This is a genomic window from Conexibacter sp. CPCC 205762 (genome assembly GCF_030646155.1).
In the GTDB taxonomy this organism is placed as follows: domain Bacteria; phylum Actinomycetota; class Thermoleophilia; order Solirubrobacterales; family Solirubrobacteraceae; genus Conexibacter.
Genome location: NZ_JAUTDN010000010.1, coordinates 1 through 111,660, shown reverse-complemented (window position 1 = coordinate 111,660; position 111,660 = coordinate 1). Strand labels below are relative to the sequence as shown.

Here is a 111,660-nt window from a genome sequence, read left to right as displayed (position 1 = left end):
CGCGACCATCCCGGGCAGCACCGACAGGTAGCCGCCGTCGACCGAGACCAGCGCCGCCATCAGCGCCAGCCCGGCGGCCGCGACCCCGACGCCGGCCGTCATCGTCGTCGCCGCGCCGAGCCGTCTCGCGACTCCCGCCGCCGCCCCCGAGGCGCCCATCATCACGACGATCAGCGGCAGCAGGCCGAGCATCGAGCGCAGCGCCGACCAGCCGAGGACCGTCTCGAAGAAGGGGAAGAGGACGACGAAGACGCCGGCCGAGACGCCGAACATCACCAGCAGCGCCGTCGAGCCCGACGCCAGCCGCCGGTCGCGGAAGGCGCGCAGGTCCAGCAGCGGCGCCCCCGCCAGCCGCAGCTCCCAGGCGACGAAGCCGGCAAGCGCCGCCGCGCCGCCGGCCAGCGGCACGAGCGTCGCCGCCGCCGTCCAGCCGCGCGTCGGCCCCTCGTGGATCCCGAGCACGAGCCCGCCGATCCCCGCGATCGACAGCAGCGAGCCGACGAGGTCGAAGCGCGCCGCGGTCCGCTCGCGCGAGTTCGGCACCGTCGCGAGCGTCAGCGCGAGCGCGGCGGCGACGAGCGCGACCGGCAGCGCGAACAGCCATCTCCAGCTCGCCAGGTCGACCAGCAGCGCCGAGCTGAGCATGCCGAGGAGCCCGCCGCCGCCGGCGACCGCCGACCAGACGCCGATCGCCTGCGAGCGCGTCGCGGGCGGGAACGAGGAGGTGATCACCGACAGCGTCACCGGCATCACCATCGCGGCCCCGACGCCGGCGGCGACGCGCGCGACCAGCAGCGCCTCGACGCCGCCGGCGAAGCCGGCCGCGGCGTTCGCCGCGCCGAAGACGACGAGGCCGGCGAGCAGCACCGGCTTGCGGCCGCGGCGGTCGGCGATCGCGCCCATCGGCAGCAGCAGCGCGGCGAGCGTGACGACGTAGGAGTTGATCACCCACAGCACCTCGCTCTGCGAGGCGCCGAGGTCGAGTGCGAGGTCGTGCTGGGCGACGTTGAGGCCCGAGGCGGAGGCGACGACGGCGATCAGCGCGGTGCAGACCGCGAGCAGGATCGCGCGCCGGCGGCCGGCCGACTCGACCAGCGTGCCGGCGTCGGTGTGGTGAGCAGGTGGCATGCGGTCCACGCTAGTCGCGCTCTGCGCAGATGGCATAGACTCTTGCCAATGACGCAAGAAAGCGCGAACGACGCGGGCACGCCTCTCGGCGGCGCCGCCGCGCTGGAGGAGGTCGCCCGCCGCCGCCTGCGCACGCTCCGCAAGGCGCGCGGCTGGTCGCTCGACGAGCTCGGCCGGCGCACGCACATCGGTCCCTCGACGCTCAGCCGGCTGGAGAGCGGCCGGCGGCGGATCGCGATCGACCACCTCGTCGCGCTCGCCCGCGCGCTCGACACGACCGTCGAGGAGCTGGTCGCCGAGGACGAGGACGAGGACGTCGTGATCCGCCCCCGCCGCGACCAGGCGGGCGGCTCGACCTTCTGGCTGCTGACCCGCCCCGACGACCCCTCAGGCCGCGTCGTCGTGAAGATGCGGCTGCCGGCCCGCAGACAGCTGCCCGAGACGCGCGTCCATCCCGGCCGCGACTGGTTCTACGTGCTGGAGGGGACCGTGCGGCTGCGGCTCGGCGGCCGCGAGCTGCTCGTCGCGGCCGGCAACGCCGCAGCGTTCGACACGATGACGCCGCACAGCATGGGCGGTCACGGCGGCCCCGCCGAGATCCTCTCGATCCTCGACCACCACGGCGAGCGCGCCCACCTGCACGGCTGAGCGGGCGGCTACGCGGCGACCGCTGGGGGACGCGCGAGATCGGCCAGCTCGCACCGGCTCGCGATCGGCGGCGGCGACAGCGGCCCGTTCACCGACCCCGACGGCTTCGCCTGGGAGACCGCGCGGCCTGCGCTCAGCGCGACGCGTTGAGGCTGACGGCGGCGCGGATCAGGGCGAGGAACGCCTGCTCGTCGAGCTGCTCGCCCTCGCGCACGTCGATCGCGCGGCGGACTCTGCCGTCGAGGCTGGAGTTGAAGAGGCCGACGGGATCGTCGAGCGCGGCGCCTCTCATGAACGTCAGCTTGACGACAGCCTTGTACGTCTCACCGGTGCAGATGATCCCGTCGTGCGACCAGACCGGGACGCCGGGACTGGTCGCCTTCGCCCACTTCCACTCCTCGACGACTTCCGGGTCGGCTTGCTTGATCAGCCCGCGCAGCCGCGCGAGCGTCTCGCCGCGCCAGTCGCCCAGCTCGGCGATCTTCGCGTCGATCTGCTCTGAGGGAGATTGATCTGCCATCCGGCAGACCCTACCGCTGCACGAACCCGCCCAGACGTAGGAGCGGGCGGTGGCGGGGCGAAGGCCGATGCGAGCAGACGTCAACTCAGCAGGGAGTGAAGTCGATGCGCATCCGTCACACCGTCGTCGCCGCCGCGCTCGCGGCGGCCGCAGCCGCAGGCGCCGCGGGAGCCGGCCCGGCCGGCGCCGCCGAGGTCCAGATCCCGTTCGTCTGGACCGGCGGGAACCAGACCTGGACCGTCCCGGCCGGTGTCACGGAGGCGACCTTCACGCTCGTCGGCGGTGCCGGCGGCGGCGCGGACGGCGGCGGTGCCGGCGGCTTCGGCGCGGAGCTGCACGCGACGCTTCCGGTCACCCCCGGCGACGCGCTCAGAATCGCCGTCGGCGGTCAGGGCACGAGCGCCGGCACGGCCGGCTTCAACGGCGGCGGCGTCGCCACCGGAGACGCCGGCAGCGGCGGCGGCGCGACGACGATCCTCAGCCCGACCGGCGCGGCGCTGCTCGTCGCGGGCGGCGGCGGTGGCGGCGGCGCGGACGGCCTCGACGCCGGCCCCGACCTCGGCGGCGCCGGCGGGGACGGCGGCTCGGCCGTGCTGCCCGGCCTCGCCGGCGCGCTCGCGAGAGGCGCGACCGGCGGTGGCGGCGGGTTCGTCGGCGGCAACGGCGGCGCCGGCGGCACCGGCACGGTCCTGCCCGTCGCGGGCGGCAGCACGACGACCGGCGTCGGCGGCGCCGGCGGCGTCACACCCGGCGGCAGCGGCGGCGGAGCCGGCGGCGGCGGAGGCGGCGGCTCGGTCGGCGGCGGCGGTGGCGGCGTCGGCGGCGACGACGGTGCGGGCGGGGCCGGCGGCGGCGGCGGCGCGGGCGGCACGAGCTTCACGACCGCGACCGCGACGAACGTCTCGACCGCGCTCTCGGGCGCGCGCAACAACGGCCTCGCGATCGTCAGCTACACGCCGCTGGCGGCGCCGCAGGTGCGCGTGCAGCCGACGCTGTCGGGCGTCGCGCAGGTCGGCAGAGCGCTCACCTGCGAGCTCGGCACCTGGACCGGCTCGCCCTCGCTGACGGTCGCCTGGCTGCGCGGCGGGACGGCGATCGCGGGCGCGACGAGCGCCACCTACACGCTCGCCGAGGCCGACGCCGGCCAGCAGCTCGCCTGCCAGGTGACGGCGGCCAACGCCGCCGGCAGCACGGTCGCGAGAACGCCCGCGATCACGGTCCCGATCACCACCGGCCCGGCTCCGGCGACGCTTCCGAGCATCAGCGGCAGAGCCGAGCTGGGCGCAAGACTGACGTGCGCGCCGGGCAGCTGGACCGGCGGGACGCCGACCTTCGCCTACGCCTGGCTGCGCAACGGCAGAGCGGTCGCCGGCCAGACGAGCGCGACCTACACGCTCGCCAGAGCCGACGCCGGCCAGGCGCTCCAGTGCGCCGTGACGGCGACCGTCGGCGGCCTCGCGACGACCGTCCAGTCGACCGCCGTCGGCGGCCCGGCGCGGCTCGTGATCCTCACCACGACCGCGCTCGTCTCGCGCACCGGCGGCGTCACCGTGCAGGTCGCCTGCTTCGGTCCGACCGACTGCGCCGTGCCGAGAATGACCGCCACCAGCGGCCAGGTGATCGCCCGTGCCGGCGCCCGCACGATCCGCTCCGGCAACAGCTCCAAGTACACGATGACGCTCGGCGCGCGCGGCGTCGCGAAGCTGAAGAAGGCAGGCTCCTCGATCGCCGTCCGCTTCGTCGCGACGCCGACCGGCGGCTACGGCGGCAACGCCCGCCTCAGCTGGGTGGCGCTGAAGGGCATCGCCTAGGCTGGGAGGCATGGCGATGAGCGAGCAGTCGGAGCTGTGGAACGGCCCCTCGGGGCGGGCGTGGGTCGAGCTGCAGGAGCTGCTCGACGGGCTGTTCGCGCCGATCGAGCGGCTGCTCGCCGACGCCGTCGCGGCAGCCGCGCCGGCGACGCTGCTCGATGTCGGCTGCGGCACGGGCGCGACGACGCTCGCGTACGCGCGGCGGCTCGGCGACGGCGCCGCCTGCACTGGCACCGACCTGTCGCGGCCGATGCTCGCGCTCGCGCGCGAGCGGGCCGCGCGGGAAGGCCTGGCGGTCGAGTTCGTCGAGGCCGACGCGCAGCGCCACGCCTTCCCGCCGCGGCGCTACGAGCTGTTCGTCTCGCGCTTCGGCGTGATGTTCTTCGACGATCCCGTCGCCGCCTTCGCGAACCTGCATGCGGCGGCCGCCGACGGCGCCGGCCTGCGCATGGTCGTCTGGCGCGGGCCGCAGGACAACCCGTTCATGACCGCGGCCGAGCGGGCGGTCGCGCCGCTGCTGCCGCAGACCGAGCTGCGCAGAGCGGGCGGCCCCGGGCAGTTCGCCTTCGCCGACCGCGAGCACGTCACGCAGATCCTCAGCAGCGGCGGCTGGCGCGAGGTCGAGCTGACGCCGACCGACGTCGTCTGCACGCTGCCGGAGACCGATCTCGTCCGCTACATGACGCAGCTCGGCCCGGTCGGCCACGCGCTGCGCCAGCTCGACCCGGCGCAGCACCCGCAGATCATCGCGACCGCGCGCGCCGCGTTCGAGCCGTTCGTCGACGGCGACGAGGTCCGCTTCACCGCCGGCTGCTGGACGCTCACCGCTACCGCTTGACGGTGAACTCCACGCTCGTCGCGCTGCCGCCGGCCGGCGTCAGCGTCAGCCGGTAGCGGCCGGGGGCGAGCGCGCGGCCGCGCAGCCTGCCGTCGAAGCGGACGCTGTTGGCGCCGGCTCTGCCGTTCAGCGGCAGCGACCCGGCTGCGCGCCAGCGGGCGCAGCCGGCGCCTCTCGCCGTGCGGCTGGGCGCGACGCAGCGGCCGCGGACGCGCACGCCGGGCAGGCGCGCCTCGACCTTCGCGCGGATGGTCGCGGCGCGGTCGAGCGTGAAGCGCAGCGTCGCGCCGGCGCTGCGGCCTCTGACGGCGAAGCCGCGCGGCGCGAGCCGGAGGGCGCTGAGGCGCGCGGGGCCGGTCGCTCTCGGAGCGGGGTCGGCCGGTGGCGGGGCGGGCGCGCCGCCGCCGCCCGGAGGCGTCCCGCCGCCGCGCGGCGGATCGACCGGGACGACCGGCGCCGCCGGCGTCGTGAAGCTGCGCACGTCGCCCTGCGTGGTGCCGATCGCGTTCGTCGCGACGACGCGGTAGAGGTAGGTCGTCTGCGGCGCGAGCCCGCTCAGCGGGATCGTGACGACTGCGTTCGGGACGGCGTCGCGCGCGGCCGCCAGCGTCGCGCTCTCGCTGCCGGAGGCGGTCGTCGTGCCGTACACGACGCGGTAGCTCGTCTGCGCGTTGCGCGTGTCGAGCGGCAGCCCGACGGTCGCGCCGGTCGCGCTCAGGTCGCTGATCGCCGGATCCCCGAGCAGCGGCTTCAGCGCCGCGTCGAACGGCTGCGTCGCGCTCAGCGCGTCGACGCTGGCGGTGACGAGCGAGCGACCGGCGCCGATCGGCGGGTAGACGTCGCCGCGCCAGAAGCCCTCGCCCCAGCCGAGGCTGCTGTGCGTCGCGTCGCCGGCGATCGTCAGCTGCGGGTCGCCGCCGGTCAGGTCGTCCGGCCCGACCGGGTTGCCGTACGCGTCTCTGATCACGACCGTCGCTCTGCCGCTCTCGAAGCTGCCGGCGGCAAGCAGCGACGGCGCGATCGCGAGCGTGATCGCGGTCGCCGCGCCGGCGCCGTTGCGCAGCGTCGCGTCGGTGCCGGTCAGGCCGGCGCTCGTGACGGCGACGCCGAAGCTGCCGGCCGCTCTGTTGGCCGTCAGCGTCGGCGCGGTCGCGATCCCGTTCGCGTCGGTTCTGACGGTCGCGCTCGCCGCGCCGCCGGCGAAGGTCGCGCCCCCGCTGCCGCCGCCGCTGACGGTGAAGGTGACGTCGACCGGCTCCGCCGGCACGACCGGGTTGCCGAGGTCGTCGCTGGTGGCGACCGTCAGCGGCTCGCCGAACGGCTGCGTGACCGGCGTCCGCTGGCCGTCGCCGCCGGTCACGGTCAGGGCGCTGAGCGGCCGCGGGTCGATCGTCACCGCCGGCGACTCGCCGGCCGTGTCGAGCGAGGTCGCGACGGCCCATCTGTAGCTGCCGCCCGCGCGCGGGTTGGTCGTGCCGGGCAGCAGCAGCTCGAAGGCGCCGGGCGCGGTGACCGTGGACGGCAGCGTGAACACGATCGTGCTGTTGCCGTCGCTCAGTCTGAAGCTGTTGAGCGCGAGGCCCGAGCCGCCGGGCAGGTTGAGCTGGTAGCTGGCGGAGGTGGTCCGCGTCAGATCGCTGCCGGGCGGGCCTCTGACCGTGATCGTCTGGCCCGTGCCGAGCGAGGACTGGAGCCCGAAGCCGAGCGTGACGTACTCGGCGACGTCGCCGGCGCGCGTCGAGCCCTGGTATCTCGCGCTCACGCCGGTCACCGTGCCGGCGCTCGCCGTCGCCGCCAGCGCGCCCAGCAGCGCGACCGCCATCGTCAGCGCCGTCAGCGCCCGTGTCCGTCCCCGTCGTCCCATCCGGCCGTCTCCGTTTCTTGTCGCGTCGGCGCGCGCGACCCGCGCCGTGCCCTCGCGATCGGCAGCTCTCGCGCCGGGTTTGAGGCGGGGCACGGCATACTGGACGGGATGGCCGACACGGGGACCGAGCCGACGACGACGCTGACCGAGATGGTGCCGGCCGAGCCGACCGCCGACGCGGTCTACGAGGCGTTCGCCGAATGGGCCGACGGGCGCGGGCTGAACCTCTACCCGCACCAGGAGGAGGCGGCGATCGAGCTGTTCAGCGGCGCGAACGTGATCCTCGCGACGCCGACCGGCTCGGGCAAGTCGATGGTCGCGATCGCCGCCCACTTCGCCGCGCTCGCGGATGGCCGCGTCACCTATTACACGGCGCCGATCAAGGCGCTCGTGTCGGAGAAGTTCTTCGCGCTGTGCGAGATCTTCGGCGCCGAGAACGTCGGCATGGCGACCGGCGACGCCTCCGTCAACAGCGGCGCCCCGATCATCTGCTGCACCGCCGAGGTGCTCGCCAACCTCGCGCTGCGCGAGGGCGCCGGCGCCGACGTCGGCCAGGTCGTGATGGACGAGTTCCACTACTACGCCGAGCCGCAGCGCGGCTGGGCGTGGCAGGTGCCGTTGCTGAGCCTCCCCAACGCGCAGTTCCTGCTGATGTCGGCGACGCTCGGCGACGTGACCGCGCTGCGCTCGGACCTGACCCGCCGCACCGGTCGCGAGACCGCCCTCGTCGACGACGCCGAGCGGCCGGTGCCGCTCACCTTCACGTGGTCGATGGAGCCGCTGCACGAGCTGCTGGAGGAGCTGGTCGGCGCCGACCAGGCGCCGATCTACGTCGTCCACTTCACGCAGGCCTCGGCGCTGGAGCGGGCGCAGACGCTGCTGTCGGCGAAGCTCTGCACGCGCGAGGAGCGCGAGGCGATCGCGGAGGCGATCGGCGCCTTCCGCTTCACCTCCGGCTTCGGCAGAACGCTGTCGAGACTGGTCCGCAACGGGATCGGCGTCCACCACGCCGGGATGCTGCCGCGCTACCGGCGGCTGGTCGAGCAGCTCGCGCAGACCGGGCTGCTGAAGGCGATCTGCGGCACCGACACGCTCGGCGTCGGCATCAACGTGCCGATCCGCACGGTCGTCTTCACCGGCTTGGCGAAGTACGACGGCGCCCGTCACCGGCTGCTGAAGGCGCGCGAGTTCCATCAGATCGCCGGCCGCGCCGGGCGCGCCGGCTTCGACACCAGCGGCTACGTCGTCGTGCAGGCGCCCGAGCACACGATCGAGAACGAGCGCGCCGCGCAGAAGGCCGGCGACGACCCGAAGAAGCTGAAGAAGCTGCAGAAGAAGAGAGCGCCGGAGGGCTACGTCGGCTGGACCGAGGAGACCTACGACAAGCTCCGCAACGCCGCGCCGGAGTCGCTCGTCTCGCGGATGCGCGTCAACCACGCGATGATCCTCAACGTCATCAACCAGCCCGCCGACCCGATCGAGACGATGCGGGCGCTGATGGAGGACAACCACGAGGACGAGCGCGGCAGACGCCGTCTCTCCGAGCAGGCCGCCTCGCTGAGAGAGGAGCTGCTGCTGTCCGGCGTGCTGGAGCGGCTGGAGGAGGCCGACGAGCACGGCCGCACGCTGCGGCTCGCCTCGCACCTGCAGCAGGACTTCGCGCTCAACCAGCCGCTCGCGTCGTTCGCGCTGGAGGCGTTCGACCTGCTCGACCCCGAGTCGGAGGAGTACACGCTCAACGTGCTGTCGGTCGTCGAGGCGATCCTCGACGACCCCTTCCCGGTGCTGATGGCGCAGGCCAACGAGGCGCGCGGCGAGGCGGTCGCGGAGATGAAGGCGGAGGGCCTGGAGTACGAGGAGCGGATGGAGCTGCTGGAGAGAGTCTCGTACCCGAGACCGCTCGAGGAGCCGCTGCGCAACGCGCTGGAGGACTACCGCGAGACGCATCCGTGGGTCCACGCCGACGACCTCTCGCCGAAGTCGGTCGTGCGCGACATGTACGAGTGGGGGCGGACCTTCCCCGAGTTCATCGCCGCCTACGGGGTGCAGCGCTCGGAAGGGCTCGTGCTGCGCTACCTCTCCGACACCTACCGCGCGCTGCGCCAGACGGTGCCCGAGCGCGTCAAGACCGACGAGTTCGACGACATCGTCGAGTGGCTCGGCGAGACTGTCCGCCAGACCGACTCCTCGCTGCTGGACGAGTGGGAGGCGCTGACCGATCCGGAGTCGGTCGCGCGCGCCGCCGCCGCGGTCGCCGCCGGCGCGCCGCCCGCGCCGCCGCGGCCGATCACCGCCAACGCGCGCGCCTTCGCCGTGATGGTCCGCAACGCGATGTTCCACAAGGTGCGGCTGGCCGCGCGCGACCGCTTCAGCGAGCTGGCGGTGCTCGACGCCGCCGCGGCCGTGCTGAGCGACCTGCCCGGCCGCGACGCGCTCGACGCGGAGGCGTGGGAGGCGGCGCTCGGCGACTACTGGGACGAGCACGAGACGATCGGCATCGGCCCCGCGGCGCGCGCGCCGGAGCTGCTGCAGATCGATCGCGCGCCGGCTGGGGCGCAGGGGCGCGTCTGGAGCGTGCGGCAGGTGATCGACGACCCCGCCGGCGACCACGACTGGGCGATCGCCGCGACCGTCGACCTCGACGCCTCCGACGCCGCCGGCGAGCCGGTGATCCACACCCGCTCGTTCAGCGCGCCGGAGTAGGTGCGCGGGCGCGGCCTGGCGCGAGCGCGCTGAGGCCGCTGAGCGCGGCGTGGGCGCGTCGCCGTTCATAACGCATGAAGCTCCCGGATCCGCATAGGATCACGCCGCTCGTTCACCGCAAAAGCGCATTCGCGCTGGCGCGAAGCTCCAGAATCCGCTCTCTTGACCGCGACCGCCCGGCCATCGAAGGGAACCTGCATGCCTGCATCGGGCTCCGTCCGTGTCGTACGTTCGTTCGCCGTCGTGCTGTGCGCGGCGCTGGTCGCATCGCTGCTGGGGCTCGTCGTCGCGTCGCGGCCGGCTGGCGCCGCGAGCGCGCGTGCGGGCGCGGCTGCCGCGAAGACCGTGAAGTGCACGCCGAAGAAGCGGCTGACCGCGACCCAGAGACGGGCGCGGGCGCGCAAGCTGGCGCGCATGACGTCGCGGCAGCGCACGGCCTTCAAGCGGCGCGAGGCGAGACGCGAGGCGGCGCGGCGCAAGGCCTGTCGCAAGGCGAGGAGAGCGCCTGCGCGCGAGCAGATCGACGTGCTCTCGGGCGCGCCGCGGCCGTCGCCGCAGCCGGTGCCCGGCCCGGTGCCGTCGAGCCCGCCGCCGGCGACCACGCCTGACCCGGTCCAGCCCGATCCGGAGGTCCCGACGCGGCCCGACCCGAAGCCGCCGACGCCGCCGGCCAGAAGAGCCGGCACGATGGAGGGCTGGGACGGCTACGGCGCCGGCTCGTGGCCGGGCGCCGACTGGCGGCCGTACGCCGACAGCTCGCCCTTCAACCGGCTCGCCGCCGGGGGCGAGGTGCATCCGAACTCGGCCGCGATCGTGCGCAAGGTCCTCGGCTGGGGGCAGCCGGCGAACATGGTCGCCGGCGGCTCCGGGACGAGCAGCGACTACGGCCACCCGACCTACTGGTCGCAGCCGACCGATCCGCTCTTCACGCTGCGCGCGACCGGCACCCCGAACGCGATCCAGGGCACGAGAATCCCGATCCCGGACGCCGCCAGAGCTGCCGCCGGCGGCGACGGGCACATGACGGTCGTGACGCCGGCCGGCTGGGAGTACGACTTCTGGCAGGTGAGCTCGAAGCCGGCGGGCGGCGGCACGCTCAGCTTCTCGATCGGCGGCCGCATTCCGATCGACGGCGACGGCCTCGACGGCAAGGCGACGGCGTCGCTGTTCGGCAACCTCGCCGGCATCATCCGCGCGCCGGAGATGGCCGCCGGCGAGATCGACCACGCGCTCTTCATCGTGCTCAAGTGCTCCTCGGCGACGACCGCCTTCGGCCACGGCACGGTCGTCGGGCCGGCGGGCCAGAGCGCCTACGTGTGGCCGGCGACCCACGGCGCCAGCCGCTGCCCGGCCGCCGAGGACGTCAACGCGCCGCCGCTCGGCGCGCGGCTCCAGCTGGCGATGAGCGACGACGAGATCGCCGCGCTCGACGTGCCGCAGTGGAAGAAGACGATCCTCACCGCGCTCGCCCATTACGGCGGCTACTTCGGCGACACCGGCGGCTCCGGCTTCGGGCTGATGTTCGAGTCCGGTGCGACCTACACCGCGTTCGGCGTCACCGACCCGCTCGTCACGTTCGCCGCCGACAGCGGCCTGCCGGGGCGCAACGGCCTCTTCACCTTCGACGTCGCCTCCGGCGTCGACTGGGCCAGATACCTGCGCGTGCTGGTGCCGCCGACGCGCTGAGGGCGCGCCTCAGCCGTCGACGTAGCGCTGGATCGTCGGCGCGTACAGCGCGGCGACCTCGGCGCGCGGGGCGGAGGCGAGCGGCTCGACTCTGAGCACGTAGCGGGCGAGCAGCAGGCCGAGCACCTGGGAGGCGACGGCGGTCGCGCGCAGCTCGGCGTCGGGGGCGTCGATCGCGGCGGCGAGGCGGGGGACGATCTGCTGCGTCAGGAAGTCGCGCAGCATGTCGAACTGGCTCGTGGCGGAGCGCAGCACGCTGATCAGCTGCGCGCCGCTGGCCGGCTCGTCCCAGACCGCCAGCAGCCGCTCGAACAGTCGCTCGCCGAGCCCGTCTGTGCCGGCGGCGAGCAGCGCGTCGAGGATCTGCGCGGGCGAGATCGGCAGATGCAGCGCGGCGACGAACAGGTCGCTCTTGGCGCCGAAGTAGTACGAGACGAGCGCCACGTCGACTCCCGCCGCGGTCGCGATCCCGCGCAGCGTCGCGGCGTCGTACCCACGTGCGCCGAACTGCTCCCGCGCCGCCGCCAGGATCGCCTCCCGCGCCTGCGCCCCGTCCCCGCGCGGGCCGCGTCTTTTCCGTGACGAGCTTTTCATCGCACGTTGAAATCTAGCGGACGATCTGCGACGGTGGTTTTCATCAACCGTTGAAATCTTCTGCCGGCGGGCGCCTGGAGCGGGCGCGCACCGGTGGACCACGCGTCTGGAGAAAGCCCGATGCCTGCTCGACGCCGTTCGATCCTCGTGATGATGTGCTTCGCGCTCGCGACCGTCGTGAGCGCCGTCTCGTCGCTGAACGTCGCGCTGCCCGACCTGGCGCGCGACACCGGCGCGACGCCGACCCAGCTGCAGTGGGTCGTCGACGCCTACGCGCTCGTCTTCGCCGGCCTGCTGCTGCCGGCCGGCGCGATCGGCGACCGCTACGGTCGTCGCCGCGTGCTGCTGACCGGCCTCGCGGTCTACGGCGGCGGCGCGCTCGTCGCGACCACCCTCAGCGACCCGGGCGCGCTGATCGCGGTCCGCGCCGTGATGGGGCTCGGCGCGGCGCTGATCATGCCGACGACGCTGTCGATCGTGACCGCGAACTTCCCCGCCGACGAGCGCGACCGCGCCGTCGGCGCGTGGGCCGGTGTCGCGGGCGGCAGCGCGCTGCTCGGCCTGCTCGTCTCGGGCGCCCTGCTGGAGGTCGCCGGCTGGTCGTCGGTCTTCCTGCTCTCGGTCGTGCTCGCGGCGATCGCCTTCGCCGGCACGCTGCGCGTCGTGCCCGCGCGCGACGAGCACGAGCGCAAGCCGCTGGACCCGCTCGGTGGCGCGCTCTCGGCGCTCGCGCTGACCGCGCTCGTGTGGGCGTTCATCGAGGGGCCGCAGCGCGGCTGGGGCGACGGGCTCGTCGTCGCCGGCTTCGCCGCCACGGTCGTGCTCGGCGTCGCGTTCGTCGTCTGGGAGCTGCGTCAGGCGCAGCCGCTGCTCGATCCGCGCCTGTTCCGCCGGCGCGGCTTCGGCAGCGGGTCGCTGTCGGTCTTCGTGCAGTTCTTCGCCGCGTTCGGGCTGATCTTCGTGCTGCTGCAGTTCCTCCAGCTCGTGCTCGGCTACTCGCCGCTGGAGGCGGGCGCGGCGCTGGCGCCGATGGCGCTGGTGATGGTCGCGGTCGCGCCGCGTGTGCCGCGGCTGGTCGAGCGCGTCGGCGTGCGGCCGGTCGGCCCGGTCGGGCTGGCGCTGATGGCCGCCGGCCTGGTCGTGATGTCGACGATGGACGCCGGCTCCTCCTACTGGCACCTGCTCGCCGGCGGGCTCGTGCTCGGGCTCGGGATGGCGCTCGCGACGACCCCGGCGACGACCGCGATCGTCTCCTCGCTGCCCGACTCCGAGCAGGGCGTCGCCTCGGCCGTCAACGACGCCGCCCGCGAGGTCGGCGGCGCGCTTGGGATCGCCGTCCTCGGCAGCGTGCTCGCCGACCACGTCGGCCGGCTCGGGCCGGGGATGGACTCGGCGGCCTTCGTCGACGGCTTCGGCGCCGCGCTGCTCGTCGGCGCGGCCGTGCTCGTGGCCGGCGCGCTGTTCGTCGCCCTGCGCGCGCCGGGGCGGGAGGGCGTGGCCGGTGAGGGCGGCGCGCGCCCGCGCGCTGGCGACGCGGCGGCGGTCCGCTGACGGCGTTGAGCCCGGCGCCGCCTCGCGCGCTCGCGACGCGGCGCCGGCTCGCTGACATCGCCGAGCCGGCATCGCGTCCGCTTGACACATTCCCATATCGGTATGTAATGTCCGTCGCATGGCACGAGCAGCGACGACGGCGGATGTGTTCAACGCGGTGGCGGAGAGCCGGCGGCGGGAGATCCTCGATCTGCTCGCCGTCGGCGAACGGCCGGTGCAGGAGCTGGTCGACGCCCTCGGCGTCGCGCAGCCGCAGGTCTCCAAGCACCTGCGCGTGCTGCGCGACGTCGGCCTCGTCGACGTGCGCGACGCCGGACGGCGGCGGCTCTACCGCGTCAACGCTCCCGCGCTGAAGCCGGTCCACGACTGGGTCAAGAGCTTCGAGCGGCTGTGGGAGCAGCGCTTCGAGCAGCTCGACGCCGTGCTCGACGAACTCAAGCAGGAGGACAGAGATGCCCAGCAGTAGCGGCACCGCGACGGTCACGCTGCCGTCCGACACGCAGATCCTGATCGTGCGCGAGTTCGACGCGCCCGTTCCGCTCGTGTGGAAGGCGTGGACGACGCCGGAACTGGTCCGGCGCTGGTGGGCCGGCGAGCGCGGCGAGGTCACGCTCGCCGAGATCGACTTCCGCGTCGGCGGCGGCTGGCGCTACGTGATGGTCGCCCACGGCGATTTCGAGGTCGCCTTCAACGGCGTCTACCAGGAGATCGCCGAGCACGAGCGGATCGTCAACACCGAGATCTTCGAGGGGATGGCCGACGCGAGATCGCTCGTCACCAACAGCTTCGTCGACCTCGGCGACCGCACGCGCATGGAGATGCTGATCGACCACGACTCCAAGGAGGCGCGCGACGGTCACATCAACTCGGGCATGGAAGGCGGCATGCAGGAGTCGATGGACCGGCTCGAGCAGGTCGCGCGCTCGCTCGCCTGAACGAGCATGCGCCGAGCAGGCGCAGATGGTCGAGCCGTGCGCGCGTCGGCTCGGCGCGGTCGTAGAGGACCGCGACCCGATCGCCGGCGCGCAGCGCGGCCAGCACGGCCGAGGTCGCGGCGAGAGTGACGATCTCGCGCCCGTCGGCGGTGCGGAAGCGGACGACCGGCAGACGCGCCCCGCGGCCGAAGCGCGGGAGCGGGCCGCGTCGCCGGTCACGCGAGTCGAACCCGAGCACGACGCCTGGCGCCCGCGCGGTTCGACGGCGATTGCGGTGCAGGCTGACGAGCGCGGCGACGCCGTAGAGCGCGAGCAGCAGCGGGGCGAGGAACAGCACGGGAAACGGACCTCCGAGTCGGTTGCGGGAGGTCTGTTAGAGGGGTGCGGGCGAGAAGTTCGCCCCCCCCGCCGCGTGCCGCGTCGCGCGTCGGCGTCAGCCGTCCCCGGGCGGCTCCGTGTACGCCGAGGCGAGCGCGGTCGGGGCGAACGAGCTGGCGGCCGCGGCGCGAGCCAGCGGTCTGAGCGCGAACAGGTCCTCGATCGAGCGCAGCAGCGAGTAGGCGTCGTATCTCGCGCCCGCGGTCGTGCCGGCCTGCGCGAAGCGCGACACGACCAGCGCGCCGTTGCGGAGGTCGCCGCCGCTGGGGGCGGCGGCCGGCGTCGTCGCGCCGGGGACGGCCGGGGTCGTGGCCGCCGGGGTCGTCACGCCCGCGGCCGGGCTCGTGCCGGTCGGCGTCGTCGCGCCCGCGGGCGGGCTCGTGCCGGTCGGCGTCGTCGCGCCGGGGGCGGGCGCCGAGCCGGTGGCGGGCGTCGTCGTGCCGGCAGCGGGTGCCGATGCGGTCGCCGCGACGCGGCCGGCGAAGCTGACGATCAGCACGCCGTCCTGCTTGTAGGCGGGCGAGGCGAGGATCCGCGGGACCCAGGTCGCGAGGAAGGCGTCGGCCGCCGCAAGGCCCCCGGCGCTGCCGTCGGCGCAGGGCGACTCGCTGCCGCTGTTGCAGAGGTTGGGCGCGATCCAGCTGAGGTTGGCCGTCGTCTTCGCCCCTCTCAGGTCGTCGCCGAGCCGCTCCAGCGGGCCGTCGTTGGCGTCGCAGTCGCCGAGGTCGAGCAGCGAGTGGTAGTAGACGAACGGGTTCAGGCGCGTCGCGTAGCTGTCTCCGGGCCGGCCGCTGACGGTGTCGTCGGCGGCGTTGGAGGCCGGGTGGCGGCAGGCGGTGCGTCTGTCCGGGCCGCGGTCGAGGTCCTCGACGTAGGCGCGCCAGCTCAGCCCTCTCGACGTCAGCTGGTCGCCGATCGTCGTGACCGTGTTGGGGAAGACGCAGCCGTCGGCGGTCACCTCGCCGCTGTCGCTGACGGTCGCCGACGGCGGGATCTCGGCGTAGGTCGGGCAGCCGGCCTGCGTCTGCGCGTTCGGCGGCTGGCCGCCGATCTGCGCCAGCCGGTCGGGCAGGCCGTCGGCGGCGAGCGCCGTCGCCTGCTCCAGCAGCACACCCTGCGGCCGCAATCTGCCAGACAGATATGGCGCCTGCGACTGCGCGCCGAAGGCGGCGTCGTAGCCGTGGCCGGCGAGCGAGATGACGAAGACGTGCTTGACCTTCGTCGGCTTCGCGGGCTCGTCGGCTGGGGCGGCCGGGCCGTCGCCGCCGCTGCCGACGGCGTCGTCGCCGGAGTCGGCGGTGCTGTCGTCGGTGGTGGCGGCGCCGTCGCTCCCGGCGGTGTCGTCGGAGGCGCCGGCGTCGCTCGGCTCCTCGTCGGCGGTGGAGCTGTCTGCGAGCGCGTCGCCGTCGTCCGCGGAGGCGGCGTCGTCGGAGGAGCCGCCGCCGGCCAGCAGCGGGCTGGTGACCGTGCGGGCGACCGGCGCGGAGGCGCGGACGGCGTCGAGCGCGTCGGCGAACGAGCCGCCCCCGCCCTCGATCAGCACCAGCCCCGTCGCCAGCACCGACAGCGTCGCCAGCAGCCACTGCCGCCAGCGGCTCATGACGCGGCCTCCGGGGGCGTGGCGGGCGGCCCTCCGGCGGGCGGGGCGGCGCCGTTGACGGGCGGCCCTCCGGCGGGCGGCGCGGCGCCGTTGACGGGCGGCGGCGCCGCTCCCCGCGGCGGGGCGGGCGTGAACGGATTCGGCGGCGCCGGTGCGAACGGGGAGGGCTCGCGCAGCTGACGCTCGACCTCGGCCAGCGCCTGGTCGACGCGCTGCAGCTCGGCCGCGCGGGCGGTCAGCACGTCCATCCGCACGTGGTCGCGGATCGCCATCTCGTAGAAGACGCCGCCGAGGTCGGTCTGCAGCAGCGCGAAGCGCTCGGTCAGGCGCTCGCGCTCGCCCAGCAGCTCGCGCACGCGGACGTCGAGCGCGGCGCCGTCAGCGGCGCCGTCGCCGGCGGCGCGTGCGGAGCGGCGGGCGCGTGCGGCCAGCTTCGTGGCCGGCGCGAAGCCGGCGGGCGCGCTGCCCTCGCTCATCCCCCAGCGGGCGCGGATGCGCGTCAGCACGCTCACGATCGGCCCCTCGACACGGAAGAGCGAGCCTCCTGGGCGAGCTCTTCCGACGCGATCCGAGGCCGCAGGCCGAGCGATCGCGCGGTCACGGGATCACGATCTGGTCGGGCAGGCCGCGCTGCGATTCGACGTACTCCTTGCCCTTCGAGCTGGCGATCTTGTCGAGCGCTCTCTTGCTGTCCGCTCTGACTCTCGGGGTTATTCTCGCCCCGGTCAGCTGGTGCGCGTCGCCGTATCTCGTTCTCGCGATCACTCTGCCGCCGTCTCTCGCGCTGCGGGCGGCGGCGTCGGATCTGGCCGTTCTCTTCGCGGCCGAGCCGGAGTCGCTGGAGCCGCTGCCGGAGTCGACCGCGCTGGCACCGCCGCCCGTGCCGCCGACGATGTTCACGACCGGCGCCTTCTGCGCGTTGAGCGCCTTCACCAGCAGCTCGCTCTGGTCGTCGCCGCCGCGGCCGACGTAGATCCCCGCCGCCGCCGCGATCGGCAGGAGCGCGAAGACGAGCGCGGTCGCGATCCCGCCGCCGCGCCCGCCCGCCGGCGCCGCGGCCGGCGGCGCCACCGAGGCAGCGCGCGCCCGCCGCCCGTCGGCGTACCAGCGCGCGACCGGGTCGTCGCCCGCCGGCCGTCGCGCGCCGCACGCGACGCAGTAGCGCTGGCGCGCGTCGAGCGGCGCCTGGCAGTGGTCACAGCGCTCGAAGTCGATCGCCGGCAGCGCGACCGTCGCCTGCGGCACCCCGTTGGTCTGCGTCATCGTGCTGCCCTCCCTCACTCGAAGATCGTCGGAAGCGCCTGGACCGTCACGGCGCCGGAGCCGCCCGCGCCGAAGCGGCCGGTCAGCGGCACCGTCGCGCGCGCCTGCGCACGGGCGCCCAGCTCTGCGATGCGGGCGCGGCCGGCCGCCGTCCAGCGGCCGCTCGCACCGGCCAGCGCGACCAGCTGGAGATCGCGCTGCGGCACGTCGCTGTCGTTGCGGACGACGACGCGCGCGACGGCACCACGACCGCCGCGCGCGCTCCCCTTGCCGTCCCCCGTCGTCACGGTCGCGACCAGCCGCGGCAGCGACGCAGCGCTGCTGAGCCGCGTCGGTGCGCCGACGCGCGCCCACGGCCGCCCCGGCGGCACCGCCCGCGCACGCGCGCTGAAGACCCACTCGACGCGCGCGCCGGCGCCGACCGACGGCACGTGCGTCTCGAACCAGCCGAGCCCGCGGCGGCCGTTGAGGACCGTGCGGCGGCCGCCGGCGCCGCTGATGCCGATCGCGATCGGCAGGTCGGTCAACGGCGTCGCGGCGCGGTTGCGCAGCGTCACGACGAGCGCCGTCTCGCCGCTGCCGCGGACGAGCGCGACCCGCTCGACGGTGACGCGCCGCTCGCTCGCGCCGACGTGCAGCGGCTCGCGGCTGGCCAGCTCGCGCTCGGCCGTCAGCTTCGCGCGCGCGTTCTTCTGCTGCGTCGAGACGCAGCCGCTCAGCGCGCACGCGGCCGCGAGCAGGCAGCCGCCCGCCGCGCCCGCCCGCGCCGCGCCGCGCCGCGGGATGCCGCTCCGCCTACCCGAAGCCACCGCTCACGTACTCCTTCGTGCGGTCGGCGCGAGGCGCGCCGAAGACCTGCTCCGCCGGCCCGTACTCGACCAGTTCGCCGAGGTACATGAAGGCGACGTAGTCGGCGATCCGGAAGGCCTGCTGGAGGTTGTGCGTGACGATCACGACCGCGACCTGCTCGCGCAGCTGCACGATCAGCTCCTCGATCACCTGCGTCGAGATCGGGTCGAGCGCCGAGCAGGGCTCGTCGAGCAGCAGCACCTCGGGATCGGCTGCGAGCGCGCGGGCGATGCAGAGCCGCTGCTGCTGGCCGCCGGACAGCCGCAGCGCGGGATGGGCGAGGTTGCCCTTGACCTCCTCCCACAGCCCGGCGCGCTCCAGCGCGCTCTGGACCGCGCCCTGCAGCGCCCTCTTGCGCGGCCGCCGCGACGCCTGCTCGCGCAGCACGTAGGCGACGTTGTCGAAGACGCTCATCGGGAACGGGTTCGGCTGCTGGAAGACCATCGTCACGCGCCGCCGCAGCGCGGTCGGCTCGAGCGTCGCGGTGTCGGTCCCGTCGAGCAGGATGCGGCCCTTCATCGACGCCGTCTTGGTCAGCTCGGTGAGGCGGTTGAGCGAGCGCAGCAGCGTCGTCTTGCCGCAGCCCGAGGGCCCGATCAGCGCCAGCACCTCGCCCTGGCGGATCGGCAGCGAGACCTCGTCGACGGCGACCTTCGCGCCGTAGGCGATCGACATCCGGTCGACCGTCATCCGCTCGACCGCCATCGGCGAGGCCTGCAGGCGGCGGCCGCTGGTCGCGACCGCGCCGCCGGGCGCGCCCGGCTCGACGACGGTCGCGGGCTGCTCGCCCGCGAGTGGCAGCCGCCGCACCGGCGGCGGCGTGACGAACCTCATCTCCAGCGTCTCCCGCGTCGCACGGCCAGGTCGACCGCGAAGTTCAAGACCAGGACCATCGACAGCAGCACGAAGGCGGCGGCGTACGCCTTCGTCGGCTGGTTCGCCTCGCCGGTCGGCGCGTTGGCGTAGACGAAGCTCGTCAGCGTGCTGCCGGTCCCCTTCAGCTGCGACAGGCCCGGCACGTCGCCGGCCGGGTTGAAGCGCAGCGTCGCGCCCAGCAGCAGCACGATCACCGCCGTGTCGCCGATCACGCGGCCGACGCCGAGCATCGCGCCGGTCACGACCGACGGCCGCGCCGCCGGCAGCAGCACGCGCCGCGTCGTCGTCAGCTTCGTCTTGCCGACCGCGTAGGAGGCCTCGCGCACGTGCGCCGGGATCGCCTGCAGCCCCTCGCGCACGTTCGCGACGACCAGCGGCAGCGCGATCAGCGCCAGCATCGAGGCGGCGGCGAAGAACGAGCGGCCGTAGACGACGCCGCCGTCGTTGGTGCGGCTGAAGAAGGCGAGCGCGCCCTGCTCGAACAGCAGGGTGCCGAACAGCGCGAAGACGATCGAGGGCGTGCCGGCGAGCATCTCGATCGTCGACTCGGTCACGCGCGCCAGCAGCGACGGGCGGCCGTACTCGCTCAGCCAGACGGCGATGCAGAGGCCGAGCGGGAAGGCGATCGCCATCGCCATCGCGGCGACGATCACGGTCCCCAGCAGCGGGTCGAGGAAGCCGCCGGTCTCGCTCTCGGTGAAGCCGGCCGAGGGCGAGGTGACGAACAGCTCGGGGCGGACGTAGCGCAGCCCCTGGACCATCATGTAGAGCACGATCGCGGCGGTCACGACGAGGAAGCCGATCCCCAGCAGCCACGCGAACGCGAGCCCGAGCCGGTCGGTCAGCCGCCACGACGCCGACGAGTCGCGCGCCGAGCGGCGCGGCGCGGGCGGCGGCGAGGCCGGCTGGGCGGGCGGCGCGGTCATCGCGCTCATGCCCGCACCCCGTACTTCTTCATCGGCTGCTTCACGACCCAGCCGGTCAGCGACAGCATCAGCGCCGAGAACAGCAGCACCGCGGCGATCGCGAAGATCGTGTGGCGCATCGCCGGCGCCGTCAGCTCCTCCGACGCCTGCAGGATCGTCGCCGCCAGCGGCCGCGTCGGCTCGACGAAGAAGATCACGCCGTCGGCCGGGTTGGGCGCGAACGCGACGCCGCCGGTCACCATCGCCAGCATCACCGCCTCGCCGAGCGCCCGCGCGGTCGCCAGCACGGTGCCGGCGACGAGTGCCGGCCGCGCCGTCCGCACGCCGATCTTCCAGAAGGTCCGCCAGCGGTTGATGCCGAGCCCGAGCGAGCCCTCCAGCCAGCCGCGCGGGACCGAGCGGAGGCCGTCGCTGAAGACGGCGATCATCAGCGGCGCGATCATCAGCGTGAGGATCAGGACGCCGGCCAGCAGGCTGTAGCCGCTGAGCGAGACGATGTAGGAGACCGAGCGGCGGTTGTCGTCGCTGATCACGTGCTCGCCGATGAACGGCACCAGCACGAGCACGCCGACGAGGCCGAAGATCACCGACGGCACGCTCGCCAGCAGCCGCACGACCGGTTCGAGGATCGTGCGGATCCACTCGGGCGCGAACTCGACGATGAAGACGGAGACGAACAGCGCCGCGACGAAGCTGAGCGCGACCGCGCCGGTCGTGATCAGGAACGTGCCCCAGATGATCGGCCAGGCGTGGAAGGTGTAGACCGGTCTTCTGAGGTCGGCGGCCGCGGTGAAGATCTCCTGGATCTGGCGGTCGACGTTGCCGCCGGAGCTGAACCAGGCCCAGCCGTTGTGCTGGAACGACGGCCACGCCTCCTTGAAGACGAAGACGACGATCGTCAGCACGAACAGCAGCACGGCGCAGACCAGCGCGCCGAGCACAAGCTCGGCGCGCTGATCCGGCAGCAGACGTCGCGGCACGCTACTTCTTTCTTCTGGGCGGCTTCTTCGCGTTGAACGCGGGCACCGCGCCGGCCTTGTCGATCACCTTGCCGGCGGCGTAGCTCGTGCGCACCCAGTCGCCGAACTGCGTCGCGAGCTTGTTCGGCTTTCTCGCCGGCAGCACCAGCCAGGCGTAGCGCGAGAGCGGGTACTTGAGCGTCTTGATCGCGCTCTGCTCGCACGGCTGGCCGTTGAGCTTGAGGCGCTTGACGCCCTTGCCCGGACCCGAGTTGGCGAGGCCGACGTAGCCGATGCCGGCCTGGTTTCTGGAGACGGCGACCGAGACCTCGCCGTCCTTGTCGAGCGCGGTCACGTTCGAGGCCTGCGTCTGGCCCTCGAGCACGGCGCTCTGGAAGAACGTGTAGAGGCCGGCGGTCGAGAAGCGGCCGAAGGCCGAGATCGGCGCCGTGATGTTGGAGCCGTACGCCGACCACTCGGTGACGGTCCCGAGGAAGATGTCTCTGACCTGCGCGATCTTCAGGTCGCTGACGTTGTTGGCGGGGTTGACGGCGACGCAGAGGCCGTCGAGGAAGAGCTTCGAGTAGCTCAGCCCGGAGTCGGAGGCGACGGGCGGACGCGTCTGGATCGCGAACGCGCTCTTGCCGGTCTGGACGTCCTTCGCGCCGGCGTTGCCGTTGTTCGCGGTGTAGACGAATCTGACGCTCGGGCTGACCTTCTTGTACTCCTTGAAGAGCGCCTCCAGGTACGGCACGCTCGCGCTCGATCCCGAGCCGAAGACCGTCGCGGCCTGGGCCGTCGCCGGTGCGGCGATGGCGGTGGCAAGGGCCAGCGCCCCGACCAGGCCCGCAGTTCTCCGCTTCATGAAACCCCTTTTCCGTCGGTAATCCCGTTAAAGACGACTGGGATGGGGCACTTTAGCAATGCGACGGTTTGCGGATCAAGAACATGGGTAAATCGGTCGGGAATGTGCGGAAATGGTGTGCGAGCGGCCCGCCGATGAGCGTTTCAGCCCGTGCGAAGGCGAAACGAACGCCGTTCGGGGCGCGCCGGCGTTAGCGCTGCGCGGCGGCGTCGCGCAGGGCGGCGACGAGCGCGTCGAGCGAGTCGACGATGCGGCCGCCGGAGTGGGCGATCGTCGCCTCGACCTGGAGGTTGACGGCCATCCCCTCCTCGCCGGCGTTGCGGACGTCGCTGCGGAGGCCGAAGCAGCGCACGCCGCGCCCGGCCGCATAGCCGACCTCGGTCGCGGTGCCCGAGTCGACCTCCTGGCCGTCGAGCCACGCCGCCAGCAGCGGCGCGCGCTCGATCAGCGCGAGGTTGCCGAGGCCGGTCTGCAGCCACAGGGCGCGCAGCGCCTCGCGGCCGCCGGCCTGCGCGCGGGCGATCGTCTCGGGCGCGACCTGCGCCCACGGGTCCAGCGGCTCGACCACCTCGGCCAGCGCCGGCAGGTAGATGCGCTGGTAATAGACGCGCCCGGCCTCGTTGAAGCCGAGCGGGCTGGCGACGTAGCAGCGCGGGAGGCTCACCCCGTGGAGGTTACGCCGCCGCCTCGTCGGCCTCGACGAGGCGGTTCCACTCGGCCTTCTCGGCGCGCCAGTCCTCGTCGCTGCGGGTCAGCTTCCAGTAGCCGGAGGCCGACAGCTGCTCGCGCGCGACGCCGCGTTCGAGCACGAGGTGCCTGCGCACCTCGCGGACCGCCGTCGCCTCGCCGTGCACGAACGCGTGCACGCGGCCGGGCGGGAACTCCAGCGCGCGCAGCGCGTCGACGAACTGCTCGGCGCCGTGCGCGGCGTCGTGCAGCCAGACGACCTCGACCGCGGGGTCGTCGCTGCGCACGAGCGGCTGCCGCTCCTGCGGGCCGTCGACCTGCAGCACGATCCGCACCGGCACGCCCGCCGCGACGCGCGGCAGCGACGCCTGGATCGCCGGGATCACGCTCGCGTCGCCGACGAACAGGTGCCAGTCGGCCGACGGGTCGGGCGTGTAGGAGCCGCCGGGGCCGACGAGCTGCAGCAGGTCGCCCGGCTGCGCGGCCGCCGCCCAGGGGCCGGCGAGGCCCTCGTCGCCGTGGACGACGAAGTCGAGCGTGAGGCGGTTGGCGTCGGGCTCCCACGCGCGCACGGTGTAGGTGCGCATCCGCGGCCACTGCTCGCGCGGCAGCTCGGCCTTCAGCTGCTCGGGGTCGAACGGCGGCGCGTACGGCGCGCCGGCCGGCGGCAGCACGAGCTTGACGTAGTGGTCGCTGAAGGCGCCGGCGCCGAAGCCGGCGAGATCGTCGCCCGCGACGACGATGCGCAGCATCCCGGGCGTCAGCCGCTCGACGGATTCGACGCGGGTGACGATCTGTCTGCGGGCCGGCTTGGCGGGGCGCGCGCTGGGCGTGGCTGGGGGCTCGGCCATCGGGTTCCTCGGGCTTTCACGGGGCATTAGGTCCACCTAACAGATACCACTTCGGCTGTGAAAAGCAGATTTCACCGCTTGATGGCTTGCGCTTCTGAAATCGCCTGCTACTGTCACGCGCGTACGAGTCGAATCGAGCGATTCGGCAAAGAAGTGTCAGCGCTCGTAGTCGTTGCATCCCAGCACCCTCCGCGTTCGCAGCACACACAACACACCCCGTGGAGGACACGGATATGGCTACAGGAACCGTGAAGTGGTTCAGCGACGAGAAGGGCTTCGGCTTCATCACCCCCGATGACCAGTCGAAGGACCTCTTCGTCCACCACACCGGCATCATCGCCGACGGCTACCGCTCGCTGCCCGAGGGCGCGAAGGTCTCCTACGACTCGGAGCCCGGCCCGAAGGGCCCGAAGGCCGTCAACGTCCAGGCGATCTGAGCGCTGACGCTCACGATCTTCTGCTTCACCGGGGCCCGCCATGTGCGGGCCCCGGCCTTTTCCGGGGCCCGCCTTGTGCGGGCCTCGGTCGTTTCTGAGGCCGCGTGCGGCATCATGGAGGCATGACAACGCCTCCGTCCACGCGCAGCGTCAAGTTCTCCGACGACGAACGGGGCGGATGGTCGTCAGACCGCCCCCGTCGCGAGGGCGCCGCGCCCCGCGCAGCCGACGTCTCCGTCCGCTGCCAGGTGCTCGGCCCGACCGACCGCATGCGCTACACGCCCGGCAGCCTCGTGCTGATCGTCTCGGCCGACCACGCCGAGCGCGATCGCTTCGCGAGACGGACGCTGCTGGAGGACCAGGCGGCGATCCTCTCGCTCGACAAGGTCCGCGCGCTGCTCGCCGGTCGCGTGCCGGAGGACCAGGTGGAGGAGAGAGCGGCGCAGCTGCTCGACGCCGCCGCGACGAAGCGCTTCGCCGCCGGTGACGCGGTCGTGCTGCTGGCCGATGGCCTCAGCCACGAAGAGCGCGACCACTGGGTGCGGCTCGCGCACAGACATCGCCGCCCGCGCCATCTGATCCTGATCGAGGTCGGCAGAGACAAGGTCTCCGACGACGACAAGCTGGCGCTCAACGAGCTGCGCCGCTGGCTCGACGGCGGCGACCTGGGTGAGGAGGGCTTCCACACCGCGCTGCGGCTGAGCGGCCCGACGATCGGCGAGCTGAAGCGGATCGTCTTCCGCCCGCCGCCGCGGGACGAGTAGGTCAGGGCGCCGCCGGTCGCATCAGGCTGGCGCGGCGAGGCGGCGTCACGCGGGCGCGGGGTCAGGCGGGCGCGGCCTGCACGCGCAGCCAGGCGGCGTGGCCGGCGACGGCGGCGCGGCCGGCGGGGGTGAGACCGACCTGCGGATCGCGCCAGCCGCGGCCGGAGGGCTCGACCCAGCCGGCGGTGTCGAGCGCGCGCAGCTGCCCGGCGAGCGTCTCCGCGTCGAGCGCGAGCAGCTCGCGCAGGAGGCTGCGGCTGACGCCGCCGGCCGGCGCGAGCAGACCGGTCAGCGACAGCAGCGCGGGGTCGAACAGCAGCGGCGCCTGCGCCGGCCGCGGCTCGAAGCCGGCCGGGAAGGAGGCGGCGGCGCTGACATCCGGCAGCGCGCTCGCCGGGTCGACGCCGCGCTGGACACGTCGCTTGACGATCTCGGCGAGCGGCACGACGACGAGCGCCGCGACGGTGCCCGTGACGAGCTGCGGGTGACGCACGCCGCGCCGCTCCAGCCGCGGGACGAGCCAGCGCGGCAGCACGCTGCTCGCCAGCAGCAGGGCGACCAGCGCCGTGCCGGCGCCGCGCGGGTCGGCGCCGGCGGGCGGCAGCAGCCGGTCGTCGCCGCCGGCAGGAGGCGGCTCCGGGGCTGACGCGTCGGTCGCGCCGAGCGGCTGCGTCTGCTGCAGCCAGAGGACGGTGGGTGCGACGCGGCGCTCGCCGGGCGCCGGCAGCATCTCGGCGACGTTGACGACCGTCAGCGCGAGCGACAGCGGACGCTGGACCGGGCGTCCCTCCAGCTCTCTGACGGCGTGGCCGCCGAAGGCGAGCGCCATCGACAGCGGCAGCCGCCAGCGCGGGCGCGGGCGGGCGTGCTCGGCGGCGATCTGCTCGCGCCGCAGGCGCAGCTCGGCAAGGGCGTCGGCGGCGTTCATGGCGCGTCAGCCTATCTGGGGGATCGTGTGCCGCTCGCGCAGGCGTTCGGCGGTGGCGAGGGTGGGGGCGTCGAGCTCGTGCTCGATCATCGGGCCGCGGGCGGCCAGCTCGTCGCGCAGCGCCTGCGCCGTCGCCGCGACGGTCACGCCTGGCGCGACGTCCTCGACGGCGCCGACGGTCGCCGGGTCCAGCGGCAGCGCGAGCGCGGCATGGACCGCCTCCAGCACGGCGCGCGCCGGCGCCGCGTCGGTCACCAGCAGCAGGCCCTCGGTCCAGGTCGCGTCTCTGCGCACGCGCTGCGACAGACCGGCCAACTTGATGTCGCCGGCGTGCAGGCTCCAGTCGCCGGGGCAATATTCGTCTGGCAGCTGGCCATGTTCGGTTGGCACTCCGACGCGTGCGAGCGCGCCCTGCACGAGCGCCGCCAGCCACGCGAAGCGGGCCGTCGTGGTCGAGCCGGGGTCGGCCGGCGCGGCGACGCCGAACGAGATCGCGCCGCCGTGGATCGCTGCCGCACGGCCGCCGCCGACCCGCAGCGTCGGCGTGAAGCCGTGCGCGCGCGCCGCCGCGACGGCCGCCGGGAAGCCCGGCAGGATCCGGTCGAGGCGGCCGAAGGAGAGCGTCGGCGCGGGGATGCCGATGCGGAACAGCGGCGCCGCCGCCAGCCCCGCCGACTCCAGCAGCGCCGACCCGAGCGCCACGTCGAGCACCGGGTCGTGCGCCAGCGACGCCGTCAGCAGGCGGGTGGGGGCGTCGGCGCGTGGGGCGGGGACGGCCGACGCGGCGCGGGCGGGCGCGGCCGCGTCGGGCGTGGGCGTGGCGGCGTCGGGCGCCTCAGGCGCCACGGCGCGTCCGCACCGCGGCGGCGAGCCCGTCGAGCACGTCGACCGTCGTCTCCCAGTCGATGCACTTGTCCGTGATCGACTGGCCGTAGGTCAGGCCCTCGCGGCCGTTGGTGACCTTCTGGTTGCCGGCGACGAGGAACGACTCCAGCATCACGCCGACGATCGCTCTGTCGCCGGCGGCGACCTGGTCGCCGATCGCCTTCGAGACGAGCGGCTGGCGCTCGTGGTCCTTGCCGCTGTTGTCGTGCGAGGCGTCGACGATCACGCGCTCGGCGAGACCGGCCTCGGCCATCTGCGACAGCGCGCCCTGGACGTGGGCGGCGTCGAAGTTGGGCGTGCCGCGGCCGCCGCGCAGGATGATGTGGCCGTCCGGGTTGCCGCTCGTGTTGAAGATCGCCGGCGAGCCCGACTCCGCGACGCCCGCGAAGGTGTGCGGTGCGGCGGCGGCGCGGACGGCGTCGACCGCGACGCCGACGTCGCCGTCGGTGCGGTTCTTGAAGCCGATCGGCATCGACAGCCCCGACGCCAGCTGGCGGTGGGTCTGGCTCTCGGTCGTGCGCGCGCCGATCGCGCCCCAGGCGACGGTGTCGGCGATGTACTGGGGGATGATCGGGTCGAGGAACTCGCAGCCGACCGGCAGCCCCAGCTCCAGCACCTGCAGCAGCAGCCTGCGGGCTAGACGCAGACCGGTGTTGACGTCGTTGGAGCCGTCCAGCCCGGGGTCGTTGATCAGACCCTTCCAGCCGGTCGTCGTGCGCGGCTTCTCGAAGTAGACCCGCATCGCGATCAGCAGGGCGCCTCTCAGCGCGACGGCCCGCTCGGCCAGCAGCCTGGCGTACTCCAGCGCGGCCTCCGGGTCGTGGACGCTGCACGGGCCGACGACCACGAGCAGGCGGTCGTCCTCGCGGTTCAGGACGCGCGCGGCGTCGGTGCGGCCGTTGTAGACGACCTCGGCCTGCGCGTCGGAGAGCGGCAGCTCGTGCAGCATCAACGCGGGCGTGGCGAGTGGGACGACGCGCGCGATCCGCTGGTCGCGCAGCTCCTCGAGATGTCGGGTGATGCTCACGTAGGCGAGGATACCGGGAGCCGTCGCTTCGCCTCCAGTCGCTCCGGTGCGACCTTCACGACGTCCCAGGCGAGGCCGGTCCGCTCCAGCAGCGCGATCACGCCGGCGGAGATGTCGAGCTGCCCGCGCTCGACGCCGTGGCGGGCCGAGGTGGGGAAGGCGTGGTGGGCGTTGTGCCACGCCTCGCCGAGCGTGAACGGCGCCAGCCAGGCGACGTTGCGCGACTCGTCGCCGGTCTCGAACGGCGTGCGGCCGAAGTAGTGGCAGAGCGAGTTGATCGAGTAGGTCGCGTGGTGCAGCAGCAGCGTCCGCACGAGCCCCCCCCACAGCAGCGCCGTCACGCCGGCCTGCCACGACAGCCCGCCGATCAGGAAGCCGAGCGCGAAGGCGATCAGGAAGCCGCCGATCGCCCAGAAGATGAACGTGCGGTCGAACCACGCGACGACCGGGTCCTTCATCAGGTCGGGCGCGTAGCGTCTCTTGTTGCCGCGGTGGGTGTGGACGAACAGCCAGCCGACGTGCGCGTGGGCGAGGCCGGCGAGCGCGCCTCTCCAGCCGTGGCCGTGCTCGACGTGCGGGCTGTGCGGGTCGCCGTACCGGTCGGAGAAGGCGTGGTGCTTGCGGTGGTCGGCGACCCACGAGATCACCGGACCCTCGATCGCGATCGAGCCCCAGGCGGCGAAGACGCCGCGCACGACCGGGCCGGTCTTGAAGGAGCGGTGGGTGAACAGGCGGTGGAAGCCGACGGTGATCCCGAGCCCCGATATGACGTACATGATCGCGAGCACCGCGAGGTCGCTCCAGCCGAGCGCGACCGCCCACAGCTGCCAGCCGACGAGCCCGAGCGCGAGCACCGGCACGATCGTCACGAGACCGGTGACGATGCGGTCGCGCGTCTCGTTGGCGACCGGTTCGACGTCCTCTGCGGTGGGTCCAGTCACGGCACCGTCCCCTTCGGCGAAGTCAGCCGAGCTTAACCGAGCCGCGAGCTGCCCTCGCCGGTATGCGCCTCCAGCTCGCGCTGGCTGACCCGCTGGGCGGCCCGCACGAAGGCGTCGACGAGCGGCCCGGTCGCGTCGCGCCGGCGCACGACCGCGAGCGTCGCCAGGCGCGCCTCCACCAGCGGCACGAATCTGATCCCCGGCCACGGGTAGTAGCGGCTTATCAGCGTCGGCGCGGTGTCGATCCCCTCGCCCTGCGCGATCAGGTGCAGCCACTCCTCCAGCGTGTCGGCGGCGCGCGGGTGGACCTGCGGCCGCAGGCCCAGCTCCTCGGTGCAGAGCCAGAAGTCGCGCCACGTCTGCGAGACGGCCGTCGACTGGCTGATGAAGGTCTCCTCGGCGAGGTCCTCGGGCGTCAGCTCGGCCCTGTTCGCGAGCGGGTGGGAGCTGGCCATCACGACGTTGCGCGGCTCCTCGGTCAGCGGCACGACGTCGAGGTTCTCCAGCTCCTCCTCGTCGTAGGGGAGGTAGACGAAGGCGACGTCCGATCTCGCCTTCGCGAGGCTCTCGTTGATCGTCGCGAAGTCGAACGCGTGGACCTCGAAGCGCGCGCCCGGCCGCTCGCTCTTCAGCTCCTCGACGACGGTCGTCAGCAGCTCGCCGGGGACGGCGCCCATGCAGCCGACCGACAGCGTCTCCGCCTCGCGGGCGGCGATCGCGCGCGTCTCGGCGAGCATCGTGTCGGCCCGTTCGAGCAGGTCGCGCGCCTGCGGCAGCAGCGCCTGGCCGACGCGCGTCAGCTCGACGCGGCGGTTGGCGCGGGTGAACAACGGGGCGCCGACGTCTCTCTCCAACGCGCCGATCTGGGCGCTGAGAGCCGACTGGGCGAGGTGAAGGCGTGACGCCGCGCGCGTGAAGTGAAGCTCCTCCGCGACCGCGACGAAATACCGCAGCTGACGCAAGTCCACCTCTCGATCATCGCACGACGCGATCGGTCCAGCGGAAAACCATGTTGTGACCATGACGGGCGCAGCGCACCATGCCGTCAACGCTGTCGGAGGTCGGCGGCGTGGAGAGAGACGGAGAGGTGATTCCCGCGATGGGCAGAGTCCGCATCGCCGCTGGCGCGACCGCGCGCTGGGGCACGCTGGACGGTGACGAGATCGTGCTCGACGACGGCACACGCGTGCCGGAGGCCGACGCCGCCTACCTGGCGCCGGTGCAGCCGTCGAAGATCATCGCCGTCCACCTGACGTACCGCAGCCGGATCGAGGAGTACAAGGCGCGGACGCCCGCCCACCCGTCGTACTTCATGAAGCCGCCGACGACGTTGAACGGTCATCGCGGTCAGTTGAGACGGCCGGCCGGGACCGAGTTCCTCAACTACGAGGGCGAGCTGGCGGTCGTGATCGGCAGACGGATGCACGGCGTCGCGATCGAGGACGCGCTGTCGTACGTCGAGGGCTACGCGGTCGCCAACGACGTCGGCCTGCACGACTTCCGCCACGCCGACCGCGGCTCGATGCTGCGCGTCAAGGGCCAGGACGGCTTCCTGCCGATCTCGCCGAGCGTGGTGCCGGCGGGCGAGTTCGACCCGACCTCGTATGAGCTGCGCACGACGCTCAACGGCGAGGTCGTGCAGCGCGCGACCGCCGCGGACCTGATCTGGGGCGTCGCCTACCAGCTCGCCGACCTGTCGCGGCTGATCACGCTGGAGCCGGGTGACGTGATCCTCACCGGCACGCCCGCCAACTCGCGCCCGATGGCGGTCGGCGACGTCGTCGCCGTCGAGATCGACGGGCTCGGCCGCGTCGAGAGCACGGTCGTCGACTGGGACGTCGACCTGACCGCGGCCGGCGACCAGCCGGAGACCTCCCCCAACACGCTGCACGTCGCGCTCGCCGTCCCCGAGGACGAGGCCGAGCGGATGGTCGAGAGGAGCAAGGCATGAAGGTCCACGTCGACATGAACCTGTGCCAGGCGCACGGGGAGTGCGTCTTCGCGGCGCCGGACGTCTTCGAGCTGCACGACGACGACTCGCTGACGTGGGTCGAGGAGATCGGCGAGGACAGACGCGCCGAGGTCGAGCAGGCGATCCAGGTCTGCCCGATGATGGCGATCAAGCTCGAGGGCTGAGGAGCTTCGCGATGCGGATCGTGGTCGTCGGAGCGTCGCTGGCCGGGTTGCGCGCCGCGCAGGCGCTGCGGGCAGCCGGGCACGCGGACGAGGTCGTCGTGATCGGCGACGAGGCGCGCCGCCCGTACACGCGGCCGCCGCTGTCGAAGGAGCTGCTGGTCGGCGACCACACGGTCGAGCAGTGCGACTTCCCGAGCGGCGAGCTGGACGTCGAGTGGCGGCTCGGGGTGGCGGCCGTCGGCCTCGACCGCGACGCTCGCGAGGTCGTCTTGGAAGACGGCGCGCGCGTGCCGTACGACCGTCTGATCGTCGCGACCGGCTGCCGCGCGCGGCCGTGGACGGGGCCGGGCGCGGAGCTGGACGGGCTGCACACATTGCGCGACCTCGACGACGCGCTGGCGCTGCGCGCCGCGCTGACCGACGGCAGGCCGCGCGTCGCCGTCGTCGGCGCCGGCTTCGTCGGCGCCGAGGTCGCCTCGACGGCGCGCAGACTGGGCCTCGACGTGACGCTGATCGACGTTGCGCCGCACCCGCTGCTGCCGCTCGGCCCGCTGCTCGGCGGGCGCACGGCGGGGATGCACCGGGAGCGGGGCGTCGACCTCAAACTCTCCATGGGAGTCGAGGGGTTCCGTGGCGATGATCACGTCGAAGCGGTCGTGCTGGCGGACGGCTCCGAGATCGCGGCCGACGTCGTCGTCGTGGCGCTCGGCGCGATCCCCAACACCGACTGGCTCGCCGGCAGCGGGCTGACGCTCGACCCGGGGCTCGTCTGCGACGCGACGCTGACCTCGCTCGACGACCCCGACGTGCTCGGCGCCGGCGACGTCGTCTCGTGGCCGCACCCGCTCGCCGACGACACGACGATCCGCGTCGAGCACTGGACCAACGCCGCCGAGCAGGGCGCCGCGGCCGCGCGCAACGCGCTCGCGCCGCCGGCGGAGCGGACCCCGTACCGCGCCGCGCCGTACTTCTGGAGCGACCAGTACGACGTCAAGATCCAGGCCGTCGGGCTGCCCGGCAGAGCGGAGCGGATCGAGCTGGTCGAGCAGTCGCCGGAGGGCGACCGGCTCGTCGCCGTCGGCGTGCGCGACGGCAGGGTCGTCGCCGCGATCGCCTTCAACGCCGTGCGGCGCCTGGCCTGGTACCGCCGACAGCTGGCCGATCCGCCGGCCTTCGAGAAGCTCGCCGCCGCCGTCGCGGAGGACCCGAGATCGCTCGGCGCACCAGTGCAGGCGGACGCGGCCGGCGCGGCCGCGCAAGGCGGGCCGGCGCGATGACCGAACCGGCGCTCATCTTGCAGCACGGCGACTGGGGTCCGCCCGGACTGCTGGCCGACTGGCTGCGGCAGCGGGCGATCCCGTTCGAGATCCACCGCACCTGGCTCGGGCGCGACTGGCCGTCCGTCGAGGGGCGCGCCTTCGTCGCCTCGCTCGGCTCGCCCCACTCGCCGCTCGACGCCGAGCGCGAGCCGGAGGTCGCGCAGGAGCTGGAGCTGCTGCGCGACTGCGTCGTGCGCGAGACGCCGGTGCTCGGCCTCTGCTTCGGCGGCCAGCTGCTCGCGACCGCGCTCGGCGGCCACGTCGAAGAGGCGCCGCGGCCCGAGGTCGGCTGGCACGAGGTCGCAAGCGACGACCTCGACCAGATCCCCGCGGGGCCGTGGCTGCAGTGGCACTACTGCCGCTTCACCGTCCCGCCGACCGCGCGGCAGCTCGCCGCGTCGCCGAGCGGCGCGCAGGCCTTCCGTCAGGGACGCCACCTCGGCGTCCAGTTCCACCCCGAGTCGACGATCGAGATCGTGCGCGACTGGGCTGTCAAGGACCAGGAGCGGCTCGACCGCCTCGGGCTCGGCGACGGCGAGGCGCTGCTCGACGCCGGCAACGGCCACGCCGCGCAAGCAGCGCGCGCCGCCTTCCAGCTGTTCGACGCGTTCTGGGAACGGGCGCGCAGATGAATCAGGAGAGAGAGATGGCAACGCAGGTCAGAAGCGTCAACGGCTTGCCGGAGCTGCGCGGCACGACGGGCCCGGTCACGTCCGTGCGCGTGCTCTACTCGGACCTCCACGGCGTCGCTCGCGGCAAGGACGTGCCGGTCCAGGAGTTCGACCGGATCGTCGAGTCCGGGCTCGGCTTCTGCGCCGCCGTGATGGGCACCGACCTCGCGCACACTCCGGTCGTCGGCGGCGAGGAGGGCTACCCCGACCTGCTCGCCAAGCCCGACCTGTCGACGCTCGTGTCGCTGCCGTGGGAGCCGGGTGTCGCCTGCTGCCTCGCCGACCTCCACCCGGTCCACGACGGCCCCGCGCCGGCCGACCCGCGCGGCGCCGTGCGCAACGCGACAGCGGCGATCGAGGAGCTGGGCTACGCGCCGGTCGTCGCGCCCGAGCTGGAGTTCTTCCTCTGCGAGCTGGACCCGGCCGCGCCGGGCGGCATCAGACGCCGCGTCGACCGCCTCTCGATGGTCTACACGGTCGGCCCGCAGGTCGACCCGGGCGGGATCGTGCGGAGACTGACCGAGGATCTCGCGGCGATCGGGCTCGGCGCCTTCGCCGTCAACCACGAGTACATGAACTCGCAGTACGAGATCAACCAGCACCACGCCGACGCGCTCACCGCCGCCGACAACGCCTTCCGGCTGAAGGCGTTCGTGAAGGACGTCGCCGCGCTCAACGGGCTGGTCGCGACCTTCATGGGCAAGCCGTTCAACGACCAGGGCGGCTCCGGCACGCACGTGCACGTGTCGCTGGAGGCGGCCGGCGTCAACGCCTTCGACGCGCCCGACGCGCCCGCCGGCGTCTCCGACTCGCTGCGCTGGTTCGTCGGCGGCGTGCTGAAGCACGCGCCCGCGCTGATGGCGCTGCTGAACCCGACGATCAACTCGTTCCGCCGGCTCGTGCCCGACTCGCTCGCGCCGACGCACGCGAACTGGGGCCACGACAACCGCTCGACGTTCGTCCGCATCCCGCGCGAGCGCGGCCGCGCGACGCGGCTGGAGGTGCGCGTCGGCGACGGCGCCGCCAACCCCTACCTCGCGGTCGCCGCGCTGCTGCAGGCCGGCGCGCACGGGCTGCGCGAGCGGATCGAGCCGCCGGCGCCCGTCAGCGGCGACGCCTACACCGCCGACCCGTCGCTGATCGGCGGGACGCTGCCGCGCTCGCTGGAGGAGGCGCTCGACGCGCTCGAAGGCGACGCCGTCCTGCGCGGCGCGCTCGGCGAGGAGATCGTCACCACCTTCCTCACGATGAAGCGCTTCGAGGTCGAGCGCCACCGGAGCTGGGTCTCCGACTGGGAGCTGACCGAGTACGTGCACCACGTCTGATCCGGAGATCTGAGCCATGCCGACACTCGAGAAGATCGACCTCGCCGACCACGACCTGTTCGTCGACCGCGTCCCCTACGAGGCGTTCGCGACGCTGCGCCGCGAGGACCCCGTCCACTGGAACCCTGAGGCGGAGGGGACCGGCTTCTGGGCCGTCACCCGCTACGAGGACATCCGCGAGGTCCACCGCCAGCCGGAGGTCTTCTCCTCCGAGATCGGCGGCACCTCGCTGGAGGACCTGGAGCCCGAGCACGTCGAGTCGCGCAAGTCGATGATCGACATGGACCCGCCCCGCCACGACGTGCTGCGCGGCCTCATCAACCGCCGCTTCACGCCGCGCGCGGTGCAGGTCTGGAACGAGCAGGTGCGGCGCGTCACCAACGAGGTGATCGACGCCGCCTTCGCGCAGGGGCCGGAGTTCGACTTCGTCAGAGAGATCTCGTCCGAGGTGCCGATGCAGGTCTTCGCCGAGATCCTCGGCGTGCCGCAGTCGGAGCGGCGCGAGATCATCGAGATCGGCGACCGCCTGCTCGGCAACGCCGACCCGGAGTTCGCCAGCGGCGTGCCCGACGATGACTCGCACCGCCACCTGCCGTTCTCCTCGCCGGCGGCGCTGGAGATGTTCGCCTTCGGCCGGCGCCTGGCCGACGCCCGCCGCGCCGACCCGCGCGACGACATCATCACCCAGCTGGTCGAGGCGAACCTGACGCAGCAGGAGTTCGACGTCTACTTCGTGCTGCTGGCGACGGCCGGCAACGAGACGACCCGCCACACGATCTCGCACGGCCTCGACGCGCTGCTGCAGCATCCGGAGCAGCTGGAGCGGCTGCGGCGCGAGCCCTCGCCGGAGCTGTTCAGAACGATGGCCGACGAGATGCTGCGGTGGGCGACGCCGGTCCACCACTTCCGCCGCACCGCCGCCGTCGACACCGAGCTGGCCGGCACCGCGATCAAGGCCGGCGACAAGGTCACGACCTGGTTCGTCTCCGGCAACCGCGACGAGGCGGTCTTCGACGATCCGGAGACGTTCGACGTCGGCCGCACGCCCAACCGCCACATGGCCTTCGGCCCCGGCGGCGTCCACCACTGCCTCGGCTCGCACCTGGCGAAGATGGAGATCGGGATCGTCTTCGAGGAGCTGCTGCCGCGGGTGGCGAGCATCGAGCACAGCGGCCCGGTCGAGCGGCTGCGCTCGAACTTCTTCAACGGCATCAAGCGGATGCCGGTGCGGGTGGTGCCGGCGTGATCGCGCTCCACCGGATCGACCACGTCTGCCTGCGCGTCGCCGACCTCGACGCGGCGGCGCGGCGCTGGGCGCTGCAGTTCGGGCTGACCGAGCGGGCGCGCGAGGCGGGGCGCGTCGCGCTCTCCTGCGACGACGAGCCGAACGCGCTGGAGCTGGTGCGATCGGCTGGCGCCGATCCCGCGAGCCCCGGCTTCGACCACGTCGGCTGGGAGCTGGCGCGCGGCTGCGGCCTCGCCGACGCCGCCGCCCACCTCGACGGGCTCGGGATCGCGTACGAGCGCGGCCCCGGCGACGGCGACCGCAGCGGCGGCGACGTGCTGCGGCTGCAGGACCTCGAAGGCAACGGGATCGAGCTGCTGCCGTACCGCGAGCCGGCCAACCGCCTGACGCCGTACGCGCGCCCGGCCGGCGAGCTGCCCGTCGGCCACCCGCGCAAGCTCGGCCACGTCAACTTCCTCACCGCGCGGATCGACGACCAGGTCGCCTTCTACCGCGACGCGCTCGGCTTCCGCATGACCGACTGGCTCGGCAGAGGCGGTGCCTGGATGCACTGCAACGCCGACCACCACGGGATGGCGCTGGTCGACAAGGGCTACGCGCACTTCCACCACCTCGCCTTCGACGTCGTCGACATCGGCCAGATGCGCGCGGCGCTCGATCATCTGGGCCGCCACGGCCGCTGGCTCGGCTGGGGCCCGACGCGCCACGGCGTCGGCGGCAACATCGCCTCCTACGTGCGGATCGTCGAGGAGGAGTGCTTCGTCGAGCTGTACTGCGACATGGAGATCCTCGGCCACGACCACGTCGCGCGCGAGTGGCCCGACGACCGCTACTCCTCGAACACCTGGGGCCCGCTCCCGCCCCGCTCGTACTTCCGCTTCGACGCGGCCGCGGTCGAGTCCGAGCGCGAGTCGCTGGAAGCGCTCGGCACGCCGCTCCCACCACTCCCTGACCCCGTCGCCAGTTGAGGTCCCGCATGTCGCTGCACGGCTACTCGCTCCCCCGCTCGCCCCTCGGGCAGGCAAACCTCGTCCCCTCGCCGCCGTGGCACTATGTCGGCGACTTCCTCGTGATCGACTACTGGGCCGACCCGGCGGCGGTCGCGGCGGTGCTGCCCGACGGCGTCGACCCGCACCCGGACGGCGCCGGCCGCTGCTCGGCGCTGTTCGTCGACTGGCAGTCGTGCAGCGACGGCGGCGAGGAGCTGCTCGACCCGTCGCGCTCGCAGTACAAGGAGTTCTTCCTCGTCGTCAACGCGCAGGTCGACGGCGAGGACGTGACGATCTGCCCCTACATCTGGGTCGACCAGGACTTCGCGCTCGCGCGCGGCTGGATCCAGGGCTTCCCGAAGAAGCTCGGCGACATCTGGATCACGCGCAAGTTCGACCTCGCCAACGCGGCGGCGCCGTCACTGGCGCCCGGCGCCCGCTTCGGAGGCACCTGCTCGGCGCGCGGCCGCCGCCTCGCCGAGGGCCGCATCACGCTGACCGGGGAGAGTGCGACCGGCGCGCAGCACAACGACGCGCCGCTGGTCAACGTGCGCTACTTCCCGCGGCTGGCCGCCGGCCGTCACGACGAGCCGGCGGTGCACGAGCTGGTGAAGGCGAAGTCGTACGACCGCTCGGTCACGCCGGCGTGGGAGGGCGACGCGGAGCTGGAGCTGTTCGAGGCGCCCGGCGAGGAGCACACGGCGCTGGCGCCGGTCAGAGTCGGCAAGGGCTACCGCTTCACCTTCGCCTACACGATCGACGACCTGGAGAGCGTGAAGGACCTGAGCGGGGCGGAGGTGGCGTCGTGACGGCGCTGGCGCCGAGCGCGACGCCGACGCGCGCGGAGGTCGCCGGCGTCGCGGTCCCGCTCGACCACTTCATCGGCGGCGAGTGGGTCGCCTCCGCCGAGCGCTTCGACGTGATCTCGCCGATCGACCAGTCGCTGCTGGCGCAGGTCGCGCGCGGCGGGGCGCAGGAGGCGGCGCTGGCGGTCGCGGCGGCGAGAGCGGCCTTCCCTGCGTGGGCCGCGCTCGGCCCCGCCGGCCGCGCCGCCCACCTGCACCGGCTCGCCGACGCGATCGAGGCCGACGTCGAGCGGCTCGCCGCGGTCGAGTGCGCCGACATGGCGATGCTGCTGGAGTCGCTGCGGCTGCGCGTGATCGCGCGCGGCGCCGCCAACTACCGCTCCTACGCCGATCTGGCGGTGCAGTACGAGGAGCGCGACTGGCACTCGAAGGGCACCTGGAACCGCGTCCAGCGGATGCCGGCCGGGCCGGCGGTCGTGATCACGCCCTGGAACGCGCCGTTCATGCTCTCGACCTGGAAGACGGCGCCGGCGCTGGCGGCCGGCTGCACGGTCGTGCTGAAGCCGGCCGAGTGGTCGCCGCTCGCCTGCGCGCTGCTGGCCGAGCTGGCGGCCGAGGCCGGCCTGCCGGCCGGCGTGCTCAACGTCGTGCAGGGGATCGGCGAGGAGGTCGGCGCCGCGCTCGTCGCCGATCCCGAGGTGCGCCGCGTCTCCTTCACCGGCTCGCCCGCCGCCGCCCGCCAGATCGGCGTCAGCGCGGCGAGGAACCTCGTCCCGTTCACGGGCGAGCTGGGCGGCAAGGGGCCGCTGATCGTCTTCGCGGACGCCGATCTCGACGCCGCGGCGAAGAAGGCCGCCGGCCAGTACGACGACTCCGGCCAGGTCTGCCTCGCCGGCACGCGGCTGCTCGTGCAGGAGAGCGTGCGCGAGGCGTTCCTGGAGAAGTTCCACGCGCAGGTGCGCGCGCACGTGCTCGGCGACCCGCGCGACGGCGCCACGACGATCTCACCGCTGATCCACCCCGAGCACCTCGCGCGGGTCGAGGCGTTCGTCGAGCGAGCGCGGGCAGCCGGCGACACGATCGTGCTCGGCGGCGAGCGGGCCGGCGGCCTGCACTACGCGCCGACGCTGATCGAGCCGGCCTCCAACGACGCCGAGATCGTCCAGCAGGAGGTCTTCGGGCCGGTGCTGACGTTCCAGACCTTCGCCGACGAGGCGGAGGCGGTGGAGCTGGCGAACTCGACCGCGTACGGGCTGTCCGGCATCGTCTACACGACCTCGATGGGCCGCGCCGACCGCATCGGCCGCCAGGTCCGCGCCGGGATCGTCTGGGTCAACACCTTCCTCGTGCGCGACCTGACGGCGCCGTTCGGCGGTGTCGGCATCTCCGGCATCGGCCGCGAGGGCGGCGACTACGCGCTCGACTTCTACAGCGACCTGAAGACGCTGCAGATCCTGGACGGCAGCGTGGGATGAGCGCCGCCGCGCTCGACATCGCGGCCGCCGTCGCGGCGGAGCGGGAGTGGATGGAGCAGCTGCTCGCGCGGCTGGTCGCGGCGGAGACGACGCTCGGCAACGAGGAGGCCGGCCAGGCGCTGGTCGCCGCCGCCTTCGCCGACTGCGGCCTGGAGCCGCTGTCGGTCCCGCTCGACGCGGCGCGGCTGCGGGCCGACCCGCACAGCTCGCCGTTCTCGTGGAGCGTCGAGGGCAAGCGCAACGTGGTCGCGACCTGGGACGGGCGCGCTGGCGCGGAGGCGAGCGGCGGCGGGGGAGGCCGCGGCCGCTCGCTGATCCTCTGCGGCCACATCGACGTCGTCCCGCCCGCGAGCGCCGCGCTGTGGACGAGCCCGCCGTTTGAGCCGCGCGTCGAGGGCGACTGGCTCTACGGCCGCGGCGGCGGCGACATGAAGGCCGGCATCGTCGCGATGACCGGCGCGATCCGCGCGCTGCGAAGGGCCGGCGTCGAGCTGGCCGGGAGCGTGCAGCTGCAGTCGGTGGTGGAGGAGGAGTGCACCGGCAACGGCGCGCTCCAGTGCCTGCTCGACGGCCACACGGCCGACGCCTGCGTGCTGACCGAGCCGCACCCCGACCACCTCACCGTCGCGCAGGTCGGCGTGCTGTGGTTCCACGTCGATGTGCGCGGCGTCCCCGCGCACGCGGCGCGCGCCTCGACGCTCGGCTTCAACGCGATCGACGCGACCTACACGCTGCTCAGAGCGCTGCGCGAGCTGGAGGCGGAGGCGAACGTCGCCCCGCCGCCGCCCTACGACGCCTTCGAGCATCCGATCAACCTCAACCCCGGGATCGTCAGCGGCGGCGACTGGGCCTCGACGGTGGCGGCGGAGTGCACGCTCTCCTGCCGCCTCGGGCTCTATCCCGGGGAATCGCCGGCCGACGCGAGACGACGTGTGGAGGACACGATCGCCCGCGCCGCTGCCGCCGACCCGCTGCTGCGCGACCATCCGCCGCTGGTCCGCTACGACGGCTTCGCCTGCGAGGGCTCCGTCGTCGACGCCGGGGAGCCGCTGGTGCAGGAACTGTCCGCCGCCTACGCGTCGGTGCACGGGAGCGCACCGCGCCTGGAGGCGACGACCGCGACGACGGACGCGCGGCACTACGTCCGTCACGGCATCCCTGCCGTCTGCTTCGGCCCGCGCGCGGAGCGCATCCACGGCATCGACGAGCGCGTCTCGCTTTCGTCTGTTGCCGAGGTCGCCCGCGTGCTGGCCGCCTTCGTCCCGATGTGGTGCGGGACGGTTCACACACAGGAGAGGTGAGTCAATGTCGATCGCTGAGACGTCGTCTTCAGCAGCGGTGCCGGCGCAGCCGGCGGGCGGGCGCCTGCATCGGCGCGCGCTGGGCACGTGGGACCTGGTCTTCTTCATCGTCGCGGCGTCCGCGCCGCTGACCGCCGTCGCCGGCGGCCAGGCGGCGACGTATCTGGTGACGGGGAACATGGGCATCCCGTTCCTGTTCATCCCGCTCGCCGCGATCCTCGGCACGTTCGCCGTCGGCTACGCGGCGATGAGCCACTACGTCGCGGACGCCGGCGCCTTCTACACGTACGTCGCGCGTGGTCTTGGCCGCATCCCGGCCGTCGGCGCGGCATTCGTCGCGCTCGTCTCCTACAACGCGATGCAGATGGGCATCTACGGCCTCTTCGGGGTCGCCTTCGGCGCCTTCATGGCCGACAAGGTCGGGATCACGATGGAGTGGTACTGGTGGTGCCTGATCGGCGGCGCGATCGTCGCCGCGCTCGGTGTGCTGAAAGTCGACCTCAACGCGCGCGTGCTGGCGGTGCTGCTGATCCTCGAGATCATCGTGGTGGCGATCTTCGACTTCGCCGTCGTCGCCGACCCGGGCCCGCAGGGCCTGACCTTCGAGGGCTTCAACCCGAGCACCGCGACCGGCACTGCGCTCGGCGCGGCGCTGACCTTCTGCGTCGCCTCGTTCGTCGGCTTCGAGTCGGCCGCGATCTACTCGGAGGAGTGCAAGGATCCGAAGAAGACGGTCGCGCGCGCGACGCTGATCGGCGTCGCGATCATCGCCGGCTTCTACGCGATCTCCTCGTGGCTGCTGGCCGACTCGATCGGCCCGAGAGCGATCGTCGACCCGGCCGCGCTGATCAGACTCGGCTACACGACGCCCGACGGCGCCGCGCCCGACCCGACGACGATCCTCATAGGCGAGGGCGCCAGCCGCCTCGGCGCCTTCTGGGGCGACAGCGCGATGCTGCTGTTCTCGACCTCGCTGTTCGCCGCCGTGCTCGCCTTCCACAACGCCGTCGCGCGCTACTTCTTCGCGCTCGGCCGCGAGGGCGTCTTCCCGGCGGTCTTCGCCCGCACCAGCGAGCGCACCGGCGCCCCGTACGCCGGCTCGATCGCGCAGTCGCTGCTGGCGCTGATCGTCGTCGGCTGGTTCGCGATCGCCGGCAAGGACCCGGTCCTGCACCTCTTCACCTGGCTGACGAACCTCGGCGCGCTCGGCGTGCTGCTGCTGATGGCGGTGACCTCGTTCGCGGTCGTCGCCTTCTTCGTCAAGCGCAAGGAGCTGGACGTCAGCGTCTGGCGCTCGCGCGTGGCGCCGCTTGTCGCCGGCGTGCTGCTGGTGGCGATCTTCATCCTCGGCCTGTCGAACTTCAACGTGCTGATCACCAGCGCGATCGACGCGCCGACCGACGACATGACGATCGTCCTGCCGGCGATCCTGATCGGCGGCGGCCTGCTCGGGCTCGCGGTCGGCGCGTACCTGAAGGCGTCCAAGCCGCAGGTCTACGCGCAGATCGGCGAGGCCAGCCCCGAGGAGACGGCCGCCTCCTAGAACGCAGAACGCCCCGCCAGGCTGGGGAGCCTGGCGGGGCGCTCGTCAGAAGGGCCCGTCGTTCCGTCCGCGCGGAGGCACGACCCGCGCGGGCCGGGTCCCTCAGACCTTCTCCGTCTCGCTGGTGTTCTGCTTGATCGCAGCCTCCAGCTCCTCCTCGGACTGCACGTCGACCTCGTGGCCGTCGAGCGAGATGTTGGGGATCACGCGGTCCATCCAGGCGGGCATCCACCACGCTCTGTCGCCGAGCAGCGTCACGACCGCGGGGGCGATCACGAGCCGCACGAACAGCACGTCGAGCAGGATCGCGAAGCCGAGGCCGACGCCGAACATCTTCGAGGTCGTGTCCGACGTCAGGATGAACGCGAGGAAGACGGACGCCATGATCAGGCCGGCGAAGAGGATCACCTTGCCGATCCGCGCGACGCCGTGCACGACGCTGTCACGCGGGCCGTCGCCGCCCTGGTACGCCTCGCGCACGCGGGAGAGCAGGAAGACGTTGTAGTCCATGCTCAACCCGAACAGGATCGCGAACAGCATCACCGGGAAGAACGAGATGATCGGCACGTCGGACTCCGCGCCGATCACGCTCGCGCCCCAGCCCTTCTGGAAGACGAGCGTCGTGACGCCGAACGCCGCGCCGACCGACAGCAGGTTGAAGACGGCCGAGATCAGCGGGATCCAGAGCGAGCGGAACGCGGCCATCAGCAGCAGCACCGACAGGCCGATCACGATCGCGATGAAGACCGGCAGCCGCGAGGAGACCTTCGCCGAGAAGTCCTGGAAGCTGGCGGTCTGCCCGCCGACGTAGACCTTCAGCTGGGTTCCCGCGACCGCGGCCGGGATCGTCTCGTCGCGCAGCCGGTCGACGAGGTCGGTCGTGCGCTGATCCTGCGGCGCCGTTCTCGGCGTCACGAAGATCGTCGCGATCGCGCCGTCTCTCGACGGCGCCGCCGGCGAGACGCTCTCCACGTCGGGAGCGGCTCTGATGCCGTTCTCGAGTCTCGTCAGGCCGGCTCTGGAGTCCCCGCCTCTCGGCGTCTCGACGGTGACGAACAGCGGCCCGTTGAAGCCGGCGCCGAACGCCGCGGCGAGCTGGTCGTACGCCTTGCGCTGCGTGTTCTTCGCCGGCTGGTTGCCGTCGTCGGGCTGGCCGAGGCGCATGTCGAGCGTCGGGTACGCGAGCGCGAGCATCAGGATGCCGGCGAGCACGATCGAGACGACCGGGCGCTTGGTGACCGTCTCGCCCCAGCGGCTGAGCGCGGCCGACGGCAGCACGTGCTCGGGCTTCTTCGGCTTCAGCCAGCGCTTGAGGCCGCCGATCATCGCCGGCAGCACGAGCAGCGAGGAGAGGACGACGCAGGCGACGCCGATCGCGGCCGCTATGCCGAGCGCGCCGATCAGCGGGATGCCGATCGCGAGCAGGCCGGCGAGCGCGACGATCACGATCACGCCGGCGGCGACGACGGAGGCGCCCGACGTGGCGGCCGACTTCGCCGCCGCGTCCTCGGGCGAGTCGCCCGCGGCGACCTGTTCTCGGTAGCGCCCGATGATCAGGAGCGAGTAGTCGATGCCGGCGCCGAGGCCGAGCATGATCGCGATCGTCGCCGCGAACTCGGGCAGGCCGAGCGGCTTGGCGAGGATCGCGAGCAGCAGCTGCCCCGACATCACGCCGATCAGCGCGCCGATCAGCGTGCCCGCCATCGCCGCGCCGGAGCGGAACAGCAGCGTCAGCAGCACGATCGCGATCGCGACGCCGATCAGCTCGCCGACGGGCGCGTCCTGCTGCGAGGCGAGGTCGGGCACCTGCCCGCGCATCTGCACCTCGACGCCGTCTCTCTGGGCGGCGTCTCTGACGGTCGTCTCGAACTTCTGCGCGTCAGAGGTCTCGAGGTCGGTCGCCTCGACGCTCCAGCGCACGTCGGTCGTCGCGAGACGGCCGTCTCTGGAGGTCTGCGTGAACGGGTCGCCGACCTCGGCGACGTCCTTCAGTCTTCTGACGGCCGTGAGCGCGCTCTCGATCGCGGCTCTCGGGCCCGGGTCGGTGATCGCGCCGTCTCTGACGGTGAAGACGAGCTGCGCGTCGGCGCCGGCGAGCGCCGGCGCGTGGGCGCGGAAGAGGTCGGTCGCCTTCTGCGACTCGGCGCCCGGGATCTTGAAGTCGTCGGCCGCCTTCTGGGCGTTCGCCGAGAGGGCGCCGAGCACGACGAGCACGAGCACCGCAGCGGCGAGACTTCGCTTCCAGTGTTTTGTCAGGGCGCGGGCTATACGCGCGAGGAGTGACGACATTCCGGGCTCCTGAGAGGGTCGGAGAGGAGAGGGGCGCCGCTAGGGCCGGCGGACCGTATCACAGAGCGTGTAAAATTGCAGTGTCTGCAGAATTGCATTGTCCGAAGATGTGCATGTGATGCGAAACGCGGATAGTCTTGATCCCATGAGCGCGTCCGAGAGCGACCGCGAGCAGGAGCTGGCGGACGTCGAGCCGCCGGGCGTGCCGCTGTGCGCGCCGGGCGCGCGGCCGGGTCTGCGGGAGCGCAAGAAGCTCCGCACCTACGAGACGATTGCCGCCGCGGCGCTCGACCTGTTCGACAGACAGGGCTTCCGCGCCACCACGATCGCGCAGATCGCCGACGCCGCCGACGTCTCGCCGCGGACCGTCTCCGCCTACTTCCCGGCGAAGGAGGACCTGCTCTTCCCGCACACCGACGAGATGTTCGGCCTGCTCGCGGAGCGGCTGCGCGACCGGCCCGCCGGCGAGCTCGCGACCGACGCCCTGCGCGGCTGGATCGTCGAGCTGTTCGCGTCCAACTCCGGCAAGCACGAGCACGAGCGCGAGCAGACGCGCCGGCGCGTGATCGAGGCCGACGAGTCGCTGCTCGCCTACGAGCGGCAGCTGCTCGGCAAGGGCGAGCGGGTCTTCGCCGAGGCGATCGCGCGCGACCTCGGCACCGCGGCCGACGACGTCGCCCCGCAGCTGGCGGCGGCCGCCGCCGTCGGCGCGCTGGCGGCGATCGGCCGCTTCCAGGACGAGCAGGCGATCGCCGACCCGGAGGCCCACCGCGACGCGGCGCTGGCGCTCGTCGACCAGGCGATCGTCTTCCTCGGCGGCGGCATCCGCGAGCTGCGCGCGCAGCGCGGCGACCCGCCGCTGCAGCCGGCCTGACATCACTCCTCCAGCAGCGCGGCCGTCTCGCGCGCGATGACAGTCTCCTCGCGCGCGCGGAGGGCCAGGACGGCGATCTTCGCCCCCTCCGGCGTCAGCTCGGCATCCGGCTCGGCCGCCTCGTTGCGGCGCGGGTCGAGCGCGACGCCGAGGTGCGCCAGGCGGGCGGCGACCTGCGTCCGGATCGCGGCCGAGTGCTCGCCGATCCCGGCCGTGAAAACGAGCGCGTCGAGGCCGCCGAGCGAGGTGCTCAGCGCCGCCACCGCGCTTGCGACGCCGCGCACGAAGACGTCGATCGCGAGCTGGGCGCGGGCCGCGTCGTCGTCGCTGGCTGGCACGTCGCCGTCGCGGCCGGCGGCCAACTCCAGCAGCACCCGCAGGTCGGCGCTGCGCTCTGAGATCCCGAGCAGGCCGGAGCGGTGGTTGAGCGCGTCGTCGAGCAGCTCCGGCGTCCGCTCGCCGGTCTGCAGCAGCCGCAGCACGAGGCCCGGGTCGAGCGCGCCGGAGCGGGTCGCCATCGGGATCCCGTCCAGCGGCGTGAAGCCCATCGTCGTGTCGGCCGAGCGGCCGTCGCGGACGGCGCTGACCGAGCAGCCGCTGCCGAGATGGCAGACGATCAGCCGTCGCGTCCGCGCCGAGCCGAGCAGCACGTGCGCCCGCTCGACGCACCAGGAGACGTTGAGGCCGTGGAAGCCGAAGCGGCGGATCCCCTGCTCGCGCGCCCACTCGCCCGGGATCGCGTAGGTCGCGGCGGCGGCGTCGAGCGTGCGGTGGAAGGCGGTGTCGAAGCAGGCGACCTGCGGCAGTGTCGGGAACGCCTCGCGCGCGGCGTCGATCCCCTCCAGCGCGGCGCGGTTGTGCAGCGGCGCCAGCTCGGCCGCCTCCGCGATCCCCGCGCGCACGTCGTCGTCGATCCGCGCGGGCGCCTCGAAGCGGGCGCCGCCGTGGACGACGCGGTGGCCGATCGCGTCGGCCTCGCCGGCGCCGTCGGCCAACGCGGCGCGCAGCACCTCGCCGTGCTTGCCGGGCGTGTCGCCCGGCTCCCAGCGCTCCTCGCCGCTGGCCAGCAGCGCCGCGTCCGGATCGGCCGCGGCGCTGTCGACGAGCGTGTGCTTGAGGCTGGAGGAGCCGGTGTTGACGACCAGCACGCGCACGGGCGGCGACCGCCTCAGCCGGCCGGCGCGGGCGGCACCGGCGTCGGCTCCGGCTCGCTCCAGACCCAGTCGCTGACCTCCGGCATGTCCTCCAGGTGCTCGCGCACGTAGGCGCGGTGGCGCGTCAGCTGCGTCTCGCACCAGCGCTCCAACTCGCCCGCGCCGGCCGGCACGCGGCGGGCGCGGCGGAGCGCGTCGAGCACGAGGTGGTAGCGGCTCATCTCATTCAGCACGACCATGTCGAACGGGGTCGTCGTCGTGCCCTGCTCGGAGAAGCCGTGGACGTGGAAGCGGGCCGCGCCGGGGCGGCCGTGCAGCAGCTGGTGGAGCGCGCGGGCGTAGCCGTGCCAGGCGGTCACGACCTCGGTCTGCTCGCCGAACAGCGCGACGAAGCGGTCGCGGTCGAAGCCGTGCGGGTGGACCTCCGGCGGGCTCAGCGCCATCAGGTCGACGATGTTGACGACGCGCACGCGCAGCTCCGGCACGTACGTGCGCAGCAGCCAGGCGGCCGCGACCGTCTCCTGCGTCGGCACGTCGCCGACGCACAGCAGCACCACGTCGGGCTCGTCGCCGGGACGCTCGCTGCCGGCCCACTCCCAGATGCCGCCGCCGGCGGCGCAGTGGGCGTTGGCGTCGGCCAGCGGCAGGTACTGCAGCTGCGGCTGCTTGTCGATCACGATCAGGTTGACGTAGTCGCGGCTGCGCAGGCAGTGGTCGGCGGTCGACAGCAGGCAGTTGGCGTCCGGCGGCAGGTAGACGCGCACGACGTCGCCGCTCATCGAGATCATCGTGTCGATCAGGCCCGGACCCTGGTGGCTGAAGCCGTTGTGGTCGTTGCGCCAGCAGGTCGAGGTCAGCAGCACGTTGAGCGAGGCGACCGGCGCGCGCCAGTCGAGCCCGCGCGACGCCTCCAGCCACTTGACGTGCTGGACCGCCATCGACGCCGACACCATCGCGAACGCCTCGTAGGTCGCGAACAGGCCGTGGCGGCCGGTCAGCAGGTAGCCCTCCAGCCAGCCCTGGCAGAGGTGCTCGGAGAGGACCTCCATCACGCGCCCGCCGGCGCCGACCGACTCGTCGTCGGGCCGCGCGACCTGCAGCTCGCGGTCGGTCACCTCGAAGACGGCGCCGAGCCGGTTGGAGTTGGTCTCGTCGGGACAGAAGAGGCGGAAGTCGCGGCTCGTCTCGGTGCGCGTGAGGACGTCGCGCAGCAGCTCGCCGAGCTTGCGCGTCGACTCCGCGTGCGTGCTTGCCGGCGCGGTCACCTCGACCGCGTAGGCGCCGTGGTCGGGCAGGTCGAGCGCCTTCAGCAGGCGGCCGCCGTTGGCGTGCGGGGAGGAGCCGATGCGGGCGTCGCCGCTCGGCGCCAGCGCCGCCAGCTCGGGCACCAGCGTGCCGTCGGCGTCGAAGCGCGCCTCCGGTCTGTAGCTGCGCATCCACGCCTCCAGCTGCGCCAGGTGCGCGGGGTTGTCGCGCACGCCGGCGAGCGGCACCTGGTGGGCGCGGAAGGTCCCCTCGACCTTGACGCCGTCGACCTCCTTCGGCCCGCTCCAGCCCTTCGGCGTGCGCAGGATCAGCGCCGGCCAGCGCGGGCCCGCGGCGCCGGCGGCGCCGTTGGTGCCGCTGTGGGCGCCGGCGCGCGCCGCTGCCTGGATCGCGCGGATCGTGTCGTAGGCGCGCTCCAGCTCGGTCGCGAACTGGGCGTGGACGGCGCGCGGGTCGTCGCCGGCGATCTCGACCGGCTCGTAGCCGTGCGCGTGCAGCAGCGCGTGGACGTCCTCGTCGGGGACGCGGCCGAGCACGGTCGGGCCGGAGATCTTCGCCTCGTTGAGGTTGAGGATCGGCAGCACGGCGCCGTCGCTGCGCGGGTCGAGGAAGCGCACGCCCTTCCACGAGCCCTCCAGCGGGCCGGTCTCCGCCTCGCCGTCGCCGACGACGCAGGCGACGATCAGGTCGGGGTTGTCGAAGGCGGCGCCGAAGGCGTGCACGAGCGAGTAGCCCAGCTCGCCGCCTTCGTGGATCGAGCCGGGGACGGGGACGCTGACGTGGCTGGGGATCCCGCCCGGGGTCGAGAACTGGCGCACCAGCCGCAGCAGGCCGTCCTCGTCGCGGCCGACGTCGGGATAGACCTCCGACCAGCTGCCCTCGAGATAGGCGTTGGCGACGATCGCGGGACCGCCGTGACCGGGGCCGGTGATGTTCAGCACCGGCGCGCCGGTGCGGCGGATCAGCCGGTTGAGCTGGGCGTAGACCAGGTTCAACGCGGGCGAGGTGCCCCAATGGCCGAGCAGGCGGGGCTTGACGTGCTCCGCTCTGAGCGGCTCGCGCAGCAGTGGGTTGGCGCGCAGGTAGATCTGGGCGACGGTCAGGTAGTTCGCCGTCTCCCACCAGGCGACGAGGCCGTCGAGCTCTTGGTCGTCCACGGGGCGAGCCTACCCCGGCAGGGGTCAGAGATCGTCATCCTTCACGGGTGAGACACATCGGACGGGCGCCGCGCCACGCCCGCGAGCGCTGCCGCGGCCGCCGCTAGGCTTGCGCGCATGGCCACCGCCGACCTGACGATCCTCGCGCTCGGCCGCGCCGACGCGAGCGCGAGCGAGTACATCGCCGCCGTCCAGCGCAAGCTCGCCGAGCAGGACCGCGTGAGATACGCGATGCACGCGATGGGCACCTCGCTGGAGGGCTCGACCGCCGACATCCTCGCCGTCGTCGGCGAGCTGCACGCGGTCCCGTTCGAGCAGGGCATCCCGCGCGTCTACACGGTCCTCAAGCTCGACGAGCGGCGCGACAAGCCCGCGCAGACGCTGGCCGACAAGGTCGCCTCCGTCGAACGCCGGCTGGCCGACGGCTGAGGCGCCGCGCCCGGTGCCCGCCCCTCGTCGCCGCCATCCCCGCGGCCGTCGCGCCGCGGCGCTGCTCGCGCTCGCCGGCGTCCTCGCCGGCGTCGCGGCGCTGCTCGTCGCCGGGCGCGACCAGCATCCCGCGACGGCGCACGCGCAGGCGCGCCCGGTCGCGACGGTCGCGCTCGCCGGTCCCGGCCCGGCGGCGATCCGCGCCGAGGTCGCGCGCGTCGCATCGCTGCGGGCGCTGCGCGAGCGGCAGGAGCGGAGCGACCCGCACGTCTTCCCGATCCGCGGCAAGCACGACCGCGGCCGCTACGAGACGAACGACTTCGGCGGCGGCCGCGGCCACCGCGGGCAGGACATGTTCGCCGACTGCGGCACGCCGCTCGTCGCCGCGCTCGGCGGCGTCGTCAAGTACGTCGCGAGCGAGGGCGCGGGCGGCAACTACCTCGTCATCACCGGCCGCGACAAGCGCGACTACATCTACATGCACATGGCCGAGCCGGCGCGCTTCAGAGCGGGCGACAAGGTCGCCGACGGCCAGCCGATCGGCCACGTCGGCGACAGCGGCAACGCCGACGGCTGCCATCTCCACTTCGAGCTGTGGACCGCCCCCGGCTGGTACAGCGGCGGCGAGCCGATCGACACGAGAAGGCTGCTCGCCGCCTGGGACGCGGCGCCCTAGTCGTCGTCTTCGCGCGGCGCGGCCGGCACCAGCTCCAGCGGGCTGCCGGCCTCGACGTCGAGGCGGGCGTCCTCGAAGTCGAGGTCGCGCTGGATCCGCCGCAGCACCTCGTCGTTGATGACGCCCTCGTCGCGCAGCCGGATCACCTCCGCGCGCTCGGCCTCGAGCACCTGCCGGCGCAGCACCTGGTAGGCGCGCGAGCGCTGCTCGGGGCCGTCGTCGGCCGCGTCGTCGAGGTGCGAGCGGAAGCGGCGGATGCGGAACTCGTAGGAGGAGCGGAGGCGGTCGGCGCTGTCCTCGCGCACCCACTCCTCGCCGGCCAGCTCGTCGATCCGCGCGATCGCGCTCTTGGCCGCCTTGATCCGCGCCTTCGCCTCCAGCCGGTCGAGCCTGCCGTCGTCCTCGACCCCGCTCCAGCGCAGCAGCGGCGCCAGCGACAGGCCCTGGACGACGATCGTCGTGAAGATCGTCGTGTAGACGAGGAAGACGATCAGGTCGCGGTCGGGGAACGGCGCGCCGCCCTCGACCGTCAGCGGGATCGCGAGCGCGGCCGCCAGCGAGACCGCCCCGCGCATCCCCGTCCACGCCGTCAGCGCGACGAGCGGCAGGCTGTAGCCGGGCGGGTTCCAGCGCGAGTGGCGCGAGATCAGCCGCGGCAGGTAGGCGGTCGCGAAGACCCAGACGAAGCGGGTGGCGACGACCGTCGCGACCGTCAGCGCGCTCCACCAGACGAGGTCGCTGACCGGGTACTGGTCGGCGATCGTCTCGACGATCTGCGGCAGCTGCAGGCCGACGAGCACGAACAGCGCCGCGTTCAGCACGAACGTGAGGATCTCCCAGACCGAGAACGACTGGATCCGCACCTGCGGCGTGATCAGCTGCGGCGAGCGCCAGCCGAGCCAGATCCCGGCGGTGACCGCCGCGAGCACGGCGCTGACGCCGAGCGCCTCGGCCGGCAGGTAGGCGAAGTACGGCGTCATCAGCGAGATCGTGATCTCGGTCGGCGGGTCGTCGACGACGCTGCGCACGCGTGCGACGATCGCGCCGACGAGGATCCCGATCGCGATCCCGGCGGCGGCGCCGACGACGAAGTCGACGCCGGAGCCGAGCAGTGAGAAGGAGCCGGTCAGGACCGCCGCGACCGCCGCCTTGTAGAGGATCAGCGCCGAGGAGTCGTTCAGCAGCGACTCGCCCTCGACGACCGTGACGAAGCGCCGCGGGGCGCCGGCGCGGGCGGCGATCGCGGTCGCGGCGACGGGGTCGGTCGGCGACAGCACCGCGCCGAGCGTGAACGCCGCCGCCCACGACAGGTCGTTGACGAAGGCGTGCGCGACGAGGCCGACGGCGAGCGTCGTGACGACGACCAGGCCGACCGCCAGCAGGCCGATCGGCGCCAGCTCGGCGCGCAGGTCGCGCAGCGAGGAGAAGAAGGCCGCCGAGTACAGCAGCGGCGGCAGGATCACGACCAGCACGAGGTCGGGATCGAGGTCGACGTCCGGCAGGCCCGGCACGAACGCGAGCGCGCCGCCGCCGACGACGAGCAGGATCGGGTACGGGACCCGGCTGTGGTACGCCAGCACCAGCAGCGCCGTCACGCCCGCCAGCACGCCCAGCAGGACGAGGTCGAGCGAGCCGCCGTCAGCAGCGGCGGCGGCGATGGGGAGCGACTGCATCGCTCCCCAGTGTGCCCCGTGCGGCTAGACCGAGACCGGCTGCATCCCCAGCATCTGGCGGAAGGCGGCGGTGTCGTTGAGGTGCGGGAACGGCTCGTCCGGCACGGCGACGCCGAGCCCCTCGCAGAGCGGTCCCCACCCGTCGCTGACCTCGAAGACGACCAGGCGGTCGGCCGGGACCTTCGCCTTGACCTCGGCGACGTGGCGGTCGAAGACCTCGAACGCGTACTGCTTGTCGAGGAATCTGCCGTGGAAGGTGCCGTCCCAGATGATCCCGTTGATCATCTCCAGCACGACGCCGGCCGGCGCGTTCTCGGTGTTGCCGGCCAGCTCGCCGCGGCCCGCCATCTCCTTCGCCTCGTAGATCGTCGTCAGGCAGGAGCGGTGCCAGGCCTCCTTGTCGCGCACGCTCAGCAGCACCTTCGCGTCCGGGAACGCCTCCATGTGCTGCTCCCAGAAGGCGCAGGCGGGCCAGTCGATCGTCGAGCCCCAGCCGTCGAGCGCGGCGACCCAGTCGACCCGTTCGCCGGCCGCGGCCGCCTTCCACGGCGCCGCCAGCGACGGGTCGCGCAGCACGTCGATCATGTGCAGGCAGGGGCCGAAGCCGAGCTGCTCCAGCGCGCCCTTCTGGGACATCGTCCCCGTCCGGCCGTAGCCGGCTCCGATCACCTTCATGCGTTCTCTCCTCGGTTCACCATTGGAGCAGCGCCAGGCCGACCGTCACCCCGGGCCCGATCGTCGCCATCAGCCCGTATTCGCCAGGGCGCTGCGCGCTGCGCTGCGTCAGCTCGTTCAGCACGAAGAAGGCCGACGGCGTGCCGACGTTGCCGTGCTCGGCCAGCACCGCGGCGCTCGCCGCGACGTCGTCGTCGCTCAGGCCGACGCCGGCCTTGATGCCGTCGAGGATCCCGCGCCCGCCGGGGTGGACCGGCCAGTGGTCGATCGCGGCGCGGTCGAGCCCGTGGCGGGCGAGGAAGGCGTCGATCAGGCCGGCGAGCCGGTCGCGCGCGTAGAGCGGCAGCGCCTTGCTCATCTGCACCTGGCTGTCGAGCGCGTTCATCTCCGAGCGCACGTCGGCGAGCGTGCCGGGCAGCTGGTGGACGGCGCTGGCGAGGATGCGCGGGAGCGCGCCGGGCCCCACGCCCGGCGCGCCCACGCTCTCTCCCGCCGTCCCCGGCAGCTCGTCCAGCGCCAGCAGCGCCGCGGCCGCGCCGTCGCCGAACAGCGACGAGCCGATCGTCTTGACCTTCGGATCGTCCGCGCCGACCGGCGTCAGGATCCCCGACATCCACTCGGCCGCGACGACCAGCGCGCGCTGGCCGGGCCGCTCGCGCAGCGCCTGCGCCGCCAGCCGCAGCAGCGGCACCGCGCTCGCGCAGCCGACGCCGACGACGTGGTACTTGTCGACGTCGCTGGCGAGGCCGAGGCTGTCGACCAGCCGGTGCGCGAGCGACGGCGTGCCGAGCGTGCAGAGGCTGGCGGAGACGACGACGCCGATCTCGGCCGGATCGAAGTCGAGCTGCGCGATCGCCTGCTCGGCCAGCTCCTGCGTCCGCCGCTCGGTCTGCGGCGAGCGCGCCTGCAGCGTCTGCGAGACCAGCTCCGGCGTCAGGTCGAGGTGGCGGCGGGTGACGCCGCAGCGGGCGAAGATCGCCTCGGCGAAGTCGTCGCCGGCGAGGCCGAGCAGCTCCAGCATCTGCCGCTGGTCGAGCGTCTGGGCCGGCGCGGCGGTCGCGAGGCCGGCGAGGAAGGGCAGCGGCGGCGCGCTCCGCGGCGACTGCGGCGGCGGGGCGAGAGTGGGGGATCCGGAAGTCATGGTCGGGCCCCGAGTCTGGTCTTCGGTGCGACGCCTCACAAGACGGGGCAGGCCGCAGATCTGCGGTGGGTCGCGGCTACGCAAGCGCGTTCCGTACGGACTACGGAACCGCGGTGGCCGCCGGGCATCCGGGAGTTCCCGCTGGCGTATCGTCCTGACGATCGCCGACGTGGAACTCCCAAGTCAAAGCCCTTTGACCGTGGTATTGGCCGACGACCACGCGGTCGTGCGCAGCGGCCTGCGCCTGCTGCTGGAGTCCGATTCGCAGATCGCCGTCGTCGCCGAGGCCGGCGACATGACCGCCGCCGACGCCGCCGTCCGTTCGCAGCGGCCCGACGTGCTCGTGCTCGACCTGCACATGCCGGGCGAGGCGAGCCTGCCGGCGATCCCGCGCCTGCGAGCCGACTGCCCCGGCACCGCCGTCGTCGTGCTGACGGCCCAGCGCGACCCCTCCTACGCCGGCGAGGCGCTGCGGCTGGGCGCGACCGGCTACGTGCCGAAGGAGGCGGCCGGCCGCTGCCTGCTGGAGGCGATCCGCACCGTCGCCGGCGGCGGCACCTACCTCGAGCCGGAGCTGGGCGCCCGCCTCGCCGCCACGACCGCGGCCGCCGCCGGCGCCGCGCCGGAGCTGACCGCGCGCGAGCTGGAGGTGCTGAGACTGATCGCGCGCGGGCTGACGAACAGGGAGATCGCCGAGCGGCTGTTCCTGTCGGTGCGGACGATCGAGTCCCACCGTGCGCGGATCCAGCGCAAGCTCGGCCGCTCGCGCCGCTCCGACCTGGTCGACTACGCGATCGAGCGCGGGCTGGTCGAGCCGGCCGACCTCAGCTGAGCGGCAGGTCGGCGACGACCTCGGTGCCCTGCGCGGCGCCGCTGGTCAGCGTCAGCTCGCCGTCGAGCAGGTCGACCCGCTCGCGGATCGAGCGCAGGCCGTAGCCGGCCGAGTCGCCGGCGGTGTCGAAGCCGCTGCCGTCGTCGCGCACGCGCACGCGCAGCTGCGCCGCCGGCTGCGTGATCTCGACGGCGATCCTGGTCGCGCCCGCGTGGCGGGCGGCGTTGGAGAGGCACTCCTGCACGATCCGGTAGGCGGTCGTCTCGACCTCAGGCGCGAGCCGCCGCGGCCCGGCGCCGCTGCCGCGCAGCGCGACCGTCGTCTCGATCGCGATCCCGTAGACCGTCTGCACCCGCTCGGCGAGGTCGCGGACGGAGGCCTCCAGCCCCAGCTCGTCGAGCGCGGCCGGGCGCAGGTCGTTGATCAGCCCGCGCAGGTTGTCCATCGCGCCCTCGATCTGGCCCTGCGCGAGCGCGATCCGCTCGCGCATCAGCTCCGGCGACGGCGCCCGCTCGCCGGAGGCGAGCAGCACGTGCAGGGCGGCGAGCGACTGCAGCGTCTCGTCGTGCAGCTCGCGCGCCCAGCGGGCCCGCTCGGCCTCGGCCGCGTGCAGCCGCGCGCGGGCGCGGGTCCGCTCGCTCTCCTCCCGCAGCGAGGCCGCTCTTCTGCGCCGCAGCGTCACGTCGCGCAGCGCGAGCACGAGCGCCGGCCCGGCGACCCCTTCGATCGCGTCGACGATGCGGACGGAGAACTCGACCGGGAACTCGCTGCCGTCGCCGCGCTTGAGCGTCAGTCTGGCGTCGGGGTCGAGCACGCCCTGCGGGATCAGCTCGTCGAAGCGGCGGCCGAGCAGCTCGCGCGCGGGCGCCGCGGCCAGCTCCTCGACGCGCGCGTCGAGCGCGGCGACGCGGCCGTCGCGGTCGAGCACCAGCAGCGGGTCGGGCGCGTGCGCGAAGAGGGCGGCGAGGTCAGCGGCGGTCACGGGCGAGGCGACAGTCTACGAAGGTGCGCGTCGCACCGGCCTACGCTGGTGGTCATGACCGAATACCGCAGCTTCGGCAGAACCGGCGTGTGCGTGAGCCCGCTGACGCTCGGCACGATGATGTTCGGCGCGTGGGGCAACAGCGACCACGACGACTCGATCCGGATCATCCACCGCGCGCTCGACAGCGGCATCAACATCGTCGACACGGCCGACGTCTACGCCGCCGGCGAGAGCGAGATCATCGTCGGCAAGGCGCTCGCCGGCGGGCGCCGCGACGACGTCTTCCTGGCGACGAAGTTCCACGGCTCGATGGGCGACGATCCCAACCGCCGCGGCAACAGCCGCCGCTGGGTCTACAAGGCGGTGCACGAGTCGCTGAGACGCCTGCAGACCGACTGGATCGACCTCTACCAGGTCCATCGCTGGGACCTCGGGACCGACGTCGAGGAGACGCTCGGCGCGCTCGACGACCTCGTCCGCGCCGGCACGATCCGCTACGCCGGCACGTCGACCTGGCCGCTGCAGCGGGTGGTCGAGGCGCAGTGGGCGGCGCGCCGCGACGGCAGCCGCCGCTTCGTCAGCGAGCAGCCGCCGTACTCGCTGCTGGTGCGCAGAATCGAGGGCGACCTGCTGCCCGCCGCGCGCGACTACGGCATCGCGATCCTGCCCTGGAGCCCGCTCGCCGGCGGCTGGCTGAGCGGCCGCTGGCGGCTCGGCCAGGAGGCGCCGACGAGCGGCCGCGCCGCTCGCATCCCCGGCCGCTACGACCTCACCGACCCGGCCAACCAGCGCAAGCTCGAGGCCGCCGACGCGCTCGCGAGACTGGCCGAGGAGGCCGGCCTGAGCCTGATCCAGCTCGCGATCGCCTTCACGATCCGCCACCCCGCCGTCACCTCCGCGATCATCGGCCCGCGCACGATGGAGCAGCTCGAAGACCAGCTCGGCGCTGACGAGCTGAAGCTCACCGACGACCTGCTCGACCGCATCGACGCGATCGTCCCACCCGGCACGACCGTCAACCCCGTCGACGACGGCTGGACCAACCCCGCCCTGGAGCCCGACGCGCGGCGGCGGTAGCCGCTGCAACAGCAGACTGGCGGTGTGTCATAGATAGCTGTGGCACACCGCGTGCTACGCTTCCAAAATGGCTTCTCGCGTCGTTCGCGCTCGTCTCGACGGTCCTTCGGAGCTGAGCCTGGAGCTGCTGATGCGCGAGGGGCTCAACGAGTCGGAGGCCGTTCGCGCCGCGCTGCAGGAGGCGGCCGATCGTCGTCGCCGCCGCTCGGCGCTGCGCGACGAGGCGGCGCGGCTCGCGGCCGATCCGGTCGACCGCGCGGCGATCGCGCGCGTCGCGGTCGACATGGACGAGATCGCCGCGGACTGGCCGGAGTGACGTGGTTCGCGGCGAGATCTACCGCGTCCGGCTGCCGGCGAGCGGCAGGCGCGAGCAGCACGGCGCCCGCTATGCGGTGATCGTCCAGGCGGACGAGCTGCTCGGCCTCTCGACCGCGCTCGTGGCGCCGACCTCGCGCAGCGCCCGCGCGGCGACCTTCCGGCCCGAGATCGAGGTCGACGGCGAGCCGACGCGGATCCTCGTCGAGCAGCTGCGCGCGGTCGACGTGCAGCGCCTCGACGCGCTTGCCGGCCGGCTCGACGCCGCCGAGCAGAACGCCGTCGACGACGCGCTCGAACTGGTGCTGGCGCTGCGGTAGCGCCGCGCCTACCGCACGTCGACCCAGCTGCCCGTCAGGACCGGGCGGACGCCTTCGATCGTGGCGCGCTGGAAGCGGGTGCGTTCGACGCCGCGGGCGGAGAGGTCGAGGTGGAGGATGCCGGTGCGGACGGTCTCGGCGCGGTGGGAGGCGAAGACGAAGTTGCCGAGGCTGTACGCGACCACCTTGCGGCCGCCGGCGCTGGTGCGGATCGGCTGGAGGACGTGGGGGTGGCCGCCGATGACGGCGTCGGCGCCGCTCGCCAGGGCGGTGGCGGCGAGCGCCGACTCCTGCGGGTTCTCGACCGGGTCCAGCTCGATGCCCCAGTGGAAGGTCGCGACGACGACGTCGGCGACTCTGCGGGCGGCGCTGACGCTGGCGCGGACGTTCGCGGCCGAGGCGAACGTGTTGCCGGGATGGGTCGGGGTCGCCCAGAACTCGGGCGGGAGGATGCTGGAGAAGCCGACGAAGGCGATCTTCAGCCCCAGCCGCTCGACCACGCGCGGCTCCATCGCGGCGCTCAGCGAGCCGCCGGCGCCGACCGGCACCAGGCCCAGTCTGCGCGACCAGTCGATCGTGTCGAGCAGCGCGGTCGTGCCGTAGTCGCCGACGTGGTTGTTCGCCAGGTTGACGACGTCGATCCCGGCGTACGCTCTCATCGCCTTCAGCGCCGCCGGGCTGCCGCGGAAGCGGTACTGCTTCTCGACTGGCGCGCCGCGCGTGGAGATCGCGCACTCCAGGTTCGCGAACGCCACGTCGGCCTTGCGCAGCGACGGAGCGACGCTCGACCACGGGTAGTTCAACCCTTGAGCCGCCATCACGCCCGCGGTCGCGTCGCCGAGGTTGACGTCGCCGACGGCGGCGAGCGTCACCGGCCGCGTGCGCACGACCAGCTCTCTCGATCTGCGGCCGTCGGGCGCGAGCGCGCGCAGGCGGTAGCCGCCGCGGACCGTCTCCGGCTCGATCGCGCGCGCGTAGCGGCCGCGCGCGTCGGCGCGGATCCCGGCCAGGTCGCGCCAGCCGCCGTCGAGCTTGACCTGCACCTGGATCCGTCTGCGCGCGCCGGCGCCCTGCCCGCTCAGCTCGATCGCGACGCCGGGAGCGAGCAGCGCGGGCGCTCTGAAGACGAGCGCGGGCGGCTTCGGCGCGGCGGGCTCGACGGGCTGGGGCGGGGGAGGGGTGGCGGCCATGAGGCGCTGAAGCGTCGCAGGTCGGGCGGCGACGACGCGGCGTGGCCGCGCACGCTCCGGCGGCCGCTAGGCGGAGGGCGTCTTGCTCGGCTCGTCGAGGCTGCTGACCTCGACGCCGGTCGCGCGCAGCGTCTCCAGCTGCGGGCCGCCGAGGCCCTCGGTCACGACCGAGGTCAGCTCCCTCACGTGCGCGATCGCGTTCTGACCGCGAACGCTCAGCTTCGAACCGTCGACGAGCAGGATCGTCTCCTGCGACTGGGCGATCATCGACCGCTTCAGCTCGGCTTCCAGCTCGTCGGCGTCGGTCATCACGCCGCCGGGCGTGAGGCCCTTGACGGACATGAACATCTTGTCGGCGAAGTGGCCGCGGATCGTCTCGACCGCGTAGGGGCCGACGAACGAGCCGGTCAGCCGCCGCAGCGTGCCGCCGACCGCGACGAGGTGGATCGGCGGGCTCTCGACGCCGGCGATCAGGTCCATGATCGGCAGGCTGTTCGTGATGATCGTGACGGCGAGGCCGCGATCGACGATCCGCTGTGCGAGGAAGTACGCGGTCGAGCTGGAGTCGAGCACGATCGTCTCCTCCGCCTGCACCATCGCGACGGCGGCGTCGGCAAGCCTGCCCTTCGCCTCCGCGGCGAGGTTGACGCGCTTGGCGAACGAGTCCTCCTTCGCCGACATCGACGGCAGCACGGCTCCGCCGTGGGTGCGGCGCGCGACGCCCTGCTTCTCCAGCGCCATCAGGTCGCGACGGGCGGTCATCGGCGAGACGCCGAAGCGGTTCTCGACCTCGGTGACGCTCACGGCCCCCGTCGACCGCAGCAGCTCGGCGATCGCAAAGCGACGCGCCTCTGCGAGCAGCGGACGACCCGATGAGCTTTCAGCAGCGATGACGCACCTTCCTCCAAGCTGACGAACACGAACGAACGGATCCGACCGCGTCACGCTATCAAGCGGTGCGGACCGGCGGCGGCGGTAGCGTTCACACGCCATGGGGAGCCATCGGGCGGATTTCACGCGCAACGAGCGCAGCATTCTCGACGCCGCCGCGCGCGTGCTCGCCGACGCGCCGGCGGCCGGGATGGGCGAGATAGCGGCCGACGCCGGGCTCGGGCGGGCGACCCTCTACCGCCACTTCCCGACCCGTGAGGGGCTGATCGAAGGGCTGCGGCGGGAGGCGTTCGACGCGATCGCGGAGGTGATCGCGGCGACCGCGGCGACGCCGCCGGAGGGTCGCGTCGAGCGGCTCTGCGAGCAGCTGATCGAGGTCGGGGCGCGCTGGCGGCTGGTCTTCGGCAAGCCGCTCGACGAACGGCACGCGGAGGAGGTCAGACGCCGCTTCGACCGGCCGATCTGCGAGCTGCTGAGACAGGCGCAGGCGCGCGGGGAGCTGACCGCCGAGCTGACGCCGGCGGCGATGCTGATCGTGCTCGGCGGCGCGATCACGGCGATCCTGACCGAGATCGCCGCCGGCCGCATGACCGTCGTCGCCGGTCAGCGGCTGCTGGTGCGCTCGTTCCTCGGCGGCTGCGCGCAGCCGGCGCCCGCGCCCGCCTGACTCAGGAGACGCCGCCGCGCCACTTGCGCTCGAACGGCAGCCGCCAGCGGTGCGGCGCGATCAGCCTGTTCTGCGACTCCGGGCCCCACGAGCCCTGCGCGTAGGTCTCCAGCGCCGGCGGGTTCTCCAGCAGCGGCGCCGACACCTCCCACAGCCGCTCGATGCCGTCGGCGGTCGTGAAGAGCGTGTGGTCGCCCATCATCGCGTCGTGGATGAGGCGCTCGTACGCCTCCAGCACGTCGTGGCCGTAGCTGGTCTCGTCGAGCGAGAACTGCATGCTCGCCTTCTCCAGCCGCATCCCCGGCCCCGGCCGCTTGCCGTAGAAGGAGAGCGAGACGCGCGAGGCCTCGTCGAGGTCGAAGGTCATGTGGTCGGGCCCGTACTGGCCGACGCCGGAGCCGCGCGGGAACATCGCCTGCGGCGGCTCGTGGTAGGCGATCGAGATGATCCGGCCGCTCTCGGCCATCCGCTTGCCGGTGCGCAGGTAGAACGGCACGCCCGACCAGCGCCAGTTGTCGATCTCGGCCCGCAGCGCGACGAACGTCTCCGTCTCGGAGTCGTGCGCGACGCCTCTCTCGTCGCGGTAGCCGGCGTACTGGCCGCGCACGACGTCGGCCGGGTCCAGCGGCTTCATCGAGCGGAAGACCTTGTTCTTCTCCTCCGTGATCGCGCGCGGCTCGAGCGCCGTCGGCGGCTCCATCGCGACGAACGCGAGCACCTGGAAGAGGTGGGTGACGACCATGTCGCGGTAGGCGCCGGTCGCCTCGTAGAAGGAGCCGCGCATCCCGATCGAGAGCGTCTCCGGCACCTCGATCAGCACGTGGTCGATGTGCTGGCGATTCCAGATCGGCTCGAACAGGCCGTTGGCGAAGCGCAGCGCGAGGATGTTCTGCGCCGCCTCCTTCCCGAGGAAGTGGTCGATGCGGTAGACCTGCTTCTCCCTGAAGACCTCGTGGACGGCGGCGTTGAGCGACTGCGCGCTGGCGAGGTCGGTGCCGAACGGCTTCTCCATCACGATCCGCGCGTCGCGCGCGAGGCCGGCGTCGCCGAGCGACTGCACGACCGCCATCGCCGCTCTCGGCGGCACCGACAGGTAGTGCAGCAGCAGCGCGCCGTCCTCCATCTCCGCGCGCGCGGCGTGGACGGCGGCGTGAAGCGCGCCCGGACCGCCGCTGCCGGAGACGTAGCGCAGGCGTCTCGCGAACGCCTCCCACGACTGCTCGTAGACGTGCGTCCGCGAGAACTCGTCGATCGCGGACCGCGCCAGCCTGCGGAAGCCGTCCTCGTCGAGGTCGTCGAGCGAGGTGCCGACGATGCGGAAGTCGACCGGCATCAAGCCGGCCTGGAAGAGGCGCAGGAGACCCGGCAGCAGCTTGCGTCTGGCCAAGTCGCCGGTGGCGCCGAACAGGACGATCACGTGGGGCTTCGGATTCATGCCACGCAGAAGTGTGCCCTGTCGACCGGCCGACTGGTTTGTCCATCGGGTGAAGGCGTCTGACGTTCGGCCCGCCGCCGGGCGACCTGCGGCCGATGGCGGCGCCGCGAGCCGGCCGTAGCGTCGCTGCCTCCTGCGTTCCGACCGAGGAGGTCCCGTGTCCAGCCCGCCCTTTCCCTCGCCGCGCCTGACGGGCGTCTGCCTGATCGTCGCCTCGCTGCTGCTGCAGGCCGGCTACCTCGTCACCCCGTGGGAGGACGAGGCGACAACGCTCTCCTACCACGCCGCGCTCGCCGGCCATCCCGACCAGGCGATGATCGCCGCGACGCTGCTGCGCTTCGGCTGGGTCGCGTGGGCGCCGGCCGCCTTCGGGATCGTCGCGCTGCTGCGACCGCGCGGCGGCTGGCTGCTGGCGATCGGCGGCACGCTCGCGATCGTCGGCACCGTCTCGATGCCCGGTCTGCTCGTGACCGACTTCTACGACCTCGCGCTGGCGCAGGAGCTGCCGGCGGGCACCGCGGCGCAGGTCTCCGACGCGGCGACCGACCACCCGCTGCTGATCGCCTTCCAGCTGCCGGCCGTCGCCGGCTGCATCCTCGGCACGACGCTGCTGTTCTTCGCACTGTGGCGCGCCCGCGTGATCGCGCTGTGGGTGCCGCTGCTGGTGCTCGGCGGCTGGGTGGTGACGTTCGCGCTGCCGCTGTCGCTGCTCTCGTTCGCCGTCGGCGGCGGCCTCTCGATGGTCGGCGGGATCGTCGCCGGCGTGCGGATCATGCGGGCGACGGGGAGCGACGTTCGGGGGACTGCGACGCCACTTCCGGCAGAGGCCGCGACGGCGGTCGCGGCTTAGGTTCGTTCGATGCGACGAAACTCTGCGAAACGGCTTGCGCTGGCGCTGCCGCTCGTGCTCGGCGCGCTGCTCGGCGGCGCCGGCAGCGCGGCGGCCGGGCAGCTCACGAAGGAGGGCGACACGTGGGTCTTCCGCTCCGCCCCCGGCGAGGACAACGACTTCCGCGTCGCGCTCGACGAGGAGAGAGCGGGCGGCGGCTACCTGCGCTTCGGCGACCGCTACGACCTCGCCGGCGCCGTGCCGGACGACTGCTACCAGCTCGACTTCGAGAGCAACGACCGCCAGACGCTGCGCTGCAAGTTCGCCAACGTCCGCGCGGAGCTGGGCGACAACAGCCCGACGTGGGTGGAATGGGGCATCGTCAGCGAGGACCTCCCCGCCAACCTCCAGATCACGATCGACGGCGGCCCCGGCGTCGACAGACTGACCGGCCCGCTGCGCGGGGCCGGCGTGACGCTGCTCGGCGGCGAGGGCAACGACGAGCTGCGCGGTGGCGACATGAACGACGTGCTCGACGGCGGCCCCGGCAACGACAGACTCGACGGCTCGGGCGGCAACGACACGGTCCGCGGCGGGGAGGGTGACGACGACCTGGCCGGCGACGGCGTGACGCGCGGCAGCGACACGATCGACGGCGGCCCCGGCATCGACCGCATCAGCAGCGACTGGATCCAGAACGACCGCGGCAACGGCCGCCTGCAGATCTCGCTCGACGGCGTCGCCAACGACGGCCACCCGGGCGAGAACGACAACGTCGTCAACGTCGAGCGGTTCGAGCTGTTCCAGCCGACGGCGTTCGCCGCCGGCGGCGACGGCGCCTACGTCAAGCTGCTGAACACGAGCGCCGACCCCTCCTCGCTGATCGGCGGCCCCGGGCCCGACACGCTGATCTCCTACGACGCCGCCGACACGATCGACGGCAAGGGCGGCGACGACGTGATCGAGGGCGGCTACGGCGACGACGTGATCACGGGCGGCCCCGGCCGCGACCAGATCAACGCCGACGCCGGCCCGCAGTCGTGCAACTTCCTCGTCTGCCGCATCGGCGCGGGCAACGACACCGTCAACGTGCGCGACGGCGAGGTCGACAGCGTCGTCTGCGGGCCCGGCAACGACACGGTGGTCGCCGACGCCAACGACACGGTCGCCGCCGACTGCGAGACGGTCGACCGCGCGGGCGGGGGCGGGACGCCGCCGGACAGAAGAGACGGCAGAACGCCGCCGAGACCGAGATCGAGACCGAGACCGAGATCGGGCCGCGCGTGCGTCGTCCCGAAGCTGAAGGCCGGCAGCAGCTGGGCGGCGGCGAAGAAGGCGCTGGCGAAGAAGGGCTGCGCGGCGACGTCGAAGCGGGTGCGCTCGGCGAAGGTCCGCAAGGGCCGCGTCGTGAAGCTGTCGCACAAGGCCGGCGCGCGGCTGAAGGCGAGAGCGAAGGTGACCGTCTACCTCTCGCGCGGGAGGCGCTGACCGCGGCGATGCGCGGCCGCCTCCGGCCAACAGACCTGCTGCTGGCGCTCGGCCTGCTCCTGCTGGGGCAGGCCGAGGTCGTGCTGCGCGGCGTCCCCGGCGACGCGACGGCGGCGCACGCGCTGTGGGCGGTCGCGGCGCTGGCGACGCTCCGCCGCCGGTTCCACCCGTTGGCGTTCTTCGCGTGGGCGCTCGCCGTCGCGACCACGACGATCGTCTTCGACCTCTCGCCGGTCGCGGGCGCGCTGCCGTCGCTCTACATGCCGCTCGCGCTCTACGGCCTCGGCGCCTACGCGCCGACGATGCGGCAGGCGCAGCTGACGGCGGCCGGCGGTTTGCTGGCGCTGATGGCGCTGCGAACCGTGCTCGACGCGACCGGCGCGCTCGGCGACCGGATGGCCGACGAGATCCTGCGCGAGCTGGGGATCTTCGTCCCGGCGGCGGCCGGCGGCGTCGCGCTGCGCGACCGCGGCGAGGCGCTCGCGTCGGCGCGGCGGCGGGCCGAGGCGGCGGCGCGCGACGGCGGCGCGGTCGAGCTGGCGTTGGGCGACGAGCGGCGCCGGATCGCGCGCGAGCTGCACGCGGTCGCGACCGGCTGCGTGCGCGCCGTGCTCGACGAGGTCGCGACCGCGCGCTCGTCGCTGGCGCGCGCCTCCGGCGCCGCCGAGGCCGCGCTGCTGCGCGCCCGCACCGCCAGCCAGCAGGCGATGGCGGAGATGCGGCGGATGCTCGTGCTGCTGCGCGGCAGCGAGCCGGCGCGGCGGCCCGACGCCGCCGACGTGCCGGCGTCGCTGCGGGAGCTCGGTGCGCGCGGCGGCACCGTGCTCGTCGACGGTCGCGCGGCGGGCGGCCGCGCGGCGCCGGAGGCGGCCGACCTGCCGCTGCCCGCCGTCGCGATGCGGGTGCTGGTCGCGCTCGCGGAGCTGCCCGGCTGCGAGCGGCTCGCGGTCGCGCGCGACGGCGGCCTCGTGCGCGCGAGCGCACGGCTGGCGCGCGTGCCCGACCCCGTCGTCGTCGGTGCGCTCGGGGAGCGCGCGCGCCTGGCCGGCGGGCGGCTGCGGCACGGCCGGCTGCTGTGGCGCAGGCGGCTGACGGTCGTGCTGCCGGCGCGCGCCGGCGGGCCGCTGCCGCGCAGCTCGCCGCAGCAGCTGCTGGGCCGCGTGCCGTGGCTGCGGGCGCAGGGGATCCCGCTGCTGATCTTCGCGCTGGAGGCGACCGAGGCGCTGCTGACGGCCGGCAGGCCGGCCGCGTTCTACGGTGCCGCGCCGCTGCCGGTCAGACTCGCGGGCGCGACCGCGCTGGCGCTCGCGTTCGTGCCGCGGCGGCGCTGGCCGCTGCTGAGCGTGCTGGCGGTCGTCGCGATCTGCATGCTGCGCACGGTCGTCTTCGACGACGCCTTCGGGCTCAACCCGCCGCTCTACCTCGCCGCCTTCGTCGCCGGCGCCTACGTGCGGCCGCTGTGGCTGGCGGCGCTGGGCGCGGCCGCCTGCGTCGCGGGCGGCTTCCTCACGGTCGTGCTCGCGTTCGACTGGAACTGGGAGCTGTACCCGCCGAACATGCTGCTGTTCTTCGCGACGATGGTGACGGCCGCGTGGGCGACCGGCGTCGGCGGCCGGCGGCGGCTGGCGCAGGCCGACGAGCTGCGCGCGCTCAGCAGCGTCGAGGAGCGGCGCCAGGGGCGGGCGATCGAGCGCGCGGTCGAGGCCGAGCGGCTGCGCGTCGCGCGCGAGCTGCACGACCTCGTCGGCCACGGGCTGACCTCGATCACGCTCCAGTGCGCGGTCGCGGCGCAGCAGCTCGAGAGCGCCCCGCGTCAGGCCGCGGCGGCGATCGCAGCGGTCGAGGAGGTCGGCGCGGAGGTGCTGCGCGAGCTGCACCAGCTGCTGGCGGCGCTCGACGGCAGCGCCGCGCCCGCGGCGCCGGAGCTGGCGCGGCTGCGCGAGCTGGCGCGACGGGCCGGCGCCCACGGCCTCGACGTGCGGCTGGAGCTGGCCGGCGACCTCGCGAGCGTCCCCGCCGGCCATGCCGGCGCCGCCTACCGGATCGTCCAGGAGGCGCTCACGAACGCGCGCAAGCACGGCGGCGCGGGGCCGGTCGGCGCGCGCGTCGCGCGTGAGCGCGGCCGGCTCGCGATCGAGGTCCGCAATTCGCTCGCGTCGCCCGTCGCACTCGCCGACGCCGCGCCCGCGGCGGCCCTCCCGCTCACCGCCTCGCCCGCGACAGCCGCCGGCAGCGGCCTCGGCCTCGCCGGCATGCGCGAGCGGGTGCGCGTCTACGACGGCTGGCTGACCGCCGGCCCCGACGACGCCGGCGACTGGCTGGTGCGGGCGGAGCTGCCGCTGCCGGCCTGAGCGCGGCCTCGCTCAGACGATCTCGGCGGCCGAGCCCAGCTCGACGAGGCCGCTCTCGTAGGCGGCGACGACGATCTGGGTGCGGTTGCGGAGGCCGAGCTTGGAGAGGATCGCGGTCACGTGCGTCTTGACCGTGCCCTCGCCGAGGAACAGCGTCGCGGCGATCTCGGCGTTCGTCATCCCGCGCGCGACCAGCCTCGCGACGTCCAGCTCGCGCGGCGTCAGCTCGGCGAGCCGGCCGGTCAGCGCCGCGTCGGGCGCGGGCCGCTGCACGTAGTGCTCGATCAGCTGGCGGGTGACGGCGGGGGAGAGCAGCGCGTCACCGGCGGCGACGGTGCGGACGGCGCCGATCAGCGAGTCGGGCGCGGTGTCCTTCAGCAGGAAGCCGGCGGCGCCGGCGCGCAGCGCCTCGTGGACGTACTCGTCGAGGTGGAAGGTGGTGACGACGAGCACGCGCACGCCCGGCATCCGCTGCTGCAGCCGGCGGGTCGCCTCGATCCCGTCGACGCCGGGCATGCGGATGTCCATCACGGCGACGTCGGGCGAGGTTCTGATCGCCTCCTCGACGGCCGCGGCGCCGTCGGCGGCCTCGCCGACGACGCGGATGCCGGGGTCCGCTTCGAGGATCATCTTCATGCCGCCGCGGACGAGCGCCATGTCGTCTGCGACGACGACTCGGATCATCGTCCCATCGTCGCGGGTCCGCGCCCGCGGCGCAATGGGACGAAAGTGATAGCCGTCAGGCGGCGGCCGGCGCGCGCAGCGGCGCGAGCGCGGCCTGCAGGTGGTCCAGCTCGCCGAGGATCGCGTTCGCCGACTGGTCCATCAGCTCGTTCGCCTGCAGCCGGCCCTCGTCGTCGATCAGTCTGCTGACGAAGGGGATCGTGACTGCGTCGGGGATGACTGTCATCCGCAGCGCGACGAGCGCCTGCTTGATCGCCGTCGCGGCCCGCAGGCCGGCCGAGATGCCGCCGTAGGAGACGAGCGCGACCGGCTTGTGCTGCCACTCGACGTGGAGGTAGTCGAGCGCGTTCTTCAGCGGCGCCGTGAAGGTGTGGTTGTACTCCGGCATCACGAACACGAAGGCGTCGGCGGCGGCGACCCGCTCGCTCCAGGCGATCGTGTGCGCGTGCTCGTACTTGCGCAGGCGCGGATGGTTGGGCTCGTCCATGAACGGCAGGCCGATCTCGGCCAGGTCGGCGAGGTCGATCTCCCAGCCGCCGTGACGCTCGGCATGGTCGTTGAACCACTCGGCGACGGGCAGGCCGACGCGGCCGGGGCGGGTCGAGGCGACGACGATCATCAGTCGGGGCATGCGGGCATCGGTCCTTCTCGGTGGGAGGGTCAGGCGGGGACGGGGATCCACTCGTGCGACCAGGCGGCGAGCGCGTCGACGACCGGTGCCAGCGCGGCGCCCTTGGCGGTCAGGTGGTACTCGACGCGCACCGGCGCGCTCGACAGCACGCGCCGCTCGAGGATCTGCTCGCGTTCGAGCATCCGCAGCCGCGCCGCGAGCATCGTGTCGCTGACGCCGGGGATCGCGGCCTTGACGTCGGCGTAGCGGTGCTGCCCGTCGAGCACGGCGCGCAGGATCGCGCCGTTCCAGCGCGCGCCGATCAGCTCGACGGCGGTGTGGAAGCGGGGGCAGATCGCCTTGACGTCGGTCATCAACAGCTAAGGATAGCGGAGTAGCTAAGAAATCCTTAGTTAGCGCGCCGGCGCGCGCGAACGGCGGCGGGGCGGGCGTCAGGAGCGCCGCAGCGAGCGGTACTCGTCCAGCGAGGTCGCGTCGCGCTCTCTCGCCACGTCGACCGGCGCGAGGTCGAAGTCGTGCGCGCCGTCGGCGCACCAGAAGGCCGGGTGTCGCTTCAGCCAGCGGCGGGCGTCGCGGCGGCCGGCGGCGATCAGCGCGTCGACGTAGGCGCGGTCGAAGAAGAGGAACGAGAGCAGGTCGCCGCCGGCGTCGGTGCGGCCGCGCAGCAGCCGCCCGAGCAGCAGCAGGTCCGGGTGGCGGGCCGCCTTCATGCCGCCGTAGCGCTGCGCGAAGATCGTCATCGCCAGCTTGCCCAGCTCGCGGCGGCGGCGCGGCGTCACCATCGCGTAGGCGATCTTGCGGTACGGCCGCCGCCCGCGCGCCTCGCGGTAGGCGCGCGCCGACGGGATCGTGCCGACGCGGTGGTCCTCGACGAAGAAGCTGTTGATCGCGACCAGCCGCTGCATGTCGTCGGCGACCTGGTCCACGAGCAGACCGTCGAGCATGTTCGCGATGACGTCGACGAGGTGCGGCGGCGGCTCGACCGGCGCCGTCGGCGGCGCCGCCAGCGGCTCGAAGCCGATCACGATCACGTGGTCGGCACCCAGCTCGACAGCCGGCTTGATCGGCGCGTTGAGGCGTGTCGCGCCATCGGTGTAGAAGCCCTGCGCCGGCTCCGGCGTCGTGATCTCGACCGCCGGGAAGACGAGCGGGATCGCGGCCGAGGCGCGCACGTGCTCGTCGGCCAGCCGCACCGGCACGAACGGCAGCTCCGGGCTGGTCGGCAGTCTGCGCGGCGTCGCCGCCTCGACGAAGCCGACCGGCCGCCCCGTCGTCAGCTGCGTCGCGACGACGCAGACGGCGTCGAGCAGGCCGCCGTCGACGTTGCGGTGGAGCGCGTCCCAGTCCATGTGGCGGCCGAGGTAGCGCCGCAGCGGCCGCGGGTCCAGCAGCGAGCCGCGCCGCACGCCCGGGATCGAGAGCGCGTCGCCGGCCAGCCGCGCGAGGTTGAACGGCAGCCGCGGCGACAGCAGCGGCGCGATCACGTCGGAGCGCTCCAGCCCGCGCCAGCGCTCGATCGCCAGCTCGACCTGGGCGGCGACCGGCAGGTGCGCCAGCGACCCCAGCAGCGCGGCGTTGATCGCCCCGACGCTGGTGCCGCACAGCAGCGTCACCTGCTCGCCGCGCCGCTCCAGCTCGGGCAGCAGGATCGACAGCGCGCCGACCTCGTACGCGCCTCGCGCGCCGCCGCCCGGCAGCACGAGCGCGATCCGTCTCATGCGCGGGCGCGCACCCGTCCCGCGCGGCGGGCCGACATCGCCGCGGCGGTCGCGGCGGAGACGGCCGCCGGGTGCGCGATCGGCGACGGCGGCGGCGCGAAGCGCGGCTGCCTGCGAGCGAGCGCCGCGGCCTCGACGCGCGTCAGCGGGCGCTTGCCCCACTGCGCCGTCAGCGCATAGCCGACCAGTCTGTCGAAGTACCCATGCAACGGCGTCACCTCGATGCCTTCCTGCGCGAGCGTGCCCTGCGCGCGCGTCGTGTCGTAGCGCGCCCGCAGCGCGAAGTAGGGGTAGAAGACCTCGCTGCGCTCCAGCCAGCGCCGTCTCGCGCCGCTCGCGCGCGTCAGCAGCGCCTGGTGGACGGTGCGGCGGTAGATCGACGGCGGCAGCGCGAACGGCCGCGCGCGCTCGAAGGTCGCGGCCGAGATGTCGATCAGCTCGCCGACGCTGCTCGCCTGCGGCCCGGCCGCGAGCGAGTAGGTCGCGCCTGGCTCGCCCTCGATCCCGCCGCCGGCGAGCGCGAAGATCGCGTCGGCGACGTAGTCGACCGGCACGACGTCGACCGGGGAGCGGCGCCGGGCCGGCATCACCGGCGTCGTGGCGCCCTTCGCGAACGCCTTCAGCGGCGCGTAGATGACGTTGAACGCCGGCGTCCAGCCGGTCTGCCGCTCGCCGACGACGATGCTCGGGCGGAAGACCTGCAGCGGCAGCTCGGCCGAGTAGGAGCGGACGAGCATCTCCGCCTCCCACTTCGTGCGCTCGTAGGTGTTGCGGTGATCCTGGTTGAGGTCGAGGTCGTCCTCCGTGAAGAGGCCCGCGTGCGTGCCGGCGACGTAGGCCGTCGAGACGTGCGAGAAGCGCCGCAGCCCGCCGCGTCTCTGCGCCAGCAGGGCCAGCTCGACCATGTTGCGCGTGCCCTCGACGTTGATCGTCCGCGCCTCCTCCAGCGGCAGCGTGAACTCGACCGAGGCGGCCGAGTGGACGATCTCGACGACCTGCTCGGCGAGCGCCTCGCGGGCGGCGGCGTGCAGCCCGAGGCCGGGCTCGGAGAGGTCGGCGCGGACCGCGATCAGACGGCTGTCATACCACTCGGAGTTCGGCACGACCTCGTGCGCCGCGGCCCGCAGCCGCGCGGCCGCCTCGGCGTCGTCGCGAGCGCGCACGAGCGCGTAGACCGTCCGCTCGGTCTGCTCGAGGTAGCGCGCGAGCAGTTCCATTCCGAGGAACCCGGTCGCGCCCGTCAGCAGCACCGGTCCGTCGGCGAGAGGAGAGTCGATCGGCTGCGTCGAGAGCATGCCAAGCAGATTGAAGGTGCTTCGGTGCGGCCGGTATCGCCAACGGACCAACCTGCCGCACGGCCGTTTGGACGACGGTCGAAGAAGTTCGCGCGAAACCTCACGCGTGCGCGTGCTGACGCGTCACGGCGGCTTCACATCTTGCTCCGAGGCCGGGCTAGCGTCCGCGCCGACCTCCCCTCCCTCAGCAAGGAGTCCCATGACCTCGCATCTCGCGCGCGCGGCGCTCGCCGCGGCGGCGCTGACCGCTGCGCTGCCGACGGCCGCGCTGGCGGCGAAGCCGTCGTTCGACCTGCAGGCACACCGCGGCGGGCTCGGACTGCGCTCGGAGTCGACGCTCGCCAGCTTCGGCAACGCGATGAGACTCGGCGTCAGCACGCTCGAGCTCGACGTCCAGATCACGAAGGACGGCCAGGCGGTCGTCACGCACGACCGCAAGACGAACGCCGCGCTCTGCAGAGACACCGCGCCGGCGACGGCGGGCGACCCCGACTTCCCGTACGTCGGCAAGTACGTCGTGCAGCTGACGCTCGCGCAGGTGAAGACGCTCGACTGTGGCTCGATCCAGCGCGCCGGCTACCCCGAGCAGGAGACCGTCCCGGGCGTGAGGATCCCGACGCTGAGAGAGGTCTTCGAGCTCGTCAAGCGCTACGACGCGCCGGTCAGGCTGAACGTCGAGACGAAGGTCGAGGCGAGCGCGCCGGAGCAGACCGCGCCGCAGGAGCAGTTCGTCCAGGTCGTCGCCAGAGAGGTGCGCGCGGCCGGCTTCCTCAAGCGCGTCACGATCCAGTCGTTCGCGTGGGACGCGCTGCGGCGGATGCGGCAGGTCGAGCCGCGGCTGCCGGTCGTCGCGCTGATGGAGCCGTGGGAGAGAAGAGCCGAGATCAGAAGCTGGCTCGGGCTCGACCCGGCCGACTACGGCGGCGACCTCGTCAAGGCGGCCGACGAGTCGTTCCACCCCGACGCCGTCTCGCCCGAGGTGAGACTGGTGACGCAGGCGCTCGTCGACGGCGCGCACGCGCGCGGGCTCGACGTGATCCCGTGGACGGTCGACGATCAGCCGACGATGCGGCGGCTGATCGGCTACGGCGTCGACGGCCTCATCACCGACTACCCCGACCGCCTCCGCGCGGAGCTGAGAGCGGCCCGCTACAAGCTGCCCAAGCCGGTCGCCGCGCCGTTCGACGTGCAGGCCCACCGCGGCGGCCGCGCCTACAACCCGGAGAACACGCTCGCCGCGTTCGCGTGGGCGCTCGGAAACCGCGACATCTCGACGCTGGAGCTGGACACCGTCGTCACGCGCGACGGCCAGCTCGTCGTCTCGCACGACCGCAGAGTCAACGGCGCCCACTGCGAGGACACTGCCCCTGCGCGCGAGGGCGACCGCATGTTCCCCTACGTCGGCAAGACGATCCACGAGCTGACGCTGGCGCAGCTGCAGACGCTCGACTGCGGCTCCAAGACGCTGCCCGAGTTCGCGCAGCAGAGAGCGTCGCCGGGCGAGCGGATCCCGACGCTGAGACAGCTGCTGCGGCTGGTCAACGACAGCGACCGCGACGACGTCCGCCTCAACGTCGAGACGAAGCTCTCGCCGCTGGCGCCGTTCGAGGGCGTCGAGCCGAGACAGCACGCGCGCCTGCTCGTCGGCGAGCTGCGCCGCGCCGGCCTGCTGGACCGCGCCACCGTGCAGTCGTTCGACTGGCGCACGATCGTCGCCGCGCGCAGACTCGACCGCACGGTCGAGACGGTCGCGCTCGTGTGGCAGTACGGGCCGGCCGAGTGCGTCACGCTCGCCGACGAGTGCTCGCTGCAGGCGGCCTACGGCGACGCCGACGTGAAGAGCCCGTGGACGGCCGGCTTCGACTGGTGGCGCGACCAGGACCTCGGCAGACTCGTGCGCCGCACCGGCGCCGCGACCGTCTCGGCCAACTGGCAGGTGCACGACCCCGACCAGCCGCTCAGAGCCGACGACGACTGGTACGTCCGCACCGACCCGGCCTACTTCCACGGGCCGGACGTCGCCGGGCTGCACGCGCAGGGGCTGAAGGTCGTCCCCTACACGCTCGACGACCCGGCCGTGATCCAGCGCGCGATCGACCTCGGCGTCGACGGGATCATCAGCGACGACCCGTTGACGCTGATCGCGATCGCGAAGCAGAACGGGCTGCGCTAGCTGGCCGTCGGCTCCGGCTCCGGCTCCGCCAGCGGCGGGGCCGGGGCTATCGGCCGCGCCGCGGCCGCGACCTCGACGCGGTCGCGGCCGCCGCGCTTGGCGGCGTAGAGCGCGCGGTCGGCGGCCTGCATCAGCGCGTGCGCGTCGTCGGCGTGGAGGCCGAGCACGGCGATCCCGAAGGAGGCGGTCATCGTCGTCCGCTCCAGCCCGAGGTCGATCTCGGCGATCGCTCTGCGCAGCTCCTCCGCGACCCTCAGCGCGCCCTCGACCGGCGTGTCGGGCAGCAGCACGGCGAACTCCTCGCCGCCGCTGCGCGCCGCCAGGTCGCTCTCGCGCAGGTGGCTTCTGAGCGCGTCGCCGACGGCGGCGAGCGCGCGGTCGCCGGTGTCGTGGCCCCAGGTGTCGTTGAGGCGCTTGAAGTAGTCGATGTCGAGCAGCACGAACGCGAGCGGCCTGTGGCTGCGCGTCGCCTGCGCGTGCATCCGCTTGAGCGTGTCCTCCAGCGCCCAGCGGTTCGGCAGCCCGGTCAGCGCGTCGGTGCTCGCGCGCGACTGCGCGAGCGCCAGCGTGCGCAGCCCGGCGAGGATCGGCGCCGCCTGCGTGAGGCTCTCCTCGACGACCCGCTCGCCGCGCGCGACGCGGCCCGCGGGATCTCTGATGTGGACGGCGCCGATGACGCCGTCGCCGACGACCAGCGGACGGCAGCTCGACGGGCCGGCGGCACCGCAGATCTCGCACTCGACCAGCGGCTCGGCGGCGTCCTGCTCGTGGTCGGCGCCGCGGCGGACGGCGAGGCAGACGCGCGGGCGCGCGTCTGCGAGCGCGTCGACGATGCCGGCGTCGGCCGGCGGCGTGCCGGCCTCCAGCCGCTCGCCGCTGCCGCCGCGCCGCAGCACGGTCACGTCGACGTCCTCCAGCTCGCGTTCGAGGTGGCGCTTGAGCAGGCGGTCGGCCTCGCGCTCGTCGGCGGCGCTCTGCATCGCGGTCGCGAACTCGGCCTGGGCGCGCCCGAAGCGGCGCTCGCGCAGGCTCTCGCGGCGCAGCACGAGGTAGGCGACCCCGCCGAGCCCGAGGCTGATCGCGACGATCAGCACGGCGGCGCGGATCAGCAGCGCGTCGGCGCGCTCGTCGCGCTGGCGCTCGAGCATGTCCTGGTAGTGCTCGTGCTCGGCGCGGAAGGCGTCGATCGGGCCCTCGCGCTCTCTCAGCGCCGCCTCGACCGCTCTGTCTCTGTAGGCCATCACGCTGATGTCGGCGGCCGCCAGCTCGCGCCATCTGTCGGCGGCGACGCGCATCCGCAGCAGGCTGTCGCGCGCCTCTCTCGTGCGCGCCCCTCTCAGCTCCTGCTCCATCAGCTGGTCGAAGTCGCGGCGGGCGGCGTTGTAGGGCTCCAGGAACGCGGTCTCGAACGTCGTCAGGTAGCCGCGGGCGCCGATCTCCTGGTCGAGCATCGCGGTCAGCAGTCTCTGCGACGCCTCGATCCGCTGGAACTGCTGGCGCGTGTTGCGATCCAGCGAGCCGAAGACGAGCAGCAGCGCGACGATCCACGCGCCGATGAGGCCGGCGAAGAGGAGACCGGGGAGGAGCCGTCTGAAGCGCATCACATCGGGAGATCGGCCGCGACCTGCGCGAGCTTGAGCCGGGCACGCCGGCTCGCGCGGGCGGTAGGGTCCGGCAGATGATCTGGCTGCTGCGACACGGCGACGCCTTCGACGCGGAGGCCGGGCAGAGCGACGCCGAGCGGGCGCTGACCGACAAGGGCCGCGCGCAGGCGACGGCCGCCGGCGCGGCGCTGCGCGCGCTCGGGGTCGCGATCGACAGCTGCCTCGCCTCCTCGCGCGTGCGCGCACGCGACACCGCCGCGCTCGCCTGCGCCGAGCTGGGCGTCGAGGTCGAGCTCGAGCCGCTGCTGCAGGGCGGCCGCTTCGATCCGCTCGCGCTCGCCGCCGGCCGCGGCGAGCAGGTGCTGCTGGTCGGCCACGAGCCCGACTTCTCGCGCGCCGTGTTCGAGCTGACGAGCGCGCACGTGCAGATGAAGAAGGGCGGCCTCGCCGCCTGCGAGCCGGGCCGCCTGCACGCGCTGCTGCGTCCGGCCGAGCTTGGTCTGATCGCTCGTTCTTGATCGCACCTGTGCGTTTCTGCGCGTAGACGGCTGGGTAACGACCAGCCGTGACCGTCGTGGTGCCACACGACGGCTGAAAACGCAGGAGGAGAGATGTCCAGACGTACCGGAGGCGCGGCCATGGTCGCGGCGCTCTCGGCTGCCGTCGTCGGCCTCGCGGCCGCGCCGGTCGCGGGCGCCAGGGGCGGCGTCAAGGGGAGCGCGGCGGGCGAGTCGGCCGCCGCGCGGATGCTCGGGCTGCCGTCGCTGGAGACGGCGCAGCGCTACAACCTCGCGCCCGCGTCGCGGACGCTGAGGCCGGTCGCGCTCGACGACGCGACGCCGCTCAACGCCGACTTCGTCACCGCCGCCTCGCCGGCCTCCGAGGAGGACGGCCACAGGCTCGACGCCGACCCGACCAGCAGACGCGCCAGAGTCGGCGGCAGCTGGGTCCGCTCCGCCGGCGCCGACGAGCCGCTGGCGCAGTTCTCCTACGCGCTGCTGCGGCCGCGCGGCAACGGCCCGGTGCGGCTGCGGATCGAGGAGGCCGGCGCCGAGCTGGCGCAGTACGACGTGCTCGTCAACGGCGTCAAGATCCACCACCGCGGCCCCAACCCGCAGGAGCGCGGCCAGTACGGCGGACAGGTCGGGCTCGTCCACTACGAGCTGACGATCCCGCGCACCGCGCTCGACCGGCGCCGCGGCGCCGAGCGCTTCCGGCTCGCCTTCCGCAACGGCGACGAGCCCGGCCCCGGCGCGCGGATCGCGCAGGTGTGGGCGATCGGCGACCGGGGCGGTCGCGCCGCGCGCGCCGCCGCCGATCCCGACGCGCCCTACGGCGGCAGCGTCGACAACGCCCGCGCGCTGGCCGGCGGGCGCGGCACGACGACGCTGCGCGGCGACGTGCTCAGCCGCCCGTACGCGATCGTCGACTTCGGCCGTGAGGTCGGCGGCGACGTGAGCGTGCGCGCGAAGAAGCTGTCGGGCGCGCCGAAGCTGTCGTTCGCCTTCTCCGAGTCGAAGCAGTTCATGACGAGCGCCTCCGACTACTCGGCCGACCCGGTCGGCGTCGTGACCGAGACCGAGACGGTCAAGGTCCCCACCGGCACCAGCACGATCTCCCCGCCCGACGGCCGCGGCGGCTTCCGCTACCTGATGGTGTGGCTCAGCGGCCCCGGCGCCGTCGAGCTGTCGGACCTGAAGCTGAGATTCGAGGCGGCGCCGCTGCAAAGAGACCTGCGCGACTACGCCGGCGCCTTCCTCAGCTCCGACGACCAGCTCAACCGCTTCTGGTACTCCGGCGCCTACACCGTCCAGCTCTCGACGATCGACCCGCAGACCGGCCGCCGCTACCCGGCGCAGCCCGGCCCGCCGCGCAACGACGCGAGAATCGGCGACGGCCCGTCCGTGATCGTCGACGCACCCAAGCGCGACCGCTTCATCTGGGGCGGCGACCTCGTCGTCGCCAACCCGGTCGCGTACCTCTCGACCGGCGACACGCTCAGCCCGCAGCTCGCCTTCGACTGGCTGTCGGCGAGACCGAGCCCGGAGGGCCAGCCGGCCGGCGTCTACATCCCGACCGAGGACGGCTCCTCGGGCTGGTGGATGAACTGGGGCGAGTACGCGCTCTGGTGGATCGTCAACTACGAACAGCACTACCGCTACAGCGGCGACAGAGCGTTCCTCGACAGATGGTTCCCGCAGCTGCAGGACACCGTCCGCTGGGCGCGCTCGCACGTCGACCCGGCCGACGACCTGCTGGTGACGCCGTCGAGCGCCGGCGGCCACTGGGGCTACGGCCTCGGCGGCACGAAGGAGACGTACAACAACGCGCTGCTGGTGCACGTGCTCAGAGTCGCCGCGACCGCCGCCGAGCAGGCCGGCAGAGCCGACCTCGCCGCCGACTGGCGCGCGCAGGCCGGCAGAACCGCGGCGGCGATCAACGCGTCGCTGTGGGACGAGGCGGCCGGCGCCTACATCGTGCAGCCCGGCTCGAGCGCGCACCCGCAGGACGCCAACACGCTCGCCGTGCTCTCCGGCGTCGCCGACGGCGACCGCGCGGCGCGCGTGCTGAGCACGCTGCGCAGCGGCTGGACCGCGATCGGCTCGCCGACGGTCGACGCTGCCGACTCCGCGGTGCCGCGCTACGTCAGCCCGTTCGTCTCGACGTTCGAGCTGGACGCGCTCGCCGCGCAGGGCCGCACCGACGACGCGATCACGCTGCTGAAGCGGACCTGGGGCCACATGCTGAAGGGCGACGAGACCGGCACCTTCTGGGAGAACATCTCGCTCTCCGGCGGCCCGCAGCTCGGCTCCTACACCTCCTACTCGCACGGCTGGGCGGCCGGGCCGACCGCGTTCCTGACCAACACGGTCCTCGGCGTGACGCCGAGCGGGCCGGGCTTCAGCGAGGTGACGATCGCCCCGCACATCCCGAGCGGGCTGAGCTGGGCGCAGGGCCGCGTCCCGACGCCTCGCGGAGCGATCGACGTCGCCTGGAAGCAGGCCCGCGACGGCCGCGTGACGGTCGCCGTCAGCGCCCCGGCGGGGGTCAGGTACACGGTCGCGAGCCCCGGTTCCCAGCAGCGCGCCGCGGCGAAGAGCGGCACGACCACGACGATCCTGGAGGCGACGCGATGAGCCCCCATCGCATCATCGCGGCCGGCGCGGCGCTCGCGCTCGCGGCCGGCGGCGCGGCGGCGACGTCCGCGTCAGCGGCGCACGGCGGCGGAAGCGGCGCGGCCCAGCTCGCCCCCGCCGACAACCCGAACGGCCCCTGGCGCGCCGATGGCCACAGACCGCGCAGAGGCGGCTGGCGCGACTACGTGCTGGCGCCCTCGCAGCGGTCGCTGGCACCCGCCTCCGTGCTGCAGGCGACGCCGCGCGGCGGCGCGATCGACGGCGATCCCGCCGCGGCGCTGCGCGCCGACGGCCGCTCGGTGAGGCTGACCTCGGCCGGCGACCGCAGCGGCTCGCCGCTGCTGGCGCTCGACTTCGGCCAGGAGGTCGGCGGCCACGTGCGCGTGAAGCTCAGCGGCGCGAGTCAGACGCCGCCCGAGCTGCACGCCTGCTTCAGCGAGTCGCAGCGCTACCGCGCGCTCGGCTCCCGCAACGACGGCCAGGCGAGATTCGCGCCCGGCTGCGACACCGCCAACATCTGGGTCGGCTTCCCCGGCACCGCCTACACGTACGACGCCGACAGCCACACGCTGACGTTCCCGGCCTCGCTCCCCGGCGAGGCGGTCGACAGAACGCTGCGCGGCGGCTTCCGCTACCTGACGCTGTTCCTCGACGGCCCCGGCTCGCTCGACGTCGACGCCGTCACGGTCGACTACACGCCCGAGCCGAGCCGCCGCGACCCGTCGAAGCTGGCCGGCTGGTTCAACAGCTCCGACGAGCAGCTGAACAAGATCTGGCACGCCGGCGTCTACACTGTCCAGACCAACACCGACCGCGCCGACACGGCCAAATCGTGGCCCTACGGCGACGGCGAGCGCGACCACGCCGACGGCCAGCTCCCGCACCTCAGAGCAGACGACGAGGTGATCTACGACGGCGCCAAGCGCGACCGGCTGATCTGGCAGGGCGACCTCGCCGTGCAGAACCCGGTCACCTACCTGTCGACCTGGAACCTCGGCGCGGTCGCCAACTCGCTCGACCAGCTCGCCGCGCAGCAGCTCGACGACGGCTTCGTGCCGGCCTCCTCGCAGATGGGCGCGCACAACGCCGGCGAGCGCCGCACCTACGGCGAGTACGTCACCTGGTTCGTCTCGAACATGGCCGAGCACTACCGCTACACCGGCGACCGCGACTATCTCAGACGCTGGTGGCCGGCGATCGAGCGCGCCGCCGCCTGGCTGGAGTCGGTCCGCGGCCAGGACGAGCAGGGGCTGATCGGCTTCGGCGCGGTCGGCTCGTGCGGCCACTACGGCTACTCCGACTGCGGCCACGAGACCTACGTCAACGCGCTCTACGCGCGCAACCTGACGCAGCTCGCGACGCTCGCGACCGCGCTCGGCGACAGCCGCGCCGCCGCGACGTACGCGAGACGCGGCGCCGCGCTGCGAAGCGCGATCGACGCGCAGCTGTGGGACGAGCAGGCCGGCGCCTACCGCCTCAGCCGCGAGCTGCCCGACGTGCACCCGCAGGACGGCAACGCGGCGGCGGTGATGACCGGCGTCGCGACGGCCGCGAGAGCGACCCGCGCGATGGCCTTCCTGCGCGCGAACACGTGGGCGCGCTACGGCTCGCTGACGGTCAGCCCCGACGAGCCGAACGGCTCGCTGTCGCCGTTCTACGCGCCGCTGCCGAGCGGCTTCGAGGCCGAGGCGCGCTTCGACCTCGACGACCCGCGCGGCCTCGAGCAGGAGGACGCGGTCGCGCTGCTGAAGCGCTTCTGGGGCCACCAGCTGAAGCTCGACCCCGGCTCGACCTTCGTCGAGCACCTGCTGCCGAGCGGCTACCCGAGCCTCGGCCAGTTCTCCTCGCTCGCGCACGGCTGGGCGAGCGGGCCGACGGTCGTGCTGACGCGCGACGTGCTCGGCGTCGACCCGACCGAGGCCGGCTACCGCCGCTTCACGGTCGCGCCGCACACCGCCTCGCTGACGTGGGCGGAGGGCCGCGTGCCGACGCCGCACGGCGCGATCGACGCCTCGTGGAAGCGCCGCGGCGACGACGTCACGATCGCGACGACCGTCCCGCGCGGCACCGAGGGGGCGGTCGCGGTGCCGACCTCCGGCCGCACCGTCACGGTCCGCCGCGACGGCCGGCTCGTCTGGGACGGCCGCCGCGCGCTCGCGCCCGGCGTCCGCCGCGACGGCGACCGGATCGTCGTCGCCGGCCTCGGCCGCGGTCGTCACACGGTCAGCGGCCGGGCGTTCGGCCGCGCCGCCGGCGACGCGCTGCGGCTGGTCGTCTCGCCGGCGCGCAAGACCGTCGCGCCGGGCGATCTGGTGCCGGTCAGAGTCGCGCTCAACGGCGCCGCCCGCGGCGACCTCGAAGGCACGCTCGACGTCAGCAGCTCCGACGCCGACTGGGAGGTCAGCCCGCGCCAGACGCGCTTCGACCTCGCCAGCGACGGCCGCGGCGTCTCGAAGACGATCACCGCCTACGTCGTCGTCCCCGACGACGCGAGCGCGGGCAGACGGACGATCGCGATCAGCGCGCGCACGCGCGGCGGCGCGACCGCCGACGGCAGCGTCGTGCTGTCGCTGACCGCGACCCGCCAGCTGTACGGCTTCGAGCAGGACGCCGACGGCTGGCAGGCCGGCGACAACGTCAGCGGCGTCGCGCGCGTCACCGGCTTCGCCAACGGCCCCGGCAAGCCGGCCGAGGGTGGCGGCGCGCTGGAGGCGACCGGCAGAAGCGCGCCGGCGTCGGCGGGCAAGACGGTCTTCGTCACCCCCGCCAGCCCGCTCGACCTCGGCGACGCGACCGCGCTGCAGCTGTCGCTCGACAGCTACGGCGGCGCGCCCGGCGCCAGCGGCTACGAGGCGACCGTGACGGTGACCGGCGCCGGCGGCGAGAGCAGAAGCGCCACGCAGGAGGTCTCCGCCGACAGCTGGAACCGGCTGACGCTCGACCTCGCCGGCTGGGCCGGACGCTCCGCCGTGTCGCGGATCGAGGTGTCGTTCCGCGCCGTCGGCAGCGACGCCGCCTGGCAGCCGCGCTTCCAGCTCGACGACGTGGCGGTCGTCAGCGGCTGAGCGGCGAAGACGATCGGTCCGGCGGATTGCGGGGTAGGCCTCCCTGCATGCGCCCCTTGATCGCGGTCACGACCTCGGAGATGCGCGATCCGCCGGACCACCTGACGAAGGACCAGGCCGACCCGCCGCGGCGCGAGATGGCGCTCGGCCTGCGTTATCTGGAGGCGGTCGAGAGCACCGGCGGCGTGCCGGTCGTGGCGCCCCCGATGGGGCTGGTCGCCGGGGAGGCGCTGCTCGACGCCGTCGACGGCCTCTGCCTCTCCGGCGGGCCCGACATCCATCCCTCCGCCTACGGGCAGGAGCCGAACCCGCAGCTGGGCCCGACCGAGCGCGAGCTGGACGCCTTCGAGCTGGCGCTCGTGCGCGCCGCCGACGCGCGCGAGCTGCCCGTGCTGGCCGTCTGCCGCGGCATGCAGCTGCTCAACGTCGCGCGCGGCGGGACGCTGATCCAGCACCTGCCCGACGTCGTCGGCCACGAGGTCGAGCACCGCCAGAGAGAGCGCGCCGAGAACGTCACGCACCCGGTCAGAGTCGCCGAGCACTCGCGCCTGAACGAGCTGCTCGGCTGGCGCCACGGCGCCGTCAACTCCTTCCACCACCAGGCGATCGACCAGCTCGGCCACGGCCTCGTCGCGACCGCGTGGTCGCCCGACGGCGTGATCGAGGCGGTCGAGGCGCCCGAGCGGGCGTTCCTCGTCGGCGTCCAGTGGCACGCCGAGTGCCTGATCGGCTGGCCCGAGCACGTGCCGGTCTTCCAGGCGTTCGTCGCCGCCGCCCGTGCGCACGGCGAGCGGCGGGCGGGCGCCCGCGCGGGCGAGGCGGTCGGCGCCTGATGTGCGGCCTCGCCGGCGAGATCGCGTTCACGCGCACGGCCGACCTCTGCGCGGTCGAGCGGATGGCGCAGACGCTCGCGCGCCGCGGGCCCGACGGGCAGGGCGCCTGGAGCGACGGCCGCATCGCGCTCGCGCACCGGCGGCTGAAGATCATCGACCTGTCCGAGCGCGCGGCGCAGCCGCTGGTCGACCCCGACAACGGCCTGACGGTCGTCTTCAACGGCTGCATCTACAACCACCGCGAGCTGCGCGCCGAGCTGGAGGCCGACGGTCACCGCTTCTTCTCGACCTCCGACTCGGAGGTGATCGCGAAGGCGTTCGCGCAGTGGGGCCCGGCCTGCGTCGAGCGCTTCGCCGGCATGTTCGCGTTCGCCGTCGCCGAGCGCGACAGCGGCCGCCTCACGCTCGCGCGCGACCGGCTCGGGATCAAGCCGCTCTACCTCGCCGAGGCCGACGGCGCGCTGCGCTTCGCCTCGACGCTGCCGGCCCTGCTGGCCGGCGGCGGGGTCGACACGACGCTCGACCCGGTCGCGCTGCACCACTACTTCTCCTGGCACGCGGTCGTGCCGGCGCCGCACACGATCCTGCGCGGCGTGCGCAAGCTGCCGCCCGCGACCGTGCTGACGGTCGAGCGCGACGGCAGCCGTGCGCAGCGCGTCTACTGGGATCCGCCGTTCGAGCGCCTGCCCGAGCACGGCGGGATGGGCGAGCGCGAGTGGAGCGAGGCGGTGCTCGACAGGCTGCGCATCGCCGTGCGGCGGCGGATGGTCGCCGACGTGCCCGTCGGCGTGCTGCTGTCCGGCGGGCTCGACTCGTCGCTGATCGTCGCGCTGCTGGCGGAGGAGGGCCAGCGCGACCTGCAGACGTTCAGCATCGGCTTCGAGCACGGGCCGGAGGTCGAGGGCGACGAGTTCAGATACTCCGACCTCGTCGCCGAGCGCTACGCGACCGACCACCGCCAGTGGCGCGTCTCCGGCCGCCAGATCCTCGACGCGCTGCCCGACGCGATCGCCGCGATGAGCGAGCCGATGACCTCCCACGACGCGATCGCCTTCTACCTGCTCTCACGCGAGGTCTCGGGCGCCGGCTGCAAGGTGGTGCAGTCCGGCCAGGGCGCCGACGAGGTCTTCGCCGGCTACTCCTGGTACCCGCCGCTGGCCGCCGCGCCGGGCCTCGGAGACGACGCCTACGCGGCCGAGTTCATCGACCGCGACCCGCAGGAGATGGCCGCGCTGCTGCTCGCCGACCGCCTGCCGGGAAGCGACGTCAGCCGCCGCTTCGTCGCCGACCACTTCGCCCGCGACGGCGCCGCCGAGCCGCTCGACCGCGCGCTGCGGCTCGACACGCAGATCATGCTCGTCGACGATCCCGTCAAGCGCGTCGACAACATGACGATGGCGTGGGGGCTGGAGGCGCGCACGCCCTTCCTCGACCACGAGCTGGTCGAGCTGGCGGCCGCCTGCCCGCCGGCGCTGAAGCTCGCCCACGGCGGCAAGGGCGTGCTGAAGACGGCCGCGCGCACGCTTCTGCCCGAGCAGGTGATCGACCGTCCCAAGGGCTACTTCCCGGTGCCGGCGATCTCGCACCTGGAGGGCGAGCCGCTGGAGCGGGTGCGCGACGCGCTGGAGTCGCAGGCGGCGCGCGACCGCGGCCTCTTCCGGCCCGACCACGTCGCAGCGCTGCTGGCCGACCCGGTCGGCGCCCGCACCGGGATCGGCAGCTCGAAGCTGTGGCAGGTCGGCCTGCTGGAGCTGTGGCTGCAGGAGCACGGGCTGTAGGTGCGCGCGTGATCGCCGAGCAGCCGCACGGACCGCTGGACGGCTACGACGAGGCGTACGCCTCCGACGGCGTCCCGCGGGCCGAGTACGAGAGCGTGCTCGGCGCGCTCGGCGAGATCGACCTGGGCGCGCTGCGCAGACGCGTCTGGTCGCGGATGGCGGCCGTCGGCGCGACCTTCGGCACGCAGCCGTTCGGCGTCGACCCGGTGCCGCGGATCCTCGCGGCCGGCGAGTGGCAGACGCTCGCGGCCGGGCTGCGGCAGCGGGTGCGGGCGCTGAACGCGTTCGTCCACGACGCCTACGGCGAGCGGCGGATCGTCGCCGCCGGCGTCGTCCCCGCCCACGCGATCGACCAGGCCGAGGGCTACGAGCCCGACCTGCGCGGCCGGCTGCCGGCGGGCGCGATCCCGATCGGCGTCGCCGGCCTCGACGTCGTGCGCGACGTCTGCGGCACGCTGCGGGTGCTGGAGGACAACCTGCGGATGCCGTCGGGCTTCGCCTACGCGGTCGCCGCGCGCGAGGCGGTCGTCGAGGCGCTGCCGGCCGGCGTCGGCGCGCCGCGCCACGACCTCGCCGCGGGCGTTGCGCCGGCGCTGGCGCGGACGCTGCGGGACGCGGCGCCGCACGGGGGCGGCGACGAGCCGGTCGTCGTGCTGCTGAGCGAGGGCGCGTCGGCCTCGACCTGGTACGAGCACGCGACCGCGGCGCGCTGGCTGGGGATCCCGGCGGTCACGCGGCGGCAGCTGCGGCGCCGCGGGCCGGACGTGGTCGCGCTCCTGCCCGACGGGCGCGAGCGGCGCGTCGACGTCGTCTACCGGCGGCTCGACGAGGAGCGCCTGCGCGACGACCGCGGCCGCCCGACCTGGCTCGCGGAGCTGCTGCTGGAGCCGTGGCTGGCGGGCCGGATCGGCGTCGTCAACGCCTTCGGCACCGGCGTCGCCGACGACAAGCTCGCGCACGCCTTCGTCGAGGGGATGGTGCGCTTCTATCTCGGCGAGGAGCCGCTGCTGCAGTCGGTCCCGACGCTCGACCCGAGCGACCCGGCGGTGCGGGCGCGCGTGCTCGCCGACCCGCGCGCGCACGTCGTCAAGCCGCGCGCCGGCGAGGGCGGCCGCGGCGTCGTCGTCTGCGCCCACGCCGACGCCGCCGACGTGCGCGCCGCGATGGCGGCGCTCGAGCGTGAGCCGGAGCAGTGGGTCGCGCAGGAGACGGTCGCGCTCTCGCACCATCCAACGGTCGTCGCGGGCGGCCGGCTGGCGCCGCGGCACATCGACCTGCGCCCGTTCGTCTTCGCCACCCGCGGCGGCGAGACGGCGGTGCCGGGCGGGCTGACGCGGGTCGCCTGGGAGGCCGGCGCGCTCGTCGTCAACTCCTCGCAGGACGGCGGCGCGAAGGACACGTGGGTGCTGCGGTAGGCCGGGTCGCGCACCGGATGGTTGAGCGATCTAGGATGCGCCCGTGAGCGCGGCGACGGGGAGCGGGACGGTGGCGGAGGCGGTCGGCGGGGCGCTGGCCGCGGCCGGCGTGCGGGTCGTCTTCGGCGTGCTCGGCTCCGGCAACCTCGTCGTCACCAACGCGCTGCGATCTGGCGGCGCGCGCTTCGTCGCCGCCCGCCACGAGGAGGGCGCCGCCTGCATGGCCGATGGCTGGGCGCGCGTGACCGGCGAGGTCGGCGTCGTCTCGGTCCACCAGGGACCTGGCCTGACGAACGCGATGACGGGGATCGCCGAGGCGGTCAAGAGCCGCACGCCGCTGCTCGTGCTCGCCGCCGACACGCCCGCGGCCGCGCTGCACTCGAACTTCCGCATCGACCAGGCGGCGCTGGCCGAGTCCGTCGGCGCCGCGGCGGTGCGGCTGGCGACCGTCGACGACGCGACCGCCGCGCTGGCGCAGGCCGCCGCCGAGCGCCGCCCGGTCGTCCTCAACCTGCCGCTCGACGTCCAGGCCGCGGGCGCCGCGGGGGAGTCTGCGGCGCTTGCATCGCATGGCGAGGGGAGAGCCGCAGAGTTCCACGGCGACGGCGCGGCGCCGGGCGGGGCCGTGGGCGGCGGCGCGGCACCCGACGCGGATGCCGTCGCGCGGGTGGCGGAGCTGCTGGCGGCGGCGCGGCGGCCGGCGATCGTCGCCGGGCGCGGCGCGGTGCTGAGCGGCGCGCGCGAGGCGCTCTCAGCGCTCGGCGAGCGAGTCGGCGCGCTGCTGGCCACCTCGGCACCGGCCCACGGCTTCTTCGCGGGCGAGCCGTTCGCGCTCGGGATCGCGGGCGGGCTGGCGACGCCGCTGGCGCAGGAGCTGCTGCCGCAGGCCGACCTCGTGGTCGCGGTCGGCGCGACGCTCAACCACTGGACGACCCGCAGCGGCACCCTCTTCGGCGATGCGCCGGTCGTGCAGATCGACGTCGACCCCGCCGCGCTCGGCGTCCACGGCCCACGCGTCGCGACGATCGCCGCCGATGCGACGGTGGCGGCGACGGCGCTGCTGGCCGCTATCGACGCGCGAGAAGGCGTGCCCACGCCCGCCGATGTCGCGCCCGCCGATGTCGCGCCCGCCGATGCCACGCCCGCCGCCCCCGCGCCCGCCGCCCCAGAGGCCGCGCGCGGCTGGCGCACGCCGGACCTCGCCCGCACGATCGCCTCGCGCCGCTGGCACGACGAGCCGCTGGAGGCCGCCGTCGCGCGCGCGGGGATGCCGCCGGCTGGCACCGTCCACCCGGGTGCGCTGACGATCGCGCTCGACGAGCTGCTGCCGGCCGATCGCACCGTCGCGGTCGACTCGGGACACTTCCTCGGCTGGCCGGCGATGTACCTGCCGGTCACCGACCCGCGCGCGTGGGTCTTCTGCAACGGCTTCCAGGCGGTCGGGCTCGGGCTCGGCTGCGCGATCGGCGCCGCCGTCGCGCGGCCGGACAGGATCACGGTCGCGGCGCTCGGCGACGGCGGCTGCTTCATGGCGCTGCCGGAGCTGGAGACGGCCGCGCGCCTGAGACTGAAGCTGCTCGCGCTCGTCTACGACGACGCCGCCTACGGCGCCGAGGTCCACCACTTCTCGCCGTCCGGCGAGGCCGTCGACGGCGCCCAGTTCCCGCCGGCCGACCTGGCCGCGCTCGGCGCCGCCGCCGGCGCTCGCGCCGCGACGGTCCGCGCCACCGAGGACCTGAGCGTCGTCGCCGACTGGCTCGCCGACGGCGCGCCCGGCCCGCTCGTGCTCGACGCGAAGGTCGATCCCACCATCTGCGCCGCGTGGCTGGAGGACGCCTTCCGCGGCGGCTGAACCCGCACCCGCAGACCCAGCACCCAGGATCCAGGAGAGAGCATGTCCGACACGCCCGTCACCGCGCTGCTCGCCGCGCTCGCCAACGCCTCCGCGACCGTCGTCGACCTGACGCAGCCGCTGAGTGAGCGGACGCCGGTGATCCAGCTGCCGCCGCCGTTCGAGAACACGCCGCAGCTCACCCGCCGCGAGCTGAGCCACTACGACGACAGAGGCCCGATGTGGGCGTGGTCAGTGCTGGAGATCGGCGAGCACACCGGCACCCACTTCGACGCGCCGATCCACTGGGTCTCCGGCAGAGACGGCGAGGACGTCGCCTCGGTGCCGCCGTCGAAGCTGGTCGGCCCGGCGGTCGTGATCGACAAGAGCGCGGAGGTCGCGAACGACCCCGGCTACCTGCTGACGGTCGACGACCTGCTTGCGTGGGAGGCCGAGCACGGCCGCGTGCCGGACGGCGCCTGGCTGCTGTTCCGCTCCGGCTGGGAGTCGCGCGCACAGGACTCCGAGACGTTCCTCAACGCCGGCCCCGAGGGTCCGGTCACGCCCGGCCCCGACGCGGCGCTGGCGCTGTGGCTCGCGAGCGAGCGCAGCATCGCCGGCTTCGGCGTCGAGACGGTCGGCACCGACGCGGGCGCGGCCGGCGGCTTCGAGCCGCCCTTCCCGGCCCACCACTTCCTGCTCGGCGCGGGCGTCTACGGCCTCACCCAGCTCGCCAACCTCGGCGAGCTGCCGCCGACCGGCGCGCTGCTCGTCGTCGCACCGCTGAAGCTGGTCGACGGCACCGGCAGCCCGACGCGCGTGCTGGCGATCGTGCCGGCGTAAGGGCGTCCGGCGCGCGGGAGGGCGCCCGCGCCGCGCCCGGCCGGATGCGGTGCGCGCTCAGCGCGGCGGGACGTGCGGGCGCGCCCGCAGCGTTCCGCCGACCGCCTCGTCGCGATCCTCGCCGACGACGCCGGCCAGCAGCGCGCGCCAGCCGAGGCCGGCGCCGTAGCGGCCGCACTCGACCTCCATCACGGCCAGGTGGCCGGGCGCCGGCAGCACGGCCGCGAGCCGGTCGGCGCTGCCGCTGGCCGGCGCCGGGGCATGCGCGACGCAGGCGTCGAGCCCGCGCGGGAGCGCGTCCGGCCGCTCGCCGAGCTGCAGCTGCCAGAGCGCGTGCGCGCCGCGCGCGCGGACCGACTCGACCAGCAGCGCAGCGACGCGATCGTGCATCACGACGACGTCGCCAGGCGCGATCTCGCCGCCCAGCAGCGCGTCGAGCGCGGCCAGGTCGAGCGACCCGGGCGCGGCGACCGCGGGCGCGTCGAGATGGAGGCGGCGCGTCGCGATCCCGTCCGCTTCCGGCGCGCAGAGGCAGACGTCGACCGTCTCCGCCGCGACCGCGCCCGAGGCGAGCGCGGAGAGGCACCAGACGGTGCGGCCGGCGAGCGCGTCGGCGGCCGCCTCGCGGGTGTGCTCCAGCACGCGCGCGTCACGCGGGCGGGCGAAGCTGGAGGTGCCGGGGCCGCCGGCGTGGGGCGGCAGGTGCTCGGTGCTGGAGGAGGTCATCTCACAGCGTCGCTTTGCCGACGGCGCGCGCGGCGAAACCGCAGCCAGCAGCGCGCGGACATCGCGGGCGCCGCGGAGCGCTGCGAGCGGCTGCGCGTCACAAACGTGAGACGCTGCGCGTAGAGGGGGTGTGGGGCGACTGGAGACAACGGCGGCGAGCGACGCCGAGCTGCTGCGCGACTGCGGCGAGCGGCCGGAGGCGTTCGGCCTCTTCTACCGCCGCCACGTCGAGGCGCTGCTCGCCTACCTGCACCGCCGCACCGGCCGCGCGGAGCTGGCCGCCGACCTCTGCGCCGAGACCTTCGCCCGCGCGCTCGAGCGCCACGCGCAGTTCGACCCGCAGCGCGGCCCGGCGCGCGCCTGGCTGTTCATGCTCGCCGGCGGGCTGCTGGTCGACAGCTTCCGGCGCGGACAGGTCGAGCAGCGCGCGCGGCGGCGGCTCGGGCTGCCGGCGCGGGAGCTGACCGATCGCGACCTTGAGCGGATCGAGGAGATCGCGGAGGCACGCAGCGGCGACCCCGCCGGGCTCGTCGCCGACCTGCCGCCGGAGCAGCGCGAGGCGGTGCTGGCGCGGATCGTCGACGAGCGCTCCTACGCGGAGATCGCCGACGAGCTGAAGGTCTCCCAGACGGTCGTGCGCCAGCGCGTCAGCCGCGGGCTGTCGACGGTGCGGGCACGGCTGCAGGAGCGGGAGGGACGATGAGCGACGGCTTCGACTTCATCGACGGGCTGGAGCACGACCTCGTCGCCGCCGCGGCCCGCCGCCGCGACGCCACCCGCGCCGCGCGCGTCGCGCGCCTGCGCCAGCGCTTCGGCCTGCGCGGCGGTGGGCTGGCGCTGCTGCTGTTCGCCTTCGTCGGCGTCGCGACCGCAGGTGCGACCTTCGCCGTCCTGCGCGCCGCCGTGATCCAGGCGCCGGCCGCGCGCGACGTGCCGCGCGAGCAGACGCCGGCCGCCGGCAGCGGCCAGATCAGCCCGCTGCGCGCGGCCGACCCGGTCGCCGGCCGCCCGCCGTGGACGCTGCGGCTCTCACGCAGCTCGACCGGCCTGCTCTGCACCACGACCGGCCAGCTCGTCGACGGCAGATTCGGACTGATCGGCCTCGACGGCCGCTTCCGCACCTACGACGAGCGGATCGCCGACTCCTGCGGCGAGCGCGTCGCCGGTCCCCACGCCTCGCTGCTGGGCGCGCGGATCTTCTCGGCGCGGGTTCCTGGCGAGGTGCGGACGGTCGTCAACGGCGTCGGCGGCAGCGAGCTGCGCAGCGTCACGCTCGTGACCGACGGAGGCCGCAGAACGCTGCCGCTCGGCCCCGGCGGAACGTTCGTCGCGGCGCTGCGCGGCTACCCGGAGGACAACGCGCTGCGCGTGGAGCTGGCGTTCGCCGACGGCTCCGTCGAGCGCCACGATCTCGGTGTCGGCCGCGCGATCGTGCCCGATCCGGCGGGCGGCGGCGCCTGGCGGGTCGACGTCTCCGCTCAGGCGTACTCGGCCGATCGCGACCGCTGCGTCGTCTTCCGGCAGGCCCGGCCGGCGCGGCAGTACAACCCCTATCTGCCGTCGGCGCCGACGAGCCCGGCCGCCTGCGGGCGGACTCGGCGCGGGATGCCGGCGAGCGGCGCCTACTACGCCGTCCGCCGCGTCGAGCCCGGCTCCGTCGACCGGCGCGAACGGATGCGCGGCGGCGGCAACTGGGGCGACCATCCGCCGCGGACGGCCGTCTGGGGCGGCTTCGCCGAAGACGTCGCGCGGATCGAGGTGCTCGGGCCGGGCGGCCTGCGCCGGCGTGCGTCGCTGACGCCGCGTCACGTCTTCCTCGTGATCCTGGCGCCGTCGGTCGACCCTGCGTCGCTGACGGTGCGGGTGACGCTGATGGACGGCAGCGTCCGTGAGGGCCGCGGCGACTACGGTCTGATCGAGGGGAGATGGGCGAGATGAGAACGGGACGGCTGCTGCTGCTCGGCGGGCTCTGCGGCGTGCTGCTGGCTGTCGCCGGCGCGGTCGCGCTGCGACTGCTGGAGGAGCCGCAGGCACGCGGCGCCCACGGCCACGCCGCCGCCGCGCCGGCGCGTGGGACGACGAGCCGTCCGCTGACCGCTCCGGCGCTGCGGCCCGCGCAGCCACGGCGCGGCGCGAAAGCGGTCGGCCGGTCGCGGGTCGTCGCGCGCGCCGCCGACCCCGACGGCGGCCCCGGCTGGGTGCTGCGCGTGACGCGTCTGCGGATGACGTGGCGCGAGCCGAACGGGAGAGTGCTGCTGCGTCCCGTCAACGTCTGCGCGCAGCTGCTGCGCCGCTGGCGCGGGCAGCTCGGCTGGATCGACGGCCGCAACCGCTTCCGGCCTGTCAGCCCGGTCAGCGACGCCGCCCCGGAGGAGTGCGGCCCGCCGAACGCGCCGACGCCGTGGGCGGCGCCGGACAGCTACACGACGCGCATCAGCGACCCGCCGGCCGGCGGCGAGCCGCAGGCGCTGCAGACGATCCACTGGAGCGGCCCGTACGCCGGCGACAGAGCGATGCTGAAGGTGGGCAGCCGCGCGCAGGAGCGGGCGGCGAGAGCGGAGTACCGCGTCGCGGACCCGGCTGGCGGCCTGCCGTGGGGCTTCCCGAGCGAGGGCCAGGGGCCGCGCGGCTGCATCCACTCGTTCGCGCCGCTCGTCGGCGGCCGCGCCGGCATCGTCGACGAACGGCTCGACACGCTGTCGGCGCTCAACTGGGGCGGCGCCGCGTGCGCGAACAACCTGGGGGAGGGCGACCCGACGCCGCAGCGGCCCTTGCGCGCCTTTGCGAGCAGCTCCGCCTCGGCCTGGCTCAGCAGCGGCGAGCCCGCGCGCACGCGCGCCCTGCGACTCGCCGACGGCCGCACGATGCTCGTCGCCGAGGCGCATCCGGACGTCGTCTCCGTCACGGTCCTCAGCCCGCGCGACGTACGCACGTTGACGCCCTCGCCGCGCGACCACCTGGTCGCGGCGCTGTGGGACGGCGTCTTCACGACCGGCGACGTCGTGCTGCGGGCGCGGATGCGCGACGGCACGACGCGCGAGCAGCGCGTGCCGGTCTTCCGCTCCTGACGGATGCGCCCCCGGAATCGGGGGTAGCGTCCCGGCATGGGAGCGATCAGGAGAACGCTGCAGCCCGGCGGCGGCCGGCCGATGCATGCCGGCGGCACTGCGGGGATGGAGGCCGGACAGGCCGAGCGGACCCCGCTGAAGAAGGCGATCGGCCGCAACATGCTGCTCTTCTTCGTCGTCGGCGACGTGCTCGGCGCGGGCATCTACGCGCTCGTCGGCGAGGTCGGCGGGCGTGTCGGCGGGGCGATCTGGGCCTCGTTCGGGGTCGCGCTCGTGCTCGCCTTCCTGACCGCGTTCGCCTATGCCGAGCTGGTCACCAAGTACCCGCGTGCGGCCGGCGCCGCGCTCTACGTCAACAAGGCGTTCAGAGCGCCGTTCGTGACCTTCCTCGTCGCCTTCGCGGTGATGTGCTCCGGCATCACCTCGGCGGCGACGCTGTCGACCGCGTTCGGCGGCGACTACCTCGAGCAGTTCGTCTCGGTGCCGACGGTGACGGCGGCGCTCGTCTTCATCGTCGTCGTCGCGCTGATCAACTTCCGCGGCATCTCGGAGTCGGTCAAGCTCAACATCGTCCTCACGACGATCGAGCTGTGCGGCCTCGTGCTGATCGCCGTGATCGCCGCCGCGACCGTCTTCAACGGCGAGGGCGACCCCGGCCGCGCGTTCGAGTTCAAGAGCGGCGAGTCGGTCCCGATCGCGATCCTCGCCGGCGCCGCGCTCGCCTTCTACGCGCTGATCGGCTTCGAGGACTCGGTCAACGTCGCGGAGGAGACCGAGAGACCGCAGCGCGACTACCCGCGCGCGCTGTTCGGCGGCCTGCTCGTCGCCGGCGTGATCTACCTGGCCGTCACCGTGCTCGCCTCGATGGCGGTCCCGACCGACCTGCTTGCCGGCTCCTCCGGCCCGCTGCTTGAGGTCGCGAAGGGCGGCCCGCTCCACATCGACACGAAGGTGTTCGCGCTGATCGCGCTGTTCGCGGTCGCCAACGGCGCGCTGATCAACATGATCATGGCCTCGCGGCTCGTCTACGGGATGAGCCGTGAGGGGATCGTGCCGCGCTTCTTCGGCGGCGTCCACGCGGGCCGTCGCACGCCGCTGGCGGCGATCGTCTTCACGACCGCGCTGTGCATGCTGCTGATCGCGATCGGCACGCTCGAGAAGCTCGCCGACACGACCGTGACACTGCTGCTGTGCGTCTTCATCCTCGTCAACGTCTCGGTGCTGATGCTGCGCAGAGACCCGGTCGAGCACGACCACTTCAGAGCGCCGAGCTTCATCCCCGTCGTCGGCGCCGTCATCTGCGCGGTGCTGCTGACGCAGCAGCCGGGCTCGTCGTTCCCGTTCGCCGGCGGCCTGATGGCGCTCGGCGTCGTCCTCTACGCCGTCAGCCGGCTCGCGACCGGGCCGGTCGAGATGGACACGAGCCGGCTGGAGAAGGTCGAGACGCCGGACTAGGGGGAGCCGAGCCAGGCGCGTGAACGCTCGCATGCCGTAACCTCGCCCGCGACAGCGGCGACGTGACGACAAAGGGGATCGGGCGATGTTCAGATGGTCTGTCGGCTTGACGGTCGCGACCGCGGCGCTGCTGGCGCTGCTCGCGCCGACGGCGAGCGCGCGCGAGTGCCCCGGCGACTGGATCAACCGCCTCGTCGTCAACGGCCAGGTGAAGGCCGGCCAGCCGTTCACGATCGGCTACGGGATCAAACGGCCCCAGCAGGTCGACGACTTCACCGTGACGGTCGACGGCGTCACCTACCCGCTGACCGCCGGCGAGGAGGAGTCGGTGAAGGTCCGCGCACCGCGCGCCACCGGCGTCTTCGACATCTCCTTCGCGTGGCGCACGCCCGATTGCGACGGCTCCGCCACCTGGGGCGCGATCTCGGTTCCGCGCAGCGCGAAGTTCGGCGCCACGGAGGGCACGCGCGTCGACGGCCTCTGGAGAGTTCAGATGACGCCGCGCAAGGTCAACCTCCCGAAGATCCGCGTGCGCTGGCGGATGCGGCCGAAGTGCGACTACTACGCCTGCAACACCATCGTCACCGGCCGCGGCGAGCGCTACGACACGGCGATGTGGCGCGACATGTACGTCGACAACGTCAACGCAGGTTCTGCTGCCTGTTACACCCGCACCGGACAGGAGGTTCCGGGCGGCTACCACGTCGGTCTGCAGCAGATGTTCTGGGTCGCCGGCGACGAGTGGATCGGCGACACGGTCGCCACCCGCGCCAACCGGATCCAGGGGGAGACGACCGTCGAGTTCGAGCTCACGCGCCGCGGCCGCTTCGCCGGCTGCCGCGGCCAGACGATCGTCTACACGCTGAGAGGCGTCCGCGTCGGGAACTAGCCGCCGGAGCCGGTCGCGAGCTCGGCGGTCGTGACGAGCCGCACGTCGTCGCGCTCGCGCGCGAGCTCGCGCAGCCGCGGCGAGAAGCCGCTGCGGTCGAAGAAGTACAGCGGCGGGGCCGTGTCGGCGCCCATCAGCGTCGCGACGGTCTCGAGCTTGTCCAGCTCGCCGGCGTCGTGGTCGCCGTCGCTCCACTTGCACGAGCCGAGCGCGACGAGCCGTCCGTCGGGGTCGAGCGCGGCGACGTCGGCCTCGTACTGGCGGTTGCGCAGGCCCTCGGGCGTGCGCACGCGCTTGGAGCCCCACCAGCGCCCGACCTCGGTCGCGCCCGGCACGTGCTCCAGCGCCCAGCGCTGGCAGACCTCCTCGAACGCGTCGCGCGAGACGAACTGGTCGAGCGCGGGCAGGATCGTCTCGCGCAGGTGCCGGCGGGCGGCCTCCTCGCTGTAGAGGCGGCTCTCGAAGGGGGCGACGAAGCGGAACCAGAAGCGCAGGAACGGGTCGGTGATCGCGTACGAGACCTTCTTGCCGACCCGTCTTCCGACCGGTCGCTGCCGCTCGACGAGGTTCATCTGCTCCAGCGTCTCGAGGAAGCCGCGGGTGTCGGTCGGGGAGCGCTGGACCCGCTCGGCGATCTCGACCAGCCGCGTCTGCCCGCTCGCGATCGCCCGCAGCGCGGAGATGTACCCGTCGCGCTCGCGGATGCGCGACTCCTGCGCGAACAGGAACGCGGGCTCGTTGCGCAGCAGCGCGTCCGGCGCGAGGATCGTGCGGAGGATGTTCTCGCCGAGGTCGAGCGCCGGGTCGATCTCGGCGAGGTAGAACGGCATCCCGCCCCAGACCGCCCAGGCGCGGATCTGGTCGGCGACGGACCAGTCGGGCACGAACGGGGCGATCTCGAAGCAGCCGAACGGGCGCAGGTGAAGCGAGCCGGTGCGGCGGCCGTAGGTGACGGCGGCATAGCCGAGCAGCTCGCGCTCGAAGAAGGAGACGTCGCTGCCGGAGATGACCAGCAGCAGCCGCGGATCGTCCTGGTGTCTGCTGACGAAGCGGTTGATCAGCGAGCCGATCTCCTGGTTGCCGCGCGCGACGAACTGGAACTCGTCGAGCGTGATCGCGATCGGGCCGTCGTCGAGCAGCTCGTCGAAGGCGGCGAAGACGGCGCGCCAGCTCGTCAGCGGCTGCTCGGCGTGGAGCGAGCGGCCGGTGACGCGCGCCAGCTCGATGCTGACGTCGGCGAGCTGGTCGCTCTCGCTGCCCGCGGTCGCCTCTATGTAGAGGTGGCGGCGCTGCTCGCCCCAGTGCGTGATGAGGCGGCTCTTGCCGACGCGCCGGCGACCGTAGACGATCAGGAACTCGCCGCGGTCCGACGCCCAGCGCCGGTCGAGCGCGGCCAGCTCCTCGTCGCGGTTGAAGAAGCGCCGGGCCATGTTCGCAATAATAGTAGTACAAACATTATGGTTGTAACCATATTATCGCGAACAGCCGCGTCGAATCAGGCGCGTCGTGCGCCCGACGCGCCCGCGGCGCGCGCTCAGCCGGCGGCGGCGTCGCCGTTGCCGTCGGCGGCGCCAGCCGCCGGGGTCTCGCTGCGGTACCAGACGGTCTGCTGCGGGAAGGGGATCTCGATGCCGGCGGCGTCGAAGGCGAGCTTGATCCGCTCGCGCAGGACACGGCTCGTCTCCCACTGCTGCGACGGCGTCGTCTTGACCAGCAGGCGGATCGTCACGCCGGAGGCGCCGAGTCTCTCGACGCCCTGCACCTCGGGCTCTTCCAGCACCACGTCGGACGCTCTCCAGACCTCGTCGGCGACCTGCTTGATCACGCCGCGCGCGTGGTCGATGTCGGTCCCGTAGGCGACGTCTATGTCGAGCACGGCGCGCGACCAGTGCTTCGACATGTTGCCGACGCGGCGGATCTCGCCGTTGGGCACGTGCCAGACGGTTCCCTCGACCGAGCGCAGCTGCGTCGTGCGCAGCGAGATCGCCTCGACCGTGCCGCTCGTGACGCCGTCGAGGTCGACGACGTCACCGACGCCGAACTGGTCCTCGATCAGGATGAACATGCCGGAGAGGAAGTCCCTGACGAGCGCCTGGGAGCCGAAGCCGATCGCGAGACCGACGACGCCGGCGCCGGCCAGCAGCGGCGCGAGGTTGACGCCCAGCTCGTCGAGGATCATGAAGCCGGCGATCGCGAAGATCACGAACGAGACGATGCTGCGCAGCACGCCGGAGAGCGCGCTGGCGCGCTGCTCGGCGCGGATGCTCAGCTCCTGCGTCTCCTGCTCCAGCAGCGGGATCGGGGTTCGCCGGCCGAGCGCGCCGAGGCGCTCGCGCACACCGCCGGAGGCGATCCCGCGCAGGGTCCGCTTGACCGCCCGGCGGGCGATCCGGTTCACGATCATCGCGAGGACGAGGATCAGCAGGATCCGCAGCGGCGGACCGACCAGCCAATCGCCGACCTCTGCGAGCGTCCGGTTGTCGGTGGCGTCGAGAAGCGTCCGGCAGATACGGCCCGGATCGTCTCCGCACACCGATCTGAGACGCTCGGGGGAGACGTCTGCGAGCACGAGCACGGGTCACCGACCGTAGCAAGGTCGGCCGCCCGGCCGTCGACCCGCGCCGGCCACGCGGTCGAGCGCCGGCGTGCCAGCGCCGGCCGCGACGCGCTCGCTAGGCGTAGACGTCGGGCAGGTCGTTCTCGAACAGCACGACGTCGCCGGCGCGCGTCAGCTCGGCGACCTTCGCGTGCGCGCTCGGCCCGTCGGGGAAGTGGTGCAGCTGCTCCTCACGCGCGCCGGCGGCGAGCATCCCGGCGCGCACGTCCTCGCCGCGCGGGCCGATCAGCACGGCGACGTCGGCGACGGCGGCGGCCAGCTCGCCGAGGCGGCGGTTCTCCTCGCGCTCGCGCTCGCCCAGCTCGACCATCCCCGGCGTCACCAGCAGGCGGCGCGTCGCGGGATGGTCGCGCAGCACGCCGAGCGCGGCGGCGGCGCCCTCCGGGTTGGCGTTGTAGGAGTCGTCGATCACGACGACGCCGGCTGCTCTGTTGACGATCGGCGCGAGCCGGTGGTCGGGCGGCGGGACCTTGCCGAGCGCGCGCGCGACGTCGGCCAGCGCCAGCCCCTCGCCGAGCCCGACGGCGGCGGCCGCCAGCAGGTTGGCGACGTTGTGCTCGCCGAGCAGTCTCGCGCGCACCTCGGCGCGCTGCTCGTCGTCCCCGGCGACGCCGGCTCTGACGACGACGGTGAAGATCGAGCGGCCGTCCTGCAGGCGGATCCCCTCGGCCCACAGGTCGGCCTCGGGATGCGGCGCGGGCGCGAACAGCAGCACGCGGCCGGCGGCGCGGGTGCGCGCGACGCGCAGGCAGCGCTCGTCGTCGGCGCGCGTGACGAAGAGGCCCTCGGCGGGGATCGCGTCGGCCAGCTCGCCCTTCGCCTGCTCGGTCACGTCGAGCGAGCCGAACCGCTCCAGGTGGGCCGGGCCGATCGCCGTCAGCACGCCGGCGCGCGGGTGGACGAGGTCGCAGAGGTCCTGCACGTCGCCGCGGCGATAGGCGCCCATCTCGACGACGAACGACTGGTGCGTCGGCTGCAGTCCCTCGTTGATCGCGCGCACGACGCCGAGCTGCGAGTTGAACGACGCCGGCGTCGGATACGACGGGCCGAGCAGGTCGAGCACCGCCGCCACGCACGCCTTCGTCGTCGTCTTGCCGTAGGAGCCGGTGATGCCGACGACGAGCGGTCTGACCTCGCGCAGCCGCTGCTCGGCTCTGCGCACGAAGCGGCGGTTGTCGGCCTGCTGCACCGGTCTCAGCAGCCGGTTGACGACGCCGCCCAGCAGCCACGGCGCGAGCAGCAGCAGCAGCGCGCCGACGGCGCCGGTGGCGGCGGGGGCGAACTCGCCGCTGCCGCCGAGCGCGACGACGATCGCCAGCAGCAGCGCGCCGAGCGCGAGCTGGAGGCCGAACAGCCGTCTGGCGCGCGGCGTGAAGACGAGCGGCTTGATCTGCTCGCGCGTCCAGACCCGCTGCGCGTAGCGGGCCGTCAGCGCCACCAGCACGATCGCGAGGATCACGCCGAGCGCCGGCTCAGAGCCGCCCGCGAGCGCCGACGCGAGCGCGCCGACGAACAGCAGGCCCGCCTCCGGCAGCGCCAACCGCACCCCATACGCCTGGCTGACCCACAGGTAGAGCCGGCGCGCCTCGTAATGCTCCTGCTGGAAGACGTGCAGCAGCATGTGCGAGGCGGTGCCGAGCGCGACGAGCGCCGCGACCGCGATCAGCACGCTCGTGAGGACGGTCATCGTCTGCCTCCCTGCGTCAGGAAATGGGAGGCGATCACGTTGAACTCGCCGGCCCGCTCGGCGTACGCGAAGTGGCCGCCGCTTCTCAGCACGATCAGCGCCGCGCCGGGGATCTCGCGCTCCATCTGCTCGCCCATCCAGAGCGGGGTGGAGTCGTCGTCGGGACCCCAGATCAGCAGCGTCGGGGCGTCGACCTGCGGCAGCAGCGGCGAGAGATCGTCGGCGAGCACGTTGCGCAGCGTCCCGCGCAGCTCCTCGGGGGCCGCCAGCCAGTCGGCCGAGGCGGCCTTGCCGCGGATCTTCTGCTGCAGGCTCTTGCCCGGCTTGCCGCCGACGGCGCCGATCACGCGGCCGGCCTTCGCCGAGCCGACCTTCATGTAGTAGGAGGCCGGCCGTCTCGGCTTGATGCCGGCGGCGCCGGTCAGCACCATCCGCTCGACGCGGCCGCTGGTGGCCGGGTCGGAGGCGAGCACGAGCGAGACGGCGGCGCCGCGCGAGTGGCCGACGAGCGCGAAGCGGTCGAAGCCGACGGCGTCGGCGAGCCTGATCGTGAAGGCGGCGTAGTCGCGGTTGCCCCACGCGGCCGGGACCATCTGCGACTCGCCCATCCCCGGCAGGTCGAAGGCGACCAGCTCGACCGTGTCGCGCAGGCCTGCGACGATCGAGCCGACGGCGTCGACCGACGCGCCCCAGCCGTGCAGCACGAGCACCTTCGCGGGGTTCTCGATCCCGGCGGGTCTGACGTGCAGGAGACGGACGCGGAGGCCGTCGACGGTGAGCGTGGTGGTGTCGGCGGTCGCGTTCACGGAGGGGCGAACGATACCCTTCCGCCCCATGCCTCTCCCCTCCGGACAGACCGTCGGCGTCGTCTTCGGCGGCCCGTCGGTCGAGCACGACGTCTCGATCATCACCGCGCAGCAGGCGATGGCCGTGCTGGCCGAGCGCCACACGGTGATCCCGCTCTACGTCGGCAAGGACGGCCGCTGGTGGACCGGCGAGGAGCTGCGCGACGTGAGCGCCTTCACGCAGTCGCCACCGCGCGGCGCGCGACCGCTGGAGCTGCGCCTCGGCGCCGCCGACGGCCCCTTCTTCGAGCCCTCGACCTCGCGCCTGCGGGGCGACAAGGCGCTGCCGATCTCGGTCGTGCTGAACGCGATCCACGGCACCGGCGGCGAGGACGGCGCGCTGCTCGGCGCGCTCGAGCTGGCCGGCGTCCCGCACGCCGGCCGCGGCGTCGCGGCGTTCGCGGTCGGGATGGACAAGCACCTCGCCAAGACGGTGCTGCAGGCCGGCGGCCTCGAGGTGCTGCCGCACCGCCGCATCGAGCGCGGCGCCTGGGAGCAGGACCGCGCCGGCGTGCTGGCGATCGTCGCGAGCGACTTCCCGCCGCCGGTCGTCGTCAAGCCGGCGACGCTCGGCTCCTCGATCGGCGTCGCCCGCTGCGAGAGCGCGGCCGAGGTCGAGGAGGCGCTGGAGCTGGCCTTCGAGCTGGACCGCCAGGCGATCGTCGAGCCGTTCGCGACCGGCGCGACGGAGCTGAACTGCGCCGTCCTCGGCCGCCCCGGCGGCGAGCTGCGCGTCTCCGAGGTCGAGCGGCCGCTCGGCAGCGAGGCCGGGCTCACGTTCGAGGACAAGTACCTGTCGGCCGGCGGCGGCAAGGACGGCTCCGGCGGAGCCAAGGGCGGTGGCGCGAAGGGCGGGGGCGGCAAGGCCGGCGGCTCCGGCGAGTCCGGCGCCGGGATGGCCTCGGCCGACCGCATCATCCCCGCCGACGTCGACCCGGGGCTGCGCGAGCGGGTCCGCGCGGAGGCCGAGAAGGCCCACCGCGCGCTGCGCGTCGCGGGCGTCGTCCGCTACGACTTCTTCGTGCTGCCCGCGCAGGACGGCAGACCGGAGCGGATCTGCGTCAACGAGCCGAACACGGTCCCGGGCTCGTTCGCCTTCTATCTGTTCGAGCCGCGCGGGCTGGCCTTCCCCGACCTGCTCGACGAGCTGCTCGCGATCGGCCTGGCGGAGGCGCGCGAGGAGCGCTCGACGACCCGCAGCTTCGCCTCCGCGCTGATCGACCGCCACGCGAAGTCGGCGGCGTAGCGATGGCGCGCGCGCTCGTCGCCTACGGGGGCCGCTCGCTGGAGCGCGAGGTCAGCACCCGCTCGGGCCAGCAGGCGGCGAAGGCGCTGCGGACGCTCGGCCACGCGGTCGACGTGGTCGACGTCGGGGCCGACTTCGTCGACGTCGTCCAGCGGGCGCAGCCGGACTTCGTCTTCATCGCCCTGCACGGCGTCGGCGGCGAGGACGGCACGGTCCAGGACCTGCTGGAGATCCTGCAGGTGCCGTACACCGGCTCCGACGCGCTCGCCTCCGCGATCTGCCTCGACAAGCACACCTTCAAGAGCCTCTGCGAGCTGCGCGGCGTGGCGACGCCGCAGTGGCACTCGTTCACGAAGCAGGCGTTCGCCGACTACGGCGCCGGCAAGACGCTCGACGCGCTGTGGCAGCAGTTCGACGGCCGGATGGTCGTCAAGCCGGCGCGACAGGGCTCCTCGTTCGGCCTCAGCGTGGTGCAGGAGCGGGCCCAGCTCGGCGGCGCCGTGCTCGGCGCGATGAGCTACGACGACCGCGTCCTGCTGGAGCGGTTCGTGCCCGGCCGCGAGCTGGCCGTGACCGTGCTCGGGCCCGCCGACGCGCCCGAGCCGCTGCCGCCGGTCGAGATCGTGATGGCCGACGAGTACTACTCGTTCCAGGCCCACTACGAGATCGGCTCCTCCGAGGTCCGTCTTGCCGGCCTCTCCGACGCCGTCGACGCGCGCGTCAGAGCGGTCGCCGCCGACGCCTACCGCGCCGCCGGCTGCCGCGACTTCGCCCGCGTCGACATCCGCCTCGAAGACGAGACCCCGTGGGTGCTGGAGATCAACACGATCCCCGGCCTGACCGAGACCGGCCCGACCCCGCTCGCCGCCGAGCACGCCGGCCTCTCCTTCCCGCAGCTGATCGAGCGCATCAGCGCCCGGGTCGTCGGCGGCTGAGAGGGCTTCAGTGCGCAGGCTCGTGCTCGTGGCGTGCGAGCACGAAGCGTTCGAACAGCGGCATCGTGAACGCCACACGGCCGCGCTCAGGAGCCCACAGCAGGCCTTTCGCGATCAACGTGTTGCGCTGGACGCTGGCGGCGGTCGTCGGGCCGAAGTTCGCCGTGCGCGCCGCCTCCGCCGAGCTGCATGAGCCGCCCGCGCCGGCGACCGCCAGCAGGTAGTCGCGCTCGCGCGGCGTCGCGCGCTGCCAGCGGGCGAGGAACAGCTCGCGAGAGAGGTCGTCGAAGGCGTCCTGCTCGCCCGCGACGACGTCGGCCAAGCCGATGGCGTTGCCGGTCGCGCGGTTCCAGGCATGTTTGCCGATGGCCTGCAGCAGCATCGGATAGCCGCCCGCGAAGGCGATCATCCGCTCGACCGCATCGTCGTCGATCGCCGGCGCGTCGTCGCCGAGCACCTTGCGCGGCGGCTCGACGATCGCACGGCGGGCGGCGTCGTCCGGCAGCAGTCCGACCTGTGGGTAGGCGAACAGCCGCTCGGCATACGACTTCGCCTCCGCGAGCAGACCGGGGAGGCTCGGCAGGCCGGCGGCAGCCAGCGCGATCGGCAGCTCCTCCTGACCGACGCGGTGCATCGCCGCGCACAACGCGGCCAGGCCCTCGGCGTCCAGCTCCTGCAGCTCGTCGATCACGAAGGCGACGCCGATCCCCTGATCGCGGGCGAGCGCTCCCAGCCGCGCGAGCAGCTCGCCGAGGTCGGCTTCGAGCGAGCGGCCGACCGTCAGCAGGTCGGTCGCGTCGACGTCGATCTGGATCTCCGGTGCGATCGTCGCCCGCAGCGCGCGGACCAATCCCATCGTGCGCGAGAAGGCGCCGAGCGCGCGCTCGCGGATGCTGAGGCCGGCGAGCTGCTCCAGCACTGCCGCCGTGAGCGCGTCACGGAGGTCGGTCCCCCTGCGCATCTCGACGAAGGACACGCGCCATCCCTCGTCGCGCGCGTCGCGAGCCATCTCCCGCAACAGCACCGTCTTGCCCATCCCGCGCAGACCGCAGAGCACGATCCCGCGCTCCGGCAGGCCGTGGGTCAGGCGCGCGCGGAGAACCCGGAAGCCGTCCAGCTCTCGCTCACGCCCGGAGAGCGCTCGCGGCTGGGTGCCGGCACCTGGCGTATAGGGGTTGGTCGCGGCATCCATATGGAGGTGTTGATCTTATGTGCCAAACCTCCATATAACAACCACATATATCTAGACTTCCTGGCCACTTCCGCCGGTCGTGCGCGCGAAGAGGGCGGCCAGCTCGGTGCGGGAGCGGAGGTCGGCGGGCTCTCCCTGGAGCGTCACTGTCAGGGGCGTCGGTCGGTCCATGAGCAGGAGCATCGGGGACCGCCCGCGTCCGCGCATCGAGGAGACCCCAAAGCGGAGGCCCCAAACTTTGGCGTCCAGGGGGTGGGGGTCGGGGGTCGCGGCGCCCAGGGGCCGCGACCTACTGCTGCCGGGGCTCGTCGGCCGGGTGCGGCCTGCGGATCGCCAGCACCGGCACGCGCGTGCACTTCAGCAGCCGCCGCTGGACCGACTCGATCGCGGCGCCGATCGGCCCGTGCTCGTGCGCGGCGAGCACGACGAGATCGTGATTGCCCTGCTCGGCGTGCTGGGCGATCAGGTGGGCGGCGTCGCCGTGCAGCAGCTGGGTCGTGACGGGGATGTCGTCGGGGATCGCGTCGGCCAGCTCGCGCAGCCGCTCGACGGCCGCGCGCTCGGCGTCACCGTCGGCCGGCGGCGCGAAGAGGCCGACCTGCGTCCACGCCGGCGGCGGCACGACGACCGTCAGCAGCGTCAGCCGCCCGCGCGAGGCGCGCACGATCTGCACCCCCAGCCCGACCGCGTCCCACGCCTCCGGCGTCCCGTCGACCGCGACCAGCACGTTGCGCGACGAGATCTCCGTCAGCTCCCGCCGCGGCGCGGCCCCGACGCCAGGCGGCGGCGCGCCCTCCTCGTCGGGCCGCTGCGGCTCGTCGTCCACGGATTCGACGCTCATGCCTCCACATTGTGCCCGCTCCGCCGCCGCGCGATCGTGATGACGCGCGCCCGCCTCAACCGCATCTCTCTGTGCAACGTCATAGGGTCCTGGGGAATGCCGCGCCGCCGTTCCACCCATGGGCCGACCGCGATCCGGCGGCGCCGGCTGGCGCTGCTGGCGGCCGCGCTGCTCGCGCTCGTCGTCGGCGTCGCGGTGGGGGCGTCGAGCGGGGGCGGGGAGGCGGCGCCGCGGGCGCAGGCGACCGGGCCGGCCGCGGGGCGTGGCACCGGCACCGCGCCCGGCGCGACGAGGTCGCCTGGCGGGAAGGCGGCAGGCAGAACGGCGGCCGGTGGGGATGCGTCGGCCGACGCGATTGGCGCGCGCGTGCGGCGGATGTCGCTGGAGCGGCAGGTCGGGCAGCTGCTGATCATCTCCTTCTCCGGCACGAGCGCGCCGAGCTACGTGACCGACGCGCTGCGGGCCGGCAGAACGTCGGGCGTGATCCTGTTCGGCGGCAACGCGCCGTCGGCCGACGCGGTGCGCAGGATGACGCGCGCGATCCAGCGTGCCGGCGGCGGCGACGCGATCGTCTCGCTCGACCAGGAGGGCGGCGACATCCGCACGCTGAAGTTCGCCCCGCCCGAGCACGGCCAGGCGGGCCAGCCGACAGCGAACGCCGCCCGCGCCAGCGCGCGCACGACCGCGCAGGCGCTGAAGCGGGTCGGCGTCAACGTCACGCTCGGGCCGGTCGCCGACGTCGCCGGCGGCACGCCCGGCTCGTTCATGGCCAGCCGCGCCTACCCGGGCGGTGCGAGCGCGGTCGCGGCCTCGGTCAGAGCGGCAGTGTCGGCCTACAAGGCGGCCGGGATCGAGCCGACGCCGAAGCACTTCCCCGGCGTCGGCGGCGCGACGCAGAACACCGACTTCGGCTCGGCCGCGATCGGCCGCACGACGAGACAGCTCGACGCGATCGACCTCGTCCCCTACCGCGCCGCGCTGCAGGCCGGCGCCGGGATCGTGATGGTCGGCCACGCCCGCTACCCGCGCATCGACGGCGAGCGGATCGCCTCGCAGTCGCGCGCGATCGTCACCGGCCTGCTGCGCGACCAGCTCGGCTTCGACGGCGTCGTGATGACCGACTCGCTGGAGGCCGAGGCGGTCGACGCCGCGACCCCCGGCGACGGTGACGTCGGCGCCGCCGCGGTCCGCTCGCTCGGCGCTGGCGCCGACCTGCTGCTGCTGACGGGCCCCGGCTCGTTCCCGCTCGCGCGCAGAGCCGTGATCGCCGCCGCGAAGGCCGACCCGGCGATCCGCGCCCGTGTCGCGGAGTCGGCCGTGCGCGTGCTCGCCCTGCGCGAGCGCCTCTCCAGCCGCTGAACTCAGCGCTCAAGAAGCAGGTGTGACATTGCGAGTGTCACCTCGCGGACCGTTGTCACCCAACTCGACAAATTCGGTCCACAAATCCAGTTCTAGCTGCCATCGGCAGGCAGATGTGAAATCTCAACTTTCCCCACCGCATCGATTGCACATCAATATCGTTTTGCCGACCAGAATGGTGCGGATTCTGCAATACTGCAAATCCCTATCCGATTTCAACCGTTTCTGGGAGGAACCTGTGAAATCACGCACGCCGATCGTCCTCACGCTGCTCGCCACGCTCGTCGCCCTCGTGGTGGCCGGCTGCGGTGGCTCGTCGGACGAGAAGGGCGGGGGCGACTCGGCCGGCAGCTCCGGTGACGCGAAGACCGAGCTCTCGCTCGTGGCGTACTCGACCCCCCAGGTCGTCTACGACGAGATCATTCCCGACTTCGCCAAGACGGCTGAAGGCAGAGGGGTCGGCTTCAAGACCTCCTATGGCGCCTCCGGCGACCAGAGCCGTGCCGTCGAGGCCGGCCAGAAGGCCGACGTCGTCACCTTCTCGACCGAGCCGGACATGACCCGCCTCGTCGACGCCGGCCTCGTGAACGCCGACTGGAACAGCGGCGACAACAGAGGCCTCGTGACGACCTCGGTCGTCTCCTTCATCGTCCGCAGAGGCAACCCCAAGGGCATCAGAACCTGGGCCGACCTGCTGAGAGACGGCGTCAAGGTGCTCACGCCGAACCCGTTCACCTCCGGCGCCGCGAAGTGGAACATCCTCGCCGCGTACGGCCAGGCGGCCAGAGGCGGCAGCGACCCGCAGGCCGGTCTCGACTACGTCAGAGAGCTGATCACGAGACACGTCCAGGTGCAGGACAGATCGGGCCGCGAGGCGCTGCAGACGTTCGTCTCCGGCGACGCCGACGTGCTCCTCTCCTACGAGTACGAGGCGACGACCGCGCAGAAGAAGGGCGAGGACGTCGACTTCGTCACGCCCGACGACACGATCAAGATCAACATCGACATCGCGACGACGAGAGACGCGCCCGCGCAGGCGAGATCGTTCCTCGACTACGTGCTGTCGGAGCCGGCGCAGGAGCGCTTCGCCGACTGGGGCTACCGCCCGGTCAACCAGACGGTGCTCGACGCCAACAGAGACAGATTCCCGATCCCGTCCGGGCTGTTCACGATCGAGGACCTCGGCGGCTGGTCGAGAGTCAACGACGAGATGTTCGACGTGGAGAAGGGCTCGATCGCGAAGATCGAGGAAGAAGCCGGAGTGTCGACGGCGAAGTGAGCACGACCGCGATCAGCGATCGCGTCGCCTCGCGGCGGCGCCCGGCCTGGCGTTCCACTGGAATGCTGGGCCTGGGCGTCGCCACGCTGTGGCTGTCGATCATCGTCCTGCTGCCCCTCGCCGCCGTCGTCGTCCGCTCGACCGACGGTGGCTTCAGCACGTTCTGGGACGCCGTCTCCAGCAGACAGGCCGTCTCGGCGCTGCGCTTCACCCTGCTCGTCTCGCTGCTGACCGCGGCGGTCAACGCCGCCTTCGGGACGCTGATCGCGTGGGTGCTCGTGCGCGACAGATTCCGCGGCAAGAGAATCGTCAACGCGCTCATCGACCTGCCGTTCGCGCTGCCGACGATCGTCGCCGGCCTCACGCTGCTGACGCTCTACGGCCCCAGAAGCCCGTTCGGCATCGACGTCGCCTACACCCAGTTCGCCGTCCTGCTGGCGCTGCTGTTCGTGACGCTGCCGTTCGTGATCCGCGCCGTCCAGCCGGTGCTGATCGAGCTCGACAGAGAGATGGAGCAGGCGGCGCTGTCGCTCGGCGCCAACAACCGCACCGTCTTCCGCCGCATCGTGCTGCCGAACCTCGTGCCGGCGATCCTCTCCGGCGCCGCGCTCGCCTTCGCCCGCGCGGTCGGCGAGTTCGGCTCGATCGTCCTGATCTCGGGCAACATCCCGTTCAGAACGCAGGTCAGCTCCGTCTACATCTTCAAGCAGATCGAGTCCGACGCGCCGATCAGCGCCGCGGCGACCTCGACCGTGCTGCTGCTCGTCTCGCTGCTGGTGCTCGTCGGCATCCGCGGCCTCGGCCGCTGGGGGGCTCGTCATGACCGTTAGCCGTCCGTGGCGGATCGCGCTGCGCGTCATCGGCCTCGGCTACCTCGCGGCGCTGCTGCTGGTGCCGGTCGCGGTGATCTTCTACCGCACGTTCGAGCACGGGATCGGCGCCGTCTGGGACTCGATCACGACCCCGGCCGCGATCTCCGCCTTCACGCTGACGCTGGAGGTGACGGCGATCGCCGTCCCGCTCAACACGATCTTCGGGATCGTGATGGCGATGCAGCTGGCGCGCGGCAGATTCCGCGGCAAGACGCTGCTGAACGCGCTGATCGACCTGCCGTTCGCGATCTCGCCGGTCGTGATCGGCCTCGCGCTCGTGCTCGTCTACGGCCTCAACGGCTGGTTCGGCAGATCGCTCGCCGACGCCGGCATCCAGGTGATCTTCTCGACGCCCGGCATCGTGCTGGCGACGATCTTCGTCTCGCTGCCGTTCGTCGTGCGCGAGGTGACGCCGGTGCTGAAGGAGGTCGGCGACGAGCAGGAGCAGGCGGCGGCGACGCTCGGCGCCAACGCCTGGCAGTCGTTCTGGCGCATCACGCTGCCGTCGATCCGCTGGGGCGTCGCCTACGGCGTCGTGCTGTCGGTCGCCCGCTCGATCGGCGAGTTCGGCGCCGTCTCCGTCGTCAGCGGCAAGATCTCCGGTGAGACGGAGACGCTGACGCTGCTGGTCGAGAAGCGCTTCTCGAACTTCGATCTCGCGGGCGCCTACGCGGCCTCGGCGCTGTTGGCCGTCATAGCGCTGGTGACGCTGCTCGCGATGACCATGATCAAGCCCCGTCGCGAAGAGGAGGAGCACTGATGATCGCCGTCGAAGGCGTCAGCAAGCAGTTCGGCGACTACACCGCGCTCGACAACGTCTCGATCGAGGTGCCGGACGGCTCGCTGACCGCGCTGCTCGGCCCCTCCGGCAGCGGCAAGTCGACGCTGCTGCGGATCATCGGCGGGCTCGAGTCGGCCGACAGCGGCCGCGTCGTGATCAACGGCCAGGACGCGACCAACGTCCAGCCGCAGAAGCGCGAGATCGGCTTCGTCTTCCAGCACTACGCCGCCTTCAAGCACATGACGGTGCGCGACAACGTCGCCTTCGGTCTGACGATCCGCAAGCAGCCCAAGCAGCAGGTCGCCGACCGCGTCGACGAGCTGCTGAGCGTCGTCGGCCTGGCCGGCTACGCGAAGCGCTACCCAAGCCAGCTGTCGGGCGGCCAGCGTCAGCGGATGGCGCTGGCGCGCGCGCTCGCGGTCGAGCCGAGAGTGCTGCTGCTGGACGAGCCGTTCGGCGCGCTCGACGCGAAGGTCCGCGCCGAGCTGCGCGAGTGGCTGCGGCGGCTGCACGACGAGGTCCACGTGACGACGCTGCTGGTGACGCACGACCAGGAGGAGGCGATGTCGATCTCCGATCACATCGCCGTCATGGACAACGCCAGAATCGAGCAGTTCGGCGACCCGCGCGAGCTGTACGACGCGCCCTCGAACGCGTTCGTGATGGGCTTCCTCGGCCCGGTCAGCCGGCTCGGCGACCGGCTCGTGCGGCCGCACGACATCGCGCTTGCGGCGGAAGTCGAGGAGGGCGCGCTGGAGGCGATGGTCTCGCGCGTGATCCACCTCGGCTTCGAGGTCCGCGTCGAGCTGATGCTGACCAGCGGCGAGGCCGTCACCGCGCAGGTGACGCGCACCGAGGCCGACGAGCTGGAGCTGAACCAGGGCGACATCGTCTGGCTCCGCAGCGCCGGCGCGACCGTGCTGCCGGCCCCGGCCGAGCCGCCGGCGTCCGCCGCCCCGGCCGACCCGCCGGCAGCCGACGCGGCGCTGCCGCCCAGGGCCGCTTAGAGCCTGAAGACGCGGCGGGTGTTGTCGCGCAGGTAGAGGCGCTCGGTCTCCTCGTCGAGGCCGAGCGCGTCGAGCCGCGCGCGGGCGACGGCGGGGGGCGATCATCGGCCAGTTGGAGCCGAACAGGACGCGGTCGCGCTGCGGCGGATCTCGCGTACGGCGCCCATCGGGTCGCGCAGGTCGACGGCCGTCGCGCCACGTGCTGGGTAAGTGGTGGGAATGAACGGTGAAAAGACCTCAACCGATCAGGGGTGGCTGCCGAAGACGTTGCACAGGAGGCAGTCATGTCGATCAACGCACCGAGAACTGACGCACATTCTTCGTATGCATTCGTGGACCGCGAGCTCGAGCTGGAGCTGTGGGACGCGTGGGTCTTCGCAGCAGGGGACGCGACGCGCGCCCTGCGCGCCTGGGAGCAGGCCGGCGGCGACGACCTCGCGCCGTCCTACTTCGCCTACCAGGCCGCGCTCGACCGCGAGCAGCAGGCGGCGTCCGTCCTCGCCGAGATCGCGGCCGAGCGCAGGCTGACCGCGCGCCGGCTCGATCGCGCGCTGGCGGCGGCGGTCTAGCGGGCACGGCGGCGGCGCGCACCTGGGCGCCGCGCGCGACCGGGCGGCGGCGGGCGCCGCGGCGCGCCGCGGCGGTACCGTTCGCGCCATGCCCGAGACGCTGCAGCTCCTCATCTACGAGTACGTCCCCGACATCGTCGAGCGGCGCGGCCCGCATCGCGCGGGTCACCTCGCCGCGATCGCCAAGCACCACGCGTCGGGCGCGATCGTGATGGCCGGCGCCGTCGGCGATCCGGTCGACAGCGGGCTGCTGGTCTTCCGCGACGCCGGCGCGATCGACGCCTACCTCGCCGACGACCCCTACGTCGACGCCGGTCTCGTCGTGAGACACCGCGTCGAGCCGTGGACGGTCGTCACTCCTCTGTGAGCACCAGCAGCGGCCGCAGCGCGGTCCGCACCTGCGCGGGGATGTCGGCCGGGCGCCGCTGCGCCCGGTCGACGAAGACGTGCACGAAGCTGCCGGTCGCGGCCGGATGCTCCATCCCCTGCTTGAACAGCGCGATCTCGTAGCGGACGCTCGATCTGCCGAGGTGGGCGACGCGCAGCCCGCCCTCGACCGGCTCCGGGAACGTGAGCGAGCTGTGGTATCTGCACGACGACTCGGCGCAGACGCCGATCACCGGGCCGGTGAGGATGTCGAGCCCGCCGGAGCGGATCAGATACGTGTTGATGATCGTGTCGAAGAAGGCGTAGTACTCGACGTTGTTGACGTGCCCGTAGACGTCGTTGTCGGCCCAGCGGGTGGGCATCTCGAGGCGGTGCGGGAAGTCGCTGCGGGTGAGGCCGGACACGGTCTGGCAACTTACCACGGGCGACCCCGGAATTAGGGTTCCCTAACTGCTGTGGTACGGTCGGAGATATGTTCGACCTTGATCGACCTTGAGCAGTTTTCGGTGGGTTGCCGCCGTTGGCGCGACCGCGCTCGCGGCCGGCGCGGCGGCCGTTCCCGCCTCCGCCGCTGAGATCTCCGGCGGCACCACCACGCTCGCGCTCGACGGGCTGCGCGCGGCCACGGGCGCGCAGGTGCGCCTCGTCGCCGTCGGCGGCGCGACCCGGCGCGGCACGACGCTCTCGCTGCCGGTCGCCGGCGGCGCGCTGAGCGCACGCGGCTCCGTCGCACAGAAGACCTCGGCCGGCCTTGCGCTGCGCGCCGGCGGCCGCACGCTGCGGCTGACCGCGCTGCGGCTGACGCTCGGCCCGTCCCCGCGCCTGACCGCCAGGGTCGGCCGCGGACGCATCGCGCTGTTCACGCTCTCGCGCTCGCCGCTGACGAGCGCCCGCGTCGCCGCCTCCGCCGCGGATCCGTCGGCGCTCACATCTGCGACCACGACGACGCTCGCGACCCGCAGCGCGCAGCTGCGCATCACGCCGGCCGGCGCGCGCCTGCTGCGGACGCAGCTGCGGCTGAAGCGGCTGCCGCGCGGCACCGTCGGAACGCTGAGACTGCAGCTCCGCACCGCCGCGGCGCCGACCCCGAGCGCGCCCGCGCCGAGCGCCCCGGCCCCCGCGCCGAGCACCCCGGCCGCCCCCGCGCCGGTGCCCCAGACGCCTGCGCCGGAGCCTCCGGCGCCCGTCTTCCCGACGCCCGATCCCGGCTCGGTCCTGATCCCCGGCCTCGCCTCCTCGCAGGTGACCGCGGGCGACGCGACCTGGAGCTTCCGCGGCTCGTGGCTGCGCTACCTCGCCGCCGGCGGCGGCAGCGTCGCGATCTCCGGCGGCGTCACCAAGACGGCCGACGGCGCCTACGTCTACCCCGTCAGCGGCGGCAGCTACGACGCGACCGCCGGCTGGGGGATCGACCACGGCGGCACCGTCACCTTCCTCTATCCCAACCACGGCATCGAGATCGCGCTCGGCGCTCCGCGCATCGAGCTCGGCTCGCGCGCCGTCGTCAACGTGCTGCTGACGAACAAGAGCAGCGCCGGCGCCGGCGCACCCGGCGACGTCGACGGCGACGGCGTTCCGAGACGGATGGACTTCGCGACGCTCGACCTCAGCGGGATCGTCCCGCAGCGCGACGACGCCACCGTCAGCTGGACCGACGTGCCGGTGCTGCTGACCGCGGCCGGCGCGGAGCCGTTCCTCGCCTACAGAGACGGCGAGCCGTTCGGGCGGATCACGATCCGCGCGACCGTCGCCGCCGCCTGACCTCCCCACCACAGACCGACCCCTCTCCTCTCAGATGATCACCACCACCTCCCGCGCGCGGCGGAACCGCCGCGCGCCGCTCGCGCTCGCGCTGGCGACCACCGCCGCGACCGCGATCGCGCTGCCGGCGACCGCCGTTCCCGCGCTCGCCGCCGACCCCGGCTGGCAGGCCGCCGCGACGCTCACGACCGCCGACAAGGACGCCAACGACCCGCGCGTCGTGCGCGCGCTCGACGGCAGCGCGACCGCCGTCTGGGTCCGCTCCGGCGACGACGCGCTCGGCGCGACCGTCGTGCAGGCGTCGAGCCGCCCGCTCGGCGGCGCCTGGAGCGCGCCGCAGACGATCTCGCTCGGCGCCGACCAGAGCGTCGCCGACATCCGCGTCGCCGTCGGCGCCGACGGCTCCGTCGCGGCCGGCTGGTCGCAGCGCGCCGCCGACAGATCGACCAGATGGGCCGGCCGCATCGCGCTCAAGCGCCCCGGCGCCGGCTGGAGCGCCGCGACGCCGCTGACGACGTCCGCCGACGAGACCTCCTCGCCGTCGCTGACGATCGCGCCCGACGGCACCGTCACCGCCGCCTGGTCGCGCGTCGACGGGACCGACAGCCTCTCCCACGTCGAGGTCGCGCACACGACCGCCGGCGGCTGGAGCGCGCCCGACGCGATCACCGCCAGCCCCGACGCCGACGAGCCGAAGCTGGCGCGCGGCGCTGACGGCACGCTCGGCCTGACCTGGCTCGACTACGACACGACGACGAACAACTACACCGTCTGGGGCGCGGTCGCGCCGACCGGCGGCGCGTGGGACCCGCGCCACCAGGTCAGCGACAGCACGCGCTACTCGTACGGCAACCCGCAGGTCGTCGTCGGCCCGACCGGCGAGACGACGATCGTCTTCCAGTCACGCACGAACAACGTGCGCTACTCGCGTTACCAGGCGCTGTCGGCCAGCTGGTCGGCGTCGGCCGGCTGGAGTGCGACGGCCGAGGAGATCTCGGCCAACGACAGAACCGTCAACGCGCAGGATCCGAACGTCGGCATCGACAGCGACGGCAACGTCACCGCCGCCTTCCTCAAGACCGACTACAACGGCGACGACGCGGCCGGCGTGACGGCCGTCGTCGACCACGTCCAGGTCGCGACCCGCGCCGCCGGCACGCGCAGCTGGAGCACGCCCGCGACGATCGCCGACGAGACCCCGAACGCGACGTTGCGCAAGGTCAACGTCACGGTCGGCGGCAACGGCGCCGCGACCGTCGCCTGGGCCGGCTACGAGACGTCGGCCAAGAGAGCGAAGATCGTCCGCGTCGCCCGCCGCGAGGCCGGCACGACGAGCTGGAGCGCCCCGCTCGACCTGTCCGCTCCCGGCGGCACCGCCAGCACCCAGCTGCCGTGGACGATCGGCCTCGCCGCCGACGCCTACGGCGCCACGAGCGTCGTCTGGCACATCAACGACAGCGCCGGCGTGACGCAGATCCAGGCGGCCGACTACGAGGTCGAGCGCCCGGCGCCCGCCCCGGACCCGGATCCGACCCCGATCGATCCGACGCCGCAGCCGGCGCCGCAGCCGCAGCCGCCGGTCCAGCCGGCGGCGCCCGCCCCGGCGCAGCCGGGCGTGGAGCAGTGGTCGGACAAGACGGCGAGAGGCGTCGCCGCCACGCCGAAGCCGAAGCTGCAGCTGACCTGGCGCGGCCAGCGGCTGGTCGTGCGCGTCAACAACGCGCCGAAGGGGACGCGCCTGCGCGTCACCGTCGGCAGCGGTCGCAAGGCGCGCACGTTCGCCCAGCGCGGCGTCGCGCTGACGCTGCCGGCGAAGCAGTCGACGCCGCGCGGCCGCGTGGTCGTGCGGCTGCTGAACGCGCAGGGCAAGACGCTCGCGTCGTTCGCGACGCGCGCGCCGAAGCAGCCGCTGAAGAAGCACGCCGCGGCGAAGAAGACCACGCGCTAGACGCACGCGGTGACGGGCGGGTAGGTTGGGCCATGCCCAGCCTTCCCGCTCGCGCCGTCGCGCTCGCGGCGGCAGCCGTCCTCGCCGCCGCCGCAGCGCCCGCCGCCGCAGCGCCCGCCGCCGCAGCGCCCGCCGCCGCAGCGCCCGCCG

Annotated in this window: 101 protein-coding genes and 1 pseudogene (1 of these 102 only partly in view); 58 read left to right on the top strand and 44 right to left on the bottom strand. The window is 73.7% G+C overall.

Annotated elements, in window-relative coordinates:
- A protein-coding gene (locus tag Q7L73_RS11235; RefSeq protein WP_304695655.1) for an MFS transporter crosses the window boundary here: on the bottom strand, positions 1-1,128 show its 5' portion. The gene continues 423 nt to the left of window position 1, outside the view; only the first 1,128 of its 1,551 coding nucleotides appear in the window; its start codon is at positions 1,126-1,128; the stop codon falls past the left edge of the window.
- A 48-nt stretch (positions 1,129-1,176) separates the two neighbouring features.
- On the opposite strand from Q7L73_RS11235, the gene Q7L73_RS11230 reads away from it, so the two are divergent.
- On the top strand, positions 1,177-1,776 hold the full coding sequence (locus Q7L73_RS11230) for a helix-turn-helix domain-containing protein (RefSeq protein ID WP_304695653.1): 600 nt from the start codon (positions 1,177-1,179) through the stop codon (positions 1,774-1,776).
- A 133-nt stretch (positions 1,777-1,909) separates the two neighbouring features.
- On the opposite strand, the gene Q7L73_RS11225 is transcribed toward Q7L73_RS11230, so the two are convergent.
- A complete protein-coding gene (locus tag Q7L73_RS11225; protein ID WP_304695651.1) occupies positions 1,910-2,296 on the bottom strand; it encodes a DUF1801 domain-containing protein in 387 nt (128 codons plus the stop codon).
- Positions 2,297-2,400: 104 nt separating this feature from the next.
- Between Q7L73_RS11225 and Q7L73_RS11220 the strand changes: the two genes are divergently transcribed.
- Both Q7L73_RS11220 and Q7L73_RS11215 read left to right on the top strand, forming a co-directional pair.
- Positions 2,401-4,107 carry a hypothetical protein gene (locus Q7L73_RS11220; RefSeq protein ID WP_304715549.1) on the top strand — a complete coding sequence of 569 codons (1,707 nt, stop codon included), beginning with the start codon at positions 2,401-2,403 and terminating at the stop codon, positions 4,105-4,107.
- A 10-nt stretch (positions 4,108-4,117) separates the two neighbouring features.
- On the top strand, positions 4,118-4,945 hold the full coding sequence (locus tag Q7L73_RS11215; protein WP_304692335.1) for a class I SAM-dependent methyltransferase: 828 nt from the start codon (positions 4,118-4,120) through the stop codon (positions 4,943-4,945).
- Here the strand turns inward: Q7L73_RS11215 and Q7L73_RS11210 are convergent.
- Positions 4,935-6,809: a fibronectin type III domain-containing protein gene (locus Q7L73_RS11210; RefSeq protein ID WP_304692333.1), complete on the bottom strand. Its 1,875-nt coding sequence runs from the start codon at positions 6,807-6,809 to the stop codon at positions 4,935-4,937. The genes Q7L73_RS11215 and Q7L73_RS11210 overlap by 11 nt on opposite strands.
- Positions 6,810-6,917: 108 nt before the next feature.
- Between Q7L73_RS11210 and Q7L73_RS11205 the strand changes: the two genes are divergently transcribed.
- On the top strand, positions 6,918-9,512 hold the full coding sequence (locus Q7L73_RS11205; protein WP_304692331.1) for an RNA helicase: 2,595 nt from the start codon (positions 6,918-6,920) through the stop codon (positions 9,510-9,512).
- A 198-nt stretch (positions 9,513-9,710) separates the two neighbouring features.
- Complete coding sequence (locus Q7L73_RS11200; protein WP_304692329.1) at positions 9,711-11,198, top strand: hypothetical protein; 1,488 nt, start codon at positions 9,711-9,713, stop codon at positions 11,196-11,198.
- Positions 11,199-11,207: 9 nt separating this feature from the next.
- Here Q7L73_RS11200 and Q7L73_RS11195 read toward each other — a convergent pair whose 3' ends face one another.
- On the bottom strand, positions 11,208-11,792 hold the full coding sequence (locus Q7L73_RS11195; protein WP_304692327.1) for a TetR family transcriptional regulator: 585 nt from the start codon (positions 11,790-11,792) through the stop codon (positions 11,208-11,210).
- A 120-nt stretch (positions 11,793-11,912) separates the two neighbouring features.
- On the opposite strand from Q7L73_RS11195, the gene Q7L73_RS11190 reads away from it, so the two are divergent.
- From Q7L73_RS11190 to Q7L73_RS11180, 3 genes are all read left to right on the top strand, one after another.
- On the top strand, positions 11,913-13,343 hold the full coding sequence (locus Q7L73_RS11190; protein ID WP_304692325.1) for an MFS transporter: 1,431 nt from the start codon (positions 11,913-11,915) through the stop codon (positions 13,341-13,343).
- A gap of 118 nt (positions 13,344-13,461) precedes the next feature.
- The gene (locus Q7L73_RS11185; RefSeq protein ID WP_304692323.1) at positions 13,462-13,809 is read left to right on the top strand and encodes a helix-turn-helix transcriptional regulator; all 348 of its coding nucleotides are present in this window, start codon (positions 13,462-13,464) and stop codon (positions 13,807-13,809) included.
- Positions 13,796-14,278, top strand: a complete 483-nt coding sequence (locus tag Q7L73_RS11180) for an SRPBCC family protein (protein WP_304692321.1) — start codon at positions 13,796-13,798, stop codon at positions 14,276-14,278. The genes Q7L73_RS11185 and Q7L73_RS11180 overlap by 14 nt, the downstream gene beginning before the upstream one ends.
- Here the strand turns inward: Q7L73_RS11180 and Q7L73_RS28730 are convergent.
- The 11 genes from Q7L73_RS28730 to Q7L73_RS11130 all read right to left on the bottom strand — a co-directional run bounded on the left by Q7L73_RS28730 (position 14,205) and on the right by Q7L73_RS11130 (position 23,532).
- Positions 14,205-14,615: a DUF3592 domain-containing protein gene (locus Q7L73_RS28730; RefSeq protein ID WP_370552423.1), complete on the bottom strand. Its 411-nt coding sequence runs from the start codon at positions 14,613-14,615 to the stop codon at positions 14,205-14,207. The genes Q7L73_RS11180 and Q7L73_RS28730 overlap by 74 nt on opposite strands.
- Positions 14,616-14,711: 96 nt before the next feature.
- Positions 14,712-16,256, bottom strand: a complete 1,545-nt coding sequence (locus Q7L73_RS11175; RefSeq protein WP_304692319.1) for an alkaline phosphatase family protein — start codon at positions 16,254-16,256, stop codon at positions 14,712-14,714.
- Positions 16,253-16,768, bottom strand: coding sequence for a hypothetical protein (locus tag Q7L73_RS11170; protein WP_304692317.1), 516 nt, complete (start codon positions 16,766-16,768; stop codon positions 16,253-16,255). The genes Q7L73_RS11175 and Q7L73_RS11170 overlap by 4 nt, the downstream gene beginning before the upstream one ends.
- 85 nt (positions 16,769-16,853) lie before the next feature.
- Positions 16,854-17,519, bottom strand: coding sequence for a zinc ribbon domain-containing protein (locus Q7L73_RS11165; protein ID WP_304692315.1), 666 nt, complete (start codon positions 17,517-17,519; stop codon positions 16,854-16,856).
- Between the two features lie 14 nt (positions 17,520-17,533).
- Positions 17,534-18,328 carry a hypothetical protein gene (locus Q7L73_RS11160; RefSeq protein ID WP_304692313.1) on the bottom strand — a complete coding sequence of 265 codons (795 nt, stop codon included), beginning with the start codon at positions 18,326-18,328 and terminating at the stop codon, positions 17,534-17,536.
- Complete coding sequence (locus Q7L73_RS11155; RefSeq protein ID WP_370552425.1) at positions 18,315-19,073, bottom strand: phosphate ABC transporter ATP-binding protein; 759 nt, start codon at positions 19,071-19,073, stop codon at positions 18,315-18,317. Before Q7L73_RS11155 ends, Q7L73_RS11160 begins: the two co-directional genes overlap by 14 nt.
- A gap of 125 nt (positions 19,074-19,198) precedes the next feature.
- Positions 19,199-20,179: a phosphate ABC transporter permease PstA gene (gene pstA / locus Q7L73_RS11150; RefSeq protein WP_304692309.1), complete on the bottom strand. Its 981-nt coding sequence runs from the start codon at positions 20,177-20,179 to the stop codon at positions 19,199-19,201.
- Entirely contained in the window at positions 20,176-21,150 is a 975-nt protein-coding gene (locus tag Q7L73_RS11145) for a PstC family ABC transporter permease (RefSeq protein WP_304692306.1), read from the bottom strand. The genes pstA and Q7L73_RS11145 overlap by 4 nt, the downstream gene beginning before the upstream one ends.
- A 1-nt stretch (position 21,151) precedes the next feature.
- Positions 21,152-21,994 (bottom strand): substrate-binding domain-containing protein, encoded by an 843-nt coding sequence (locus tag Q7L73_RS11140; RefSeq protein WP_304692304.1) that lies wholly within the window; start codon positions 21,992-21,994, stop codon positions 21,152-21,154.
- A 190-nt stretch (positions 21,995-22,184) separates the two neighbouring features.
- Positions 22,185-22,658, bottom strand: coding sequence for a nucleoside 2-deoxyribosyltransferase (locus Q7L73_RS11135; RefSeq protein ID WP_304692302.1), 474 nt, complete (start codon positions 22,656-22,658; stop codon positions 22,185-22,187).
- Positions 22,659-22,668: 10 nt separating this feature from the next.
- Positions 22,669-23,532: a siderophore-interacting protein gene (locus Q7L73_RS11130; RefSeq protein WP_304692300.1), complete on the bottom strand. Its 864-nt coding sequence runs from the start codon at positions 23,530-23,532 to the stop codon at positions 22,669-22,671.
- Positions 23,533-23,765: 233 nt separating this feature from the next.
- Here Q7L73_RS11130 and Q7L73_RS11125 point away from each other — a divergent pair, with 233 nt between their 5' ends.
- Together Q7L73_RS11125 and Q7L73_RS11120 are read left to right on the top strand one after the other, a co-directional pair.
- Positions 23,766-23,969: a cold-shock protein gene (locus tag Q7L73_RS11125; protein ID WP_304692298.1), complete on the top strand. Its 204-nt coding sequence runs from the start codon at positions 23,766-23,768 to the stop codon at positions 23,967-23,969.
- Between the two features lie 122 nt (positions 23,970-24,091).
- Positions 24,092-24,733 (top strand): AAA family ATPase, encoded by a 642-nt coding sequence (locus Q7L73_RS11120; protein WP_304692296.1) that lies wholly within the window; start codon positions 24,092-24,094, stop codon positions 24,731-24,733.
- Between the two features lie 61 nt (positions 24,734-24,794).
- Here the strand turns inward: Q7L73_RS11120 and Q7L73_RS11115 are convergent, their stop codons facing one another.
- From Q7L73_RS11115 to Q7L73_RS11095, 5 genes are read right to left on the bottom strand one after another with little or no spacing between them, the layout of a single operon-like run.
- A complete protein-coding gene (locus Q7L73_RS11115) occupies positions 24,795-25,661 on the bottom strand; it encodes a hypothetical protein (protein ID WP_304692294.1) in 867 nt (288 codons plus the stop codon).
- Positions 25,662-25,667: 6 nt separating this feature from the next.
- Positions 25,668-26,507 (bottom strand): hypothetical protein, encoded by an 840-nt coding sequence (locus Q7L73_RS11110; protein WP_304692292.1) that lies wholly within the window; start codon positions 26,505-26,507, stop codon positions 25,668-25,670.
- Positions 26,497-27,573: a 3-deoxy-7-phosphoheptulonate synthase gene (locus tag Q7L73_RS11105; RefSeq protein WP_304692290.1), complete on the bottom strand. Its 1,077-nt coding sequence runs from the start codon at positions 27,571-27,573 to the stop codon at positions 26,497-26,499. Before Q7L73_RS11105 ends, Q7L73_RS11110 begins: the two co-directional genes overlap by 11 nt.
- The gene (locus Q7L73_RS11100; RefSeq protein ID WP_304692288.1) at positions 27,570-28,514 is read right to left on the bottom strand and encodes a fatty acid desaturase; all 945 of its coding nucleotides are present in this window, start codon (positions 28,512-28,514) and stop codon (positions 27,570-27,572) included. The genes Q7L73_RS11105 and Q7L73_RS11100 overlap by 4 nt, the downstream gene beginning before the upstream one ends.
- A gap of 32 nt (positions 28,515-28,546) precedes the next feature.
- The gene (locus Q7L73_RS11095) at positions 28,547-29,482 is read right to left on the bottom strand and encodes a LysR family transcriptional regulator (protein WP_304692286.1); all 936 of its coding nucleotides are present in this window, start codon (positions 29,480-29,482) and stop codon (positions 28,547-28,549) included.
- Between the two features lie 131 nt (positions 29,483-29,613).
- Here Q7L73_RS11095 and Q7L73_RS11090 point away from each other — a divergent pair, with 131 nt between their 5' ends.
- From Q7L73_RS11090 to Q7L73_RS11040, 11 genes are read left to right on the top strand one after another with little or no spacing between them, the layout of a single operon-like run.
- Entirely contained in the window at positions 29,614-30,465 is an 852-nt protein-coding gene (locus Q7L73_RS11090) for a fumarylacetoacetate hydrolase family protein (RefSeq protein ID WP_370552424.1), read from the top strand.
- Positions 30,462-30,650, top strand: a complete 189-nt coding sequence (locus Q7L73_RS11085; RefSeq protein WP_304692282.1) for a ferredoxin — start codon at positions 30,462-30,464, stop codon at positions 30,648-30,650. The genes Q7L73_RS11090 and Q7L73_RS11085 overlap by 4 nt, the downstream gene beginning before the upstream one ends.
- A gap of 11 nt (positions 30,651-30,661) precedes the next feature.
- Entirely contained in the window at positions 30,662-31,927 is a 1,266-nt protein-coding gene (locus Q7L73_RS11080; RefSeq protein ID WP_304692281.1) for an NAD(P)/FAD-dependent oxidoreductase, read from the top strand.
- Positions 31,924-32,601: a type 1 glutamine amidotransferase gene (locus Q7L73_RS11075; protein WP_304692279.1), complete on the top strand. Its 678-nt coding sequence runs from the start codon at positions 31,924-31,926 to the stop codon at positions 32,599-32,601. Before Q7L73_RS11080 ends, Q7L73_RS11075 begins: the two co-directional genes overlap by 4 nt.
- Positions 32,602-32,615: 14 nt before the next feature.
- Entirely contained in the window at positions 32,616-33,965 is a 1,350-nt protein-coding gene (locus Q7L73_RS11070; RefSeq protein WP_304692277.1) for a glutamine synthetase family protein, read from the top strand.
- Between the two features lie 16 nt (positions 33,966-33,981).
- Positions 33,982-35,211, top strand: a complete 1,230-nt coding sequence (locus tag Q7L73_RS11065; RefSeq protein ID WP_304692275.1) for a cytochrome P450 — start codon at positions 33,982-33,984, stop codon at positions 35,209-35,211.
- A complete protein-coding gene (locus Q7L73_RS11060) occupies positions 35,208-36,179 on the top strand; it encodes a VOC family protein (RefSeq protein WP_304692273.1) in 972 nt (323 codons plus the stop codon). The genes Q7L73_RS11065 and Q7L73_RS11060 overlap by 4 nt, the downstream gene beginning before the upstream one ends.
- A gap of 8 nt (positions 36,180-36,187) precedes the next feature.
- Positions 36,188-37,009, top strand: coding sequence for an acetoacetate decarboxylase family protein (locus Q7L73_RS11055; RefSeq protein WP_304692271.1), 822 nt, complete (start codon positions 36,188-36,190; stop codon positions 37,007-37,009).
- Entirely contained in the window at positions 37,006-38,481 is a 1,476-nt protein-coding gene (locus Q7L73_RS11050) for an aldehyde dehydrogenase family protein (RefSeq protein WP_304692269.1), read from the top strand. Before Q7L73_RS11055 ends, Q7L73_RS11050 begins: the two co-directional genes overlap by 4 nt.
- The gene (locus tag Q7L73_RS11045; RefSeq protein WP_304692267.1) at positions 38,478-39,782 is read left to right on the top strand and encodes an ArgE/DapE family deacylase; all 1,305 of its coding nucleotides are present in this window, start codon (positions 38,478-38,480) and stop codon (positions 39,780-39,782) included. The genes Q7L73_RS11050 and Q7L73_RS11045 overlap by 4 nt, the downstream gene beginning before the upstream one ends.
- A 4-nt stretch (positions 39,783-39,786) precedes the next feature.
- Positions 39,787-41,325 (top strand): APC family permease, encoded by a 1,539-nt coding sequence (locus Q7L73_RS11040; protein WP_304692265.1) that lies wholly within the window; start codon positions 39,787-39,789, stop codon positions 41,323-41,325.
- Between the two features lie 102 nt (positions 41,326-41,427).
- On the opposite strand, the gene Q7L73_RS11035 is transcribed toward Q7L73_RS11040, so the two are convergent.
- The gene (locus tag Q7L73_RS11035; RefSeq protein ID WP_304692263.1) at positions 41,428-43,545 is read right to left on the bottom strand and encodes an MMPL family transporter; all 2,118 of its coding nucleotides are present in this window, start codon (positions 43,543-43,545) and stop codon (positions 41,428-41,430) included.
- A gap of 214 nt (positions 43,546-43,759) precedes the next feature.
- On the opposite strand from Q7L73_RS11035, the gene Q7L73_RS11030 reads away from it, so the two are divergent.
- The gene (locus Q7L73_RS11030; RefSeq protein WP_304692261.1) at positions 43,760-44,488 is read left to right on the top strand and encodes a TetR/AcrR family transcriptional regulator; all 729 of its coding nucleotides are present in this window, start codon (positions 43,760-43,762) and stop codon (positions 44,486-44,488) included.
- Between the two features lie 2 nt (positions 44,489-44,490).
- On the opposite strand, the gene Q7L73_RS11025 is transcribed toward Q7L73_RS11030, so the two are convergent.
- Positions 44,491-45,642, bottom strand: a complete 1,152-nt coding sequence (locus Q7L73_RS11025) for an acetate/propionate family kinase (RefSeq protein ID WP_304692259.1) — start codon at positions 45,640-45,642, stop codon at positions 44,491-44,493.
- Positions 45,643-45,656: 14 nt separating this feature from the next.
- The gene (locus Q7L73_RS11020) at positions 45,657-48,065 is read right to left on the bottom strand and encodes a phosphoketolase (RefSeq protein WP_304692257.1); all 2,409 of its coding nucleotides are present in this window, start codon (positions 48,063-48,065) and stop codon (positions 45,657-45,659) included.
- A 117-nt stretch (positions 48,066-48,182) separates the two neighbouring features.
- On the opposite strand from Q7L73_RS11020, the gene Q7L73_RS11015 reads away from it, so the two are divergent.
- Positions 48,183-48,494, top strand: coding sequence for an MTH1187 family thiamine-binding protein (locus Q7L73_RS11015; protein WP_304692255.1), 312 nt, complete (start codon positions 48,183-48,185; stop codon positions 48,492-48,494).
- Between the two features lie 13 nt (positions 48,495-48,507).
- Positions 48,508-49,170 carry a M23 family metallopeptidase gene (locus Q7L73_RS11010; RefSeq protein WP_304692253.1) on the top strand — a complete coding sequence of 221 codons (663 nt, stop codon included), beginning with the start codon at positions 48,508-48,510 and terminating at the stop codon, positions 49,168-49,170.
- Here the strand turns inward: Q7L73_RS11010 and Q7L73_RS11005 are convergent.
- Genes Q7L73_RS11005 through Q7L73_RS10995 form a run of 3 tightly spaced genes read right to left on the bottom strand, consistent with a single transcriptional unit; the run spans position 49,167 to position 52,659 of the window.
- Entirely contained in the window at positions 49,167-50,843 is a 1,677-nt protein-coding gene (locus tag Q7L73_RS11005; protein ID WP_304692251.1) for a Na+/H+ antiporter, read from the bottom strand. The genes Q7L73_RS11010 and Q7L73_RS11005 overlap by 4 nt on opposite strands.
- A 24-nt stretch (positions 50,844-50,867) precedes the next feature.
- Complete coding sequence (locus tag Q7L73_RS11000; RefSeq protein WP_304692249.1) at positions 50,868-51,518, bottom strand: sulfotransferase family protein; 651 nt, start codon at positions 51,516-51,518, stop codon at positions 50,868-50,870.
- Positions 51,519-51,534: 16 nt separating this feature from the next.
- A complete protein-coding gene (locus tag Q7L73_RS10995) occupies positions 51,535-52,659 on the bottom strand; it encodes a 3-oxoacyl-[acyl-carrier-protein] synthase III C-terminal domain-containing protein (RefSeq protein WP_304692247.1) in 1,125 nt (374 codons plus the stop codon).
- Between the two features lie 199 nt (positions 52,660-52,858).
- On the opposite strand from Q7L73_RS10995, the gene Q7L73_RS10990 reads away from it, so the two are divergent.
- The gene (locus Q7L73_RS10990) at positions 52,859-53,491 is read left to right on the top strand and encodes a response regulator transcription factor (RefSeq protein WP_304692246.1); all 633 of its coding nucleotides are present in this window, start codon (positions 52,859-52,861) and stop codon (positions 53,489-53,491) included.
- Here Q7L73_RS10990 and Q7L73_RS10985 read toward each other — a convergent pair.
- Positions 53,484-54,473 carry an ATP-binding protein gene (locus Q7L73_RS10985; RefSeq protein ID WP_304692245.1) on the bottom strand — a complete coding sequence of 330 codons (990 nt, stop codon included), beginning with the start codon at positions 54,471-54,473 and terminating at the stop codon, positions 53,484-53,486. The two genes, Q7L73_RS10990 and Q7L73_RS10985, sit on opposite strands and share 8 nt — an antisense overlap.
- A 54-nt stretch (positions 54,474-54,527) precedes the next feature.
- Here Q7L73_RS10985 and Q7L73_RS10980 point away from each other — a divergent pair, with 54 nt between their 5' ends.
- The 3 genes from Q7L73_RS10980 to Q7L73_RS10970 all read left to right on the top strand — a co-directional run bounded on the left by Q7L73_RS10980 (position 54,528) and on the right by Q7L73_RS10970 (position 56,188).
- Positions 54,528-55,553 (top strand): aldo/keto reductase, encoded by a 1,026-nt coding sequence (locus Q7L73_RS10980; RefSeq protein ID WP_304692244.1) that lies wholly within the window; start codon positions 54,528-54,530, stop codon positions 55,551-55,553.
- A gap of 67 nt (positions 55,554-55,620) precedes the next feature.
- Positions 55,621-55,869: a hypothetical protein gene (locus tag Q7L73_RS10975; RefSeq protein ID WP_304692243.1), complete on the top strand. Its 249-nt coding sequence runs from the start codon at positions 55,621-55,623 to the stop codon at positions 55,867-55,869.
- A gap of 1 nt (position 55,870) precedes the next feature.
- Complete coding sequence (locus Q7L73_RS10970; protein ID WP_304692241.1) at positions 55,871-56,188, top strand: type II toxin-antitoxin system PemK/MazF family toxin; 318 nt, start codon at positions 55,871-55,873, stop codon at positions 56,186-56,188.
- An 8-nt stretch (positions 56,189-56,196) separates the two neighbouring features.
- Here Q7L73_RS10970 and Q7L73_RS10965 read toward each other — a convergent pair whose 3' ends face one another.
- Positions 56,197-57,378 (bottom strand): CapA family protein, encoded by a 1,182-nt coding sequence (locus Q7L73_RS10965; protein ID WP_304692239.1) that lies wholly within the window; start codon positions 57,376-57,378, stop codon positions 56,197-56,199.
- 66 nt (positions 57,379-57,444) lie between these two features.
- Positions 57,445-58,323, bottom strand: coding sequence for a DeoR/GlpR family DNA-binding transcription regulator (locus Q7L73_RS10960; protein WP_304692237.1), 879 nt, complete (start codon positions 58,321-58,323; stop codon positions 57,445-57,447).
- A 46-nt stretch (positions 58,324-58,369) separates the two neighbouring features.
- Between Q7L73_RS10960 and Q7L73_RS10955 the strand changes: the two genes are divergently transcribed.
- Positions 58,370-58,936 (top strand): TetR/AcrR family transcriptional regulator, encoded by a 567-nt coding sequence (locus tag Q7L73_RS10955; protein WP_304692235.1) that lies wholly within the window; start codon positions 58,370-58,372, stop codon positions 58,934-58,936.
- A gap of 1 nt (position 58,937) precedes the next feature.
- Here the strand turns inward: Q7L73_RS10955 and zwf are convergent, their stop codons facing one another.
- A complete protein-coding gene (gene zwf, locus Q7L73_RS10950) occupies positions 58,938-60,371 on the bottom strand; it encodes a glucose-6-phosphate dehydrogenase (protein WP_304692233.1) in 1,434 nt (477 codons plus the stop codon).
- A 157-nt stretch (positions 60,372-60,528) separates the two neighbouring features.
- Here zwf and Q7L73_RS10945 point away from each other — a divergent pair, with 157 nt between their 5' ends.
- The 3 genes from Q7L73_RS10945 to Q7L73_RS10935 are packed head-to-tail and all read left to right on the top strand — an operon-like array spanning position 60,529 to position 65,039.
- Complete coding sequence (locus Q7L73_RS10945) at positions 60,529-61,221, top strand: hypothetical protein (protein WP_304692231.1); 693 nt, start codon at positions 60,529-60,531, stop codon at positions 61,219-61,221.
- Positions 61,222-61,230: 9 nt separating this feature from the next.
- Complete coding sequence (locus tag Q7L73_RS10940; protein WP_304692229.1) at positions 61,231-62,688, top strand: calcium-binding protein; 1,458 nt, start codon at positions 61,231-61,233, stop codon at positions 62,686-62,688.
- A gap of 8 nt (positions 62,689-62,696) precedes the next feature.
- Positions 62,697-65,039 carry a histidine kinase gene (locus Q7L73_RS10935; protein ID WP_304715548.1) on the top strand — a complete coding sequence of 781 codons (2,343 nt, stop codon included), beginning with the start codon at positions 62,697-62,699 and terminating at the stop codon, positions 65,037-65,039.
- Positions 65,040-65,051: 12 nt separating this feature from the next.
- On the opposite strand, the gene Q7L73_RS10930 is transcribed toward Q7L73_RS10935, so the two are convergent.
- The 5 genes from Q7L73_RS10930 to Q7L73_RS10910 form a co-directional block, all read right to left on the bottom strand.
- Complete coding sequence (locus tag Q7L73_RS10930; protein ID WP_304693106.1) at positions 65,052-65,723, bottom strand: response regulator transcription factor; 672 nt, start codon at positions 65,721-65,723, stop codon at positions 65,052-65,054.
- Positions 65,724-65,778: 55 nt separating this feature from the next.
- Entirely contained in the window at positions 65,779-66,354 is a 576-nt protein-coding gene (locus Q7L73_RS10925; RefSeq protein ID WP_304693108.1) for an NADPH-dependent FMN reductase, read from the bottom strand.
- A gap of 29 nt (positions 66,355-66,383) precedes the next feature.
- Complete coding sequence (locus tag Q7L73_RS10920) at positions 66,384-66,707, bottom strand: helix-turn-helix domain-containing protein (protein ID WP_304693109.1); 324 nt, start codon at positions 66,705-66,707, stop codon at positions 66,384-66,386.
- A gap of 78 nt (positions 66,708-66,785) precedes the next feature.
- A complete protein-coding gene (locus Q7L73_RS10915) occupies positions 66,786-68,072 on the bottom strand; it encodes a patatin-like phospholipase family protein (protein ID WP_304693110.1) in 1,287 nt (428 codons plus the stop codon).
- Positions 68,069-69,367 carry an SDR family oxidoreductase gene (locus tag Q7L73_RS10910; RefSeq protein WP_304693112.1) on the bottom strand — a complete coding sequence of 433 codons (1,299 nt, stop codon included), beginning with the start codon at positions 69,365-69,367 and terminating at the stop codon, positions 68,069-68,071. Before Q7L73_RS10910 ends, Q7L73_RS10915 begins: the two co-directional genes overlap by 4 nt.
- 199 nt (positions 69,368-69,566) lie before the next feature.
- Between Q7L73_RS10910 and Q7L73_RS28725 the strand changes: the two are divergent.
- Both Q7L73_RS28725 and Q7L73_RS28720 read left to right on the top strand, forming a co-directional pair.
- Positions 69,567-70,538 (top strand): annotated as a pseudogene (locus tag Q7L73_RS28725) (glycerophosphodiester phosphodiesterase); the annotation flags it as partial.
- A 15-nt stretch (positions 70,539-70,553) separates the two neighbouring features.
- Complete coding sequence (locus tag Q7L73_RS28720) at positions 70,554-71,540, top strand: glycerophosphodiester phosphodiesterase family protein (protein WP_370552646.1); 987 nt, start codon at positions 70,554-70,556, stop codon at positions 71,538-71,540.
- Here Q7L73_RS28720 and Q7L73_RS10900 read toward each other — a convergent pair.
- Entirely contained in the window at positions 71,537-73,141 is a 1,605-nt protein-coding gene (locus Q7L73_RS10900) for a diguanylate cyclase (RefSeq protein WP_304693114.1), read from the bottom strand. The two genes, Q7L73_RS28720 and Q7L73_RS10900, sit on opposite strands and share 4 nt — an antisense overlap.
- 77 nt (positions 73,142-73,218) lie before the next feature.
- Between Q7L73_RS10900 and Q7L73_RS10895 the strand changes: the two genes are divergently transcribed.
- From Q7L73_RS10895 to Q7L73_RS10860, 8 genes are all read left to right on the top strand, one after another.
- Entirely contained in the window at positions 73,219-73,662 is a 444-nt protein-coding gene (locus Q7L73_RS10895; protein WP_304693116.1) for a histidine phosphatase family protein, read from the top strand.
- A 93-nt stretch (positions 73,663-73,755) separates the two neighbouring features.
- Complete coding sequence (locus tag Q7L73_RS10890) at positions 73,756-76,281, top strand: alpha-L-rhamnosidase C-terminal domain-containing protein (RefSeq protein WP_304693118.1); 2,526 nt, start codon at positions 73,756-73,758, stop codon at positions 76,279-76,281.
- Positions 76,278-79,346: an alpha-L-rhamnosidase C-terminal domain-containing protein gene (locus Q7L73_RS10885; protein WP_304693119.1), complete on the top strand. Its 3,069-nt coding sequence runs from the start codon at positions 76,278-76,280 to the stop codon at positions 79,344-79,346. Before Q7L73_RS10890 ends, Q7L73_RS10885 begins: the two co-directional genes overlap by 4 nt.
- Before the next feature lie 47 nt (positions 79,347-79,393).
- Positions 79,394-80,179 (top strand): gamma-glutamyl-gamma-aminobutyrate hydrolase family protein, encoded by a 786-nt coding sequence (locus Q7L73_RS10880; protein WP_304693120.1) that lies wholly within the window; start codon positions 79,394-79,396, stop codon positions 80,177-80,179.
- Positions 80,179-81,957, top strand: a complete 1,779-nt coding sequence (locus Q7L73_RS10875; protein WP_304693122.1) for an N-acetylglutaminylglutamine amidotransferase — start codon at positions 80,179-80,181, stop codon at positions 81,955-81,957. The genes Q7L73_RS10880 and Q7L73_RS10875 overlap by 1 nt, the downstream gene beginning before the upstream one ends.
- An 8-nt stretch (positions 81,958-81,965) precedes the next feature.
- Positions 81,966-83,372 carry a circularly permuted type 2 ATP-grasp protein gene (locus tag Q7L73_RS10870; RefSeq protein ID WP_304693123.1) on the top strand — a complete coding sequence of 469 codons (1,407 nt, stop codon included), beginning with the start codon at positions 81,966-81,968 and terminating at the stop codon, positions 83,370-83,372.
- Positions 83,373-83,415: 43 nt separating this feature from the next.
- Complete coding sequence (locus Q7L73_RS10865; protein WP_304693124.1) at positions 83,416-85,224, top strand: thiamine pyrophosphate-binding protein; 1,809 nt, start codon at positions 83,416-83,418, stop codon at positions 85,222-85,224.
- Positions 85,225-85,266: 42 nt separating this feature from the next.
- Positions 85,267-86,046 carry a cyclase family protein gene (locus Q7L73_RS10860; RefSeq protein ID WP_304693125.1) on the top strand — a complete coding sequence of 260 codons (780 nt, stop codon included), beginning with the start codon at positions 85,267-85,269 and terminating at the stop codon, positions 86,044-86,046.
- A gap of 57 nt (positions 86,047-86,103) precedes the next feature.
- Here Q7L73_RS10860 and Q7L73_RS10855 read toward each other — a convergent pair whose 3' ends face one another.
- Positions 86,104-86,772: a hypothetical protein gene (locus Q7L73_RS10855; protein ID WP_304693126.1), complete on the bottom strand. Its 669-nt coding sequence runs from the start codon at positions 86,770-86,772 to the stop codon at positions 86,104-86,106.
- Between the two features lie 130 nt (positions 86,773-86,902).
- On the opposite strand from Q7L73_RS10855, the gene Q7L73_RS10850 reads away from it, so the two are divergent.
- From Q7L73_RS10850 to Q7L73_RS10830, 5 genes are all read left to right on the top strand, one after another.
- A complete protein-coding gene (locus Q7L73_RS10850) occupies positions 86,903-87,475 on the top strand; it encodes an RNA polymerase sigma factor (RefSeq protein ID WP_304693127.1) in 573 nt (190 codons plus the stop codon).
- On the top strand, positions 87,472-88,710 hold the full coding sequence (locus Q7L73_RS10845; RefSeq protein ID WP_304693128.1) for a hypothetical protein: 1,239 nt from the start codon (positions 87,472-87,474) through the stop codon (positions 88,708-88,710). The genes Q7L73_RS10850 and Q7L73_RS10845 overlap by 4 nt, the downstream gene beginning before the upstream one ends.
- On the top strand, positions 88,707-89,840 hold the full coding sequence (locus Q7L73_RS10840) for a hypothetical protein (protein WP_304693130.1): 1,134 nt from the start codon (positions 88,707-88,709) through the stop codon (positions 89,838-89,840). Before Q7L73_RS10845 ends, Q7L73_RS10840 begins: the two co-directional genes overlap by 4 nt.
- Positions 89,841-89,876: 36 nt before the next feature.
- Positions 89,877-91,295, top strand: coding sequence for an APC family permease (locus tag Q7L73_RS10835; protein WP_304693132.1), 1,419 nt, complete (start codon positions 89,877-89,879; stop codon positions 91,293-91,295).
- 85 nt (positions 91,296-91,380) lie between these two features.
- Entirely contained in the window at positions 91,381-92,184 is an 804-nt protein-coding gene (locus Q7L73_RS10830) for a hypothetical protein (RefSeq protein ID WP_304693134.1), read from the top strand.
- On the opposite strand, the gene Q7L73_RS10825 is transcribed toward Q7L73_RS10830, so the two are convergent.
- The 4 genes from Q7L73_RS10825 to Q7L73_RS10810 all read right to left on the bottom strand — a co-directional run bounded on the left by Q7L73_RS10825 (position 92,181) and on the right by Q7L73_RS10810 (position 97,294).
- A complete protein-coding gene (locus Q7L73_RS10825) occupies positions 92,181-93,614 on the bottom strand; it encodes an ATP-binding protein (RefSeq protein WP_304693136.1) in 1,434 nt (477 codons plus the stop codon). The two genes, Q7L73_RS10830 and Q7L73_RS10825, sit on opposite strands and share 4 nt — an antisense overlap.
- A 104-nt stretch (positions 93,615-93,718) precedes the next feature.
- Positions 93,719-94,759: a mechanosensitive ion channel family protein gene (locus tag Q7L73_RS10820; RefSeq protein WP_304693138.1), complete on the bottom strand. Its 1,041-nt coding sequence runs from the start codon at positions 94,757-94,759 to the stop codon at positions 93,719-93,721.
- Positions 94,760-94,856: 97 nt separating this feature from the next.
- Positions 94,857-96,488: a Mur ligase family protein gene (locus tag Q7L73_RS10815; RefSeq protein ID WP_304693140.1), complete on the bottom strand. Its 1,632-nt coding sequence runs from the start codon at positions 96,486-96,488 to the stop codon at positions 94,857-94,859.
- Complete coding sequence (locus Q7L73_RS10810; protein ID WP_304693142.1) at positions 96,485-97,294, bottom strand: alpha/beta fold hydrolase; 810 nt, start codon at positions 97,292-97,294, stop codon at positions 96,485-96,487. Before Q7L73_RS10810 ends, Q7L73_RS10815 begins: the two co-directional genes overlap by 4 nt.
- A 28-nt stretch (positions 97,295-97,322) precedes the next feature.
- Between Q7L73_RS10810 and Q7L73_RS10805 the strand changes: the two genes are divergently transcribed.
- Positions 97,323-98,579, top strand: coding sequence for a hypothetical protein (locus Q7L73_RS10805; RefSeq protein ID WP_304693144.1), 1,257 nt, complete (start codon positions 97,323-97,325; stop codon positions 98,577-98,579).
- A gap of 2 nt (positions 98,580-98,581) precedes the next feature.
- Entirely contained in the window at positions 98,582-99,514 is a 933-nt protein-coding gene (locus Q7L73_RS10800; RefSeq protein WP_304693147.1) for a D-alanine--D-alanine ligase, read from the top strand.
- Between the two features lie 7 nt (positions 99,515-99,521).
- On the opposite strand, the gene Q7L73_RS10795 is transcribed toward Q7L73_RS10800, so the two are convergent.
- Positions 99,522-100,706, bottom strand: coding sequence for an ATP-binding protein (locus Q7L73_RS10795; RefSeq protein ID WP_304693149.1), 1,185 nt, complete (start codon positions 100,704-100,706; stop codon positions 99,522-99,524).
- Between the two features lie 289 nt (positions 100,707-100,995).
- Positions 100,996-101,547, bottom strand: coding sequence for a universal stress protein (locus tag Q7L73_RS10790; RefSeq protein ID WP_304693151.1), 552 nt, complete (start codon positions 101,545-101,547; stop codon positions 100,996-100,998).
- Positions 101,548-101,643: 96 nt separating this feature from the next.
- Here Q7L73_RS10790 and Q7L73_RS10785 point away from each other — a divergent pair, with 96 nt between their 5' ends.
- The 7 genes from Q7L73_RS10785 (at position 101,644) to Q7L73_RS10755 (ending at position 107,781) form a co-directional block, all read left to right on the top strand.
- Entirely contained in the window at positions 101,644-102,906 is a 1,263-nt protein-coding gene (locus Q7L73_RS10785; protein ID WP_304693153.1) for a glycoside hydrolase family 3 N-terminal domain-containing protein, read from the top strand.
- 238 nt (positions 102,907-103,144) lie between these two features.
- Entirely contained in the window at positions 103,145-104,185 is a 1,041-nt protein-coding gene (locus Q7L73_RS10780) for a sulfate ABC transporter substrate-binding protein (protein ID WP_304693155.1), read from the top strand.
- Positions 104,182-105,015, top strand: coding sequence for a sulfate ABC transporter permease subunit CysT (gene cysT / locus Q7L73_RS10775; RefSeq protein WP_304693157.1), 834 nt, complete (start codon positions 104,182-104,184; stop codon positions 105,013-105,015). The genes Q7L73_RS10780 and cysT overlap by 4 nt, the downstream gene beginning before the upstream one ends.
- Positions 105,005-105,817: a sulfate ABC transporter permease subunit CysW gene (gene cysW, locus Q7L73_RS10770; RefSeq protein WP_304693159.1), complete on the top strand. Its 813-nt coding sequence runs from the start codon at positions 105,005-105,007 to the stop codon at positions 105,815-105,817. Before cysT ends, cysW begins: the two co-directional genes overlap by 11 nt.
- On the top strand, positions 105,817-106,845 hold the full coding sequence (locus Q7L73_RS10765) for a sulfate/molybdate ABC transporter ATP-binding protein (RefSeq protein ID WP_304693161.1): 1,029 nt from the start codon (positions 105,817-105,819) through the stop codon (positions 106,843-106,845). Before cysW ends, Q7L73_RS10765 begins: the two co-directional genes overlap by 1 nt.
- A 332-nt stretch (positions 106,846-107,177) precedes the next feature.
- Positions 107,178-107,414, top strand: coding sequence for a hypothetical protein (locus tag Q7L73_RS10760; protein WP_304693163.1), 237 nt, complete (start codon positions 107,178-107,180; stop codon positions 107,412-107,414).
- Between the two features lie 88 nt (positions 107,415-107,502).
- Positions 107,503-107,781 carry a YciI family protein gene (locus tag Q7L73_RS10755; RefSeq protein ID WP_304715546.1) on the top strand — a complete coding sequence of 93 codons (279 nt, stop codon included), beginning with the start codon at positions 107,503-107,505 and terminating at the stop codon, positions 107,779-107,781.
- Here the strand turns inward: Q7L73_RS10755 and Q7L73_RS10750 are convergent.
- The gene (locus tag Q7L73_RS10750; RefSeq protein ID WP_370552435.1) at positions 107,768-108,163 is read right to left on the bottom strand and encodes an acyl-CoA thioesterase; all 396 of its coding nucleotides are present in this window, start codon (positions 108,161-108,163) and stop codon (positions 107,768-107,770) included. The genes Q7L73_RS10755 and Q7L73_RS10750 overlap by 14 nt on opposite strands.
- Before the next feature lie 130 nt (positions 108,164-108,293).
- Between Q7L73_RS10750 and Q7L73_RS10745 the strand changes: the two genes are divergently transcribed.
- Together Q7L73_RS10745 and Q7L73_RS10740 are read left to right on the top strand one after the other, a co-directional pair.
- The gene (locus Q7L73_RS10745) at positions 108,294-109,562 is read left to right on the top strand and encodes an HtaA domain-containing protein (RefSeq protein WP_304693169.1); all 1,269 of its coding nucleotides are present in this window, start codon (positions 108,294-108,296) and stop codon (positions 109,560-109,562) included.
- A 34-nt stretch (positions 109,563-109,596) separates the two neighbouring features.
- Positions 109,597-111,510: a hypothetical protein gene (locus Q7L73_RS10740; RefSeq protein ID WP_304693171.1), complete on the top strand. Its 1,914-nt coding sequence runs from the start codon at positions 109,597-109,599 to the stop codon at positions 111,508-111,510.
- Positions 111,511-111,660 lie beyond the last annotated feature (150 nt).

What these genes read in the sequence shown, in the direction of transcription:
- Q7L73_RS11230 (WP_304695653.1), top strand. Translation starts at nt 1,177, where the DNA reads ATGACGCAAGAAAGCGCGAACGACGCGGGCACGCCTCTCGGCGGCGCC.
- Q7L73_RS11225 (WP_304695651.1), bottom strand. Translation starts at nt 2,296, where the DNA reads ATGGCAGATCAATCTCCCTCAGAGCAGATCGACGCGAAGATCGCCGAG.
- Q7L73_RS11220 (WP_304715549.1), top strand. Translation starts at nt 2,401, where the DNA reads ATGCGCATCCGTCACACCGTCGTCGCCGCCGCGCTCGCGGCGGCCGCA.
- Q7L73_RS11215 (WP_304692335.1), top strand. Translation starts at nt 4,118, where the DNA reads ATGGCGATGAGCGAGCAGTCGGAGCTGTGGAACGGCCCCTCGGGGCGG.
- Q7L73_RS11210 (WP_304692333.1), bottom strand. Translation starts at nt 6,809, where the DNA reads ATGGGACGACGGGGACGGACACGGGCGCTGACGGCGCTGACGATGGCG.
- Q7L73_RS11205 (WP_304692331.1), top strand. Translation starts at nt 6,918, where the DNA reads ATGGCCGACACGGGGACCGAGCCGACGACGACGCTGACCGAGATGGTG.
- Q7L73_RS11200 (WP_304692329.1), top strand. Translation starts at nt 9,711, where the DNA reads ATGCCTGCATCGGGCTCCGTCCGTGTCGTACGTTCGTTCGCCGTCGTG.
- Q7L73_RS11195 (WP_304692327.1), bottom strand. Translation starts at nt 11,792, where the DNA reads ATGAAAAGCTCGTCACGGAAAAGACGCGGCCCGCGCGGGGACGGGGCG.
- Q7L73_RS11190 (WP_304692325.1), top strand. Translation starts at nt 11,913, where the DNA reads ATGCCTGCTCGACGCCGTTCGATCCTCGTGATGATGTGCTTCGCGCTC.
- Q7L73_RS11185 (WP_304692323.1), top strand. Translation starts at nt 13,462, where the DNA reads ATGGCACGAGCAGCGACGACGGCGGATGTGTTCAACGCGGTGGCGGAG.
- Q7L73_RS11180 (WP_304692321.1), top strand. Translation starts at nt 13,796, where the DNA reads ATGCCCAGCAGTAGCGGCACCGCGACGGTCACGCTGCCGTCCGACACG.
- Q7L73_RS11175 (WP_304692319.1), bottom strand. Translation starts at nt 16,256, where the DNA reads ATGAGCCGCTGGCGGCAGTGGCTGCTGGCGACGCTGTCGGTGCTGGCG.
- Q7L73_RS11165 (WP_304692315.1), bottom strand. Translation starts at nt 17,519, where the DNA reads ATGACGCAGACCAACGGGGTGCCGCAGGCGACGGTCGCGCTGCCGGCG.
- Q7L73_RS11155 (WP_370552425.1), bottom strand. Translation starts at nt 19,073, where the DNA reads ATGGCGGTCGAGCGGATGACGGTCGACCGGATGTCGATCGCCTACGGC.
- pstA (WP_304692309.1), bottom strand. Translation starts at nt 20,179, where the DNA reads ATGAGCGCGATGACCGCGCCGCCCGCCCAGCCGGCCTCGCCGCCGCCC.
- Q7L73_RS11140 (WP_304692304.1), bottom strand. Translation starts at nt 21,994, where the DNA reads ATGAAGCGGAGAACTGCGGGCCTGGTCGGGGCGCTGGCCCTTGCCACC.
- Q7L73_RS11130 (WP_304692300.1), bottom strand. Translation starts at nt 23,532, where the DNA reads ATGGCCGAGCCCCCAGCCACGCCCAGCGCGCGCCCCGCCAAGCCGGCC.
- Q7L73_RS11125 (WP_304692298.1), top strand. Translation starts at nt 23,766, where the DNA reads ATGGCTACAGGAACCGTGAAGTGGTTCAGCGACGAGAAGGGCTTCGGC.
- Q7L73_RS11120 (WP_304692296.1), top strand. Translation starts at nt 24,092, where the DNA reads ATGACAACGCCTCCGTCCACGCGCAGCGTCAAGTTCTCCGACGACGAA.
- Q7L73_RS11115 (WP_304692294.1), bottom strand. Translation starts at nt 25,661, where the DNA reads ATGAACGCCGCCGACGCCCTTGCCGAGCTGCGCCTGCGGCGCGAGCAG.
- Q7L73_RS11090 (WP_370552424.1), top strand. Translation starts at nt 29,614, where the DNA reads ATGGGCAGAGTCCGCATCGCCGCTGGCGCGACCGCGCGCTGGGGCACG.
- Q7L73_RS11085 (WP_304692282.1), top strand. Translation starts at nt 30,462, where the DNA reads ATGAAGGTCCACGTCGACATGAACCTGTGCCAGGCGCACGGGGAGTGC.
- Q7L73_RS11080 (WP_304692281.1), top strand. Translation starts at nt 30,662, where the DNA reads ATGCGGATCGTGGTCGTCGGAGCGTCGCTGGCCGGGTTGCGCGCCGCG.
- Q7L73_RS11075 (WP_304692279.1), top strand. Translation starts at nt 31,924, where the DNA reads ATGACCGAACCGGCGCTCATCTTGCAGCACGGCGACTGGGGTCCGCCC.
- Q7L73_RS11070 (WP_304692277.1), top strand. Translation starts at nt 32,616, where the DNA reads ATGGCAACGCAGGTCAGAAGCGTCAACGGCTTGCCGGAGCTGCGCGGC.
- Q7L73_RS11065 (WP_304692275.1), top strand. Translation starts at nt 33,982, where the DNA reads ATGCCGACACTCGAGAAGATCGACCTCGCCGACCACGACCTGTTCGTC.
- Q7L73_RS11055 (WP_304692271.1), top strand. Translation starts at nt 36,188, where the DNA reads ATGTCGCTGCACGGCTACTCGCTCCCCCGCTCGCCCCTCGGGCAGGCA.
- Q7L73_RS11045 (WP_304692267.1), top strand. Translation starts at nt 38,478, where the DNA reads ATGAGCGCCGCCGCGCTCGACATCGCGGCCGCCGTCGCGGCGGAGCGG.
- Q7L73_RS11040 (WP_304692265.1), top strand. Translation starts at nt 39,787, where the DNA reads ATGTCGATCGCTGAGACGTCGTCTTCAGCAGCGGTGCCGGCGCAGCCG.
- Q7L73_RS11030 (WP_304692261.1), top strand. Translation starts at nt 43,760, where the DNA reads ATGAGCGCGTCCGAGAGCGACCGCGAGCAGGAGCTGGCGGACGTCGAG.
- Q7L73_RS11015 (WP_304692255.1), top strand. Translation starts at nt 48,183, where the DNA reads ATGGCCACCGCCGACCTGACGATCCTCGCGCTCGGCCGCGCCGACGCG.
- Q7L73_RS11005 (WP_304692251.1), bottom strand. Translation starts at nt 50,843, where the DNA reads ATGCAGTCGCTCCCCATCGCCGCCGCCGCTGCTGACGGCGGCTCGCTC.
- Q7L73_RS11000 (WP_304692249.1), bottom strand. Translation starts at nt 51,518, where the DNA reads ATGAAGGTGATCGGAGCCGGCTACGGCCGGACGGGGACGATGTCCCAG.
- Q7L73_RS10995 (WP_304692247.1), bottom strand. Translation starts at nt 52,659, where the DNA reads ATGACTTCCGGATCCCCCACTCTCGCCCCGCCGCCGCAGTCGCCGCGG.
- Q7L73_RS10980 (WP_304692244.1), top strand. Translation starts at nt 54,528, where the DNA reads ATGACCGAATACCGCAGCTTCGGCAGAACCGGCGTGTGCGTGAGCCCG.
- Q7L73_RS10975 (WP_304692243.1), top strand. Translation starts at nt 55,621, where the DNA reads ATGGCTTCTCGCGTCGTTCGCGCTCGTCTCGACGGTCCTTCGGAGCTG.
- Q7L73_RS10965 (WP_304692239.1), bottom strand. Translation starts at nt 57,378, where the DNA reads ATGGCCGCCACCCCTCCCCCGCCCCAGCCCGTCGAGCCCGCCGCGCCG.
- Q7L73_RS10955 (WP_304692235.1), top strand. Translation starts at nt 58,370, where the DNA reads ATGGGGAGCCATCGGGCGGATTTCACGCGCAACGAGCGCAGCATTCTC.
- zwf (WP_304692233.1), bottom strand. Translation starts at nt 60,371, where the DNA reads ATGAATCCGAAGCCCCACGTGATCGTCCTGTTCGGCGCCACCGGCGAC.
- Q7L73_RS10940 (WP_304692229.1), top strand. Translation starts at nt 61,231, where the DNA reads ATGCGACGAAACTCTGCGAAACGGCTTGCGCTGGCGCTGCCGCTCGTG.
- Q7L73_RS10935 (WP_304715548.1), top strand. Translation starts at nt 62,697, where the DNA reads ATGCGCGGCCGCCTCCGGCCAACAGACCTGCTGCTGGCGCTCGGCCTG.
- Q7L73_RS10930 (WP_304693106.1), bottom strand. Translation starts at nt 65,723, where the DNA reads ATGATCCGAGTCGTCGTCGCAGACGACATGGCGCTCGTCCGCGGCGGC.
- Q7L73_RS10925 (WP_304693108.1), bottom strand. Translation starts at nt 66,354, where the DNA reads ATGCCCCGACTGATGATCGTCGTCGCCTCGACCCGCCCCGGCCGCGTC.
- Q7L73_RS10920 (WP_304693109.1), bottom strand. Translation starts at nt 66,707, where the DNA reads ATGACCGACGTCAAGGCGATCTGCCCCCGCTTCCACACCGCCGTCGAG.
- Q7L73_RS10915 (WP_304693110.1), bottom strand. Translation starts at nt 68,072, where the DNA reads ATGAGACGGATCGCGCTCGTGCTGCCGGGCGGCGGCGCGCGAGGCGCG.
- Q7L73_RS10910 (WP_304693112.1), bottom strand. Translation starts at nt 69,367, where the DNA reads ATGCTCTCGACGCAGCCGATCGACTCTCCTCTCGCCGACGGACCGGTG.
- Q7L73_RS10900 (WP_304693114.1), bottom strand. Translation starts at nt 73,141, where the DNA reads ATGCGCTTCAGACGGCTCCTCCCCGGTCTCCTCTTCGCCGGCCTCATC.
- Q7L73_RS10895 (WP_304693116.1), top strand. Translation starts at nt 73,219, where the DNA reads ATGATCTGGCTGCTGCGACACGGCGACGCCTTCGACGCGGAGGCCGGG.
- Q7L73_RS10890 (WP_304693118.1), top strand. Translation starts at nt 73,756, where the DNA reads ATGTCCAGACGTACCGGAGGCGCGGCCATGGTCGCGGCGCTCTCGGCT.
- Q7L73_RS10885 (WP_304693119.1), top strand. Translation starts at nt 76,278, where the DNA reads ATGAGCCCCCATCGCATCATCGCGGCCGGCGCGGCGCTCGCGCTCGCG.
- Q7L73_RS10880 (WP_304693120.1), top strand. Translation starts at nt 79,394, where the DNA reads ATGCGCCCCTTGATCGCGGTCACGACCTCGGAGATGCGCGATCCGCCG.
- Q7L73_RS10875 (WP_304693122.1), top strand. Translation starts at nt 80,179, where the DNA reads ATGTGCGGCCTCGCCGGCGAGATCGCGTTCACGCGCACGGCCGACCTC.
- Q7L73_RS10860 (WP_304693125.1), top strand. Translation starts at nt 85,267, where the DNA reads ATGTCCGACACGCCCGTCACCGCGCTGCTCGCCGCGCTCGCCAACGCC.
- Q7L73_RS10855 (WP_304693126.1), bottom strand. Translation starts at nt 86,772, where the DNA reads ATGACCTCCTCCAGCACCGAGCACCTGCCGCCCCACGCCGGCGGCCCC.
- Q7L73_RS10845 (WP_304693128.1), top strand. Translation starts at nt 87,472, where the DNA reads ATGAGCGACGGCTTCGACTTCATCGACGGGCTGGAGCACGACCTCGTC.
- Q7L73_RS10840 (WP_304693130.1), top strand. Translation starts at nt 88,707, where the DNA reads ATGAGAACGGGACGGCTGCTGCTGCTCGGCGGGCTCTGCGGCGTGCTG.
- Q7L73_RS10835 (WP_304693132.1), top strand. Translation starts at nt 89,877, where the DNA reads ATGGGAGCGATCAGGAGAACGCTGCAGCCCGGCGGCGGCCGGCCGATG.
- Q7L73_RS10830 (WP_304693134.1), top strand. Translation starts at nt 91,381, where the DNA reads ATGTTCAGATGGTCTGTCGGCTTGACGGTCGCGACCGCGGCGCTGCTG.
- Q7L73_RS10825 (WP_304693136.1), bottom strand. Translation starts at nt 93,614, where the DNA reads ATGGCCCGGCGCTTCTTCAACCGCGACGAGGAGCTGGCCGCGCTCGAC.
- Q7L73_RS10815 (WP_304693140.1), bottom strand. Translation starts at nt 96,488, where the DNA reads ATGACCGTCCTCACGAGCGTGCTGATCGCGGTCGCGGCGCTCGTCGCG.
- Q7L73_RS10805 (WP_304693144.1), top strand. Translation starts at nt 97,323, where the DNA reads ATGCCTCTCCCCTCCGGACAGACCGTCGGCGTCGTCTTCGGCGGCCCG.
- Q7L73_RS10800 (WP_304693147.1), top strand. Translation starts at nt 98,582, where the DNA reads ATGGCGCGCGCGCTCGTCGCCTACGGGGGCCGCTCGCTGGAGCGCGAG.
- Q7L73_RS10795 (WP_304693149.1), bottom strand. Translation starts at nt 100,706, where the DNA reads ATGGATGCCGCGACCAACCCCTATACGCCAGGTGCCGGCACCCAGCCG.
- Q7L73_RS10790 (WP_304693151.1), bottom strand. Translation starts at nt 101,547, where the DNA reads ATGAGCGTCGAATCCGTGGACGACGAGCCGCAGCGGCCCGACGAGGAG.
- Q7L73_RS10785 (WP_304693153.1), top strand. Translation starts at nt 101,644, where the DNA reads ATGCCGCGCCGCCGTTCCACCCATGGGCCGACCGCGATCCGGCGGCGC.
- cysW (WP_304693159.1), top strand. Translation starts at nt 105,005, where the DNA reads ATGACCGTTAGCCGTCCGTGGCGGATCGCGCTGCGCGTCATCGGCCTC.
- Q7L73_RS10765 (WP_304693161.1), top strand. Translation starts at nt 105,817, where the DNA reads ATGATCGCCGTCGAAGGCGTCAGCAAGCAGTTCGGCGACTACACCGCG.
- Q7L73_RS10755 (WP_304715546.1), top strand. Translation starts at nt 107,503, where the DNA reads ATGCCCGAGACGCTGCAGCTCCTCATCTACGAGTACGTCCCCGACATC.
- Q7L73_RS10750 (WP_370552435.1), bottom strand. Translation starts at nt 108,163, where the DNA reads ATGCCCACCCGCTGGGCCGACAACGACGTCTACGGGCACGTCAACAAC.
- Q7L73_RS10740 (WP_304693171.1), top strand. Translation starts at nt 109,597, where the DNA reads ATGATCACCACCACCTCCCGCGCGCGGCGGAACCGCCGCGCGCCGCTC.